Consider the following 109,484-nt stretch of genomic DNA (forward strand, 5'->3'; position numbering starts at 1 on the left):
TCCATCACCCTCACCAGCGGCATCATCAGCGCCCAGCCGATACGCGACGGCAGCAACGCCACCGCCGTCAACGCGGCGCTGGAAGGCTTCGTGCGCGCTGCGGCGTTCGAATTGGCCGCGCGTGGACTGCGCATCAACATCGTCAGCCCGACCGTGCTGGAGGAATCAGCGGCCGCCTATGCGCCGTATTTTCCGGGCTTCGAGCCGGCACCCGCCCGCCGCGTCGCGCTGGCCTACCAGCGTGCGGTGGAAGGCATCCAGAGCGGGCAGACACTCACCGTGTGGTGAAACAGAGGATGCCGATCCCGGTCGGCCCTACGCCCCGCTATTCCCAGCGCTGTGGCCCGTCGCCCTGCGCAGCCAGCATGTCATCCGGGTTGGCCAGCCGGCAGCGCTTCAGCGAAAGACAGCCGCATCCGATGCAGCCGGTCAACTGGTCACGCAGGAACTGCAGCAGCTGGATGCGCTCATCCAGCTCGGTACGCCAGCGGGCGGACATGCGTGCCCATTCGGCCTTGGTCGGCGTACGTCCTTCGGGCAGCTCGGCCAACGCCGCACCCACCGCTTCCAGCGGCATGCCCACGCGTTGGGCCACGCGGATCACCGCCAGCCGCCGCAGCACCTCGCGCGGGAAGCGGCGCTGGTTGCCTGCGTTGCGCAGGCTGCGGATCAGCCCCTTGCGCTCATAGAAGTGCAGCGCGGACACCGCCACGCCGCTGCGCTTGGCCACCTCGCCTACACTAAGCTCCTGCGTCGCCATCACTTGACCTCAACCTTGGTTGAGGCGCGATGCTGCCGCCTCCGCTTCGCCAATACAAGTGCCTGCATGAACGCCCCCGCCGCCTCGATCGCTCCACCGGATGATGCTTCCATTCTTTCGCCGCGCTATCGCGCCACTACGCTCGGCATGGTCGCGCTGGTCGCACTGGTGGCGTTCGAAGCCTTGGCCGTGGCCGCAGCGATGCCCACCGTGGCGCAGGCGCTGGACGGCCTGCGCCTGTACGCCCTCGCCTTCGGCGGTGCACTGGCGACCAGCGTGATCGGCATGAGCGTGGCCGGTCGCCTGTGCGACCAGCGAGGGCCGGCGCGTCCGCTGTGGTTTGGACTGGGCTTCTTCCTGGCCGGGCTGGTCGTGGCCGGACTGGCACCGCGCATGGGCGTGCTGGTGGCCGGGCGCCTGCTGCAGGGCGTGGGCATCGGCGCGGTGTCGGTGTCGTTGTACGTGCTGGTGGCGCGCACCTTCCCCGAAGCATTGCGGCCGAAGGTGTTCGCTGCATTTTCCGCCGGCTGGGTGGTGCCATCGCTGGTCGGCCCGGCGATCAGCGGGCTGATCGTGCAGTACGTCGGTTGGCGCTGGGTATTCCTGGCGGTCCCGGTGCTGGCCGTGCCGGCCGCGCTGCTGCTGATGCCGGCCTTGCGCGCCAGCGCGCAGGATCCGCGCACGGACGTGGCGGCACGTCCGGTGGTGCGCTGGGCGATCGGTACTGCGCTTGCCGCGCTGCTGCTTTACCTGGGCGGCCAGCAGCAGGGAACCGTCGCCGTCGCACTGATGGCAGCGGCGCTGGTGCTGCTCGTTGTCTGCGCCCGCCACCTGCTGCCAGCCGGGACCCTGCGCCTGGGCCGCGGCCTGCCCAGCGTGATCGCGATGCGTGGCATCGCCGCCTCGGCCTTCTTCGCCGCCGAAGCGTTCCTGCCGCTGCTGCTGCAGCGCGAGCGCGACCTGTCACCGCTATGGGCCGGCGCCGCGCTGAGCATGGGCGCGCTGGGCTGGTTCTCCGGCTCGTGGATGCAGGGACACCAGCGCCACGGCTGGACCCGCGCACACCTGTTGCAGGCCGGTGCGTGGATGATGTGCGGCGGCCTGCTGCTGACCTCGCTGACCCTGCAGCAGGGCGTGCCGCTGTTGCTCGCCCTCGCGGGGTGGTCACTGACCGGGCTGGGCATGGGCCTGATCTACCCCAGCCTGTCGGTGCTCACCTTGTCGATGTCGGCGCCGCACGAACAGGGCGCCAACAGCTCGGCGCTGCAGCTCAGCGAAGGCGTCGGCGTGGCGACCACGCTGGCGTTGTCGGGCTCGCTGTTCGCGGCCTTCATCGATGGCCGCGAGACGCTGGGCTACCTGCTCTGCTTCGCCGTGACGCTGCTGCTGGCATTGCTGGCAACGGTCGTCGCGCGGCGGATCTGACCGCAGCGGCTGCTAGGTGTTTTGAATCCGCCGATAGTACGCAACGACATACAACCTGCTTCTCGATTGCTTTTCTGCACTCTGGGAGGTCAGCCAAGTTCAGTGCGTCCGTAAATCGCAACCATGCAGGTCCACCGCACAGGACATCGCCATGCTTGCCAACGTGTTGCTTTTCTCAGCCGCCCTGGTCCCGCTCCCATTGGTCGGTTACCGCGACCGCATTGTGGAACACCGTGCGGACGGCGACGTCATACTCCGCACATCCGAGCACTCCGATTTCAATGGAGGCAAGATCCGCCTGGAACAGAAGTTGCGACGGCTCTCGGGACAGCGGTTCTTTATTGATTTCAGCGATCAACCCGCTGCCACGAAGATCTATCATGAAGCATTGTGCCTGAAGCAAGGAATGATCCCTAACACATCCACCGGAATCATAGGGGGTGAAGATGCCATTGCCGCGTGGAATTGTCGCGACGCGCGATCAGTACCGGCCTTGCCTGCCACAGCCGAAGAGATCGAGCTACTCCGCTTGGACCCAGCAGAGAAGCTGGGCAGGACAACCGACTACTCACTTACTCGAGCTCCGTCTGGCAGTGCCTTTGTAGGGAAGACATTCTTTGCCATCGGAGCAATCAGCGTAAAGAGCTCTGTTGCTGGAGCAGCCAAGTACGGAGTAAGCGTCGACAACAGGCGCTGCTTCTACGACAACGTTGAGTACTTCTCCAAGCCGTTCGATGGAACAGCCCAGATAGGCGTCAACTGCATTGGTTACAAACAAGGCTTCCTCACTACTCAGACGCAGGCCTGTGTGCCCCGCGCCTGTGGTGCGAGCGAAGGCACTTACGGCATCAGGTAAAGCGGATGGCGGCCCTGTGACGACCAAACGGTCGTCACCCACCCATCGCCAGACACCCATCGTCAGACACCCATCGTCACCCACCAAGCGCCTGACACCCTGCTCCGGACACCCGCTCAGGGCCGTGCGCCCACCTCGTCCACGTCCTCGCGCAGGATGCGGCGGATTTCCAGCACCGCCTGTGGGGTTTCCTGCACGCTGTGGCCGGAGATGATCACCTTCTCCGACACCGCCCCGTCCAGGTGCGCGCTCCAGTACGGCACCAGTCCGTCATCGGACTGCAGCAGCGGCACCTCCGGCTTGCGGTGGGCAATGATCGAGTGATATTTCAGCCCCGGCTGGATCGGCAATGAAGCCGCCGCCATCACGAAGGGATCGCTGGATTTGAGGTTGTCGATGCTGTTGGGCACGCGCAGCTTCTCGCTGCCGCTGCGCTGCGCATCGGCCTGCTGCAGGGTGTTGAACGCATCCTCGAACGACCCCAGGATCGTCAGCGGCAGGCGCACCAGGCGCCCGATCAGCCGCCCCACCCGGTTACCGGCGATGTCCGTGCCTTTGTGCGGGGCTGCGATGAAGATCGCCCGTTCCACGTTCGGCTGCGGCTGGAACTGCAGCAACGGCCCCAGCTTGGTCTTCACCCGTTGCAGGCGCTCACCCTTCAGCTCATAGCGCGCCATCAGGTCATTCCACAGCACATCGCCTGACGAACTGAGCATCAGGCGCCCCAGCACGCCGCCCATGCTGTGGCCGATGAACACCTGGTCCTTGGAGGCGCGCGATTGCCCGCCCGGATCGAAGTGTTTGAGGGTGCTGTTGAACGCACGCGAGATCTCATAGCGGTTCAGGGCGATCGGTGCATTGGTCGGGTAATACACCTGCCACACCTGGAACTCACGGCGCAGCTCTTCTTCGCCCATGATCTCATTGGCCACGTTCACCCAGGCCTCGGGACTGCTGCCCAGGCCGTGCAGCATGAAGATGATGCGGCGGTTCGGATCCCAGGGCTGCATCAGGTAGATGTGCGGTTCCTTGATCCCTTCGGCCATGCCGAACAGGGTGCGCAGGGCCTGCGTGGCGAAGCCGCTCTGCGCAAGCCACAGCCCGTAGGCGGCGGTGAAATTGCCGGCCAGCGGTACCTGCTGGCCATGCAGGTCCACGCGCTCGGTGGCCTCGGGCGAATACACGTCCAGCAGCACCTGGCTGGTCTGCAGTACTTCATCCAGCGAATCGCCCTTGAAGCGCAGCAGCGCGGTGGCATTGATCGAAGACATCTCGCTGTACTGCGGCACCTCATGCCTGCGCTTGGGTGCCGCACCATCAACCGGGGCATCGGCATCGGGCAGCGGCGTGCTCAACTTCGGCGGGTCCATCACCACCACCAGTTCCGCGCCGAAGCCATCGCGACGGTAGGTGCTGCGCAGGCCGACGAAACTGATCGTGGCCGCCGACACCAACCGGGTCGGGATGCTGGGCATCGACAGGCGATCGTAGTCGGAGGTGATCGTCCAGCGCTCACCGGCCACGGGGGCGTTGTAATCCTCGCCTTCCAGCGCGGAGGCGCGCGCCCGCCGGAACACCACCGATGCAGTCTGTTCGGCGGCGTAGTTGTAATAGTCGCGCACCTGGGTCTGGCGGTCTTCAAAGGCACGGTCGGACGGTGCGCGCCCGCTGAAGAACAGGTACGCATAGGCGTAGCGGGCCGCTTCCAGCCAGGCATCCACCGCCGCATCGCTCATGGGTTCCTTGTCGGCGTGCTTGGGCTTGGGGCTGAGCGCCAACGCGGTCTGCACCCACAGCTCGGACAACGCCGACATGCGCTGTTCGGTACTGATGCCATGGGTATCCAGCAGCGTCCTGCGGCATACCACCACATCCTTGCCACACTGGCTGGCGTCCAGCCCGACCACGCTCAGCGTTTCCTGCGACGCCGCGCTCAGCTTTCCAGTGGTCAGCACGTCGGACCGCTTGGTGGTCAGGTAGTCCGTGTTGGCGACCTGCTTCACCGTCACCATCGCGCAGCCACTGCCGATCAGCAGCACGCTGGCTGCCAGCAGCAGGCGCAGGCGGCGCTGCCAGTCCAGGGGGAATGCAGCGGCCATCATGGTTGGTCTTCCTGTGCGGTACCGGGAACGCCGCGGCGTATCCAGGCAGAGAAATCATTCTGCGCCTGCGGCTGCAGCGCACGCGCGGTGATCCGTGCACGTGCCTTCAGCGTGGCGAAGGAATAGCCCGGCGCCAGCGCACCCTGGTCAAAGGCATACTCGTCCAGGTAGCCCGACGCCAGCAGGCGGTAGTCCAGCGGCAGCCCCGGCGCGATGTGGCGCGCCAGGTCGAACACGATGGTGGTGCAGTTGCTGGTCAGCGTGTTGTAGAACGCAGGAGCGGCATCCAGGCTGCGCGCCTGGTCGATGTAGCCGGTGAACAGCGTGCGCAGCTGCGCCTGGCTCAGCGCGTGCAGGCGGTACAGATAGACATCTTCGCCGCGTGCATTGGTACGCGTGCGGATGATGTCGGTTTCCTCCGACGCCACCAGGGTCATCTCGAACTTGCGGAAGAAGCCGCCCAGCGCGGAGAACGACTCGCCACGTTCCTTGCGGATTTCCAGCGAGAACACCAGCTGGCGTCCGTCGGCGAAGCCGAACGACACCAGCGTGTGGGCGATGGCCGGGCCCATCCAGTACGACATCACCAGATCGGCCGAGCGCAGCTGCTGCAGGTCGTACTCACGGCGTACCCAGCGTGCGTCGTAGTCCTGTTCGCTGCGCCAGGTGAAATCACGCACGTTGTCCAACACCACGTGGTGCCCATCAAAGGCGACCACGTGCAGGCGCTCAGCCACGTCATCGGCCCAGACGCGGTCCTGGCTGGGGCTCAGCGCGGTCCACCACAGGGCGGCACAGGCCATGCCCAGCACGTAGGCCGATCCCACCCGCCGGTCGGCGCGTCCGCGCGCAACGCGCAGTGCCATCCAGCCCGCAGCGAGCAGCCAGGCCAGCGCCAGCAGCCCTGCCAGCCATACCGGCCCGGGCATCTGGTAGAACAGCAGCCCGCCGGCCCACAGGGCGCCAAGCAGCATGATGATCGCGATCGTCCAACGTCCTGCTGCCTTCACTGTGGTGCTGTCACTTCATCCGTGGGGCGCCTAGTTAGCCACAAGCTGCGTCGGGGCGGAATGGATGCCTGTTCAGGTTGCGCCGGAAGGCGCTACGACCAACGGTCGTCACCCACCGATACCTGGTACACAATGCGGACATCCACGTGGAGCACCCCATGGGCATCAGATCGGTTGCCGGAATCCCGGTCAACGAGCACCACACCGCCACCTGCCATTGCGGCGCGGTTGAGCTGCGGCTGCACCTGCCGGACGGCATCGTCGAACCCCGTCGTTGCGATTGTTCGATGTGCCGAAGGCGCGGCGCCATCACCGCCAGCGTTCCGGAAGACGGCCTGCAGGTGGTGCGCGGCGCCGAACAGCTGCGGCTGTATCAGTTCAACACGCACGTGGCCGAACACTGGTTCTGCAGCGTCTGCGGCATCTACACCCATCACCGGCGGCGCTCCAATCCACGCGAGTTCGGCTACAACGTGGCCTGCCTGCAGGGCATCGACCCGTTCGCGCTCGGCGAGGTGCCCACCAACGATGGAGTGCACCACCCGGCGGACCGCACAGCAGACCGCCCGTAAGCCGTCAGTGGCGGCTGCGGCGGGACGGCGCGGCGACTTTCTGCCACGGGGAGATCGCCATGCGCCCGGCACGCGCGGGGCGCTTGAGGGTCAGCCGGCGCGCGTGCGCTTCTGGCAAGGCTTCCGGTGCGGGGGCAACCGGCACCGAGGCCGGAACGGCAAGCAGTCGGTCAATGAGCCACATGGCAGGTCTCCGTTGGGGGCGGGTGCGTCCACCCTATCCCCGCCCCGGCGACCGCCATGTGATCCGGCAATGACACCGCGATGACCGCGCTGAACGGCACCGCCCAGCCGATTCAGGCGGGCGTTTTCCGCCGCGACAGCCCGCGTACCAGCACGAAGAACAACGGCACCAGCAGGATCGCCAGCACCGTGCCGGACACCATCCCGCCGATCACGCTGACACCGATCTCGCGGCGGCTTACCGCCCCGGCGCCGGTCGCCAGGGCCAGCGGCACCACGCCGGCCACGAACGCCAGCGAGGTCATCACGATCGGCCGCAGTCGCAGGCGCGCACCCTCCAGGGCTGCCTCCACCGCCGTGCGGCCCGCGTTGTATTCGGCCTCGGCGAACTCCACGATCAGGATCGCGTTCTTGGCCGACAGGCCTATGGTGGTCAGCAGGCCGACCTGGAAGTAGATGTCGTTGATGAAACCCGCACCGGTCGTGGCCAGCACCGTGCCCAGCACCCCCAACGGGATCACCAGCACCACTGCCACCGGCACCGACCAGCTTTCGTACAACGCCGCCAGGCACAGGAAAATGAACGCGATCGAGGCCAGGTACAGCCACAGCGTCTGGCTGCTCGCCATCTGCTCCTGGTAGGACAGGCCACTCCACTGCAGGCTGACACCCTGCTCTTGGCCCACCAGCTGCTGCATGCGCTGCATGGCCTGGCCAGAGCTGCTGCCCTCGGCGGCACTGCCCTGCAGCTCCATCGCCGGCAGCCCGTTGAAGCGCTGCTGCAGCTGCGGGCCACGCGTCCAGTGGCTGCTGGCGAAGCTGGCGAAGGAGGCCATCTGGCCATCGCTGCCACGCACGTACCACTGGCCGATGTCTTCCGGTACCGACCGGTACGGCTGGTCGCCCTGCATGTACACGCGCTTGACCCGGCCACGGTCGAGGAAGTCGTTGATGTAGCTGCCGCCCCACGCTGCCGACAAGGTGGAATTGATATCCGCCTGCGACAGGCCCAGCGCACTGGCCTGCGCATGGTCGATGTCCAGCTGCAGCTGCGCCTTGTCACCCAGGCCGTTCAGCCGCACCGAAGACAACCCGGCATCGGCGTTGGCCGCCTGCACCACGCGCTGCTGCGCACCCTGCAGGGATTGGCGGCCCGCCGCGCTGCTGTCCTGCAGCCACAGCTCGAAGCCGCTGGACTGCCCCAGCCCACGCACTGCCGGCGGAGACAGCACGTTGACCTTGGCATCCACCAGCCCGGCGAAGTGCTTGTTGGCCCGGCCGATGATCGCCGCGGCACTGTTGTCGGCATCGCGCTCGCTCCACGGCTTCAGCGCCACGAAGCCCTGGCCGGCGTTCTGCCCGGTGCCGGCGTTGTTGCGCCCGACCACCACGAAGGCCACGTCGACATTCTGCTTTTCGTTCTCGCGGAAATAGCGTCCGATCTCCTCGCCCAACGCCTCCGTCCTGGCCATCGGCGTGCCTTCGGGCGTATTGAACTGGAACATCACCAGGCCCTGGTCTTCCACCGGCAGGAAGCCGGTCGGCATGCGCGTATACAACAGCCCGACCGCGACCAGCACCACGAGATAGAAGGCCATCCAGCGCCGTGGGTGGGCCACGATCCGGCCCAGCCGTCCCTGGTAGGCCTGCTGGGTACGCTCCACGCCGCGGTTGAACCAGCGGAAGAAGCGGCCCGGTGGGCGCTCCTTGTCGGCCGGCTTGAGCAGGGTGGCGCACAGCGCCGGCGTCAGGGTCAGCGCCACCAGCGCCGACAGCGCCATCGCCGATGCGATGGTGACGGAGAACTGCCGGTAGATGATGCCGGTGGCTCCGCCGAACATCGCCATCGGCAGGAACACCGCGCCCAGCACCACGGTGATGCCGATCAGCGCACCGGTGATCTCACCCATCGAACGTTCGGTTGCCTCGCGTGGTGGCAGGCCTTCCTCGTGGATGATGCGCTCCACGTTCTCCACCACCACGATCGCATCGTCCACCAGCAGGCCGATCGCCAGCACCATCGCGAACAGGGTCAGCGTGTTGATGGTGAACCCGGCAACCGCCAGGATGCCGAACGTACCCAGCAGCACCACCGGCACGGTGATGGCCGGAATCAACGTGGCACGCAGGTTCTGCAGGAACAGGAACATCACCACGACCACCAGCAGGATCGCTTCGATCAGGGTGTGCACCACCCCTTCCACGGACACCCGCACGAACGGCGTGCTGTCGCGCGGATAGGCCACCTGCAGGCCCGGCGGGAAGGTCGGCTTGAGCCGCTCCATCTCCGCGCGGATCGCATCGGCGGTGGCCAGCGCGTTGGCGCCCGACGCCAGCGTCACCGAAAAACCCGCGGCCGGATAGCCGTTGAGGAAGCTGCTCATCGTGTAGCCTTCCGCGCCGATCTCCACCCGCGCTACCTGGCCCAGGGTGACCGCCGCACCATTGGGCAGTGTCTTCAGGATGATCTCGCGGAACTGTTCGGGGGTCTGCAGCCGCGACTGCGCGGTCACCGTGGCATTGAGCCGCTGGTCGGCCGCCGCCGGCAGCGCGCCGAGCTCGCCGGCGGTCACCTGGGTGTTCTGCGCTTCCACCGCGGTGCGGATGTCCGAGGGCATCAGGCCATAGGCACGCAGCTGGTGGGGATCCATCCAGATCCGCATCGCGTACGGTGCACCGAACACATCGATCTCGCCGACGCCGGGAATCCGGCTCATCGGATCCTGCACGCTGCTGGTCAGGAAGTCCGACACGTCCACGCGCTGCATCCGCCCGGTGGTGTCATACAGCGCCACCACCATCAGCGCATCGCCCTGCGATTTGGCGACCGTCACCCCCTGCTGCTGCACCTCCTGGGGCAGGCGGTTGATGGCCTGGTTGACGCTGTTCTGCACCTGCACCTGGGCGATATCCGGATCGGCCCGCTGGTCGAAGGTGACGGTGATGCGCGACTGCCCGTTGGACGAACTGGTGGACGAGAAATACAGCAGGTTGTCGATGCCCTTGATCTGCTGTTCGATCACCTGGGTGACGCTGTCTTCCACCGTCTGCGCGGAGGCGCCGGTGTAGCGGGCGGTGATGTTGATCTGCGGCGGGGCGATGTCCGGGTACTGTTCCACCGGCAGCTGGACGACCGCCATGCTGCCCAGCGCCATGATGCAGATCGCCAGCACCCAGGCAAAGATGGGGCGATGGATGAAGAAGCGCGAGAGCATGCGCGGGTCAGTCCTTGTTCGCTGCGGCGGGCGCTGCAGGCGCCGGGCCCACGGTCACCCTGGCCCCATCGGCCAGCCCCTGCCGGCCGCTGGTCACGATGCGCTCGCCCGGCTGCAGTCCATCCAGCACCAGCCACTGGTCCCCCACCGCACGCACGGTGCGGAACTCACGCTGGCGCACGATGTCCTGTGCATCCACCACCCAGGCCAGTGCATTGCCACGGGCACTGCGGTCCACCACCGCCTGCGGCACCAGCAGGGCCTGCTGGCGCGTGCCCTGCCCGACCATCGCGCGCACGTACATGCCCGGCAACAGCTGCCCGTCCGGGTTCGGGAAGGTGGCTCGCAGCGTGATGCTGCCGGTGCCCGGATCCACGTCCAGATCGGCGAACTGCAGCGTGCCCGGCAGCGGATACTCGCTGCCGTCGGAAAGCTTCAGCGTCACCGGCGTGGTCGAATCCTGCACCCCGCCTTCGGCCACCGCCCGGCGCAGCGCCAGGAACTCGTTGCTGGACTGGGTGATGTCCACGTTCATCGGATCCAGCCGCTGGATCTTGGCCAGCGGCTCGGCCTGGCCGGAGGTCACCAGCGCACCGGGAGTGAACAGCGCGCGGCCGATACGCCCGCCGATGGGCGCGGAAACCGCGGCAAAGCGCAGGTTGGTGCGCGCGGTTTCCACCACCGCGGCCGCCGCATCCACCGCCGCCGCGGACTGCTTGGCGGTGGCCAGCGCATCGTCCACGTCCTGGCGCGAACTCAGCTGTTCCCTGCCCAGTGCCTGCAGGCGCTGCGCGCGCAGGCCCTCGGCCACTGCCGTGGCCTGGGCGGTGCGCAGGTTGGCCTGGGCCTCGTTGGCCGCGGCCTGGTACAGCGCCGGTTCGATCTGGAACAAGGGCTGCCCGGGCTTGACCACCGCGCCTTCTTCAAACAGGCGCTTCAGCAGCACGCCCGATACCTGCGGCCGTACGTCCGATTCCTCCGAGGCCGCCGTGCGTCCGGGCAGTTCCTGCTGCAGCGGCACGGCCTGCGCCTGCAGGGTGAGTACCTGCACGGTGGGCGGGACCGGCGCCTGCTCGGCTTTTTCACGGCTGCAGGCAGCAAGGATCAGGCAGGTCATGCCGGCACACGCCAGCCTGCGGGGAGCGGAAAGCCACATCGGGGATGTTTCCTGGGGAGGAACGTGGAAGGTCTGGCGGCGAATATAGAAGACCCGGGCCACGCTGGACGTGGATTCCAGATGAAACATTTTTCATTTGCAGTCCCTGCCCCGGGTTGCGAGGATGCATCGGACCTCCTTTCCGTATCGGTCCATGCCGCGCGTACTGACCATAGAAGACGACGCCGTCACCGCCGAAGAGATCGCCACGGAGCTGCGCAGCCATGGCTTCGAGGTCGAGCTGGCCGCCGATGGCATCGCCGGGCTGGCACTGGCCCGACACGGGGGCTACGACGTGATCACGCTGGACCGCATGCTGCCCGGGCTGGATGGCCTGGCCGTGGTGGCACGCCTGCGCAACGAGGGCATCACCACCCCGGTGCTGATGATCAGCGCGCTGTCGGACGTGGATGAACGCGTGCGCGGGCTGCGCGCCGGCGGCGATGACTACCTGACCAAACCGTTCGCGTCCGATGAAATGTCCGCACGCGTGGAAGTGCTGCTGCGGCGCCATGCGCAGGTGGCGCCAGCGGACAGCCAACTGCGGGTGGGCGACCTGGAACTGGACCTGATGGCGCGCTGCGCGCGTCGCGGCGGGCAGGAAATCAGCCTGCTGCCCACCGAATTCAAGCTGCTGGAGTTCCTGATGCGCAATGCCGGCCAGGTGCTCAGCCGCACCATGCTGTTCCAGGAAGTGTGGGGCTACCACTTCGACCCCGGCACCAACCTGATCGAGGTCCACATCGGCCGCCTGCGCCGCCGCATCGAACAACCGGGCCGGCTGCAGCCGATCAAGACCGTACGAGGAACCGGCTATGTCTTCGACCCGGCTTACTGAGGGCTGGCGCTCGTCCAGCAGCCGGTTGCTCGGCCTGTATTCGCTGTTGTTCATCGCCTGGTCCAGCGTGCTGCTGGGGGTGATGTACTGGCGCGTCTCGGATTACCTGGATGGCCTGTCCGAATCGGCGCTGCTGCAGCGCGCGCACCTGTTCCAGCGCTTCCAGGGCCCCACCATGGACGAAGCGCTCAGTGACAGCCTGCGCTATGACATCCACGGCACCTACGCCTACGGTGTGTTCACCGAACAGGGCAAGCATCTTTCCGGACCGCTGATCGCGATGCCCCACGGTGTACAGCCCGACCAGCGCTCGCGCGAAATTCCCGGCTGGCGACTGGCCGATGGGGTGCGCGCCGAAAGCGGGCGTGCGCTGGCCGTCCGCACCCAGGACGACCGCGTGCTGGTGCTGGTACGGCAGAGCGGCAAGCTGACCGCGGTCAACAGCATCATCCTCGATGCACTGTGGTGGGGCGTGTCACTGACCGTGATTCCCGGGCTGGCCGGCTGGCATTTCCTGCGGCGCCGCCCGCTCAAGCGCATCCAGCAGATCGAAGCGGCCACCAACCGGATCATCGCCGGTGACCTGGGCCAACGCCTGCCGGTGTCCGACCGCCGCGATGAGATCGACCGCCTGTCCAGCATCGTCAACGCCATGCTGGAGCGCATCGAACAGTTGATGACCGAAGTGAAAGGCGTGTGCGACAGCATCGCGCACGACCTGCGTACCCCGCTCACCCGCCTGCGCGCGCATCTTTACCGCACCCGCGTGGCGCTGGGCGATGACGGCCCGCAGGCGATGCAGATCGACCGCGCCCTGGCCGAAACCGATCTGCTGATGACCCGCTTCAGCGCGCTGCTGCGGGTATCGGAACTGGAGAGCGGCCAACGTCGTTCGGCGTTCGAAGACGTGCAGGTCGCCGCGCTGCTGGAGGAACTGCACGCGTTCTACCTGCCACTGGCGGAAGAGAAAGAGCAGACGCTGGAGCTGGAAATCGGCGACGGCGCAAGCACCCTGCGCGGCGACCGCGAACTGCTGTTCGAAGCCCTGGCCAACCTGCTGTCCAATGCCATCCGCTTCACCCCCGAACACGGCCGGATCGTGCTGCGCGTGGTGGAAGACCAGGGCGCGCCGCGCATCGACATCATCGACTCCGGTCCCGGCATCCCTGCCGAAGACCGCGAGCTGGTGTTCCAGCGCTTCTACCGGGGCCAGAACGAGTCCGGGCGGGCCGAGGGCTTCGGCTTGGGGCTTTCCATCGTGGCTGCCATTGCAGGGCTGCATGGCTTCCGGCTGCGCGCCGGCGGTGCCGACGACGGAGGTGCGTGGTTGAGTCTGCGCTGCGCGCCCGAGTCTCCGGTCTGATCCACGCGCGCCGCGCCTGCGAATCATTTGTATTCACATCTCCGCATCCGGATAATCCGCGGCATCAGTCCTCGCCGGTTCTGATCAACGCTCCACCTCCAGCCGTCGCCCGAGGATTCCTGCTGCATGCAACGCTCCGCCATCAAAGCCTGGTTCGTGGTCCACAAGTGGACCAGCCTGGTCTGCACCCTGTTCCTGCTGCTGCTGTGCCTGACCGGCCTGCCGCTGGTGTTCGGCCATGAGATCGCCCACCTCACCGGCGCCGATCCCGAAGTGCCGGCCGCACCCGCCGATGCCACCCTGCGCGACCTGGACGCGCAGGTAGCAACCGCGCTGCAGCACTTCCCCGGCAATGTCCCGCTGTTCGTCGGCTGGGACCCGGACGCTCCACTGATGTACGTCAACACCGGCGCGCGCACCGATACGCCGGCACCGCAGATGCAGACCGTGCTGCTCAATACGATCAGCGGCGAGCAGGTGCCCGCACCGCAGTTCAACGAAGGCGTGATGTACTTCCTGTACCGCCTGCACACCGATCTGTTCCTCGGCCTGCCCGGGCTGTTGTTCATGGGCGCGATGGGGCTGCTGTTCGTGGTGGCGATCATCTCCGGGCTGGTGCTGTATGGACCGTTCATGCGCAAGCAGCGCTTCGGCACCCTGCGCACCGGCCGCAGCCGTCGACTGGCCTGGCTGGACCTGCACAACGTGATCGGCATCGTCACGCTCGGCTGGGCACTGGTGGTGGGCCTGACCGGTGCCATCAACACCTTGGCCAAGCCGCTTGAGCAGGCCTGGCAGACGCAGCAGCTGGGTGAGTTCGCCGCGCAGTATGCCGGCCAGCCCAAGCCCACCCAGCTGGCTTCGCTGCAGGCGGCGGTGGCTACCGCGCGCGCCGCCGAACCGGAGATGCGCCCGGCCTTCGTCAGTTTCCCCGGCACCGGCTACAGCGGTGACCATCATTTCGGGGTGTTCATGCAGGGCAACTCGCCGCTGACCGAACGCCTGTATCGCCCGGTGCTGATCGATGCGACCACCGGTGCGCTGACCGCGCAGCCGCAGTTGCCGACCTACATGACCGTGCTGCTGCTCAGCCAACCGCTGCACTTCGGTGATTACGGCAAGCTGCCGCTGAAGATCCTGTGGGCCCTGCTGGACCTGTTGACCATCGCCGTGCTGGTCAGTGGCCTGTACCTGTGGTTCAAGCGCGGCAACACCGCCACGCGCGTGGCGGAGATCGAACGCGCGCAGACCCAGGAGGTGGCATGAACAGTCCCTTTGTCGCACCGGCCTGGATAACGCTGGCAAGCCTGGTCGGGCTGGTCAGCGCGTTGATCGGCGATGGCCTGTTCGACGTCGTCTCGTGGGTGATTTTCAGTGGCCTGATCGCGCTGTTCCTGCGCGCGTGGATGAAGCGCGACCGGCGCTGATCGGTGCTGCGCGCTCGCCGAGCATGGCTCGGCGGCCTTCCGTTCCGGCACCGCGATGCCTGACACATCCCGCGCTGCGCGCTCGCCGAGCATGGCTCGGCGCTACCACCCCGCTGACCCGCCCTGGTAGCGCCGAGCCGTGCTCGGCGGCTTTCCGTTCCGGCACCGCGATGCCTGACACACCCCGCGCGGCGCTACGGCTTGGTGCAGGAGAACCACGCCGCCAATCCGTTGCGCAGCAGAGCGTCCCAGTATCCCGCTGGCTGCGCCAGCCGGTCCTGCTCCAACAGGCAGGGGGCCTGCCACACCAGTTCGGTGAAGCCTGCCTCTGCGAACGCACGTTCGTAGTGCTCACGTGCCCAGCGGAACACGGTGATCCGCGCCGGTGGAGCGCCCGGGAACTCGATCTCCATCTTCGCGCCCTCCTTCCATGGCACATCGTCGAGCACCCGCAAGCCGTACTTCGAACAGTCACCCTCCGCCAGGCAGTAGTGTGGATTCATCGTCTCCACCGCGATCCGGCCGCCTGCACGCACATGCTGGAACGCCGCCTTGGCCATCCGCGCCAGCTCGTCCAGCGACTGCGCGTAGTTGAACAGGAACGCGGCCACCGCAACGTCGTACTCGCGCACGGCGGCCAACTGCAGGAAGTCACTTACCTGGAAGGTCATCGCATCACCCGCATGCGCTGACATCTGCCGCCCGATCGCCACCATTTCCGACGACTGGTCCACCCCATGCGCGCTGGCGGCGCCGGCCCGGAGCATCGCCCTGCCATAAGAGCCAAAACCACATGCAAGATCCAGCACGCTGCGGCCCTCCAGCTCCCCGGCCATGTGCAGCATCGTGCGTAGTTCAACCACGCGGGTAGGCGATGCGTTGGCATACGCTGCGTACTGGCCTGCGATGTCATCGTAATGCGCGTTCATGAGGGAAACCCTGCTGTGTAGAATGATTTCCACGCTACGCAACCTCGGCTATCCATTGAAGAGGCGAATACGAATCCCGGCTTTCTGCTTCAGCGTTCGCACACCACGTTCACCGACATGCAGTTGTGCACGTAGCCCTCCCAGTACCCTTCAGCACGCGCATCGATATCGGCCTGTTCCAGTACCGGCGCATGCCATTCCACGGCGCTGAAGCCTGCTGCACGGACCGCCTGTTCGTAGTGCGCCCGTTCCCAGCGATAGTTGATGATCAACGCCGGCGGTGATCCGGGGAACTCCAGGCACAGTCGCGCGCCCTGCTGCCACGGCTCTTCTTCCAGGACCTTTACCCCATAGGCCGCATAGTTGCCCAGCGCCAGGCGATAATCGGGATTCAAGGTCTGTACTACCAGCCGACCACCCCGCTTCACATGCGGAATGACCGCGGCGAACATCCTTCCCAGTTCGTCCAGCGAAGCGGCGTAGTTGAACAGGTACGCTGCCAGCACGATGTCATATGCGCCAGTGAACGGCATCTCCATGACATCGTGCTGCTGGAACGTCATCTCGTCGCCACGATACTTGGACAGGGCACGTGCGAAATCGATCATGCCCCGCGACTGGTCCACGCCATGGGCACTGCGCGCACCGTGGCGAAGAAACTCACGACCGTAGTAGCCCGATCCACAGGCCAGGTCCAGCACGCTCCTGTCCTTCACCGTGCCCGCCAGCTGCAGCATCGTGCGCACTTCGATGGGCCGGGTCGGCGAGGCGTTGGCGTACGCCATGTACTGGTCGACGATACTGTCATAACTCGCGCTCATCAGATCTTCCTTGGATTCAAAGAAACGTGATCTGAGACGCTATCGACTGGAATCGCGCAGTTGAAGAGGCAAACGCGACGCGTCGCATCGCTGCATGCACCTCATCACGTGCAGCCGGCGCTCCCCATGAACGCATGCACGGCCGGATTATCCACATCGGTGCGCACGCAGAAGCTCAGGCTGAAATGCGCATCGTCCGACTGCACGGGCCGGTAGCAGACTTCCGTATCGCGGAACCCGGCCATGCTGGCCGGCACGATGGCGATACCGGTCTCCACCGCCACCAATGACAGCACCGCATGCATGCCGTGTGCTTCCTGCACCACCTTGGGCATGAATCCGGCGGCCACGCATTGGCGCATCACGTGCGAATGAAAGCCTTCGCCTTCGGCAGCAGGCCAGGCGATGAACTCCTCGCCCGCAAGGTCCTGCATCCGCACCGAAGGGCGGGCGGCCAACGGATGCACGCGCGGCAACGCAATGACCAGCGCATCGGTATCGAACGCCTGCAACTCCAGGCCGGGCGCGGACGGGATCGGAGGGATGAGCACGCCCACGTCCACTTCGCCCTTGGCCAGCATGTTCTGTTGCTGGCGCGAGGTCGCTTCGCGCAGCTCCAGCAGCACCTGCGGATGGCTGCGCCGGAAGGCACGGATCAACTGCGGCAGGCGCCCGTACAGTGCACTGCCCACGTAGGCCACGCGCACCCGCCCACTACGCCCGGCTGCGGCCTCACGCGTGGCATCCAGTGCGTGTGCGGCCTGCTGCAGGGTGCGTCGTGCTTCCACCAGCAGCACCTGGCCGGCGGCGGTCAGCCCCACGGTGCGATGGCCACGGATCACCAGCAACGTGCCGACCTGCTCTTCCAACCGGCGGATCGCCGCGGTCAGCGGCGGCTGTGACATGTGCAGGCGCGCGGCGGCACGGTGGAAATGCTGTTCTTCGGCAACGGCGACGAACTGGCGCAGCAAACGTAGGTCGATCATGGCAGCTGCGATGGACAGGAGCTGCTCAGGGTAGCAGTGCGTGCTGCCTGCTCCGCGGTTCGATGGCCGGAAGCGCGATCTCCGGCCATACCGCATCGAAGGCATCCACGCTGTCGGCGGCCACGCCCTGCAGGTCGCGCGGGTAGCTCACGCCGGCAGGCTCCTGCGCGCGGGTGGCGTGGAACTGGCCATTGCTCGCGCGCAGTACCCAGCCGCCCTGCACGCAGCGCGACGAGGCCAGCCAGGCCACACCGGGCGCTACCGCAGCGGGATGCAGCTCGTCGGGTTCGCCGTATACGCCCCACATGCGCGTCTTGGCTACCGGCGATACCGCGTTGACGATGATGTTGTCGGCCTCTCCCTCCGCCGCCAGCACGTTCATCAGGCCCACCGCCGCGCTCTTGGCCATCGCGTAGCTGGCCAGCCCGTGCTGCACGTACTGCGGATACAGGGCACGGTCGGACGTGGTCAGTACGATGCGCCCGCCGCCCGCCGCGCGCATCGCCGGCCACGCCGCCTGGGCCAGCCATAACGGCGCCTTTGCGGCGATATCCAGCATGCGCTCCAGCTGCAGCTCGCCGATGTCTTCGATGGGCTGGTAATGCACCCAGCCGGCGTTGTGGATGATGAAATCCAGCCGCCCGTGCTGGCCCAGCACTTCATCCACCAGCGCGTGGCACTGTGCCCGCGTATCGATGGAAAGCCCGCGGCTGGTGACATCCAGCCCTTCCACGCGCAGCCGTGCGGCGGCACGGGCTACCCGGTCCGGGTCGCGCCCTTCGCCATCGCGGTCGGCGCCGACGTCCTGCATCACCACTTTGGCGCCCAGGCGTGCCAGCAGGCGCGTATAGGCCAGGCCCAGGCCACCTGCCGCGCCGGTGATCAGGCCTACCTGTCCGTTGAAACTGAGGGGGGTATCGGTCATCCACACAGCGTGACTGGCAGGGGCAGCGGCGGCCAATACCGTTCACAGGCAGGAGTGATCCGTTGCGGGTATCAACGAGCGTAGAGTCAACGCTGATACGACCGTGAGCCGAATAGAGGGTCTATTCGGCTCACCGGATGAGCCGAATAAGCGTCGCTTTCGACACAGTGAGATCCCCAGCTCCCTCCGTACTATCATCACATGCTGTGACACCTTTCTGTTTCAGGCCCACCTGACCTTCTTATCAACAATGACGAACGGCTCCGCACCCCTGCTGATCATCCTGCCAGGGCTGGATGGAGGCGGCCGCCTGTCCGTCCCGTTCATGCAGGCGTTGGAGGCACATGGGATCCAGTCCGAGGTCATTGCATACCCGGCCAGTCAGACCATGGGCTATGACGCATTGAGGGATTGGCTTCGCCCTCAACTGCTCCAGCGACCGCCCTTCGTGTTGCTCGGTGAATCATTTGCGGGACCGTTGACAGTAATGCTCGGGGCAACCGGCCTGACATCGCTTCGCGGCATCATCCTTTCCACCACGTTTGCACGTGCCCCGGTGCCCGTCCCGTCAGCCTTGGCCCGCGTGCTGAAGCTACCGCTGCCTTTGCCGCCCGTCGCGCTGTTGGCCCGGCTTCTGTTGGGACGCTGGCGAACGCCATCACTCGAAAGCGCGCTGCGTGATGCGCTGGCTACGACGTCGCCGCCCGTGCTGCGTGCACGCGCAGTGGCGACACTGCGGATCGACGTTCGCGGGTTGCTTCCCGCGATTTCCACGCCAGTCCTTTGCCTCCATGCAAACGAGGATCGACTGTTGCAGGCCGGCGCCCTGCAATCGATCGAGCGCGGCCTGCAGCGTCCCCCTGAAACGCACCTTCTGGACGGGCCCCACCTGCTGCTCCAAGCCCAGCCCATCGAAGCCGCAGCCCACGTCGCAGGTTGGTTGAGGACACTGGACCGTGGCACCCTGCCGCTTGCACCCCCAGAGGCGTAGAACATGATCAACCTTCAGGCCACCGACGTCCGGACGTTCCTCCCTTCCCAGGATTTCGCCCTCTCGCAGGCCTTCTATGCAGCGCTGGGCTGCGAGCGCGAGTGGTCGGACGACAATCTGGCCCTGTTCAAGCTGGGCCCTTCGCGGTTCTACCTGCAGCGCGGCTACGCGAAGGAATGGGCGGAAAACACCATGCTGCATGTTTCCGTGCAGGATGCCGCCGCCTGCTTCAGCGCCATCCGCGCGCTGCTGGACACCGGCAAGTACCCTGGCGCGCGCGTGGCACCGCCGCGGGCTGAGCCCTATGGTGCGCGGGTAACCTACGTGTGGGACCCCGCAGGCGTGCTGTTGCACCTGGCGCAGTGGGATGCCAAGGACTGAGCGCGGCATGGTTTCCTGACGTGATCTTGCCCGTATAGTCAGCCGCATGGACGACAGAGCCGCGCAACTGGATGAGCTGATCAGGGAACTGAGTGCGCTATGCGATCTGCTGGCGCGCGACAGCGCGTGCGAATGGCGGCGCCACTTCGTTTCCTGCCTGCACCAGGCCGAGGCGCTGACGGACAACCCGCTTGACCAGCAATCGCTCAACCTGCTCTCCGGCTCGGTCATGTCGGTGTTCGGCGGCATGGGCAGCTTCAACGATTACGTGCCCTTCAAGCATGGCCGCCTGATTGCCGGCATGGAAGCGCTGGACGAAGCATCCGGGCGGGTCCATGAGGCCGCCCTTGCGCTGCGGGTGATCGCAGTGCGCGACTGACTCCAACCTGTTGCCGCGCCTGCCGCGCGATCAACTTTCACCACTCGCCCCCAACCTCCGAGACACCCATGGCTGATCCTTACAACACGGCTCGTCGTCCTGCTGGCGAAGCGCGTCTGGACGATTCGATGATCACAACCGCACTCGAGCTGCCCGGCTTCCGCGTGGTGCAGAACATGGGCGTGGTGCGCGGTATCACCGTGCGCTCGCGGTCGATCGTCGGCAACTTCCTGGGCGGCATCCAGACCCTGTTCGGCGGCAACATCACCATCTACACCCAGCTGTGCGAGCAGGCCCGCGAAGAAACCTACCGGGACATGATGAAGCATGCACGGATGCTGGGCGCCAACGCGATCATCGCCATGCGCTACGACGCTACCGACATCATGACCGGGCTGACCGAAGTTCTCTGCTATGGCACGGCGGTGATCGTCGAACCTGCACGCAGCTGACGCGTCGGCAGGCGGTTGATCGCCAGCCGGTCAGTGCTCAGGGGGAGGCCGGCTCCGCGCAGCGCGCTGCAGCCTCCCCGCCATCCACGAACGCCTGCACCGCGGTGACAAAACACGAGGGCGCCACCAGCGGCAACAGGTGCGCACCCCGCTCCACCGTGTGGAACTGCAGCGGGCCGGCCTTGGCCAAGGTGGCGGCGTGTTCGAGCGCGCCGGCATAGGCGGTGTTCGGGTCCAGCGTGCCATGCACCACCAGTGTCCTGGGCAGGGTCTTCGGGCTCTGGCCGAACCACGCATCCTTCGGATAGGCCGGCACCGGACTGCCCACCAGCAGGCCGGGAATCGGGCTGACGAACAGGGCATCCTTCTGTTCAGCCTCCACCGTGTCCTTGGTCAGCCCCGGCCGTGCATTGTTCTCCGATGCAGAAATCAGCATCACCAGCGGCAGTGCGGGCTGGTTGTTGCCGCCCTGCCCCAGCCGAACCAGCGCCGCCTTCCAGTCGGTCACAGTAGTGTCCAGCGAACGCGCATCGCCGTTGGACAGGTCCTGCACGATCTGCGGCATGCGATCGCGCAATGTCGGGAAGCTCAGCAGCGCGGCAAAGAATCGACGCAGATCGCCTCCAGGTACCTGCGTGCGCCACGGCGCATCTGCCGGCGCGGCCAGCACGCGGCGGTACGTCGCCACGCCCGCCTCGCCGAGCGCCTGGCGCCCGACCTCATCGACCAGCGCGGTGCGACGGCTCAGGTCCCACTGCTCGGTGCGCTCCGGCGGCACCAGACCATCCAGCACCAGGCCATCAAGCGGCAGCGAGGTGACCTGCAGCGCGCGCAGGGCAAGCTGGGTGCCGTAGGAAACGCCATACAGCAGCACCTGGCCGTCGGCAGGCCGCTGGGACATCAACAGACCGAGGTCCTGCGCGGCCTCGGTCGTGGAGAACGCTGCCGTGCGCGGCACGTTGGCATACATCGCGCCGATGCAGGGGCCCCACTCGCTGCCAGCCAGTCCGGTGCCGTCCGCGCTGTCCGGCGCTTCCTGCTGCGGGCAGATGCGGGCCGAACGCCCGGTGCCGCGGTGATCGGGAATCACCAGATCAAAGCCGGGAAACGCACGCTGGTAGGTCGCGATCGTCGGGTACAGCGATGCCCCGGCCTCGCCCGGTCCACCGGACAGCAACCAGACTTCGCCGCGCCGTTTGACTGAAGCAGGGGCCGGAAAGCGGCGCACGAACAGCGGGATGGACTCCCCTTCTGGGGCGGCGTGGTGCACCGGCACCGGCACCGTCATGCACAGTGAACCGTGCAGCTGCGCAGAGGTTTCGGCATCCTCACAAGGGCTTGGAACAGCGGGGGCCGCGGCATGCGCCAGCGTCGGCAGCGAAAACAGCAGGGCAACGCACAGCGCGGAGCGAAACATGACGACCACCTTCCCTGGAGTGAAGCGCGACAATGCCTGCTTTGCCGGTATCCAGGCGCATGCCGGAAGTAACCTGTGGACGCGCCCAGCCGCTGCATTGAAGATGACCCATCCCAGATGGAGCTCGGCATGGATCCGGCAACGTCCTTCCAGTTCGAGGTGCGATACCGCCCGGGTGAGTATCTTGCCCTGCTGCGCGCGCACATCTACTCGACGGCCATGCCGGCGGAGCGCCGCTGGTGGAACCGGCTTTTCGTGAACCTGATGCTGAGCACCTTCGTCCTCGGGCTGTTCGCCTGGAAGTCGTTCCGGGTCGGCCGCTGCCGGTTTGAAATGGACGCGCACGGTTTCATCCGCCACAGCCGGGGTAGGCCGCAGGCGGTTTCCTGGACAACGGTGAAAAAGCTGCACTGGTACCAGCACGCGATGCTGATGGAACTCAGCGAATCGGGAGTACCCATCCCGTATCGCGTGCTGGAGCCGGGCCAACGTGAGCGGATCGCTGCATGGGTAGCGGACTGCAGGCCGGGGCCACGGCCGGTCAGCGCTTCGTGCCAGCCCGCTTCGTCCGAGCCCCAGCGCCCTGTTTCTGGATGTCCCGATCCTGTCCCAGGTCACGATCCAGCAGACAATCGATGAACGCACGCAGCGCCGGCAGCAGGTAGCGGCGACTGGAGTAGTACAGGAACAGGCCTGGTACGGTGGGCGACCAGTCGGCGAGCACGCGCTTCAACCGTCCATCCTGCAGTGCCTCGGCAATTCCGTCGTCGTTGTAGGCGTACAGGATCCCCAGGCCCTGCAGTGCGGCCGGCACCACGATGTCCTGGTGGTTGGACAGCACCTTGCCCTCGGGTACGAACTCCACGCTTTTCCCTTTCCTGCGGAACTCCCAACTGGCGATCTTGCCACTGCCCGGGAAGCGCCAGCCGATGCACGCATGCTGCTGCAGATCGGCCGGCACCTTGGGTTCGCCATGCCGCGCCAGGTACTCGGGGGACGCCACCGCCAGCAGCTCCACGTCCGGTGTCAGCCGCACCGCGATCATGTCCTTCTGCAGTCGCCCACCCACCCGGATGCCGGCATCAAAGCCCTCGCCGGCGATATCGCGCAGGCCATCGTCGATCACGATGTCGAGCACCACATCCGGATGGGCCTGCGCAAAGCGGCCCAGCCGCGGGGCGATGAGCTTGCGGGCCGCCATGCCGAGCGTGTTGATCCGCAGCGTACCGGCCGTGCGCGTGGTGGTGCCTACCGCCTGCGCGACCGCGTCGTCCATCTCGCGCAGCATCGGCGCGATCCGCTCATGCAGCCGGCGTCCCGGCTCGGTGGGCGAAACACTGCGCGTGGTGCGGTTCAACAGACGCACTCCCAGGCGCGCCTCCAGCTGCCGCACGATCTGGCTGAGCGCAGAGCGGGAAAGGCCGAGATGGTCGGCGGCACGGGCGAAGCTGGCACGGTCGACCACCGCCGCGAATGCTTTCAGTTCTGCGAATTCGGAGCCGCGCATTGTGCCCTGATTCCTACATAGCCTGATCAGATAGTAGGCGATTCTGTTGACGGCAGGAACGGGCCATCCTGAGCCCGTACCTCAACCGGAGCCTGCCCATGAATGACCTGCACCTGCCCGAGCCGATCAGCGCCTACTTCACCGCCGATGCCCACGGTGGCCCTGCCGTCGCCCGCTGCTTCAACCCAGATGGACGCGTGCTGGACGAAGGCCAGACCCACACCGGCCTTGCCGCCATCGAAGCGTGGAAAGCGCACACCGCCGACCGCTACCGCTACACCGCCACGCCCATCAACGTAGAGAAGGACGAGCGCACCTATATCGTCACAAGCCACGTGGTCGGCGACTTCCCTGGCAGCCCGGTGGACCTGCGGTACGCCTTCACCCTGGAACGCGGCAAGATCGCCACGCTGGAGATCTCCGCATGAATTTCGATCTTCAACTGGCTGGCAAGCTGGTACTGGTCAGCGGCGGTACGCGCGGCGTCGGCGCGGCCGTGGTGGACGTACTCCGGCAGGCCGGCGCCCGCGTGGCCGCCGCCTCGCGCTCATTGCCGGCGCAGCCCAGCGACGGTGTGCACTACCTTGCCGCCAACGTGGCGACCGCCGCAGGCGCGAGTGCGCTGGCGGTGGACGCGGTCCACCATCTGGGTGGCATCGACATCCTGGTCAACGTGGTCGGCGGATCGTCCGCGCCTGCCGGTGGCTTCGCTGCGCTGGACGATGCCGAATGGAGCAAGGAGCTGGAGCTCAACCTGATGTCGGCCGTGCGGCTGGACCGCGCACTGCTTCCGGGCATGCTGGCGCAGCAGTCCGGCGTGATCATCCATGTCACCTCCATCCAGCGCATCCTGCCGCTGCCGGAAGCCACGATGGCCTACGCCGCCGCCAAGGCGGCGCTGTCCACCTACAGCAAGGCATTGTCCAAAGAGGTCACCCCGAAGGGCGTACGCGTGGTGCGGGTAGCGCCGGGCTGGATCGAAACCGAAGCCTCCGTCGCCCTGGTCGAACGGGTTTCCGCGCAGGCCGGGACAGACTACGCAGGTGGGCAGAAGCTGATCATGGACCAGCTCGGCGGTATTCCGCTGGGGCGGCCGGCCATGCCACATGAAGTGGCCGACCTGATCGCGTTCCTGGCCTCCCCACGCGCGGCCTCGATATCCGGCAGCGAGTACGTCATCGACGGCGGCACAATCCCCACGGCGTGAGCCGCGCACGCCGTGGCCGATACGCGCAACCAGAACGGCTATGCTTGATCCCGCACGACATCCGCTTTCCACACCCAGGCAGGACGCAGCACCATGAAGGTAAAGAAAGCTTCCGTGCTGTGTTCAGCCGCGCTGGCGATGTCTGCTGCGTTGCTCACCGTTGGGTGTGGGGGAACGACGCGGAAGACGATCCTCTCGTCCGATAGCCTGAAGGTCGTGGCGATAACGCAGACGACCCTGGATATCAACGTCAGCAAGTACAAGCATTACACGACGTACGCGCTGTATCTGGACGGCGACAAACTGTCGGACGCGGCATTCGCAGGCCTGCTGCAGGATGCCGCCGCGACCGGCGAACAGATTGTCCACACCGACGCCATCGTGGTCGCCGACGATGCCGTCCTGCTGGCGTCGCACACCCGCGACGGGTCGTCTTGCTGGGCAACGCACCTGTCTGCACAGGGCGGCAAGGCGCGGTTGGAAAAGATCATCACCAGCACGACCGATTGCTCCCCACGACCCGCTTCGCCGGGCTGGAGTGCACTGTACGATCAGGCCAGCAACCTGGTCCTGGTGCGGACGCATCCCTTCGCGGTGCATCCGATCACCGGCTACTGGCAGGTGCTCTGGATCGAGGGCGACGTGGTGGCCCTGTACGAGGACGAGCGCGCGAAGGAACGACTCGTCGTCAAGCTGGTGCGGATATCTGCGGACGAAACGCTTGCCGAACAGTTCCTGCCGATGAACGCCTATGCAGAGCCTGATCTGCTCCATGCCGCGCCGGAAGCTCGCAGGCAATGGCTTTTCGACAACTTCTCTGTCAGCCTGGGCACGCCCGCCTCGATCCAGCTGCGTCCTGACAACACGCTGAAAACCATCACCCCGGAGGTCTGGGCGGAATACCAGGAGATGGACCGTCAGAACAAAGAAGCCGATGCACGCGCGAGTGCAGAGGGCCAGGCCCGCCTGGAGGCGCTGTACCGCGAAGTGAGGGAAGCGGAGGCGACCAACAACCACCCCGCGAGCCGGATCAAGTAGACGGCGGCATTGCTACACTTCCCCGCTTTCGATGGATCTGGAGAGCAGGGCAAATGGATTTTCCCCGATGGCTGTACGCCCTCACCGTAGCGGTGACGGCGATGATCACCGGCGCCGCATCCGCCGCCACTGCGGGCTCCAACCCTGCTGCCCCATCTGTGTACTACGTGCGCCAAACCGTCAGCAGCGGCCCGGACGCAGGCGACGAGCAGACGCTGTCGGGTTACTACGAAGCCACTTTGCAGGCTGCATCGCGTGCAGGAACCCAGCTTCTGCTGGCGCCCATCTGGTCGCATCAGGTGGACGCGGCTGGCCACACAAGCTACCTGATGGACCTGGACCCGAACGACGCGACCGCGGCAGCGCAACTGGCCGTGCTTGGCCAAGGCTTCAGCGCTGCGGTAACGCGATCTGGTGACACCGGCGCACTGCGTGCAACGAACCAGGGCGCGTGGACTGCACTGTCCAGGACATCACCCGAAGCGGCCAGCGCCCTGCTCAGCCTGCACCAGGTGCCGGGACTGCGGCCGGTGCAATTGCGCGCCTCGGTGGCGATGGGGGATGTTGTTGCGGGAACGCTGCGCATCGAACCCCATGGCAGCGTCGAAACGAGACTTCAGGTGATTGAGGTCACCCCGGACGCGGTGCTGATGGAGATGTCTGTTACAGGCCCCGGCGCACAGGGCGACGGCCGGCTGGTGGCAGCGCGTGGCGACGGCATGCCGATCGAGCTGCGGATGGAACTGCGGTACGCGGCCAGCAAGGGCCTGCCCGCATCCGTCCACCGCGTGCACCTGGCCGACACCGCCTACGACCCGATGCTGCAGATGAGCGACGATGTCGACAGCTATGTCAGCTATGCCGAGCAGGTGAGCCAGACGCTGCAGCGCGCGCCCTTCAGCGCCGTTGCGCCTGATCCTTCCGCCTACACGCATCGCGCGGCGGTACTGGGTGAGCTGGAAGACTACATGGTTGGCGCGGCCTCGCTGCCTACGCTGATGCCCTACATGGGCGCGTTCTGGATTCCCGCAGAGAACGGCACAGGGCGCTGGCTGGCGATCGGTGCACGCTCCAGCGTGGAACGCGACCCATCGGCCGGGCAAGGACAGCACGAACGCATCCTGATGTCCCGCCTGCACCGCGTGGCGATGCTGGATGCGGATGGGGCGGAGATCGCCGGGCTGCCGACGAAACGGGTCACGCCGACGCTGTTCTTCCCGGAAAAATACGCGGCCACGCAGAACGAGGCCAGCTTCCCCTTCCATCTGCCACTGGGCGCGCCGCGCGACGTGTTGGGCCGGATCGAAGCCGTACGCATGTCCGTCGACGCCGAAGTCTATGCGTTCGAAACGACTGAAATCCTGCAGCCCGGTGAGCGTTCGGCACTCAACCCGGACATCACGTTGCTGCGCCCCACTGCACACAGGGCGACGCTGCTGCAGGGCAGGCAGTCGTGGAGGGCGAAGACCGGCCTGTACAGCGTGGTCGTCCCGCTGGACGAAGACGGAAACGTACTGCCCTCCGAGCAGATGACCATTGCCCCGCTGAAGCCGGCGCAACCAACGCGGCTGGCGCAGGTGCCACTGGCCTGGGAGAACGGCAGGCTGCCGATGCGGACCGAGATCGCCACCGCCCGCCCCATCGCCGCGCTGCAGGTTCGCCACTATCGCTGGAGTTCGGTGCCCACGACATGGACCTTCCCGATGCGTGAGTGACGCCAGCCGGTGCGCCCACGCGCGCGGGCGATGGATGCGGTGCCCCTTTTCCAGCCCGGCAATTCGCAGCTTCGTCGCCGTGACCGCGGCTTTGTTGCATGATCGTTACCGCTCCGCACCGGATCCGCTAGCGTTTCCTGATGGCCCGCCACCGCGCGCTATCGCCGCATAACGGCTTCCTCTGGAACGAATGCTGACAGGGACGTAGATACCCATGAAACGCTGGCTCCTCCTGGCTGTGATCAGCCTCCCCTTCACCGCCGCGGCGGTTGTCATCCGCGGCGATGTGGACGATGCCCAGTACCGCATCGACGGTTCGGCATTTCCCGCATTGGCCGACATGCCCGGCGAAGGCCATGGCGCCCTGATCGCCCCGCGCTGGGTGGTTACCGCAGCACACGCAGCGCCGATGGAGGGAATGCACGCAGCGGTGATGATCGACGGCCAGCCCCATGCGGTGGAGCGCGTGTTCCTGCATCCCGGCTACCGGCGCATGCCGGATGCCCTCGGGCAGGAAGCACTGGCGACGGGAAGCCCGTCCCGCATCCATGCCTTCCTGGCGGCGTCCGACGATATCGCGCTGGTCAAGCTCGCCTCGCCCGCAGCAGGCGTGCGGCCCATGCGCCTCTACCGGGGCAACGAGGAAGTCACCCGCATCGCCACCTTCATCGGCAAGGGTGCCAGCGGCAACGGCGACCGCGGCCAGAACCCGCACGACGCGCACCGGACCCTCCTGCGCCGCGCGGAGAATGCCATCACCGGAGCCAATACGCGCTACCTCTGGTACCGCTTTGATGCCCCGCCCCACGCGCTGCCGCATGAAGGCGTGCTGGGCAGTGGAGACAGCGGCGGGCCACTGATGATCCGGGATGAGAACGGCTGGCAGCTCATCGGGCTGGGCTCGTGGATCACCGCAGTGCCAGAGCACGCACTGGAGGCGGGATTCTATGGCCAGGTCGTCCACAACGTGCGCATTTCGCGCTATGCCGACTGGATCGACAGCGTGATGCAGCGTGAGGGTGACTGAGTTACCGCCGATGCAGCGGCCGGCGAAAAGGTTGCAGTGACCAACGGGGCTTACGAAGACCCCGCCCGTGCACCACCGCGACGAGTCCCTGCTGGTGGCGGCCACGCTCGCCGCGCGGCTCGGCCTGGAGCGGGTATGGGCGGTGGATGACCACACCGCTGACTCGGCTACGCCCGAAGCCTTGAAGAAGGCCGCCGGCGAGGCGCTCATGAAGGCGTGGGACAACCCGCACACCAAGGCCCGCGCCGAGGCGGACGAGGCGCTGCACGCCAACCTCGGCAAACCCGATGGCCTGCTGGCGATCTACCGCGCATACAACGCGCCGGAAGCGGCGATGCAGGCCTACCACAGCGACTTCGGCGCCGCGCTGGTGGAACCGTCGCCGCAAGCGTTCGGCCGCGATTATGTGGGTTACTGGGAAACCCGCAATCTGCGCATGGTCGCCAACATGCGCGACGTACTCGCGCACACGCCCGGCACGCGCATGCTGGCCATCGTCGGTGCATCGCACAAACCTTACTACGAGGCCTACCTGCAGCTGATGCACGACGTGCAGCTGGTGGATGCCGGGGACGTGCTGAACTGAGGTGAAAAACTGTAGCGTCCTGCTACATAACTCCGTGCGCCGCGGACGGGCAAAGGCGCCCTTTCCGCATCGGCCGCCAGCGCGGACCGGTCGACCTGCGCATGCAGGTCGGCCAAGACCTCCAGCGTTTCCCTCGCCCGGCAGAGGCTGATTACGCCGGCGCGTACGCCGCGCTGGCCAGCGATAGAATTCGCTCGGAAAATTCCTACACAACAATACGTTAGCGTGATCTTTTACTGGAGTCGGCAGTCATCTATCTTGCCATGGAACCGAAAAATGCACATTTTTCCCACTGGTGTACGATGCCTCATACAACTCCAATCGATCCGGCTGCGATGAAGCCTACCGACACCCCGCCACCCCGTGTCCTGAAGTCAGGGAGCTTCGCCTCCGTCGCGGACACCGGAAAGAAAAGCAAAGCCAGCCTTGCGACGAAAGAGCGCCGAACCGTGCCACGCACCACCGACGCACAGCTTTCAGCCCTGCCTTCGATGACGGCAACCCAGCTCAAGCGGGGCGGCTGGCCGGGCGTGATGGTGCAGGTCAACAAGACCACGGCGGTGGCGGTGACCAACCATCATCGAACCGAGGCCGTGATCCTCACTGCGGAACATTACGCAACGCTGGTCCAGCAAGCCGCGGGGGCGAGCAACCGCAGCAGCGGTGCCGAAACCACGACCGTGCCCAAGGAGATTGCCCTGGCGCGGCTTCAACGCGCTTTCGATCAGCGCCTGGCCACGCTCAAGGATGGGAAGTCGCTTGCCGCTGCTACGCGCAAGCGTGCGCGGCGCGGCAAGGTGACCCTCGGCACTCCGTTCTGAACGATGTCCGCGATCCTCGTCCTGGCAGGGGTGAACGGGGCCGGCAAGAGCTCGCTGCTGGGAAGCATCGCCACCGCAGAAGGCTTGGTCTGGTTCGACCCGGATGCATTCACACGCGAACTTGTAGCGACGGGATGTCCTCACGACCAAGCCAATTCGAAGGCTTGGGAGGAAGGCAAAAACCGGCTTGCGCGCGCCATTGCCGATGGCGAGGACCATGCCCTTGAGACCACGTTGGGTGGCAGGACCATTTCCGCCTTGCTGCGCGAAGCAACGAAAACCCACGACGTCATCGTGTGGTTCTGCGGTCTATCCAGCGTCGACCTGCACATTCAGCGCGTCGCCCAGCGCATTGCGCAAGGCGGACATGCCGTCGCAGAGCACAGAATCAGGGCGCGCCATGACACATCGCGTGAGAACCTGATCATGCTGATGGACGCGCTGCATACGGTGCATGTCTACGACAACACCGGAGCCGCACAGGACGGGGTCACCGAGCCGCAGCTTGTTCTCGAACTCGAACGTGGTGCCATTCTGCATCCTTCCAACCTCGACGAACTGGGCATGACGCCAGAGTGGGCGGCGCCAATCGTCGAACGTGCGTTGCAGCTCCACCCGCCGGCATGGCTCGAACCGGATGTCACGCGCCCACCGTCAATCTGAAAAGGACGTCCCGTGACCCACCACATGAGCCACGAGGAATAGGTTATCGGCATCCGGCGCCAAGCCGTGGCGCTGGGGCCCAGGCGTCGGCCCGGATGGCTCCGGAAGTGGCAGCGCTTGATCAGTTACTAACCCGCCCTCGGATACCGTTGGCGTACGCCTGAACTCCATACGCAAGGACGCCGTTATGCCCAGCTCGCGCTCATTCCGCCCTGCCCTGCTTGCCAGCCTGCTGCTGGCACCGCTGGCGGCGCTCGCCCAGCCGGCGCAGACCTCTGCCGCCGTGCGGCAGTACCAGGCCGTGGAGAGACTGCAGGCAATGGCCGACGCCGGCACCCCGCCCGCGTTGGCGGAGGTCGCCGAGCAGGTGCGCAAGGCCAACAACCCGGATGTATTGAAGGACCTCGGCACCCTGCTGCCGGTGCAGGTGCAGATGATCTGCAGCAATGGCCAGCACGCCGCACTGATCTCCTCGCGCTTCGCCGGCGACGGCAGCGATGCGGCCATGCTGCAGCAGCTGACGCCCGCTTGGAACGACGCGCAGGTCTTTGCGCTGCAGTGCGGTGCCATGCAGCTTTCGTTGCAGGGAACCGCGCTGGCCGGCCTGCCCGCTGCGCAGCGGCCCAAGGAAGAGCTCGACCAGATGCGTCTGCGCACGTCGCTGCTGCTGCTCGGCTATGCCGATGTTGCCTCTGCGGTGGCATTGACCGAGGTTCCCCAGGCGCAGCGGCAGGCCCTGTTGCGCGATGCGTTGGCGGCGGCGAAGCAGGCGGTGCGCTCGATGCCACTGCATGCGCGCACGCAATACCAGCAGATGGTGCGCGACCGTGTGGGCGATGTGCCGAATGCGGACACCGCCCTGGTCGCGCCGCTGCTGGCAGCCTTCAGCGCGACCGAGTGCGACGATGCCTGCACACTGCTGGATGCCGAGCCCGTAGCGCCCTGACACGCGATGATTCGCGGGCCTGTATGCGCTGCCGCTGACGTCTTTCCCTGCTCGCGGTGACGTCACCCTCTCCTGTGCCGGGCAGCTTTTGAAGATCGGCTCATGTACGTGCACCCCTGCGGCTGTTGGTATGTAGCTGCTGGCGACGTAGAAGCGTCAGTCGGGATTGGCATCCTGTTCGGCAAATACAATTTTGGCTCTGTTTTGCCCTCTGGGCACGGCGGAGAATGCACTGCATCGCGCGCCGTCTTTACGGTGGGCGATGTGTGGGGATCCCTGATCCGCCGGCCATTTTTGTGTTTGCCCCGGTATGCCAACCCGCATCGCCTGCCACCTCGCGCGTCTGCGCAGGTGGCCACACGCCTTGGGAAGGATGACCGATGGAATCGCAGAATCCGCTTAGCGCCAAACGCCTGCACGCCTTGATCGGCGACAAGATCCACGAGTTTCCACCGTACTTCATAGAGCGGTTGGAAAAGAAGCTGGAAGAGTTCGAAGCCTCCCGCGAAAGTTCGTCCGGCGTCGTGCATCTGCACCTGGTACCCGACGTGTCCAATGACGCGCCAATGCTGGGCAAGGACAGCTACGCCGACCTCAAGCGACACAGCAAGGTAGCCGTTCCCATCGCAACGCTGCAGGGAATCGGGGCGATCCTTGAAATCCTGCATTCGGTGCAGGTCGGCAGGCAGGACGGCGGCACGCAGGCCGTGCTGAGCGATCACCTGGTGGAGGGCCTGATCACCTCTGGCCGCGCCCTGGTGAAGTCATCCATCGAATCCATGTGGAGTGCGACATGAGCGATAGCGAGTTCAAGATTCTCCCGATCAACAGCGCCGCCGCACGCGCCGCCGAGCGCGCGGACTATCTGGACGTGCGGATGCGGATGGAGGGCTGCGACGAATCCAGCATCGCACGTGCCCTGCTGCTGATTGCCGAACTGGACGGCATGTCGCGCATCGCCCAGGCATGCGGCCTGAGCGTGGAAACCCTGCGCCGCCAGTTGAATGGCACCCGCCCGCTGTACCTGGAAACCGTGCTGGGCGTGATGCGCGCAATGAACCTGCAGCTGCGGGTGGAAGATCGCGAGCCGTTGCAGAGCTGACCTCATTCCGCCGCGTCTGCCCGGCGTCGATGGCAAAATGGCGAGGCGTGCGCCGGGCACGCACTGCCTCGCCCAGGACGCACGACCATCGACATGGACCTCCTTATCGCCGCCACGCTGGTGGTGGCCACCATCGCGCTGTGGGCCACCGCGCGCCTGCCCGAATACCTGACGGCGCTGCTGTTCTTCGCCGCTGCCACGGTATTCACCTCGGTACCGCCGGCGACCATCTTTTCCGGCTTCGCTTCCGCTGCGTTCTGGCTGGTATTGAGTGGTTTCGTGCTGGGCGCCGCGATCAAGAAAACCGGGCTGGCCGACCGCTTGGCCGCGGCGCTGCAACCGCATCTGGCTGGGTCGTGGACGCGCATGGTGGGCGGTACCGTGGCGGTCAGCTACGCGGCCGCGTTCGTCATGCCATCCAACATGGGGCGCATCGCCCTGCTGATGCCAATGGTGCTGGCCATCGCGGAAAAATCCGGCATCCGCGCAGGCTCGCGTGGCTGGTTCGGCCTGGCGTTGGCGGTGGGCTTTGGCACCTTCCAGCTTTCAGCCAGCATCCTGCCCGCCAACGTGCCGAACCTGGTGATGGCAGGCGCCATCGAAGCCACGTACGGGCTGCACCTGCATTACCTGCCCTACCTGATTACCTTTACCCCCGTGCTGGGGCTGCTGAAAGGCGTGTTGGTCGTGGCGCTGGTATGCCTGCTGTTTCCCGCCCGGCCGACGCCGTTCAAAGCGGAAGCGCATACGGCGTCGTGGACGGGCAACGAGCGGCGGCTGGCGATCATCCTGCTGTGCACGCTGGCGATGTGGATGACCGACGCCCTGCATGGCATCTCGCCAGCGTGGGTGGGACTGGTGGCCGCGTGCGCCTGCCTGCTGCCGCGCGTCGGCTTCCTGACCAGCGATGAGTTCGGCCAAGCCAGCAATTTCCGCACCTGCCTGTATGTTGCGGGCCTGCTGGGGCTGAGCGCGTTCGTTGCCGCAACCGGGCTGGGCAGCCGGCTGGGCGAATGGATCATCCCGCTGCTGCCGCTGGATCCGGCGCAGCCGTTTGTCAGTTACCTGTCGGTATTCGGGCTGGGCGAACTGCTCAATGCACTGACCACCGCCAATGGCGTACCGGCGGTATTTACCCCGCTGGCGCAGGAGATTGCCGATGCCTCCGGCATGCCGTTGAACACGGTGCTGATGTTCCAGGTAGTGAGCTATTCCACGCCGCTGCTGCCATACCAGGCATCGCCGATCGTGGTGGCGATGATGATGGGCAAGGTCCCATTGCGGGAGGGCGTGAAGCTGTCGCTGTGGCTTGCAGTCGCCACGTTGGTGATCGTGGCGCCGCTGCAATATGTATGGATGGGGATATTGGGGATGGTCGGGGGATAGGGGTCGCTTCGACTGCACCGTGTTCGGCGTCGCCTGATCAGGCGTGGTTGAAACGTCCGTTCACTGCGTCGAGCAGATGGTCCACCGCGCCCGGCCGGCGGTTTCCCTGCACGAAACCGGACCAGTCTGCACGGGCGATGGAGCCCAGCACGATGCTGTCCACGTCGAACTTCTTCAGCGGCCAATGGCGGAACAAACGCTTACCGGTCACGCCCTTGGCGATCTCGGCGATGCCGGTGTGCAGGCTGGCCTGGCGCACGCGCCCATACGCCTGTGCCACGCCCTCGCCGGGACCTTCGAGATACTGCAGAAACCGGCCGCCATCGAAGAGCAGCACACCACTGACATCAGCGGCACGGTTGAACGCTTCGGCATCGGAAACCAGCGCCTGAAGGTCCTGCGGGTCGATACGCTTGCTGACCCGGCTCGTGTACACCACAGCTTCCAAGGACATGAAACCTCCTTGCGCTTCTGCGCTAACCAAGCAAGCAGAAACCTTATCAGCTGAATGCGTTCATAGTTTGGACGGAAGCTGAATAGGGGACGAGTGGCGGCGGATGAGCGCAGAATCGGGCTTCAGGACCTGGGGGCGTGAATGAAGAGTTCGCGAGAAGCTGCCACTGATAAAAAGCCTGCTGCGGACGGCGCGTCGACTGAGCTTTTTGCTGCTTTGCGCGGGTTGTTACTTGCCCGTGGAAGTGAGCTTTCTGTCGTGCAGGACGACGACGGACATTTCTACGCGAACTGTCGAAAGCTGGATGCCAAGGGCAAGGCTCAGTTCTTCGGAGCGGTGAAGGTAGCGGGTCGCAAGCATTCGTTTCACTTCATGCCGGTCTATGACTTTCCCGAACTGCTTGTCGAGCTGAGTCCTGCGCTGAAGAAGCATATGCAGGGGAAGTCGTGCTTCAACTTCACTTCGCTCGATCCGGCTGTGCTGGACGAACTGCAGGGTATTGTCGAACAGGGAGCGTCTCGCTACGAAGCTGTCGGTAAGCTTTGACATCGCCTTGCATATGCTGACTTTTTCGGCGCGCCCCACCCTTGCTGTCAGCGCGGTAACCGCCGATTAAAAAAGCCCCCGCCGAGAAGCAGGGGCTTTGTCATTGCATGACGCGGAGGCACTGACATCCACCGCTGAACTATCCGGTCATGCCGCCCGTGGGCGGATATGTTCGATCGTTTCAGCCAGCTCGACGCTGGCGATCGCCAGATCGTAATTGGTCTGCAGGTTCAGCCATACCTGGGCGGTCGTGCCGAAATAGCGCCCCAAGCGCAGAGCGGTATCGGCGGTGATGCCACGGCGTCCGGCAATGATGTCAGAGACGCGGGCAGGCGTTACATCAATTGCTGCCGCCAGCGCGCGTGCAGACATATTCAATGGGGACAGGAATTCTTCCGCCAGAATTTCACCAGGGTGGACCGGCGGGAGCGCGTTGGCGACATTCTTGTTCGCGATAGCGTTCTTCATGATCTATTTTTGCTACAGGTGTGGGCCTGTAGCGCCTCCTTGAAGGGGTCCAAGTCTTCTCTGACCCAAGGGTGGTTGGGCCGAGAGGCCCTCTCGGCAGCACCGAAAGTTTGCCCGCCGCTGCCGCGCTCCTCAGTGGTAGTCGGTGACCTCTACATCGTAGGCATCGCCGCCTTTCCATCTGAAACAGATTCGATACTGGTCATTGACCCTGATGCTGAACTGCCCATTCCGGTCGCCTTTCAAGGCCTCCAATCGGTTGCCCGGCGGGGCTCTCAAGTCGTCCAGCTCGACCGCGGCCTTGAGATAATCCAGTTTGCGTTGAATCTGTCGTTCAATGTTCACCCAAGCCTTTACACGTCTGCCTTGGGCGAATTGTTCCGTGTCTTTGTTCGCAAATGATTTGAGCATCGGCCCTCCTTCACCAGGGCGAATGTATCGTATACCGATACACGATACAATGCAAGCCCCGTCAGGCTTGCTGCATCGCTGCACTCCGTCGGCGGCTGTGGCGGATATGCACCCTCGCGTACGCTGATAATCGCCTGCCTTTCGCACGTATCAAGCGCATACGAAAAAACCGGCCAAGGCCGGTTTTCGTGCAACACTTGAATATGGTGGGCGGTACAAGGTTCGAACTTGTGACCCTTGCCGTGTGAAGGCAATGCTCTACCGCTGAGCTAACCGCCCGATGCTGCTGAGCCGCTCATTATAGGGGCTTTCCCGAGAGCGTCAACACTTTTCAGATCACTTCTTCACATCGTGTGCGTCGGCTTTTCCGAAGAGGTCAGGCCGGCCAGCAGCGTCTCGATCTTGTGCCGTACCGCCTCGCCTTCCTGTCCGTCCGCCAGCTGCACGCCGATGCCCGAAGGCCGGTTGCCCTGGGCCCCTGCCGGGGTCACCCAGATCACCTTGCCGGCGACCGGCAGGCGCTCGCTGGAATCGGGCAGGGTCAGCAGCAGGAACACCTCGTCGCCGAGGAAATAGCGCTTCGGCGTGGGCACGAACACCCCGCCGTTCTTCACGAACGGCATGTAGGCGCCATAAAGCGCGGCCTTGTCCTTTACGGCAAGGGACAGGATGCCCTGTCGGGCGTTGGTGGCGCTCATCGATTACCCCTTGGGTGCTGCCGTTCGTTGACCTTGTTCCAGGCCAGCAACAGTTCTACCACGGCCAGGTCCGCACGCACGGTGGTGCGCAGCAGGTCGCGGGTCCGGTTGGCAGCGTCGAACCAGGCTGCCAGCTTGTTCAAACGTTCCGGCGCGGTCAAGCCATCGCTGCTGGCCATCGACAGCGCCAGGTCGGCGGCAAAGCGCAGCCGCAGCGCGGCGTCCTCGTCACCGGCCCATTTCTGAGCCAGCGCCACCGCGCCGGTGCGACCGGCGGCCAGTGATTCCAGGTCCTTGGTGACCTCGCGGCGCAGCTCCAGGCCTTCTTCGCGCAGCCAGGAGTCGGCTAGCCCGGGATGGCCGCGCGCGGCGTCCAGCGCCTCCATCGCATCGTCCTCGCGGTGGCCCTGCTGCTGCAGCCACGCCAGTGCTTCTTCGCGCGGCGGCAGCTTGAACTCCAGCCGCTGGCAGCGGCTGCGCACGGTCTGCGGCAGGCGCGCCGGGTCGCTGCTCACCAGCCACAGGTAGCGGCCGGGCTGCGGTTCTTCCAGCGTCTTCAGCAGGGCATTGCAGGCCGCGCGGTTGATCGCATCGGCCGGGTCCACGATCACCACCTGGGCGATGCCGTACTGCGGGGTCAGCGAGAGCTTCTGGCCGATCTCGCGCACCTGCTCGATGACGATCTCGGTGCGCAGCTTGTCGCCGCTCTTGTTGGGGATGAAGCTGATGATCTGCAGGTCCGGATGGGTGCCGGACGATATCAGCTGGCGCGCACGGTCGGCCTGCGGGCCACCGCCCTGGGTGAGCACGTGTTCGGCCAGTGCATCGGCCACGGCACGTTGGCCGAGCCCGGCCGGTCCGCAGATCAGCAGGCCATGGCCCAGCCGGCCGGCGTCCAGCGCGGCGATCATCTGGTCATAGGCGCGCTGCTGCCACGGCGAAAATGCGGCCTTTCCGGTAGCGCTCATGCGCCCTCCCCGTTGTGCAGGAACTGCTCCACGCGGGCCACTACATCGGCTGCTACCTGCTGCTGCACCTGGCTGGCGTCGACCAGCGCGAAGCGCTGCGGATCCTGCTGCGCACGTTCGCGGAAGACCGCGCGCACGCGCTGGAAGAAATCGTCCTGTTCGCTTTCGATGCGGTCCGGCCACAGGTCGCGGCCGTTGGCGCGCGCACGCCCGGTTTCCACGTCCACGTCCAGCAGCAGGGTCAGGCCCGGCAGCAGGCCGACCACGCGGCGTTCCAGGTCGGCGATCCACGTGGCATCCAGCCCGCGCCCGCCGCCCTGGTAGGCGTAACTGGAATCGGTGAAGCGGTCGGTCAGCACGAAGGCACCACGGCGCAGTGCCGGCTGGATCACCTGGCGCACGTGCTGGGCGCGTGCGGCGAACACCAGCAGCAGTTCGGCTTCGGCGCTCAACGGCTCACCGGCGATCGCTTCATCGGGCTTCAGCACCAGCGCGCGGATGCGTTCGGCCAGCGGCGTGCCGCCCGGTTCGCGGGTCAGCACGACCTCGTGTCCATGCGCGCGCAGGCAGGCGTGGATGGCATTGATGGCGGTGGTCTTGCCCGCGCCTTCGCCGCCTTCCAGGCTGATCAGACGCGGGTGGCGCAGCAGCGCGGCACTCATTGCGCTTGGTTCTCCTTGATGCGGTTCTGGCGCAGCTGCTGCAGGTAACGCGCCACGGCGACGTTGTGCTCTGCATAGCTGGCCGAAAAAATGTGCGCGCCACTGCCATCGCCGACGGCGACGAAGTACAGCGCATCGCCCGGTGCGGGCTGCGCGGCGGCGTTCAGCGCGTCGCGGCTGGGCATGGCGATGGGCGTGGGGGTCAGCCCGGCGCGGGTGTACGTGTTGTACGGCGTATCGGTGGTCAGGTGCACGCGGCGGATGTTGCCGTCGTAGGCCGGGCCGATGCCGTAGATCACCGTGGGATCGGTCTGCAGGCGCATGCCCATCTTCAGGCGGCGCGCGAACACGCCGGCAATCTGCGGGCGCTCGCTGGCCAGCGCGGTTTCTTTTTCGATGATGGAAGCCAGCGTCAGCAGCTCGTACGGCGAGTTGATCGGCAGGCCGTCGGCGCGCGAATCCCAGGCTTCGGTGAGCGCTTTTTCCATCGCCTCATGGGCGCGCTTGAGCACATCCACGTCGGTGTCGCCGCGCTGGTAAACGTAGGTCTCCGGCAGGAAGCGGCCTTCGGGGTGCTGGCCGCCGAAGCCGAGGCGCTGCATCAGCGCGGCGTCATCCAGTTCATCGGTGGTGTGCACCAGCGGTTCGGCACGCTTGAGCGCGGCGCGCACCTGGCGGATGTTCCAGCCTTCGATGAGGGTGACACGGTGCTGCAGCACGCGGCCCTGGCGCATGCGGGTCAGCAGCTCGCGCGGGGTCAGGGTGGCGTCCAGCGCGTACTCGCCGACCTTCAGCTTGCCGGCGGCGTCCATCTGGCGGGCGAGCAGCTGCCATTGCGCGTCCTGGCCTTCGTCCACGCCGGCGTCGCGCAGCTTGCCGAGCACGGTGCTGAAGCCATCGCCGCTGGCGATGACCATGCTGTCCTGGCTGGGGCTCAGCGGGCGGTCGGCGAACTGGCCCTGCTGGTAGAAGAACCATGCGCCGGCGCCTACGGCTATTGCACCGAACAGCACCAGGACGGTCACTACCATCAGACATCCGCGCTTGGCTGCCGCCATGGATTACCTCGAAGAATTATTCAGGTGAGCAGGATACCGCGAACGTGCAGCGCCGAGCCGTGCCCGGCGAGAGCGCAGGCGGGGCTGGAGCTGACGGCCAGCGGCCGTCACTACCGGCCCTTCTTGACGGCCAGCGGCCGTCACTACCGGCACTTCTTGACGGCCAGCGGCCGTCACTACCGGCACTTCTTGACGGCCAGCGGCCGTCACCACCGGTCAGCCTTGCTGGCCGAGGGCACGCATCAAACCGCGGGCTTTGGCGCGGGTTTCGTCCAGTTCCTTGTCCGGGTCCGAATCGACCACGATGCCGGCGCCGGTGCGGAAGCTGACTTCGTTGCCTGCTACTTCGGCGGTGCGGATCAGGATGTTCAGGTCCAGGTCGCCGTCGCGGTTCAGCCAGCCGAAGGCGCCGGTGTAGGCGCCGCGCGGCACCTGCTCCAGTTCGCTGATGATCTGCATGCAGCGCACCTTCGGGCAGCCGGTGATGGTGCCGCCGGGGAAGGTCGCGGCGATCACCTGTCCTGGGGTGACGTCATCGCGCAGGGTGCCGCTGACATTGCTGACGATGTGGTGCACGTGGGCATAGCTTTCCACGGTCATCAGTTCGTCCACCACCACGCTGCCCGGCGTGCAGATGCGGCCCAGGTCGTTGCGCTCCAGGTCGATCAGCATCACGTGTTCGGCGCGCTCCTTCGGGTGGCCGACCAGTTCCTGGATGCGCGCGGCATCGTCGTCGCCGTCGAAGCGCGGGCGGGTACCGGCGATCGGGCGGGTCTGCGCGTGGCCGCCGTGCACCGACACCAGCCGTTCCGGTGATGAGCTCACCACGTGGCGCCCGTGGCCGGTGAACAGGCCAGCAAACGGTGCCGGGTTGGCGCGGCGCAGCTGGGCGTACAGCGCCTGCGGGCTCACCGCATCGGCAAAGCGCGCGCACCAGCGGCGCGACAGGTTCACCTGGAACACGTCGCCGGCCAGCAGGTAATCGATCACCCGGCGCACGCCGTCGGTGAAGCGCGCAGGCGCGTCTTCTTCCACGCTGACCGGCGGCTGCCAGCCCTGCCCTGCGGCCGGCACGCCGGCGGCAAGCTGCGCCTGCAGCGTGGCCAGCAGCGCCTGCTGGCCCGCTTCGGCCACCAGGTAGCTGCGTTGTTCCAGGTGGTCGTGCAGCACGGCGGCGGGGCAGCGCAGCGCCAGCGCGGTGGGCTGGCCATCGGCGCGCGCCATCGGCGGCAGCACGGTTTCAATCTGGCTGGCCACTTCGTAGTCCAGCAGCAGCGCCCAGCCTCCCCGGAAGGGCAGCGTCGGGCCCAGCGCGGGGGGCAGGCGCTCTGCCTGCCAGGCGCTGTCCAGCAGGTCCAGGAAGGCCCCTGCGTGGGCGTGGCCGGCATGATCGCGGACGATGCCATCGGCATCCAGCCGCAGGAACGCCTCGCCCGCCACCAGCAGCAGGTCCCAGCGGCCTTGGGCGGTGCCCGACGCGGTCGATTCCATCAGCAGCGGGAAACGCGCCGGGTCGGCCTGCTGCAGGGCGAGCAGATCGGCAGGGGTGTCCAGGGGCTGGATCAGGATCGGGTCGGACATGTCGGCGCAGCGCCTGGAAGATGAGGTGTCGGGCGCGGGGTGACGGGTGACGGTAGCGCCGAGCCATGCTCGGCGGCTGTTGCGGTCACGCGTGCCGCTGCGCTCGCCGAGCATGGCTCGGCGCTACCAGAGCTGGACAAACCTCAGACGCGCTTGAACACCAGCGTGCCGTTGGTGCCGCCGAAGCCGAAGCCGTTGGACATCACCACGTCCACCTTGGCCTGGCGTGCTTCGTTGGGCACGTAGTCCAGGTCGCAGCCTTCGCCCGGCTGCTGCAGGTTGATGGTCGGCGGAATCACGCCGTCCTGCAGCGCCAGCACCGAGAAGATGGCTTCCACGCCGCCAGCGGCACCCAGCAGGTGGCCGGTCATCGACTTGGTGGAGCTGACCAGCATCTTGTACGCGTGGTCGCCGAAGGCGGTCTTCATCGCCATGGTTTCGCCCAGATCACCCAGCGGCGTGGAGGTGCCATGCGCGTTGAGGTAACCGACCTGGTCCGGGTTGACGCCGGCGTCCTTCATCGCCGCGACCATGCAGCGTGCGGCGCCTTCGCCGCTCTCTGCCGGTGCGGTCATGTGGTACGCATCGGAACTGGCGCCGAAGCCGGCCAGCTCGCAGTAGATCTTCGCGCCGCGCGCCTTGGCGTGCTCGTACTCTTCCAGGATCAGGATGCCGGCACCGTCGCCCAGTACGAAGCCGTCGCGGTCCTTGTCCCACGGACGCGAGGCTGCGGTTGGGTCATCGTTGCGGGTGGACATCGCCTTCATCGCGCAGAAGCCGCCCAGCGCGGTCGGCGAGGAGCCACGTTCGGCACCACCGGCGACCATCACGTCGGCATCGCCGTACTGGATCATGCGCATCGCCGTACCGATGGAATGGTTGGAGGTCGCGCACGCGGACACCGCCGAGAACGACGGACCCTTCAGCCCGGCGATGATGCTCAGCTGGCCCGGCAGCATGTTGATGATGGTCTTGGGCACGTAGAACGGCGAGATCTTCTTCCCTTCGTGGAAGTCGATGGTCTGTTCTTCGATGCCCAGCAGGCCGCCGATGCCGGCGCCGACGATGGCGCCAATGCGCTCGGCATTGCCTTCGTTGATTTCAAGACCCGAATCGGCCAGCGCCATGAAGGACGCGCCCAGGCCGTAGTGGATGAAGGGGTCCATCTTCTTGGCGTCCTTGCCGGACACACGGTACTTGCCGAACAGTGGGTTGTCGGCGGTGATGTCGAAATCCTTGACCTCACCTGCAATCTTGGTGGTGAAACGGTCCAGGTAGGCGTCGGCAACGTTGGTCAGCGGACCGATGCCCGAACGGCCTGCGGTGATGCCCTGCCAACTGCTGGCCAGGTCATTGCCCAGAGGCGAAACCATGCCCATGCCGGTAACGACGACGCGACGCTTCATTGCTCTCTCCTGACCCGGAAGTAGTGCGGGTATGACACGGGGTGGAACGTAATTGGATCCGCGCCCGTATGCAGCAGCGCAAATACACAGGGCCGCATTCGCGGCCCCATGGGATGCCGTGCGCGGTTACGGTCGAGCCGCCGCCGCGCACCAGCCGCCTTGCATCAGGCCTTGGTGTGCGACTTGATGTAGTCGATCGCCGCCTGCACGGTGGTGATCTTCTCGGCTTCTTCGTCCGGGATTTCGCACTCGAACTCTTCTTCCAGCGCCATCACCAGCTCGACGGTGTCCAGCGAGTCTGCGCCCAGGTCATCGACGAACGATGCGCTGGTGGTGACTTCTTCTTCCTTGACGCCAAGCTGTTCGACGACGATTTTCTTGACGCGTTCTTCGATGGTGCTCATGGGGTATTGCTCCAGATGGAGTAGTGGTTCAAAAAGACGCCATCGCAGACGATGGCCGTGGGATAGTGTAGTGGAAACCGGCGGCGCCTTGCATGCAAGCAAAACGCCATCCAGATCAACCACTTGCGGCGCGCTCCGTGCGCCCCGTGCTTACGGCATGTACATCCCGCCGTTCACATGGAGTGTCTCTCCGGTGATGTAGTTGGCTGCCGGACCGGCCAGGAAGGCCACCGCATGGGCGATATCCTCCGGCGACCCCAGGCGTTCCAGGGCGATGCTGTTGACCAGCGCGGCACGCGCTTCGTCGGTCAACGCCTTGGTCATGTCGGTGTCGATGAAGCCGGGCGCCACCACGTTCACGGTGACCCCGCGCGAGCCGATTTCCTTGGCCAGCGACTTGGAGAAACCGATGATGCCGGCCTTGGCGGCGGCGTAGTTGGCCTGGCCGGCGTTGCCGGTCACCCCCACCACCGAAGCGATGTTGATGATGCGGCCCTTGCGCGCCTTCATCATGCCGCGCATGACCGCCTTGCTGGTGCGGAACACGCTGGTCAGGTTGGTGTCGATGATCGACGCCCAGTCCTCGTCCTTCATGCGCATCAGCAGGTTGTCGCGGGTAATGCCGGCGTTGTTGACCAGGATGCTGATCGCACCGAATTCCTTGGCGATGTCGGCCAGCACGGTTTCCAGTGCGGCGGCATCGGTGACATTCAGCGCGCGGCCGTGGCCACCCTGCGCGGCCAGGCGCTCGCCGATGGCGGCGGCACCGGAATCGGTGGTGGCCGTGCCGATGACCGTGGCGCCCTGGGCGGCCAGCAGGTCGGCGATGGCGGCACCGATACCGCGGCTTGCGCCGGTGACCAGTGCGATTTCACCCTGCAGGGGCTTGCTCATGATGCTGTCCTCGAATGGTGCGGTCGCCCGCGCGCGGCGCCATGCCGGGGGGCACGACGCAGGCGGGCAACGGGATGGGGGTCAGGCCGACCATGCCTCGCGGGCGGCTTCGACATCGCCCGGGGTGGCCAGCGAGCGGCCGTCGATGGTCTTGTCGATGCGCTTGACCAGGCCGGTCAGCACCTTGCCCGGGCCGCATTCGGCGATACGGGTGATGCCACGCGCGGCCAGCGCCTGCACGCAGCCGGTCCACTGCACCGGCTGGTACAGCTGCTGCACCAGCGCGGCGGCGATGGCGTCCACGCCGTCGTGCACCTGGGCGTCGACGTTCTGCACCACCGGCAGCTGCGGCGCCTGCCAGGAAAGGCCAGCCATGGTTTCGGCCAGGCGGTTGGCGGCTTCGCGCATCAACGGGGTGTGCGAAGGCACGCTGACGGCCAGCTTCACCGCCTTGCGCACGCCCTTTTCAGCGAGCAGCGCCAGCGCGCGATCCACTGCGGCGGCGTCGCCACCGATGACGATCTGGCCGGGCGAGTTGTAGTTGGCGGGCACCAGCACCTGGCTGCCGGCCGCTTCCTTGCACACCTCCAGCACCAGTGCGTCTTCGGCGCCGAGCACGGCGGCCATCGCGCCCACGCCCGCCGGTGCGGCGTCCTGCATGAACTGGCCACGCAGGCGCACCAGGTGCGCACCGTCGTGCAGGGTCAGGGCACCGGCAGCGACCAGCGCGGAGTATTCGCCCAGGCTGTGGCCGGACAGCAGCGACGGCTGCGCGCCGCCCAGTGCCTTCCAGGTACGCCACACGCCGATGCTGGCGGCCAGCAGGGCCGGCTGGGTGTATTCGGTGCGGTTGAGCATTTCCTCCGGGCCGCCCTGGGACAGTGCCCACAGGTCGACGCCGGCACCATCGGATGCTTCCGTGAAGGCTTCACGCACCTGCGGGTGCAGCTCGGCCAGCTCGGCCAGCATGCCCACGGACTGCGAGCCCTGGCCGGGGAAAACGAAAGCAAGAGTGGAATCAGTCACGCGGTCATCCGCCTGGTTTGAATCGAAGCGGGCCATGATAAAGGCGATTGCCGCCTGCCGTCTGTACGTGCGCGTATGCAGGCAAGGTGGTAGTGACGGCCGCTGGCCGTCAACCCAGTACCCGCCCGGTGCGGGAATGACGGCCAGCGGCCGTCACTACCCGGTGTCAGGTCAGCAGTTCCAGCAGGTCCAGCTGGCCATCGGCGAACCAGTCCACGCACACCACCAGCACCATCAGCACGCCCAGCGTGGTTGCGCCATGCACGATCAGGATGGCGTGGGCCAGCGCGCGCGCCGAACGGCCGATGCCCATGCTGGCCTTGGCCAAGCGCTGCAGCCGCCCGGTCACCGCATGCGCGTGCTCGCGCACCGGCGCCTGCGCACCGTCCATCGCTTCGGCCATCATCGCCTGCAGCTGCTGCGGGCGATCGGCGTAGTACTTGGCCACGCCATAGCCGAACATCAGCCAGTCGCGGGCCTGCGCCTGGTCCAGGTCCATCACTTCCAGCGGGTCTTCTTCGAAATCGATGAAGCCTACGTTCTGCCCGTCCCAGGTCAGGTTGCGCGGCAGCGGCTGGCCGAAATACGCACCACGCGCGTGCGCGGCGGCCATCGCCTGCATGGCGGCGGACACCAGCACGTCGCGGCCGGCATCGTCGGCCTCGCGCAGGCAGGTATTGAAGGAACTGCCGTTGTCGCCCAGCACCAGCGCGGCATGGCCGCTGCCCAGCACTGTTGGCACGTTCACGCCCTGCGCCTGCAGCTCGCCCAGCCGGCGCGCTTCGGTCTGGCGGGCGGCATCGCCTCCGCGGTGCGGTGGCGGGCGCAGCGCATCCAGCTGGAAGCGGCGGGCGACGAAATTCAGCAGGCCCAGCGCGACCGCGCGGCTGCCTTCGCCGTATTGCTTCAACCAGGCCCGTTGCCCTTCGAGGGTAATCGGCTCAACCATGGGGATCCTCCATAACGCAGTACGGCCCCGAAGGGCCGTAACGACGTTTTAACGATGTCGTAACTGGCGCTATCAATAGCGCAGCAGTGCCGAACCCCACGTGAAGCCGCCACCGAAGGCCTCCAGCAACAGCAGCTGGCCGCGTTCCACCCGGCCCGAGCGCACCGCGTGGTCCAGCGCCAGCGGCACCGAAGCCGAGGAGGTATTGCCGTGCTTGTCCACCGTCACCACCACCTGGTCCATGGACATCTCCAGGCGCTTGGCAGTGGCTTCGATGATGCGCAGGTTGGCCTGGTGCGGGATCAACCAGTCCAGGTCGGCCTTGCTCAGCGCATTGGCTTCCAGGGTCTCGTCGACCACCGAATCCAGCGCCTTGACCGCGTACTTGAACACGTCGTTGCCCTTCATCAGGATCGCGCCGCGTGCCTGCTCGCCTTCGCCGAAGCCGGCCGAAACGCCGACCGGGTTCCACAGCAGTTCTTTCTTGCTGCCGTCCGAATGCAGGTGGGTGCTGAGGATGCCGGTCTCTTCGTCGGCCTTCAGCACCACCGCACCGGCACCGTCGCCGAACAGCACGCAGGTGGTGCGGTCGTTCCAGTCGACGATACGGGTGAGGGTTTCCGCGCCGATGACCAGCACATGGCGTGCATCACCGGAACGAATGAATTTATCGGCCACGCCCAGCGCGAACACGAAGCCGGAACAGGCCGCGTTGACGTCGAAGGCAGGGCAACCGGTCGCACCGAGCTTGGCCTGGATCAGGCACGCGGTGGACGGGAAAATCAGATCGGGCGTGGTGGTACCGACCACGATCATGTCCAGCTGGCTGGCATCGATGCCGGCCGCCTCCAGCGCTTTCACCGCGGCGTGGTAGCCGAGGTCGCTGGTGGTTTCTTCTGCGGCGGCGATATGCCGCTCTTTGATGCCGGTGCGCGTAACGATCCACTCGTCCGACGTCTCGACCATTTTTTCCAGGTCGGCGTTGGTCAGCACTTTTTCCGGCAAATAGCTACCGGTGCCCGCGATCCTCGAGTAGATCCGCTTGCTCATCGACATTCCTGTTGCGCGGGCGGCCGTTGCCGGTGCCCGGGGGGATACGGCAAAGGCCGCTGCCTGCACGGCAGCGGCCTTCACTCACATCAATCTTCTTCGACGGAAGAAGTCTTGGTCTGGATGACCTTCTTGCCGCGATAGAAACCATCGGCAGTGATGTGGTGACGCAGGTGCACTTCGCCCGTGGTCGGGTCGGTCGACAGCTGCTTTGCGCTCAGGGCGTCATGCGCACGGCGCATACCGCGGCGGGACGGGGTGACACGGGATTTCTGCACAGCCATGGGATTGCTCCAAACTCGGTTCGATGTTCTTCGTCGTTTCGTCGCACAGGACGCCAGCGCCCAGCACACTTTTCGCTTTCGCCGCAGCCGCCGACGATACCCGGCTGCATATTCGCTCGGTCGAGCCAGCCCGACCTTACTTTTTCTTCAACGCTGCCAACGCCGCGAACGGGTTGACCTTGTCGGTTTCTTCTTTGGTCGGGGCCCATTCCTGGTCCACCGCCTCGCCATCGGGCGAAAGGGGCACCACCGGGACCGCCAACACAAGTTCGTCTTCGACCAGCTCCAGCGGCACAAGCTGGCCATCTTCGGGCACCAGCAGGGCCTCGAAGTCTTCCGGAAGGGACGATTCCTCGTCTTCCTCACGGATCAGGCCGATCTTCTGCACCAGTTTTACCGGCAGCAGGAAACGCTGCAGGCTGCGCTGACAGATCAGCGGCAGCTCGGTATCGATGGTCAATTCCACATAGGATACCCGCAGGATGTCGTCGTGCGAGAATTCCAGTGCATACGTGCACTGGCCTTCAGCATCGGCAACAAGCCCTTGCAGGCGGGTGAATTGAGCCAGATCGACCTGGCCGTCGAAGCGCCTTCGCGCTGCGACCATCCGCCAAGCATCCAGCGTTTCGGGCACGTTCGCGGACATAAGCCGCTGAATGTTAAGGACCGTCGCGGCCGCTGTCAATTACCTGCGGCTTCAGGCTTGTGGCGGGCCTCCGCCACGGGCCAGACTGGGCGGCCCAGAGCCCTGATTCTACGCATGAACAGCCTGTTGCTGGCCTCTACCTCGCCCTACCGCCGCGACCTGCTGCAGCGGCTGCGCCTGCCCTTCGACTGCGCACGCCCGCAGGTGGACGAAACGCCGCTGCCCGGCGAGGCTCCGGCCGCGCTGGCGGTGCGCCTGGCGGCCGCCAAGGCGGCCGCGGTCGCCCGGCGGCATCCGGGCACCTGGGTGATCGGGTCGGACCAGGTAGCCGACCTGCACGGCCAGCCACTGGGCAAACCCGGTACCGCTGAGGCCGCGCGGGCCCAGCTGGCCGGGATGTCAGGGGCGGCGGTGCAGTTCCATACAGCCATCTGTCTCATGCGCGACGGAGAACAGCTGCAAGCGTTGGATACCACCACGGTGCGCTTCCGGGTGTTGAATGAGGCGGAGATTGCCCGCTACGTAGAGGCCGAACAGCCGCTGGACTGCGCCGGCAGCTTCAAGTGCGAGGGACTGGGCATCGCCCTGTTCGAGGCCATCGACAACCGCGACCCCACCGCCCTGGTCGGCCTGCCGTTGATCGCGCTGTGCGCGCTGCTGCGCCAGGCGGGCCTAAGGGTCGTGTGAGGCCATACCCTTGGTGGGTGACGACCGTCGGTCGTCACTGGGGCTTTCCCGATGGCCAACAGCGTGACGACCAACGGTCGTCACCCACCCACACCACCCAGGGTTCCTCAGCGCGTCGGCACCACGAACGGCTGTTCCTGCCACTGCTCCACGCTGCCATCGTGGCCATGCAGGCGCAGGCCCAGCCAGTGCCGCCCCGGCGCCAGCGCGCGGGTATCCAGGCGCGCGTCGAAGCCCACGTTGGGATGCTGCGGATCGGTCGACTGCGGCCACGCCGAACGGATGTCGAAGTTGCGTCCATACACCGCGTCGGTCACCGGCCGCCCGTCCAGCAGCACTTCCACGCGTGACAGCCCCACCCCGTCCTTGAACGCCCAGCCCTTCACGTGCAGGTCCGCCGCCACGATCTCACCGGAGGACGGCGCATCGAACCAGGCCATCGCCGGGGTGATGCAGGGGCCTTCGTCGCGCTGCGCCGGCAAGCGGAACAGCAGGAAGCGCTGGAAGCCGTGGTCGTTGCTGACCACCCGCGGCGGCGGCAGCGGGCCGACCTGCCCGCAGATGGCGCGATAGCGGTCCAGCAGCTCGCGGTAACGCTGGTCGCTGGGCGACAGCACCAGCAGCATCGGGCCGTCGCGCTTGCCGTCATGCAGCTGTCCCCACAGGCCCAGCTGCACGCTGCGCCCGTGCTTGTCGTTGAGCGGATGCGGCAGCACCGCGATATCCGCATCGCCCAGCTGGAAGCCCAGCTCCGCGCCGACCTTGAAGTTGCCGGCCAACACCTTGGTGCCCGGCGGCATCTGCTGCAGTTCTTCGCGCACGGCATCGGCCAGCGGCTGCCAACCGGCGAAATTGCGCGGGTAATACTTGTAACCGGCCAGTTGCTCACGCAGCTGCGGCGTGGACGCCATCAGGTAGTAACTGAAGGCCAATGCCAGCCCCGCGCCCGCCATCCACCATGCGGTGCGGCGCAGCCAGCGCGGCCAGCCATTGAGCACCACCGGCACCGCCACCAGCAGCGCCAGGTAGCCCGGCAACGGCCAATGGAAACTGATGCGTTCCACGTCGGTGAAGAAGCCGAGCACGAAGATCGCCAGCGTGGACACGCCACCGACCAGCCCGAAGTAACGCCACTGCGCGCGCGCACCGCCCCCGGCCCGCGTGCCGGCCACGGCCACTTTCCACATCGCCACGCACAGCAACGGAGTGACCAGCATCGGCTGGATCACCAGGAACCACAGCCCGGTCCATTGGAAATCCCACGGATGGCGATCGACCACCTGGAATTTAAGCCCGGCCTCGTGGTTGTCCGCATTCCATGCCAGCAACGGCAGCCACGCCAGCACGCCCACCGCCAGCGCCACCCAGATGCGCGGATCGCGCAGCATGCGGCGGCCCTGCGGCAGCAGCAGCAGCGCGATGAAACCCACCGCGATCACGCCGATGAAACGGTAATGGCTGAGCGCGCCGATCAGCAGGCCCAGCGCCAATCGCATCGCGGCCGCGGCATCGACGGTGCGCAGCAGCCGCGCACCGGCGCCCAGGCACAGCACAGCGGCCATCGCCATGGGCACGTCCGGCACCGCCAGCATGCCCAGCGTGGCCGACAGCGGCATCAGCAGGGTCAGGCTGCCGGCCTGCCAGCCCGCCACGTTGCCGAACCAGCGCGTGGCGATGCGCGATACCGCCCACGGCAGCCACGCACCGATGGCCAGGAACGGCAGGCGCAAGGCCAGCACATGGTGTCCGCCGATCTCCACGCCCAGCCGTGCCAGCCATGCAGTGAGTCCCGGCAGGTCGGAGTAGGCGGCGGCCAGGTGCTGGCCTTCCTGCCAGTAGAACGCTTCGTCGACGAACAACGGCAGGCGCGCGGCCACGACCAGCTTCACTGCCGTGATCAGTGTCCATAGCCACAGAAATATCGTGCGTGCGCGTTGTTCGCCCTGCATTGCTCTATAGAATCGAAGGAAGACCTAGCCAGAGACGACGATGGATTCTTCGCCCCCCGTGTCCCGCATGCTAACCGATGAACTGCGCCAAGCCCTGCTTGATGCGCAACAACAGGTCAACGCCCTGGTGCTGGGCAAGGCCCACGAGGTGCGGTTGGCCTTCGTCGCCCTGCTGTCCGGCGGGCATCTGCTGATCGAAGATCTACCCGGCCTGGGCAAGACCACGCTCGCCCACGCGCTGGCGTCCAGCCTGGGGCTGGGCTTCCAGCGCGTGCAGTTCACGTCCGACCTGCTGCCCGCCGACGTGCTCGGTGTGTCCATCCTGGATCCGGGCAGTCGCGAGTTCGCCTTCCATCCCGGCCCGGTGTTCACCCACGTGCTGCTGGCCGATGAAATCAACCGCGCCCCGCCCCGCACGCAGAGCGCGCTGCTGGAAGCGATGGCCGAACAGCAGGTCACCCTGGATGGCCAGACCCACGCCCTGCCCGATCCGTTCTTCGTGATCGCCACGCAGAACCCGGTGGACCTGTCAGGCACCTTCCCGCTGCCGGATTCGCAGCTGGACCGGTTCCTGCTGCGGCTGGCGATGGGCTATCCCAACGTGGAAGCCGAACGCGAGCTGCTGCGTGGCGTGGACCGTCGCGACCTGATCGCGCGGGCCACCCCGAAGCTGGACGACCACCAGGTGCGCGCACTGCGCGAGGCGGTGCTGCAGGTGCATGCCAGCGATGCGCTGATCGATTACGTGCAGGCACTGCTGACCCGCAGCCGGCAGCACGCCGGCGTGCGCGTCGGCCTGTCACCGCGTGCCGGGCTGGCACTGCTGCGTGCGGCGAAGGCCCATGCGCTGCTGCTGGGCCGCGCGCATGTCATTCCCGAAGACGTGCAGACCTTGTTCATCGGCGTGGCCGGGCACCGCCTGGTCGGCGAAGCCGAGTCGTCGGCCGGCGCCGCGCTGGCACGCGCGATCCTGCAGACGGTGCCGGTGGATTGAACGCGCCCGTGCCTACGCGCCGGCAGTGGCTGATCAACCTGGCGCGCCCGCGCCAGCCGGAAACCCTGCCGCAACGGCTGGACCGCCGCCGCATCTACGTGCTGCCCACGCGGTTCGGGCTGTTCGTGGCCGCGGTGCTGGCGGCGATGCTGCTGGGCGCGCTGAACTACAACAACAACCCGGCGCTGCTGCTGGCGCTGCTGCTGGCCGGCGCCGCGGCGGCCAGTGCGATCAGCGCCCACCTGACCCTTTCCGGCCTGAGCCTGGATGCCATCGCCGCCGAACCGGTGGCGGCCGGCCAGCCGCTGCGCGTACGCGTTGCGCTTTCCCAGCGCGAACAGCGCGGCCGCCCGGGCCTGCAGCTGGACCACGGCGATGCACGCAGCTGGACCGCAGTGCCCGCCGGCGGCCGCGTGGAAGCCGAACTGGAGCTGCCCACTGCACAGCGCGGATGGCTGGACCTGGAGCGCATCCGCCTGTCCACCACCCAGCCGCTGGGCCTGGTGCGCGCGTGGTCGTGGTTCTGGCCCGACCAACCGCTGCTGGTGTATCCGCACCCTGAAAACCAGGGCCCCGGACTGCCCGAACAAGGCAGTGACCCGCTGCACAGCCGGATGGATGCAGCCGGCGAAGAACTGCATCAACTGCGCCCCTATCGCGCAGGCGACCCCCGCCGCAGCATCGCCTGGAAGCACTCCGCACGGCGCGACACGCTGCTGGTGCGCGAGTATGAAAAGCCGGCCGGCATCGAAGTGATGCTGGACTGGCGCCAGCTGCACGGACTGGACACCGAACAACGCATCGCCCGGCTTGCGCGCTGGGTGGACCTGGCCGAACGCGAGGGCCGCCGCTATACGTTGAAACTGCCGGGCCAGCCGGCCATCGGGCCTGCACAGGGCGCTTCGCACCACCACCTCTGCCTGCGCGCCCTGGCGCTGCTGCCGCATGACTGACCCTGCCCCCTCCCTGCTGGACCGCCATGCACGTGGCTGGGCCCTGGCCAGCACCGCGCTGGCCCTGCTGCCATTGCTGCTGCAGCTGCCCAGCGTGCTGGCTGCCACCATCGCCGGTGTTGCGCTGCTGACCGCCGTGGTGTCGCGCCGTGGCCTGCTGCCGGTGACCGTGCGGCTGTTGCTGGTGCTGGCGATGCTGGCACTGATCTACGTGCAGATGGGCATCCGTCCCGGCCGTGATACCGGCTGTGCGCTGCTGGCGGCGATGCTGGCGATCAAGTCCAGCGAACTGCATACCCTGCGCGATGCGCGCAGCCTGCTCGGGTTTGCCCTGTTCGCCCCGTTCGCCGCCTTCCTGCTCGACCAAGGGCCATTGACCACCCTGCTGGCCACCCTGGCCGGTGCCTGCGCACTGCTGTCGCTGCAGCGGCTGGCGCAGGTGGAAGGCCAGTCACCGACCCCTGCGCTGCGTATGCAGGTGCAGGGCGTGCTGCGCCTGCTGCTGATCGGCCTGCCGTTGGCGATGGCCACCTTCTGGCTGTTCCCGCGCCTGTCGCAGCCGCTGTGGGGCCTGCCGGACCGCGCGGTCAGCCGGCCCGGCCTGTCCGACAGCATGGAACCCGGCCAGTGGCTGGACCTGATGGCCGACGACACCCCGGCCCTGCGCGCGCAGTTCCACGGACCGGTGCCCGCGGCAGAACAGCGCTACTGGCGCGGCCCGGTGATGACCCACTTCGATGGCCGCAGCTGGATCCGCGACCGCCGCAACGAAGAGCGCGCGCCGGTTCCGGTGCAGGCCGGTGCGCAGCGCTGGAACTACACCATCGACTACGAACCCACCGACCGCCGCCAGCTGGTCGCGCTGGACCTGCCGGGCAGCGCACCGGCGGGCGCGCGACTGACCGCCGATTACAGCCTGGTCAGCGATCGCCCACTGGCGTCGTTGAGCCGCTGGACGCTGCAGTCGGCGCCGCCGCAGGTGTTCGCCGCGTCCTTGTCGCCGTGGCAGCGCCAGCTGTCGCTGCAGTTGCCGGAAGGCTTCAACCCGCGCACCGCCGCGCTTGCCCGCCAGTGGCGCGCCGAAGCAGGCAACGACGATGCCGCGCTGGTGCGCCGCAGCCTGGACTGGATCCGCGCCGAATTCGCCTATTCGCTGGACGCTGAACTGCCCGGCCGCAACGCCGTGGACGAGTTCCTGTTCGATCAGAAGATCGGTTTTTGTGAACACTTCAGCTCTGCGTTCGTGGTGCTGATGCGCAACGCCGGGGTGCCCGCGCGGGTGGTCACCGGCTTTGCCGGCGGCGTGCGCAACCCGATCGGCAACTACTGGGTGGTGCGGCGCATGGATGCCCATGCCTGGGCCGAAGTGTGGCTTCCCGGACGCGGCTGGGTGCGCGTGGACCCCACCGCCGCCGTAGCGCCCGAACGCATCTACGACACCCTGGAAGACCGCCTGGGCGCCGAGGCGGGCGGCATGCAGGGGGCCTGGCTGCAGACCGGGCAGGCGATGGACTGGCTGCGCAGGGGCTGGAACGAGATGGTGCTGTCCTTCGACGCCACCCGCCAGCAGCAGCTGCTGCGGCCGCTGGGCATGCCCGACCTGTCGCCAGCACAGCTGATTTCCAGCCTGGTGGTGATTGCGCTGCTGGCGCTGGGGGCGATGGCCTGGGTGCTGGCCCGCGGCGAACGCGAGCGCGACCCGCTGCTGCGCGCCTGGCATCGACTGGGCCGCCGCTATGCGAAGCAGGGCCTGGCACGCGAACCGTCGGAGCCTGCCATGGAATGGGCACGCCGCGTTGACGCCCGGCGGAGCGATCCTGCGTTGCTGGCACTCAGCCAGCGTTTCGTCCACGCGCGCTACGCTGGCACTCATGTCGACCACGCTTCATTATTGGCCGACCTGCGCAGGCATCGTCCGTCTTCCGGAGCCACACCATGAACATCAAGATTCTGCTTCCCCTGGCTGCCTCTCTGGCGCTGGCGGCCTGCGCGACGGCACCGAAGCCGCTGCAGGGCCAGTTCGCCGCCGTGACCCCGCGCGATACCGTGGCGACCCAGCAGGTGGGCGCGCCGGTGCGCTGGGGTGGCCGCATCATCGAAACGCTGCCGGGCCAGGGCCAGACCTGCTTCCAGCTGCTTTCGCGCCCGCTCAACGCCAGTGGCCGCCCGACCACCAGTTCCACCGATGCCAGTGACGGCCGCTTCGTTGCCTGCCGCGCCGGCTTCTATGATCCGGCGGTATTCGAAGAAGGCCGCGATGTGACCTTCATCGGCCGCGTGGACGGCTACGAGAACGTCAAGATCGGCGAGTACGATTACCGCCTGCCCAAGCTCGCCGCCGATGTGATCTATCTGTGGCCGGAACAGCGCCAGGTCGATGTGGTGCCCTACCCGTACGGTCCGTGGGGCCCGGGTCCGGGTCCGTGGGGCCCGTGGGGCTACGGCCGTTACGGCTGGTGGTGACCGCTGCTTGCGCTGCAATGAAAAGCCGCCTTCGGGCGGCTTTTTTGTTCGGCGCGGAAGGAGCAGAAGCGGTAGCGCCGACCCATGGTCGGCGGGAACCATCAGATCCCTCACCCCCCGCATCCGCCGACCATGGGTCGGCGCTACCGAAGGTCGCGCGGCCGCGACGAAAGAAAGCGCAGAAGCGGTCGCGCGGGTTACTGGCCCGGCGCGCCGAAGTGGCCCAGCGGGGCGCCGGCCAGCAGGTGCAGATGGATGTGGAACACGGTCTGCCCGGCGTGCTCGCGGCAGTTCATGACGATGCGGTAACCGTCTTCAGCCAGCCCCTGCTCACGCGCGTACTGCGCAGCGGCCAAGGCCAGTTTGCCGATCAGGTGCGCCTGCCCTGGCGTGACATCGTCCAGGGTGGGAATGACCTCGTTCTTCGGAATGAACAGCACGTGCACCGGCGCCTGCGGCGCGATGTCCTTGAAGCCCAGGACCTCCTCGTCTTCGTAAACGATGGTGGCCGGGATTTCGCGGCGGATGATCTTGCTGAAGAGCGTTTCACTGGTCATGGGTATCGCCTCTGTTGGTAAGTGCCGCGCGTGGGCGGCACGCCTTCCCTCATTCCCGCACTTCACTGCGCGTACCGAAGGCGTGCGACAGCGTGCCACGATCGACGAACTCCAGCTCGCCGCCCAGCGGCAGGCCCTGCGCGAGACGGCTCGGCCGCACCTGCCGCGCACGCGCGAGCTGGGCAAGGTAATGCGCAGTGGCTTCGCCTTCGACGGTGGCACTGGTGGCGATGATCATCTCGGTGATCTCGCCGGCATCGAGCCGCTGGCCGAGCAGCTCCAGCCCCAGTTCGCGCGGGCCGATGCCATCGAGCGGCGACAGCCGACCCTGCAGCACGAAGTACACGCCACGGAAGCCGGTTGCATTCTCGATGGCCAGGCGGTCCGCAGGGGATTCCACCACGCACAACTGGCTGCGCTCGCGGCTGTTGTTGGCACAGGTCGCGCACAGCTCGCTTTCACTGAAATCGCGGCACTGCGCGCAATGGCCGATGCGCTCCATCGCCTGCGCAAGCAGCGAAGACAGCTTCTGGCCGCCCTCGCGCTCGCGTTCCAGCAGGTGGTAGGCCATGCGCTGGGCGGTCTTCTGGCCCACGCCGGGCAACACGCGCAGCGCTTCGATCAACTGGTCAAGCAGGGGTGCGGACATCATTCGGCTCGGGTAGAGCCGGGCCATGCCCGGCTGCGCTGCATCAGAACGGCAGTTTCATGCCCGGGGGCAGCTGCATGCCGGCCGTGGCCGAACCCATCTTCGTCTTCGACTCGGCATCGATCTTGTTGGACGCATCATTGAAGGCTGCGGCCACCAGGTCTTCCAGCATTTCCTGGTCGCCCAGCAGCGACGGATCCAGGCGCACCTTGCGGCACTCCTTGGCACCGGTGAGGGTGACGCTGACCATGCCACCGCCGGCACTTCCGGTGACTTCAAGCTTGGCGATTTCTTCCTGGGCCTTCTGCAGGTTCTCCTGCATCTTCTGGGCCTGCTGCATCATCTGGGCGATATTGCCGCGCATGGTTCTTTACTCTTCAAAGGGACGGATGGAATCGGACACGAGCCGCGCGCCGTGCTGTTGGATCAGCACCTGCACTTCCGGATCGGCCATGAAAAACGCCTCGGCCGCCTGCTGGCGTTCACCACGCTGACGGTCCGATCGCTGGTGCAGGGTCTCGGCCGGCGCCTGCGTGGCATCGACCACGATCTTCGGCGGCGAACCCAGCGCCTTGCCCAGCATTTCCGACAGCGCGCCCAGCGCGCGTTCGGAACTCAGGTACTCAAATCCGGGCGACAGCCCCAGTTTCAAGACCCCGTGCTGGAAACTGATGAACGCCGCGTTGGCCGCAAGCTGGCGCGACGGCCCGCTCAGGCCGCTGGCGGCGACCAGTTCCAGCCAGTCTTCGGCGCAGGCCAGCGCCACCGACGCACCGCCCGGAGCAGCTGCTTCGGCCCCCTTGGCGGTGGACGTGATATCGATGCCTTCGGCGCGGAACGGCTTCGGCGGTGCCACCACCGCAACGGCGGGTGCTGCGTGCGGTGCCGGTTCGGCAGGCGGCTGCCACGGCGCCAGCATGGCCGCATCCGGACCGGCCAGTTCGGCCGCCAGTGCGTCGTCGCGCTGGTCGCTGTCATCGGCCGCCTCGATCTCCCACGGCGGCAGATCCGGTTCGTTGGACGCCGGCGGTGGATCTTTCACCGGTGCCGGCGGCGCCGGCTCGGGATCTTCCACCGGCGTGGTGTCCGGCAGAGGACCGGGCTTGGGCGCTGCGGCCTGCACGCTGGCTTCGGCAACAGGCGCCGGTGCGGCAACACCCGCTGCGGCGGCAATGCCGGTCGAACCCGCCGAGCCGCTGGCCGATCCTGTCGAGCTCCCCGACTGCAGGCCTTCGCCCCCTTCCGACGCACGCGGTACCGGCGGCACGGCAGCGGCCGGACGGAACGCCAGCATGCGCAGTACGGCCATTTCAAAACCGGCGCGCGGGCTCGGCGCCAGCGGCAGGTCGCGGCGGCCGTTGAGGGCCATCTGGTACCAGAGCTGCACCACTTCCGGACGCACCCGCGCCGCAAAGCCGCCCAGGTCCAGGCCATCGGCGGCAATGGCGCCCGGCACCAGCTGCTGCACCTGGATCCGGTGCAGGGCATCGGCGAGCGCTTCCAGCACACCGCTCCAGTCCGGCGAGAACTCTGCCAGCGCGGCGACCACCTTCAGCAGGCGCTGGCCATCGCCTTCGGCCAGCGCGTCGAGCATGGCCGCCACCTGGGTGCGATCCACCGTGCCCAGCATGGTGCGCACCACGTCCTCGCGCAGCGCACCGCCGGCGTAGGCGATGGCCTGGTCGAGCAAGGACAGCCCGTCGCGCAGGCTGCCATCGGCGGCCTTGGACAGCTGCACGATGGCGCTGTCGTCGGCTTCGATTTCTTCCGCCGCCAGGATCCGGGTCATCTGCCCCTGGATCTGGTCTTCGTCCAGACGCTTCAGGTTGAACTGCAGGCAGCGGCTGAGCACGGTCACCGGCAGCTTTTGTGGATCGGTGGTGGCCAGCAGGAATTTGACGTGCTCCGGCGGCTCTTCCAGCGTCTTCAGCAGCGCATTGAACGCCGCCTTGGACAGCATGTGCACTTCGTCGATCAGGTAGACCTTGTACTTGCCGCGCGAGGGCATGTACTGCGCGTTTTCGATCACTTCGCGGACATCGTCCACGCCGGTGTTGGACGCCGCATCGATTTCCAGCAGGTCGATGTAGCGGCCGGAATCGATGTCCAGGCAGGCCGGACACTGGCCGCAGGGATCAGCACTGGTGCCCTGTTCGCAGTTCAGCGATTTGGCGAAAATTCGCGCGATGGTGGTCTTGCCCACCCCGCGGGTACCGGTAAACAGGAAAGCGTGATGCACGCGACCGCTGTCCAGCGCATTGGTAAGCGCGCGGACCACGTGTTCCTGGCCCACCAGCTCGGCAAAACGCTTTGGACGCCACTTGCGGGCAAGGACGAGATAGGACATCAGGCCACCGTCTTCATCAGGACGACCATTGTGCCACGCCTGTCCAGCCCCCTACGTCGGCAACTGCAGGGCCTTGTGTCCTGCCGCGCAGCCAGCTAGAATCTGCGGCCCCTGCAACGGCATTGTCGTTCCGCAGGGGAATCCGGAGAGGTGTCCGAGCGGTTGAAGGAGCACGCCTGGAAAGTGTGTAAGCGTCTAAACCGCGCTTCGGGGGTTCGAATCCCCCTCTCTCCGCCAGACAAATGAAAAGGGCTGCCCATCGGGCGGCCCTTTTTATTTGCCTGGTGGACAGAGCGGCAGATGAGAAGCCCCCGGGTTCGACGGATCTGCAGGAGCAGATCCGGACAGCCGCGGGCTGGCCCCTGGCGCAGCCCTCAATCCCCCGACGCGTACAACAGCGCGATGTCCCGATGGTGCGACTGGCATTGCGGCCCCTCCTGCTTGACCACCGCCCGCTTGGCTTCGACCACCACCACGCAGCCGTTGGAGAAGCGGTAGGAACGCTCGCCCGACGCGGTCGCCTCCTCGCGCGGCACCTCGTCCATCGGGCGCTCCGGCGCCGGGGCCGCTGTGTCGGCTGGATGCCCGCCATCGGCCGCCACGGGTGCAGGGTCCGCTGCAACGGGGGCCGCAGGCGCCGGCGCCTGTGCCGTGCACGCGGTCATCAGGCACAGCGCCGCTGCCGACCCGGCGATGTGCAGCAGGTGGTGGGTCGGCGCGCGGCGCTGCAGGGCGGTATCGGGTGAAAACAGCATCGGCAGTCCTCGCGTAATGGGTGATCACCCGACACTACCTGCGCGTGCATTGGCATCCTGCGAACAACGCGTTGTGTCCTGCCACACCGGCCTTGCTACGCTGGCCAGCCCTTCCCCTCCGTGTACTGCATGCCCCCTGACCCGACGTCCAGCCCAAGGCTCTACCAGTTCTACGTCGGCGGCACCGCAGGCCGCGCCAACATCGAACTGCACGACGTGCAATTCGCTGCCGTGCGGCGCGTGCAGGACGCCTACCCTGCCCTGCGCGACGCCTGGTTCGGCGACCCCGGCAGCCTGCACCTGGACGGCTACAGCGTCATCGACTGGGCCGACGGCTTCGACGTGCATCTCGCGCCCGGGCCCGACCCGTCCGGACTCACGCTGTTCTTCGTCAACATGGGCGGCTATCGCGCGGACAGCCTGGCCGAACTGCACGCGTTCGGCCTGTTCGTGGCAGCCGATGCCGCAGGCGCCAAGGCGAAGGCGCGGCGCAGCCTGCTGCAGGGCGCACGGCAACTGCACAAGGATGACCTGCGCGAGGTCGACAACTGCCTGGCCCTCGGCGCATTCGGCGAGCTGCACGTGCATCTGCGGCCCAACGGATCCGGCAAGCCGCCGCGCCCGGAATGGCAGGGCTACCGTCCTATTGCGCGCAAAACCGGGGCCGGATGAGCTTGCAGCGTTCCACCAGCGGGGCTGTGGTGGCGTTGATATATACTTATAGTAAGTTACTTACCGTAACCAACTGAAGGCTATCCATGCACACGCTCATCGTGGTTCCCCACCCCAATCCGGACGCTCTCACCCACGCCATTGCCAAGCGGGTGGCAGAGGGCATCATGCACGCCGATCCCACCGCCAGCGTCGAGATCGCAGACCTGTCCGCGGAACGCTTTGACCCGGTGTTCAACACGGCCGACATCGCCCATTTCGAAAAGCGCGGCGCCGCCCCCGATGACGTGGCCAGGGAACATGAGCGGCTGGACCGCGCCGATACGCTGTTGCTGGTCTACCCCCTTTACTGGTGGTCGTTCCCCGCGCTGCTGAAAGGTTGGATCGACCGTGTTTTCACCAACGGCTGGGCCTACGACGAGGGTCCCGACGGAAAGGTGCTGAAGAAACTGCAGCGCCTGCGGGTACACCTGGTCGCCAATGGCGGCGCCGACGCAGGGATGATCGAACGCCACGGCTATGCCAAGGCCATGACGACCCAGATCGACCACGGCATTTTCGACTACTGTGGTGCGACGGTTGCCGGTTCTACGCGCCTGCTCGCATCGGATCCCGGCTTCCCGGCCGCGCACCTGGACACTGCTTTTGCGATTGGACGCCGCATCGCCCACCCCGAGGATTGAGTCGTTGTCAAAGCATCCTGCCGCCACCACGCCGAGTGCGCGCCGTCGCCTGCCGCGCGAACAACGCACACGCCAACTGCTTGATGTGGCGTGGGCGCTGATCAGCGAAGAAGGCACCGACCAACTGACCTTGGCGCGGCTGGCCGAGGCGGCGGGTGTCACCAAGCCGGTCGCCTACGATCACTTCGGCACCCGCAATGGCCTGCTGGCCGCGCTGTACGAAGATTACGACGTGAGGCAGACGGTGGTGTTCGATTCCGCCGTCGATGCGGCGCGCGCCACGCTGCCGGAAAAAGCGCGCGTGGTTGCCACCAGCTACGTCGAGTGCGTGCTGACCCAGGGACAGGAGATCTCCGCGGTCGTCGCCGCGCTGGGCGGCTCACCGGAACTGCAGGCGGTGAGGCGCCGCTACCAGCAGGCGTTCATCGAAAAATGCCAGCGCATTTTTGCTCCCTTCGCAGGCCCGGGAGGAGTTACGGCTGCCGGCATGTGGGCGGTGCTCGGCGCTGCCGATACGCTGTCGCAGGCCGCAGCCGATGCCGATATCAGCAAGGCGCAGGCCTGCGACGAACTGCTGCAGACCCTGCTTGCGGTGGTGAAGCGGAGCGCGTGACGCCCCGCCATCACCTTGTCGCGCATCAACTGCTGGAAAGCTTCATCAGCACCAGTCCACACACGATCAGCACGGCCGCGCCGATGCGCATCGCACTGACCTGCTCGCCCAGGAACACGATGCCCACCACGAATGCACCGACCGCGCCGATGCCGGTCCAGATGGTATACGCGGTGCCCAGCGGCAGGCTGCGCATGGCCACGGCCAGCAGCCAGAAGCTGGCAATCATGCCGACCAGCGTGATGAGCGTGGGGGTGAGCTTGCTGAAGCCTTCGGACTGTTTCATCGAAACGGCCCAGACAATTTCCAGCAGGCCGGCGAACAGAAGATAGATCCAGGCCATGGCGGCCTCCTTTGCAGGGGCCAGGCCGTCCTGGACATTTCAACCCGGTATGGGGGAGGCCGTTCCTCCGGGGTGGATTCTAGCAAGGCCACCCTGCGACGGCCCTCCTGCAGGCGTCCGGGTTACAGCTCATTCAGTGCAATCTGCTGGCTAACGCAGGCACGCATGCGCTAGAATGCGCGCCTGCCATCCCCCAGCGATGTGCAGTCCGGACCGGGTTCCAGGCGCTTCGCGCTGCGTCCCATGGCCGTGACAGGTCGCCAGCAAGGTGACCACGTCTCTATGGTGGCCCCGTCGGCCCCTCGCGACGCTAGATCGAAAATCCCGCCAGGGCCGGAAGGCAGCAACGGTATCGATCGACGCGGGCGCCGAGGTCAGCCGGCGGGGTCGCCACCTTTTCAGCCCCACCCGTGCAGCGCCGAAGGCTGCGGCAGGAGCCGCTGCCAACGTCGCTTGCGACGGCCCGAAGGGTGCCGGTCAGGAAGACCGGCATAGCGATGCTTGGCGAGCGCGAAGCGCGGCCTGCGTCAGTTCCTGCAATCCCGGAAAAATCCCGCTGCCGAGCACGGCTCGGCGCTACCTGTTTGTAGCGCGCGTCAGGGCGCCTGCATCGCCGTCGGCGCTGCCAGCGGCACGCATTCGCCCGGCATCGCAACGCGGTGGCCGCGCGCGCGCATTGCATCGCCGTCGGCCACGCTGGCGTAGTGGTAGAGCATCATCCGCGCCTGCAGTGCCGCGCTGTATTCGCGCTCCAGGTCATCCACGCCGGTGTGCGAAGGGTTGCCGTGCAGGCCGCAGTCATGGGCGATCAGTTCGTTGTCATCGGCAAAGCGCGCAAGCATTTCCGGGATCGGGCGGGTATCCCCGCTCCAGGTCAGCGCGCCTTTCAGGCGCAGCCCATAGGCCGTCTCCGGCCAGTGATGGCGCGCGGGGAATACCTCCAGCCGCACCCCCTCGTGCCAGAACGCATCACCGACCACGATCAGCTGGAAGGCATCCCAGAAGTTGGCGCCGCCCTCGGCCAGTACGTTCGGGTAATCGCCGATGCGCCTGTGCAGCAGCGGCACTACCGGCGCCGGCACATACAGCCGCACCTTGCCGCGGCGCTGCGCGCTGAAGAAGGTATCCACGAACAGGCGCTCGAAGCCTGCGACGTGGTCCAGGTGCACATGGGTGACGAACAGCGCCTGCGGCATGTGGCCGTAGTGCGCCTGGAACGCGGTCAGTCCTTCGCCGCCGCAGTCGATGGTCAGCCACGGCCGGCCATCGCGTTCGATCACCGACATCGGCGAACCCAGCTCCACCGCCGACGCATTGCCGACGCCGAGGAAACGCAGCGACCAGTCCATCAGGTTCCCCGGTTCCACGCCAGGTCGTAGGCACGGCGCAGGCGGGCGAAATCTTTTTCCACGTCATCGGTGCTGCGCTCGCCGCGCAGTTTCAGCAGTGAACGCAGCAGGCGCTTGAGATTGCGCTCGCGCCAGGCGGTGGCCGGGATGCGCTGCACGCCGCGATCGAAATCGATCAGCCAACCATGCCCGTTGCCATCGAACAGGATGTTGTGCGCGTTGAGGTCGGCGTGGTCCAGCCCGGCGCGATGGAAGCGCGCAATCAGGCGGCCGGTCTCTTCCCACGGCGCGCCGCGGCCGGCGACCAGGGCACGGTCGGCCAGCGAACGGACGTCTTCGATGCGCTCCATCAGGATCGCGCAGCGGTAACGCAGGCCTTCGCGCATGTAATACGCGGCGATGGGCCGTGGCACCGGCAGCTTGAGTTCGCGCAGGGTACGCATCAGCCGGAATTCGGCGAAGCTGCGGGTGTGCTGCGAGCCGCGCCACAGGTACCTGTCGCGGCTCAGCTTGGCCACCAGGCCACCGCGCAGGTAGTGCCGCAGCACGCTGGGGCCGAACGGCGCGTCGATGAACCAGGCACTGCCGCGGCCGCCCTCGCCCACCGGCCGCGCCCGCTCTCCCCAGTGCTGGGGCGAGAACAGACTGGCGTCGGCTTGCCGCAGCCGTTCGCGGTCGAACAGAATGGCACCCATACCGCGACCATCACGGCAAGGCGTCAGCGCTTCATTGGCGTCGAATGCGACCATTCCTTCGAGTCTAACAACACCATGGCATCACCGTCCCCTTCCCTGTGCCTTTTGCGTTTGTCCGCGCTGGGCGACGTGACCCATGTCGTGCCGCTGGTACGCACGCTGCAGGCCGCGCGGCCGGGCATCCCGATCCACTGGGTGATCGACAAGGTCGGCTTGAAACTGCTGGACGGGCTGCCCGGAGTGACCTTCCACGCCTACGACAAGAAGACCGGGCTGGCGGGCATGAAGGCCCTGCGCGCGGAGCTTCCGGCCGAGCGCTTCGATGCCCTGCTGCAGATGCAGGTGGCGTTCCGGGCCAACGTGTTGTCGGCCTTCATACCCGCCCGTCGCCGGATCGGTTATGACCGCAGCCGCTCCAAGGATCTGCATGGGCTGTTCATCAACGAACGCATCCCGGACCGCCCCGGCATCCATGTGCTGGATGCCATCGGCAGCTTCTGCGAGCCGCTGGGCCTGAAGCAGACCGAGGTCAGCTGGGACCTGGCGGTACCGGACCAGGCGCATGCCTGGGCGCAGGCGCAGTGGCAGGACGATGGGCGGCCGGTGCTGATGATCTCCCCGTGTTCCAGCCATGAGCGCCGCAACTGGTATGCCGAGCGCTACGCCGCGGTGGCCAACCACGCCAGCGCGCGCGGGTGGCGGGTGGTGCTGTGCGGGGGCCGGAGCGAACTGGAACGGCGCACCGCCGATGCCATCCAGGCCCAGATGGTGCAGCCGGCGCTGGACCTGGTCGGCAAGGACACGCTGAAGCAGTTGCCGGCCCTGCTGGCCCGCGCGGCGCTGGTGATGTCCCCGGATTCCGGGCCGATGCACATCGCCAACGCGATGGGCACCAAGGTGCTGGGCCTGCATGCGGCCAGCAATCCGCATCGCAGTGGGCCGTATTCGGACCGCCGCTACTGCGTGGACCGCTATGACGATGCGGCGCGCAAGTACCTGGGCAAGCCGGCCAGCGCGCTGAAATGGGGTACCAAGATCGAGTTCGACGACGTGATGGAACTGATCACCGTGGAGGACGGTATCGCTGCCTTCGAACGCTACGCCGCCGACCGATAGTGACGGCCCGGTAGTGACGGCCGCTGGCCGTCACCCTGGAAGCATGACGGCCAGCGGCCATCACTACCCGGGCTGTCAGCCAGCGCGGTAGTCCTTGTATGACTTCTCTTCCACATACGCCGAACCCAGCGCCAGGTTGATCGCCTTCTTGATGCGCGCGCGTTCGTCGTTGCGCAGGTAGACGCTGCGCGCCAGCGCGACGAAGGCATCACCGAAGTCACCGGCCTTGTCCTGCAGGCGGATGTTGTCTTCGATGTCCCACAGTTCTTCGTTGACGGCCTTCAGCTCGGCTCGCAGCTGGGCCACGTCCTTGCCGCCGGCCGGGTGGGCCATCCAGGTCTTTTCCAGCGCGGAGAGCTCGGTGCGCACGTTGGCCAGCTTGGCCTCGTCACTGATGCGCTCGGACTTGATCTGCAGGATGGAGATCTTGTCGAGCAGTTCGCCGAAGGCGACGGGGACGAGGATTTCAGCGGTCATGGGAGCACTCTCTGGAAGCAGAGGGAGATGATAGCGCGCGGCGGATGGTGGGCTGGTAAATGCGGGGCGCTGCGCTTCGGGGCCAGCCTGCGGCTGTCCGGTTCTGCTCCTGCAGAACCGTCGAACCCCGCGGGGGGTCTCTCCTGCCCGCTCTCGGCAGGCAAAAAGAAAAGGGCCACCCGTGGGGTGGCCCTTTTCTTTTTGTCTGGCGGAGAGGGGGGGATTCGAACCCCCGAGGCGCTATAAACGCCTGCCTGATTTCGAGTCAGGTACATTCAACCGCTCTGCCACCTCTCCGGTTCCCCCGGCGTACCGGGGACGCGCATGATACGAGGATGCGCGGATATTCACAAGCCATCACCAGCAAGAAAGTGAAACTGCGCTGACTTCGCGGCTTGTCGGATGTCCGCCCCACCGCGATGATGGCGTTCTCCCTGCTGCATCCCCCTTTCCTGCGCGCTCCCCCATGATCGAATTCGGACACCTGACCCACCCCGGCCTGCGCCGCGCGCTGAACGAAGACACCTACTACGGGGACGGTGAGCTGGCACTGTGGCTGGTCGCCGATGGCATGGGCGGACACGCCTGTGGCGAGGTGGCCAGTGCGCTGGCACGCGAAACCATCGTGCGCGAGATCCGCCGCGGCGCGCCACTGGCCCAGGCCATCCGCACCGCGGACGAGGAGATCATCCGTGCCTCGCGCCGCCGCAACGACAGCCTGCCGATGGGCACCACCGTGGTGGCCGCCCGCGTGCAGGGCAACCGCTACGAAGTGGCGTGGGTCGGCGACAGCCGGGCCTACCTGTGGCGCGACGGCCAGCTGGCCCAGCTCAGCCAGGACCACAGCGTGGTGCAGGAGATGCTGGCACAGGGCAACCTGACCCCGGAACAGGCGCGCGCGCACCCGCATCGCAACGTGGTCACCCAGGCATTGGGGGTGACCGATCCGGCGCATCTGAACGTGGCCACCACCGCCGGCGAGCTGCGCCCGGGCATGCAGCTGCTGCTGTGCAGCGACGGGCTCACCGAAGAGCTGGACGACAGCGGGATTTCCCGCACGCTGGCCTTCGATGACACCAGCGCGCAGGAATGCGTGGATTCGCTGGTGGCCGCCGCACTGGATGGCGGCGGTTCGGACAACATCACCGTAGTGCTGGTGCGCTGCCACTGAGGCAGCGGTCAGCGATGGGCAGTGCCGACGCCGGGCGTCAGGCGACGGCGGCCTCTTCCTGCTTCGGGCCATCCCACAGCGCGTGGCCGGCCTTCTTGCGCAGGCGCTCCAGGCGCGCGGCGTGGGCTTCCAGTTCCGATGCGGTGGCCTGCACGCGCGGGCGCGGCAACAGCTTGGCCGGGTCGAACCCCGCCAGCGCCAGCGCCGCCGCACTGCCCTCTTCGCCCAGGTCGAAACCGAGGTCGTCCTGGCCGGAGGTCAGCGCGATATACACATCGCCGAGGATCTGCGCATCGAGCAGCGCGCCGTGCAGCTGGCGGTGCGAATTGTCCACGCCCAGCCGCTTGCACAGCGCATCCAGCGAATTGCGCTGGCCGGGGAAGCGCTCGCGCGCCAGCGCCAGCGTATCCACCACGGTGCAGCGGTCGGTGATCTTGCCGAACTGCGGCCCCAGCTTGGACAGTTCGTTGTCCAGGAAGCCCAGGTCGAAGGCCGCGTTGTGGATGATCAGCTCGGCGCCGTCGATGAAGGCCAGGAAGGCTTCGGCCACCTGCGCGAAGTCCGGCTTGTCGGCCAGGAAATCCAGGGTCAGCCCGGTGACTTCCTGCGCGCCGGGTTCGAAGTCGACGTCCGGCTTGAGATATTGGTGGTAATGGTTGCCACTGGGGCGGCGCTTGAACAGCTCCACGCAGCCGATTTCAACGACGCGGTTGCCTTTCTGCCAGGCCAGGCCAGTGGTTTCGGTATCCAGGATGATCTGACGCATGGGCTCAGTTTACCGCCATGCCGGTGTCGCGCACCCGGGTGGCCGCTTCACGCGCCAGCACGTCCACGCGTTCGTTGTCCGGGTCGCCGGAGTGGCCCTTCACCCAGCGCCAGTCGATCTGGTGGCGCAGGGTCGCCGCGTGCAGGCGCTCCCACAGTTCGCGGTTCTTCACCGGCGAACCGCCGGCGGTCTTCCAGTTCTTGCGGATCCAGCCGGGCAGCCACTCGGTCAGGCCCTGGCGCACGTACTGCGAATCGGTGAAGAGCACGATCTGGCAGGGTTCGCTCAGCGCTTCCAGGCCGGAAATGGCAGCCATCAACTCCATCCGGTTGTTGGTGGTGTTGGGCTCGCCGCCGCTCAGTTCGCGTTCGTGCGCCTTGTAGCGCAGCAGGGCCGCCCAGCCGCCCGGGCCAGGGTTACCGAGGCAGGAGCCGTCGGTGTGTACTTCAATGGTTTTCATGCGTTTCCAGGATCGAACGGGTCATGCCGGGGGTGGCGATCGGCCCCTGCCAGCGTACCTTCAGGGGCGTGGGCCCCGGCAAGGCAAACGTGCGCTTTTCGGCGCTGAACAGACACGCCGCGCGCAGCGGCGCCATTGTGCCGCCGCCAGCGCCGGACGGCCACAGCGGGCCGATGTAACGGGTGGGCCCGCATTCCAGGCCGACCCGCTCCAGCAGCTGGCGCAGGCGCTGCGGGGTGCGCACCACCATGCCATGCCGCCGCCATTGGGTGCGGTAGGGGCTGAACGGGTTGAGGCTGCTCAGGAACAGCTTGCCGCCGGGCATCAGCACGCGATCACACTCGGCCAGCAGCAGCGCCGCATCGGCAGCGGTCACGTGCTGCAGCACGATGGCGTGGACGCTTTCATTGGGCAGCGGCAACGGCAGCGCGCAGCGCGCTTCACCGGCATACCCGGTGCCGTCGCGGTACAGCCGCAGGCCACGCCCGCCCAGCGCCGCGCCCTGCAGCCAACGCGGGCTGGGGCTGATCCACAACCACGGCTGCGCGGGCAGTCCGGCCAGCTGCGGCAGCAGCAGCTGCTGCTCCAGCTGATACAGCAGCTGCGCCGGTTCGCTGTCGAACCACGTTTCGGGTGTCGCTTGACGGAGGCTCTGCAGCGCGGGCATGGTCCGATTCTATGCGACTCACTGCCCTGCCCGCATTGGCGGACAATTACATCTGGTGCCTGGCCGGCGACGACGGCGCGGCCGTGGTCGTCGATCCCGGCGATGCTGCGCCGGTGCTGGCTGCGGTCGAGGCCGGACTGCGGCCACAGGCGATCCTGCTCACCCACCACCACGATGACCACATCGGCGGTGTCAGCGCGCTGCAGGCGCGTTTTCCCGGCATCAGGGTGATTGCGCCAGAGGAACCGCGCATTCCGATGGCGACCGAGCGCGTAGCCGATGGTGAACGCGTTCAGGCAGTGGGGCGGACGTTCCACGTAGTATCCGTGCCCGGGCACACCCTCAGCCATGTCGCGTTTCACACTGATGAACACCTTTTCAGTGGAGATGCATTGTTCAGCCTGGGCTGTGGGCGCCTGTTCGAAGGTACGCCGTCCCAGCTGCTCGCCACCATGCGCAGCCTGGCGTCCCTGCCGGCCCAGCTGCTTGTCTGCTGTGCCCACGAATACACCGTGTCAAATGCCGTCTTCGCGCGGCATGTCGACCCCGCCAACGCTGCCCTGAGGCAGCGCCATGAGGAGGCACTGGCCATGCGCCGCGATGACCGCTCTACCCTGCCCGTGCTGTTGGCAGACGAATTACGAAGCAATCCGTTCCTGCGTACCCACACCGCGCCCATCCGTGCGGCGGTGTCGGCTCATCTGGGGCGGGAGATCACCGACGATGTCGAGGTGATGGCCGGACTTCGGCACTGGAAAGACGGCTTTCGCGCATGAGGCGCCGAAGTACATCGCTCGCCCTGGGGATCATGCTGGGGCTTGCCGGAACCGCCAACGCGCAGTCTTTGGGCGCGGGCTTGTCCCAGAACCTGGCCGGCGCCGCCGCCTTGCCGCTGGATGCGTCGACCCTGCCGGCCCCCAGCGTGCGCAACGGCCAGGACATCTTCGCCAGCTTCCGCGAAGGCCTGGCTGAACCGACCTGCGATGCGGAGGCCACCAGCCCGCGCTGGCAGAAACAGTTCGCCCATGCGCCGGCCCGGCTGGCCAACCAGAACGATGATGCGCTGGTGCTGTTCGGCTACGTGGTGGAAGAACTGCGCAAAGCCAGCCTGCCCACCGAGTTCGCCCTGATTCCGTTCGTGGAAAGCGGCTACCGCCCGAGCGCGCGCAGCGCGGCCGGTCCGGCCGGCCTGTGGCAGTTCATCGCCACCACCGCGCGCAACCACCGCGTGCCCATGAGCGAAGGCTATGACGGCCGTCTGTCGGCGGTGGATTCCACCCAGGCCGCGGTGCGCTACCTGAAGACCCTGCACGGGATGTTCGGCGGCGACTGGCGCCTGGCCACCATGGCCTACAACGCCGGCGAGTACCGTGTGCTGCAGGGCCTGCGCAAGGCCGGCATGAATGCCACCAATGCGGTGCCGGCGGAGCTGCCGGGCCTTTCGCCGGTCACCCACGCCTATGTTGAAAAGCTGCATGCCCTGGCCTGCGTGCTGGAAAACGCGGAAGAGCAGCCGTCGGTGATGGCCTCGCTGGACCGCACCGTGCCGGTGCTGAAGAGCCACACCCTGCCGGCCGGCACCAGCGTGCAGCAATGGGCGGCCCAGCGTTCGCTGGACCCGGCGCGGATTGCCCGACTGAACCCGGCCGCCAGCGGCCGTGGCCGTCCGCAGAGCGCCCCGGTGCGACTGCTGGCACCGGTCAACACGCCTGCCGTGGATGCGTCGGCGATGGTGGCCAGCCTGGATGAGGCCGCGATGCCAGCCGTCGCCGTTGCGTCGGCCCAGCCTGCGCCGGCCGCAGCACGCAGCGTGGCCAGCGCGGCAGACCGCCCGCGCAACCGCCGCCATACCGTGCGCAACGGCGAATCGCCGTGGACCATCGCGCGCCGCTACGGCATGCCGGTCAAGGCGCTGCTCAGCCTGAACGGCCTCAGCGGCAAGGCCGTGCTGAAGCCCGGCGCGGTGCTGCGCGTCGAAGACTGATCGTCAACGTGCTTCGGTGTTCGCCGAGCATGGCTCGGCGCTACCGGTCGGCAATGTGCTTCGGTAGCGCCGACCCACGGTCGGCGAGCGCAGCGGGCCGTTGCATCAGGCATCAACGCCAGGCATGGCTTGGCGCTACCGATCGGCAATGTGCTTCGGTAGCGCCGACCCATGGTCGGCGAGCGCAGCGGGCCGTTGCATCAGGCATCAACGCCAGGCATGGCTTGGCGCTACCGAGGGGACGCGCAACAAAAAGCCCGGCAGTGCCGGGCTTTTTGTTCGCCGCCGCGGCCAACCGTTACAGGTTGGCTTCGGTGGTCTGGACGACGAAACGCTTGCGGGTCGACTTGATGAAGGCGTCGGCCGCGGCCATGCCGTCGATCTGGCTCAGCTGCTGCTTGAGCTGCTGGCGCTGTTCGGCGGTCACTTCCTTGACGTCGCCCGGGGTGACCTTGGTCACCGCGAACACCACCGCACGACCCTGCACGTCCACCTTGCCGTAGCTCGGCTTGCCTTCGGCCGGCAGCGCCGCACCGAACACCGCACGGTTGATCTCCGCGGTCGGCACCGGCTGGGTGCGCGGCAGGCCCGGCATCGGGCTGACCTGCAGCTTCTCGCTTTCAGCAAGCGCCTGCAGCGTCTGGCCGCCCTTCAGCTTGGCCAGCAGCGCATCAGCGGCCTTCTCGGCGGCCTGGCGGGTGCGGTCGGCGTGCACGGCGGCGATCACCTGCTCGCGCGCCTTTTCCAGCGGGATGGCCTGCTCCGGGGTATGTTCGGCCACGCGGATCACCACACTGTGGTTACCCGATTCGTCCAGCGCGATCGGATCGCTGGAGGTGCCGTCCTGTACCAGGATGTCGGAGAACGCAGCGCGCAGCACGGCCGGGTTGGCGGCGATGCCGGTGGCATCCTGGCGGGTGAACGGACCGACGGTCTGCAGCGGCAGGTTCACCGCCTTGGCGGCAGCGGCCAGGTCGCTCGGGCTCTTGTTGGTCGCATCGACCACGCGGCCGGCCAGCTCGGTGTAACCGCGCTCGCCATCAGCCTTGGTCTGCTCGGCCATCAGCTGGTCGCGCACGTCTTCGAACGAACGTCCCTCACCACCGCGCACTTCGCGCACCTGGATCACGTGGTAGCCGAAGTCGGTCTTGACCGGGCCGATGATGTCGCCGGCCTTGGCTGCGAACACGGCATCTTCGAACGGCTTGACCATCGCACCGCGATCGACCCAACCCAGGTCGCCGCCCTGCTCCTTGGACCCGGTGTCATCGGAGTTGGCCTTGGCCAGCGCGGCGAAGTCGGCGCCTGCCGCCTTGGCGTCGGCCGCCAGCTTGGCGGCCTTGGCTTCAGCGCCGTCGCCGGTGCTGATCAGGATGTGCGAAGTCAGGCGCTGTTCCGGCGTGGCGAAGCGTGCCTTCTCTTCGTCGTAGCGCTTGCGCAGGCTGGCTTCGTCCGGCGCGGCCGGTGCCGGCAGCGTGGCGCCGTTGATTTCCACGTATTCCAGCTTGACCGACTCGGCCTGGCGGAAGTCCTTGGTGTGCGCGTCATACCACTGCTTGATCTGCGCATCGGTGACCGGTGCGGTGTCGGCCGGCTGCTCGGGCAGCATGGCGATTTCGACGTCGCGGGTTTCACCCAGCAGCTTGAGCAGGCGCTCGGTCTCGGCTTCGGTGACGAAGCCGGAGTTCTGCAGCGCACTGGGAATGATCGACTGCTGCAGGCTGGTGCGCACCAGCTGTTCGAACATCGCCGGGGTGCGCGGCGGGTTGCCGCTGGCCAGCGCGATGCGGTACTGGTCGCCGTTGAACTTGCCATCGGGGCCAAGGAAGGCCGGGATGGTGGCGATGTATTCGCGTACCGCGGAATCGCCGATCACCACGCCGGACTGTTCGCCAGCCAGGCGCACGACCTGTTCGTCGATCAGCTGGTCGAGCACGGCGAGCTTGTTCTCGGCGCTTTCAAAGGCGCGCGGATCGAAGTCTTCACCCTGCTGCTGGCGCACGCGGGCACGCTCCTGCTCGAAGCGCTCGCGGAATTCCTGCGACGTGATTTCGTGGTGCTTCCACAGCAGGCGGGCCGGCCACCAGGACGGTGCCGAGGACCACCAGGACGGCGGTGCCGATACTTTGGCCACGTTCTGCGCACCGACGCCACCGAGGTAGCTGCTATCGATGACGAACAGGAACGGGATCATCAGCAGCCCCAGGATCACGGTGACGATCCAGCCCGAGGTCTTGTCGCGAAGTTTCTGCAGCATGGGAAAAATCATGGCCTTGGTGGCGAGCCGCGCAGTGTAACCCGCTTCAGGCGCAGGCTCCAAAGCAGGTGCCACGCGGGGCGCAGCGGGGCCGGACGCGAGGCATAAAAAAAGCCCCTGGTTTTCACCAGGGGCTCTTCAATCGTGGCGGAGCGGACGGGACTCGAACCCGCGACCTCCGGCGTGACAGGCCAGCATTCTAACCAGCTGAACTACCGCTCCGCGTTGAAACTTTGCAGGCGCTCATTCTATCCGAAGATCGTCTGATTGCCCAGCCTCATGAACACTTTTTTTAGAAGTTTTTCACAAGGTGTTACCAAATCTGCAGTGGCGGAGCGGACGGGACTCGAACCCGCGACCTCCGGCGTGACAGGCCAGCATTCTAACCAGCTGAACTACCGCTCCGTGCTGCAAAACTTTTTGTCTTCCCTTCCGCCGAAGCGGTGGAGAAAACAAAGCCCCCAGGGTGAACCCGGAGGCCTCGTTGAAAATGGCGGAGCGGACGGGACTCGAACCCGCGACCTCCGGCGTGACAGGCCAGCATTCTAACCAGCTGAACTACCGCTCCACATTTCAAACTTTACCGCGGTGCTGTGGTGGGTGCTGAGGGTTTCGAACCCCCGACCCTCTCCGTGTAAAGGAGACGCTCTACCGCTGAGCTAAGCACCCCAGCGAGCCGCTTAGTTTACAGCATCCTTCAGGGCCTTACCAGCCTTGAACGACGGATTCTTCGAAGCAGCGATCGCGATGGTGTCGCCGGTCTTCGGGTTGCGGCCGGTGCGGGCAGCGCGGTCACGGACCTGGAAGGTGCCAAAGCCGACCAGCGTCACAGCATCACCGCTCTTCAGTGCCTTGGTGACGGCAGCAACGACGGCATCGACAGCGCGAGCGGACTCTGCCTTGGTCAGGTCAGCGGTCTCGGCAACGGCGTCGATCAATTCGGTCTTGTTCATTCTCTACAGCTCCTTATTGCGGGGGACCCGCGGATTAGCCAGGGACGCCATCGTTCGTTGCAGCATGCACGACGGCAAATTGGATCGGTTCAGCGAATTGGATGCAGCTGATTCGCGAGTGCTGCTTTTATACCAGTGGCCCTACACCCGCGCAAGCCGAAAACCCAGCAATGACGCGGGTTTCGGCCGTTTGCGGTACGCGCTTCAGTGCTTGACGCGCGTGGCGGAAGGTGTCTTGGCCTTGCTGCGAACAGTGACGCGCTGCGCAGTCTTACGCGCCTTCTTCGGCGTCAGCGGACGCTCCAGTGCCAGGTCGAGCACCTGCTCGATGTACTTCACCGGGATGATGTCGATATCACGCGTGACGTTGGCCGGGATGTCGGCAAGATCCTTGCGGTTCTCTTCCGGGATGATGACCGTGCGGATGCCACCACGCAGTGCCGCCAGCAGCTTTTCCTTCAAGCCGCCAATGGCCGTGACGCGACCGCGCAGGGTGATCTCGCCGGTCATCGCCACATCGGCGCGCACCGGCACCTTGGTCAGGATGGACACCAGCGAGGTGACCATCGCCGCGCCGGCGCTGGGGCCATCCTTGGGGGTGGCACCATCGGGCACGTGCACGTGCACGTCCTGCTTCTGCAGGAAGGCGGCATCGATACCGAACTGCACCGCACGCGAGCGCACCACCGACAGCGCGGCCGAAGCGGACTCCTTCATGACGTTGCCCAGCTGGCCGGTCAGGATCAGCTGGCCCTTGCCCGGCACCAGCGTGGATTCGATCTGCAGCAGGTCGCCGCCGACTTCGGTCCATGCCAGGCCCGTCACCAGGCCGATCTCGTTTTCTTCTTCGGCGCGGCCGAAGTCGAAGCGACGCACGCCCAGATACTTGTCCACGTTGCTGCCGTCCACCAGCACCAGCGCGCCCTTCTTCGCCTTCTTCCCCTTCACCGCCTTTGGCTTGGGCAGGCCGGCCGGACCGGCCAGCGCGATCTCCTTGACCACCTTGCGGCAGATCTTGGCGATTTCGCGTTCCAGGCTGCGCACGCCGGATTCGCGCGTGTAGTAGCGCACGATGTCTTGGATCGCCGCACCCTCGATTTCCAGCTCTTCCGGCTTCAGGCCGGCCGCCTTGATCTGCTTGGGCACCAGGTAGCGCATGGCGATGTTGAGCTTCTCATCCTCGGTATAGCCGGGGATGCGGATCACTTCCATGCGGTCCAGCAACGGGCCGGGAATGTTCAGCGAATTGGACGTGGCCACGAACATGACCTCGGACAGGTCCAGGTCCACTTCCAGGTAATGGTCGTTGAAGGAGTTGTTCTGTTCCGGGTCCAGCACTTCCAGCAGCGCCGACGACGGATCGCCGCGGAAGTCCATCGACATCTTGTCGATCTCATCCAGCAGGAAAAGCGCGTTCTTGCTGCCCACCTTGTTGAGGTTCTGCACGATCCGGCCGGGCATCGAACCGACGTAGGTGCGACGGTGGCCACGGATCTCGGCCTCGTCGCGCACGCCGCCCAGGCTCATGCGCACGAACTTGCGGTTGGTGGCCTTGGCGATGGACTGGCCCAGCGAGGTCTTGCCCACGCCCGGCGGCCCGACCAGGCACAGGATCGGACCCTTCATCTGCTTCACCCGCGACTGCACCGCCAGGTATTCCAGGATGCGGTCCTTGACCTTCTCCAGACCGTAATGGTCGGCGTCCAGGGTGTCCTGGGCGACCTTCAGGTCCTTGCGCACCTTGGTGCGCTTCTTCCACGGCACGCCCAGGATCCAGTCCAGGTAGTTGCGCACCACGGCCGCCTCGGCCGACATCGGCGACATCTGCTTGAGCTTGGTCAGTTCGGCCTTGGCCTTGGTTTCCACCGGCTTGGGCATGCCGGCTTCGGCGATCTTGCGGGCCAGCTCTTCCAGCTCGCCCGGCGCGTCGTCCAGGTCACCCAGTTCTTTCTGGATGGCCTTCATCTGTTCGTTGAGGTAGTACTCGCGCTGGCTCTTTTCCATCTGCGACTTCACACGGCCGCGGATGCGCTTTTCCATCTGCTGCACGTCGATTTCGCCATCGACCAGGCCCACCAGCATCTCCAGGCGCTCGCCTACCGGCAGCACTTCCAGCAGGCGCTGCTTGTCGGCCAGGCGCACGCTGATGTGCGCGGCGATGGTGTCGGCCAGGCGCGCGGGCTCTTCGATGCCGGCCAGGGTCTGCAGCAGCTCCGGCGGCAGCTTGCGGTTGGTCTTGACGTACTGTTCGAACAGCGACATCAGCGAACGGGCGATCGCTTCGATCTCGCGCGCTTCGCGGCCGTCTTCGGCCTGGATCTCCACCGCGGTGCCCTGCAGCGCGCCATCGCGCTCGCCGACCTGGCTGACCTGTACGCGCGACAGACCCTCCACCAGCACCTTGATGGTGCCATCAGGCAGCTTCAGCAGCTGCAGCACCTGCGCCAGGGTACCGACCTGGTAGAGGTCGGCTTCCTGCGGATCGTCGGTCTCGGCCGACTTCTGCGCCAGCAGCAGGATGCGCTTGTCCGCTTCCATCGCCTTTTCCAGCGCATGCATGGACTTGTCACGGCCGACGAACAGCGGGATGACCATGTGCGGGAACACCACCACGTCACGCAGCGGCAGTACCGGCAGGTCGAGAGTCTCAGTTGGGGAACGGGCCATGGGGGCTCCAGGAAGGGGGGATACGCCTCTCCGGCTCCAGCGGGGCCAGAGACAAAAAAGCCGATGGCCCCGTTATGGGGCCATCGGCGCAAGGATGCAAGACGCTGCTAAAAAATACTTTCAAATCAAGCGATTGAAAGAATCATTCAGCGCCAGCGGCCTTCTGTTCAGGTGCTGGCGGGGTCTGGTAGATCAGGTACGGTTCGGACTTGTGTTCGATGACCGACTCATCCACCACCACCTTGCTGACGTTCTCCTGCGAGGGGAGCTCGTACATGGTGTCCAGCAGCACCGATTCCACGATGGTACGCAGGCCACGGGCACCGGTCTTGCGCTTGAGCGCCTTGCGGGCAATGGCGGCCAACGCGTCGGGACGGAACTCCAGCTCGACGTTCTCCATCTCGAACAGCTTCTTGAACTGCTTGGTGATGGCGTTCTTCGGCTCGGTCAGGATGGTGATCAGCGCCGCTTCGTCCAGCTCTTCCAGGGTCGCGACCACCGGCAGGCGGCCCACGAATTCCGGAATCAGGCCGAACTTGATCAGGTCTTCCGGCTCCACTTCCGCCAGCAGCTTGCCGATTTCCTGCTTGCGCTCGGACGACTTCACCTTCGCACCGAAACCGATACCGCCCGATTCGGTGGAACGCTGCTGGATCACCTTGTCCAGGCCGGCAAACGCGCCGCCACAGATGAACAGGATGTTCTTGGTGTCCACCTGCAGGAATTCCTGCTGCGGGTGCTTGCGTCCACCCTGCGGAGGAACGCTGGCCACGGTGCCTTCGATCAGCTTCAACAGGGCCTGCTGCACGCCTTCGCCGGACACATCGCGGGTAATCGACGGGTTCTCGCTCTTACGCGAGATCTTGTCGATTTCATCGATGTAGACGATGCCCTGCTGTGCCTTCTCGACGTCGTAGTCGCACTTCTGCAGCAGCTTCTGGATGATGTTCTCCACGTCTTCGCCCACGTAACCGGCTTCGGTCAGCGTGGTGGCGTCGGCCATGGTGAACGGCACGTTGAGCAGGCGGGCCAGGGTTTCAGCCAGCAGCGTCTTGCCCGAACCGGTCGGGCCGACCAGCAGGATGTTCGACTTGGCCAGTTCGACCTCGTCGTTCTTCTGCCGGCTCTCGATGCGCTTGTAATGGTTGTACACGGCCACGGCAAGCGTGCGCTTGGCGCGCTTCTGGCCGATCACGTACTGGTCCAGGACTTCGAGGATCTCGCGCGGCTTGGGCAGCGAACTGCGCGCCGACTGCGCTTTTTCCTCGAGCTCTTCACGGATGATGTCGTTGCACAGCTCCACGCATTCATCGCAGATGAACACGCTTGGACCGGCAATGAGCTTGCGCACCTCGTGCTGGCTCTTGCCGCAGAAGGAGCAGTAAAGGATCTTGCCGCTGTCCGTGGAACGACCTTGTCGGTCTTCGCTCATGCTTCGCTTACCTGGTTACCCCACCCGTTCGACGGGGGTTCAATTCGAGAATAACACAGGGCCGAGAGGGCACCAGCCCTGCCCGACCCTGCTTGTCCAGTCGGAAAATCGACTGTTTTGCTGTAATCAACCCGCCTGGATCGACTCTTCCGGGCGACGTTCAAGGACCTGATCGACCAGCCCGTAGGCCTGCGCTTCGACGGCGCTCTTGAAATTATCGCGCTCGGTGTCGCGGGCGATCGTTTCCAGCGACTGGCCGGTGTGCTTGGCCAGGATCTCGTTCAGGCGCGCACGCAGGGTCAGGATCTCGCGGGCGTGGATGTCGATATCGGTCGCCTGGCCCTGGAAGCCACCCAGCGGCTGGTGGATCATCACGCGCGAATTCGGCAGCGCATAACGCTTGCCGGCCGCGCCCGATGCCAGCAGCAGGGCACCCATCGAGGCGGCCTGGCCGACACAGATGGTGGCCACGTCCGGCTTGATGTACTGCATGGTGTCGTAGATCGCCATGCCGGCGGTGACCACGCCACCGGGCGAGTTGATGTAGATGCTGATGTCCTTTTCCGGATTTTCCGCTTCCAGGAACAGCAGCTGCGCCACCACCACGTTGGCCATGTGATCGTCGATCGGGCCCACGAGGAAGATCAGGCGCTCCTTCAACAGGCGCGAATAGATGTCATAGGCGCGCTCGCCGCGGGCGGTCTGCTCGACCACCATCGGAACCAGATTGAGGGCTTTGGTTCGGTTGTCCATATCGTGAGGCACCTGTGTTGGGGGGAACGCCCCCGCGCCCTGGGGCGCGGGGTGTGGTGTTGTGCAGGAATCAGCCGCGGATCGCGTCCTGGAAGGACAGCTTTTCCTCGGTGTGCTGGGCGCGCTCGGCGATCCAGTCGATCACCTGCTCTTCCATCACGCGGTTCTGCAGACCCGACATGAGCTGGGGGTCGTTGCGGTACATCTCAATGACCTGCTCCGGCTCTTCGTAGGTCGAAGCGATCAGGCGCATGGTTTCATTCAGGCGCTTCGGCTCCAGCTTCAGGTCGTTGATGCGGGCCACTTCGCCGACCAGCAGACCAACCAGCACGCGCTTGCCTGCCGCGTCCTTGAAGCCTTCATGGGCGTCGGCCGGCACCTGGCCCGGATCACGGCCGCTGCGACGGATCTGCTCGACCTGCTGGGCCAGCATCGCACGGGCTTCGTTTTCCACCAGGCGCGGCGGCAGTTCGACCGAGCTGTAAGCGGCAATCAGCTGCTCGCCGACTTCGCGACGCAGGCGGTTCATCAGGGCGCCCTTGAGCTCGCGCTCCAGGTTGGCGCGGATGTCCTTGCGGAACTGCTCCACGTCGCCGGCCTTGACGCCGAAGCTCTTGATGAAGGCGTCGTCGACTTCCGGCAGCGACTCTTCGGACACTTCGGTGACCTTGACGGTGACCTGCACGGTCTTGCCGGCCAGCGCTTCAACGCGCCAATCAGCCGGGAACTCGACGTCCAGGGTCTTTTCTTCACCCTTGGCCAGGCCGACCAGACCCTTTTCAATGGTTTCGAACATCATGTTCTGGCCGATGACGATCGTGCCCTTTTCGGTCCCTTCGGCCGGCAGGCGCTCATCGCCCGCCTGGGAGAAGGTTTCCAGCGCGACCAGGTCGCCTTCCTGCGCGCCACGGCTGACCGGGGCCCAGGTACGGCGCTGCTGGCGCAGGTTTTCGATCATCTGGTCGATGTCGGCATCGCCGATTTCGGCCACGTGGCGGACCACGTTCAGCTTGGCAACATCGATTTCGCCGAACTCCGGCACCAGTTCGACGGTGGCCACGAACGACAGTTCGCCCTGCTCACCCTTGTCGATGCGCGGGCTGCCGACCACGCGCAGGGCGTGTTCGCGGATGGCCGCGTCGAAGGTTTCGCGCAGCAGGCCGTCGACGGCTTCGCCACGGACCTGCGCGCCGAAGCGCTGCTCGATCACCTTGGCCGGCACCTTGCCCGGGCGGAAACCCTTGATGCGCGTGGTGCGGGCGATTTCGCCCAGACGACCACTGATATGGGTGTTGAGGCGATCTTCCGGCAGCGAGAAGCTCAGGCGGCGTTCCAGGTTGCCGGTGGATTCGATCGAAGCTTGCATGTTGACTCCTGCCACCGGCGGCCCTGCTGGCCCCCGGTTCGATGTGATGGACGAAACGGTTGTTCGGACGCGACGGCGTTGACACGCATGCCCGCCGCAGCCCTTTAGTTTGGACGATAACGGGCGGCACTGCCAGCGGGGGTCGGTCAGGCGGGCGCGCGCATGAAACGCGCAGCTGGCGGGGTGGCCGGACCATGGTGCGAAAGGGGGGACTCGAACCCCCACGCCGGTTAAGGCACTGGAACCTAAATCCAGGGCGTCTACCAATTCCGCCACTTTCGCTGGTCTAGCCGGGTATTGTCGCAGGCGCGAGGCGGTCTTGGGTAGGGCGGGTGCGATACGCTGCCGCCGCTTGGCCTAGAATGGGTTGCACAGGCCGGCACGCCCCACCTCCCATGATGCCCGCCATGAATCCGCCCGCCGAGGAGGCGAGCATCGCATGCAGCAGCCGGCCGACGCCCCGCTGGGCGCAGACATCGCCCAGGACATCGCCCACATCGGCGCCATCGCGGCGGTGCCGCGGATCCTGGAAACCGTGGCCCACATCACCGGCTCGCGCTTCGCCGCCATCGCCCGGGTCACCGACAGCCACTGGGTCGCCTGCGCCACCTACGACACGCTGGGCTTCGGCCTCGGCGTGGGCGGGCAGCTGGTGCTGGAAACGACCATCTGCAACGAGATCCGCCAGGCCCCACAGCCGGTGATTTTCGGACATGCCAGCGAGCATCCGCACTACGCCAGCCACCACACCCCGCGCCTGTACGGGCTGGAAAGCTACGTATCGGTGCCGATCTTCCGTCCCGACGGCAGCTTCTTCGGCACCTTGTGCGCGATCGACTCGGCGCCGGCGACATTCGACGAGGTCCAGGTGGTGCGGTCGCTGGAACTGTTCGCCGAACTGATCGGCAACTACCTGCACACCGAACAGCGGCTGCAGCAGGCGGTGGCCGATCTGTCGGCGGCCAACGACACCGCCGTGCTGCGCGACCAGTTCATCGCGGTGCTCGGCCACGACCTGCGCAGCCCGCTGCAGGCGGCCAGCATGGCGACCGAGATGCTGGAGTTCGAACCGCATACCGAACGCGGCGGCATGCTGCTGACCCGCGTACGTGACAGCATCACCCGCATTGACGGACTGGTGAGGGATGTACTGGATTTCGCCCGCGGCCGGCTCGGTGGCGGCATCCCGGTGGCGCTCACCTACGATGCCAACGTGGCCGCGCAGCTGATGCAGGTGGTGCACGAGGTCGCCGGCGCGACCGGGCGCAGCGACATCATCGCGACGATCGCCGCGGATGCACCGCTGCTGTGTGATGCCGACCGTCTGTCGCAGCTGCTGGCCAACCTGCTGACCAATGCGGCCGTGCATGGCGCGCCGGACCAGCCGATCACGCTGGATATCGAAACCGACGCCAACGGGTTGGTGCTGCAGGTCCACAACGGCGGGGTGATCGCCCCGGACAAGCTGGGCAAGCTGTTTACTCCGTTCTCGCGCGAGGCCGGCGACCAGCCGCGTCCCGGCCTCGGACTGGGGCTGTATATCGCCGCGGAAATCGCCAAGGCACACAACGGCACGCTGTCGGTGGAATCCGATGCCGCGCACGGAACCCACTTCGTGTTCGCGATGCCTGCCATCCCCCTCGCGCTGGCAGGCTGAGCTTCATAGCGCCATAACAGGCAAGAAAAAAGCCACCAGGGTGACCTGGTGGCTTCTGTCTGGTGGGCCGTCAAGGATTCGAACCTTGGACCTATTGATTAAGAGTCAACTGCTCTACCAACTGAGCTAACGGCCCGAAAATCGGGAGGCGAATTATGACGTGGTCGCGACACGTCTTGCAAGCTTTTTTTTCGCGTGCGATGCCATGGGCATCATGCGGGCAAGAAAAAAGCCACCAAGCGCTTGCTTGGTGGCTTCTGTCTGGTGGGCCGTCAAGGATTCGAACCTTGGACCTATTGATTAAGAGTCAACTGCTCTACCAACTGAGCTAACGGCCCGAAAAACTAGACGAATACTTTAAGCTGCATTACGTCTTTCTGCAACGGCTGATCTGCTTTCGGCTGACCTGCCTTGAATCAGTGGGGTGGCTGAGGGGATTCGAACCCCCGACCACCGGAATCACAATCCGGTACTCTAACCGACTGAGCTACAGCCACCACTGAAACGTCGGACCCAGTGGCATCGACTGCCTGCCGCTGGAACCTTGATTTCTGCCCTGCACCGCGCCGAAAAGCGACGAATGCCGAAGCAAGTCCGCTATTTTTACGGAGTCGCCCCGGAATTGCAAGCAGTTCTTCACGCGTCCGTTTTCATGCGCGCGCCGGGCCGTACGCTGCTGCCCGCGACCGGCCGCCGCAGCTGTCGCAATTACCTCTGCATACCCGCTCCCAGCGCACCGGATCGCCCGCTCCCCTGCCCTGCGCCACGGTGACCCTGCATGAACGAGCCCTGGATCGCTGGAGCCGCCCCCATGCTCCATGTCAGCGTGACCTTCTTTCTGGTCAGAGGTCGTTGCCATGAGTACCCGCTTTCGCCCTGTCCGCATCCGCACGCAGCTGCACCTGACCCTGCGCCTGACGCAGCGCCAACCACCCGCTGACGGCGTGCCGCGGTGCACGCTGTCCTTCCGCGCCAGCGCCCCGGCGGGCTGGTGGCTGACCCGGATGCTGCTGCAGTCCAACGAGCTGGATCGGCTGATTGGTGACCTGCAGCACCAGCAGTGCCTGTTGCCGGACGACGCCACCCAGCCGTGGCGGCGCCCCGGCTGGCTGGATGCGTCGCTGCCGCTGGGGCTGGCGCGGGGCGAATATGACGCGATGATCCAGGCACTGAGCGCGCGACGCGCGGACCTGCGGCGGACCTACCTGCCGTTGATGACCGCGATGCGCGCGGGCCGGTCCGTCCCGCAGGCGGTGGCTGCGATCATCGCCTGCTGACCGGTTCGCGATCGCCGATACCAGCGGTCATACCGCGCCGCGCAGGGCGTCGCGGGCGCTGTCCACAAGCTCGCGCCCGAGCAGCAGCAGTTCGTCCACCAGGGTGTCGCCGGGCGGCACGTCGGCGGTGGCGTCATAGGTATTGGCCTGCGCCTTCTGCAGGATCCGCAGCACCGCACCGAGCCCGCGCAGCTTGCGGTCGGCCAGCCGCACATCACAGCGCCAGGCATCGGCGGCCGCACAGGCCTCGTCATGGCAAGCGGCCGCGCGCTGGCGCTGCTGCATCGTCGGCAGGCCATGCACCGGCACGTAGGCAGGTCGTACATCGTCCTGCGCCATGAGGATGGCTTCGAGCCGCGACACGAAGCGCGGCGGCAGGTTATGGATGGCTTCGCCGATCAACGCGTACAGGCGCGCGCCGGCATCCAGCTGTGGCGACATCGAGAACCTCGCAGGGCTTGAAGCCACCTGCGCCGGGGCGCGAGGTGGCGGGCGATGCGGGTTGGAGTACCGGCAAGCATGTCTATCAAGAAAAACCGGCGGATCGGGAGATCCCCGCACATCGCCCGCCATTGAACCGGCGAGGCGATGCATTCTCCGCCGTGCCCGAAGGCCACAACAGAGTGCAGATAGACATGACTTGATCGGGACTCCAATCCCGGCCGACCCCGGTGGGCCAGCAAGGACATCGTGCGCAGGCACAGCCGCTGCGTCCATGAGGAAAATTGGAGTTTGTAGCGCGGATCCAAATGGCGCGCCCGACAGAAATCGAACCTGTAACCGCCGGCTTAGAAGTCTGATTGACGCTGCAACCTTTTCAACAACTTAGATTGAATGCAATTCTGCACACCTCACCTCTAACCCATTGATTGATCTAGGGCCAGATCGACGTTTTGTGGAAGGCCGGCGCCTCCGCGCATAGCGGCGTGCCCGCCTGAACTTGGCCAAGTTAGTATTTTTACTAACATCCAACGTCTCTCGTCCTGAGACGTCGTTCGGCCAGAGTCCGTCCCATGCAATCCATTATCCCTTCCCGCACACTCGCCACGCTTATCGCACCCGCCATGATCGATGGCCCAGTGCACTTTGTGCCGCTTGCTGGCGCGCTTGTCCGACTCGGCTTGCCCTCCCCCGCCGACGACTTCATGGACGAGGCCATCGACCTGCACCGCCTGCTGGTCCGAAACCCGTCGGCCACCTTTCTCTACCGCGCCGACGGATGGTCGATGCTGGGCATCGGGATAAGCGACGACGATATCCTGGTGGTAGACCGGTCGGTCGTGCCCCAGTCCGGTGACTTGGTGATCGCTGTGTGAGACGGCAACCAGCCGAGCTGCAAGGTGCCGAAGACCTTCGAGCATCATCTCGAGCTTCACTCGGCCAACCCGGACTTCCCCCCATCGTTCTCGAAGGATCCACGGAGGTCGAAGTGTTCGCCGTCGTGGGCGTCGTCCGCCAGGTCCAGCGCAGGCGCGGCCATGTTCGGCCTCGTTGACGGCGACAACTTCTAAGCCAACTGCGAGCGCGTGTTCCAGCCGGCGCTTCGCGGAGTGCCGCTGGTGGTGCTGAGCAACAACGACGGCTGCGCCATCGCGCGACCGGCTGAGGCGAAGGCCCTTGGCATCAAGATGGGACAGCCCGCCCACGAGCTCAAGCACCTGGTGCGGCGTCACGGCCTGCAGATGCGGTCGGCCAACTACGGGCTTTACGGCGATATGAGCGCCAGGGTGGCGAGCATTCTTCGGGATGCGGCCCCTCTCTTGGAGGTCTACAGCATCGATGAGAGCTTCATCGATCTGGACGGGATGCCTGACCGCCTGCAGTTCGCGCGCGATCTTCGGCAGCGGGTGCATCGATGGACCGGAATCCCCAACCGCATCGGAATCGGGCCTACCAAGACGCTGGCCAAGCTTGCCAACAAGGTGGCGAAGTCTGCCGCCGGTGTGATCGATCTCGGGGACGCGGCGTATCGAGAGGAAGTCCTGCGTACGTTTCCCGTGGGCGACCTATGGGGCGTCGGCCGGCGGTTGGCGCCGCGCCTGCAGGCTATGGGCATCACAACGGCTGGAGCGCTGCGAGATGCCGCGCCTGACGAAATCATGGACAGCTTCGGGGTGACCCTCGCGCGCACGCAGCGCGAGCTGCAGGGCTACCCTGCAGGGGGCTGGAGGAAGTGGAGCCTGATCGACAGCAGATCATTGTCTGCCGGTCCTTCGCGGACCGGGTAGACGACCAGGAGGCCGTGGCCCAAGCGCTGGCCACCTTCGCCGTGCGGGCTTGCGAGAAGCTGCGCGCCCGGGGCCTGATTACCGCCGGCGTGTGGGTTTTCGCGCATTCCGACACGTTCCGGCCCGAACTGCGCCAGCACAACGCCACCCGGTCTGTTGGCTTGCCCACCTCCACTTAGGACACGACAGTAGTTCTGGGCGTGGTGCGCCGCCTGCTGCGCGGCCTGCTTCGGGAAGGCATCGGGTACAAGAAAGCCGGGTTTGCACTACTCGACTTAGCTAGGCCTGACGAGTTGCCAGCAGATCTATTTGGGTCAGTGGTAGTGGGCAACGACCGCCTGATGGACACAATGGATCAGATCAACCGCAAGTACGGACGCGGCACCGCTGGCATTGGCGCATCTGGCTGGCAAGCGCAGCCAGCCTGGAGAATGCGGCAAGGATTGCTGTCGCCGAATTACACAACTTCCGTTCAGGAGCTGCCCAATGCACTATGTTGAGCCAGCCTCGTCGCTCACGCCGGAACATAGGAAAGGATTCTCATGGCACTACCTCTCCCAAAAAAGACTCGCCAGAAGTTGATCGATGCCACTGCCGAGACTATTTGTGCGTCCCGCATAGTTGGAAGGTCGCGAATAATTCCGCCGGCCGATATGAACCCTATACAGGAGGCCATCCATAAAGGAAGCGAATTAGATCAATTCCTTTGCTCTTTTCTAGGCGAAGGACATGTCTCAACTTTCATAAGAAGCGAACTTAGATCTCTAAGAATAGGCATAAACGACTCAAAATTAAGGCACGAATATTTTTGCGACGTATTTTCCCGATCACAGGCGGATGCCATTTCCGCCCAATTAATCTCCAGCTTTGAGTCACTACCTTGGACATACAACTTCACTATTGAGTTACCTGGCTTCGGCGCAAGTGCGCTTGCGTACGCTGATGGTAATCTAGACCTATCCGCCTCCACGCGCCTTGTGAGTGGCAATCGACTTGATGAGGCTGACCGCCGGAATCAGCACCCCCAATCACCCAGCGACATAGATTTTGTTGCGAACTGGATTCCTGCTGCCACGTATGCGCAAATCACCTTAGACGGCTACGTATCGGCAGACTTGCAATCGGAAACCATGCTTACTGCCCAAGAAAGGATTTTTTCTCTTCTAGGTCTATTCATCGCGTTCACCATACTAGAGACAGAGCACCTATGGATTAACGGAAACACAGGAAGGCACCCCATCACGGTTGCGCTGCAGCGCCCTGACGGGGCCATCCATTTAGCAGACTTTGAGTTGGATGCAACCTATCAGACTCTCGCAAACGACCTCGGTTACACCACCAACTTTCTACTAGCACTTGAATCAGATGAAGAAATAAGATCCATCTTTGAGAAGATCAAGAATGCCCTCACCAACGCCCCAGATCATCGACTTGAAAGTGCTGCAAGATGGTTTTTCGATAGTCACGCAGGCAGCAACAGCCAGGTGAAGTTCGTACAGGTAATGATAGCGTTCGAAATCCTGCTGGGCGACGAAAAAATGGCAAAGGAAACCGGATTATCGACCTTGATGGCAAATCGTTGTGCCTACATGATCGGCGCAACGGCTGCGCAGCGAACAAACATTATTGAAGCTTTCAAGGAGGGTTATTCCATAAGAAGCAGAATTGTGCATGCCGGAGTAAGCCGACTCACTGACACCGAAAAAGGGAACTTCTCTTACATGCAGAAGCTTTGCTGCTTAGTTATCCAGCATGAAGTGAATGCATTGAGAGTCGGAGGCTAACGAGGACTGCAAATCTCTGGGAATTTTGTGAGCCCTGTCTCATCCCCACATCGGCAGCTGATCATCCTCCCACGACTTGATGATCAGCTCGCCAGACTTCTTCCCAGTGTTTTGCCGGGCCATTGAGTACTCCAGCTGCAGCGGCACCAGCGGCAGACCCTCGAAGACGCGGCGGATATCCGGATGGTCGTTGATCGAAAGGACCGCCCTCCCCCTCATCGAGCGCATGAGCCCAGCCATCTGCTCGTACTGCTCAATCCCGAACGCCACTCCGTAGCCTTCGGTTTGCCAATACGGCGGATCCAGATAGAACAGCGTGCCGGGGCGGTCGTACCGCTGCAGGCACTCCTGCCACGGCAGGTGCTCGATCACCACGTTATCGAGCCGGATGTGCACCGAGCTCAGCTCTTCCTCGACTGGGCGCGGGCGCTGGTACGTGCAGGATCCGCATCCCGAAGGCCACGGCTTCAAGAGGAAGACCGTAGCCGGACTAACAGCGCGGCTATCGGATCTCCACGCAATCGCCGAGGGCCGGCTTGGTGGTTCCCAACGGAGCACGATCGCTCACGTCATTGTTCAACATGCAAAGAGCCTGTCATTCGCACAGCTGCAGCCTTCCACGCAAAAGCATTACAGGGACTACGCCAAAGCTATCAAAGCGTATCCGCTTAAAAATGGCACGCGCTTCGGCGATGCACTAGTCGACCGCCTATCTCCAGGCTTCATCCGCCGGCTAATCGATGTGATCGCCCAAGGCCGGCCCGCCCAGAAGCCCGGTGACATGGCCATTCCAGGCTACCCCACCAAAGCGAACCATTGGTTGTGCTACCTGCGCCGCGTATTTGGCTGGGCGCGCGAGCATGATCACGTGACCACAAACCCGGCAGTCGGCATCAAGCAGGTCAGGGAAAAAGGTGATCACCGGATGGCGACCGTCGACGTCTTTCGACGTGTCCAGGCCTATGCAAAGGAATGCAGCATGCGCGGAGCACGCGCCAAAGGTGCGCTGCCACCATATCTATGGGCTGCTATGGAGCAGGCGTACCAGGCTCGCCTGCGTGGCATTGAGGTACTAACGCTGACCGATGCGCACACGGATGGCGAGGTACTGCGCACGAACCGTCGTAAGGGTAGCCGCGACAATCTCGTGCGCAAGGGGGCCGAAACAGAGGAAGCCATCGCGATGCTGCGGGCCCGGCGTGCGTCGATATGGGAGAAGAACGCGGGAGTGATTCCGATCCGGGCCGAAGGCCGCTACCTGTTCGTCAGCGAGGACGGTGAGCGATTGACCGAGGATGGTTGGCAGACTGCCTGGGAACGCATGATGCGCAACGCGGTGAAGGACGGGATCCTAAGTCACGACGAACGGTTCGGCCTCCACAGCCTTAAACACCGGGGTGTGACCGATAATAGCAAGGGCGACAAGAAGGAAGCCAGCGGACACAAGACCGACGCAATGCTGCACGTCTACGATCACTCATTGCCGGTGGTCAATGATGAATCCAGCCATGGATCTGGAGGCAACTTGGGAGCATGGCGAAACGAGGACTTTAAAGTAAAAGCCCCGTAGCGAGCGGGGTCTTATTCGAGGTCCTCTTCAAGCTGATTGTCTTCCTCGAACAGCTCGTATTCATCGCAGCAGTGACCAGCGATCCAAGCGATGAATTCCGCCTCACTGATCTCATTCGCGACAACCTGTTCGATCTTTTTCGCCGTCTCGATGCCGTCCGCACCGTTAATCCAGCCATTCTGCTGTAAGAACAAATCCATTGCAGCAAAGGCAGTGCGCTTGTTTCCATCGCCAAACGCGTGAGCCTTAGCAATTGAGTATCCGAGCAAGGCGCCCAGCTGGGGGATCCCTGGTGGGGGATCCCCGTAAAGGAAGTGGCTCTCGATCCGGCTCAAAGCCCCCTCAATCTTGAAGGGCTCTATAGAGGCCACCCCTACGGCAAAATCATGCCGAAGATCATCGTAAAGAGCCAGAACGGCCTCTAGATCTAGATAGGCCGGATCAGACAAGCTTTAACGCTTCGCCAAGTAGGCAAGGGCTTCACGACGGCGTTCGATGACGTCAGCTGCGTGCTTGGCCTGCTTTTTGTTAACGTAGGAGCCAGTGAGGGTCTTACCGTCGCCGACAATGATAGTCCGGGCCGCCGTACGCGGACCAGACACGCGCTTCAACATGGCGTTCATAGTCTCTGCCCTGAGAGTTTGAGTAGGAAGCGAGTTACATGTGTAACGCGCATGGCGCCACACTAACTCTGCTAACGCCTGTTAGCAACAATATTTTTGAAAAAAGTGCCGTAGGTTCAGGTTCGCAGACCCCTGTAGACGACTACATGGGTGCGCACTACGGGAGCAGTCGCGCAAAACGTGGCCTGGATTTCCGAACCCAATTCCGGAGCCACCCAAAAATAAATCGTAACCCATTGATTTAATTGGCGCGCCCGACAGGAATCGAACCTGTAACCGCCGGCTTAGAAGGCCGGTGCTCTATCCAGTTGAGCTACGGGCGCCCGAACCGGGTGGACCAACCCGCTCCAACAGGGCGATGGTTGGTCGGGGTAGAGGGATTCGAACCCCCGACATCCTGCTCCCAAAGCAGGCGCGCTACCAGACTGCGCTATACCCCGGCGATGCTTCCTGCCAGGGCGGGGCCCACGAGCAGACGGGAATTGTGAACATCCGGCCCCGGTTCTGTCAAACCTGTGCAGGGGCGCACAGACGCGGCCCGGCCGGCTGCCGCGGCCGTGCGTTATGCTGGCTGCAGACGGCCGGATGGCCTCCCCTACCCCCTTTTCGCACGGAGATCGCACATGCGCAGCGGCAACCCGGCTCTTTCCGAGTCCACCTTCCTTGACCTTGGCAGCGGCACCGTTTCCGCACGCGGCGACCAGGTGATGACGCTCAACGGCACCGTCAACAAGACCGGCCTGCTGTTGCTGCTGACCGTGCTGACCGCGTCGTTCTCGTGGAGCCAGGCGCTGGTGACCGGCGGTGAGACGGCCGGTACCTTGTCGTCGGCCGGCATGGGTTACCTGATCGGCGGTGCGCTGGGCGGCTTCGTGCTGGCGCTGATCACCGTGTTCAAGAAGACCTGGTCGCCGGTCACCGCGCCGATGTACGCACTGGTGGAAGGCCTGTTCCTGGGCGCGGTCTCGGCGGTGTTCGAACAGCGCTTCCCGGGCATCGTGTTCCAGGCCGTGCTGGCCACCTTCGGCACGCTGGTCGCGCTGCTGGTGGCGTACCGCAGTGGGCTGATCAAGGCCACCGAGAACTTCAAGCTGGGCGTGGTCGCGGCTACCGGCGGCATCGCGCTGCTGTACCTGGCGTCGATCGTGCTGGGCCTGTTCGGCATCAACGTGCCGATGATCCATGAAGCCAGCGGGCTGGGCATCGCCTTCAGCGTGTTCGTGGTGATCGTGGCGGCGTTGAACCTGGTGCTGGATTTCGATTTCATCGAAAGCGGCGTGGAACAGGGCGCTCCGAAGTTCATGGAGTGGTACGGCGCGTTCGGACTGATGGTCACCCTGGTCTGGCTGTACGTGGAATTCCTGCGCCTGCTGTCGAAGATCCAGCAGCGCTGAGCCGGCCGGGAGAGGGGCCAGAGTCCGGGGCTCCTGCCCTGCATGCCGCACGGTCCAGAATCCGCACGCCATCTGCGCGTGGTCCGCACAGACCTCGAGAAGGGGTCAGAGTCGACTCTGACCCCTGTTCCAAACGCAACGAGGCGCCCGAAGGCGCCCCGCTGGTAGTGCAGTGACCGTACCGCCGCCGTTTACAGGCGGCTGGCGATGGCCTGGGCGAAGCCCATGGTGTTGCCGGTGCCGCCGAGGTCGCCGGTCAGCGAATCCTTGGCTTCCAGCGTAGCGACGATGGCCTTGCGCAGGCGCTCGGCGTTTTCCGGCTGGCCGATATGGTCCAGCATCTGCGCCGCCGCCAGCAGGAGGGCGCACGGGTTGGCCTTGCCCTGGCCGGCGATGTCCGGCGCGGTGCCGTGCACGGCTTCGAAGATCGCCGCGTTCTCACCGATGTTGGCGCCCGGGGCCAGGCCGAGGCCGCCGACCAGACCGGCGCACAGGTCGGAGATGATGTCGCCGAACAGGTTGGTGGTGACGATCACATCGAACTGTTCCGGACGCATCACCAGCTGCATGCAGCAGTTGTCGACGATCATTTCCTGGAACTCGATGTCCGGGTACTTGGCGGCCACTTCGCGCGCCACGGCCAGGAACAGGCCCGAGGTCGACTTGATGATGTTGGCCTTGTGCACGGCGGTGACCTTCTTGCGGCCGGTGCTGCGGGCCAGTTCGAAGGCATAGCGCACGATGCGCTCGGAGCCCTTGCGGGTGATGCGGGTACCGGAGAAGGCGGTCTCGCCGTCGGGCGACACTTCCTGGCCTTCGGCCAGGTAGGCACCTTCGGTGTTCTCACGCACGGTCACCAGGTTGACGTTGTCGAAACGCGACTTGGTGTTCGGGAAGGTGTGCGCCGGGCGGACGTTGGCGTACAGGTCGAAGTGGCGGCGCAGGCTGACGTTGATCGAGGTGAAGCCACCACCGATCGGGGTGCTCAGCGGGCTCTTCAGGGCGATCTTGTTGCGCGCGATCGATTCCAGCGTGGAGGCCGGCATCAGGTCGCCATGCTTCTCCAGCGCGACCAGGCCGGCGTCGGCGTCTTCGTATTCCAGGCCGGCGTTGAGCTTGTCCAGGACGTACAGGGTAGCGTCCATGATCTCCGGGCCGATGCCATCGCCGCGGATGACCGTGATTTTCTGCGTCATTGATCAAATTTCCGAACAGGGGGAAAAACGCCGTCCGGGGGTGTCCGGTGCACCGGCGCAGGTAAGTTTCACCCGCAATTATGCCTCAGCCGGGTCCAAGCTCCCAAATAGACCAAAGTCCGAGGCCGGGGTAGCGCCAAGCCATGCTTGGCGAGCGCAGCGGAAAGCGCAGAAGCAGACGGCCAGCGGCCGTCACTACCGTAGAGCAGGTAGCGCCAAGCCATGCCCGGCGAGCGCAGCGGCAACACCCCGCGGAAATCCGCCGCGCAGCAAGGGGTCAGGTTCCTTTTCCGGCGGAAAAGGAACCTGACCCCGTCGCCCCGGCAAGGTCAGTGCTCGTGTTCGGCCGGGGCGGCGGCGCCGGCTTCAAGCTGGTCCAGGAAGTCCACCGCGCGGCGCAGGTGCGGGATCACGATGGAGCCGCCCACCACCAGGCCGACCGAGAACGTTTCGAAGAACTCATCGCGCTCCACGCCGGCGGCCTTGCACTGGGCCACGTGGTAGCTGATGCAGTCGTCGCAGCGCAGCACCAGCGATGCCACCAGGCCCAGCAGTTCCTTGGTCTTCACATCCAGCGCGCCGGCCTGGTAGGTCTGGGTGTCCAGCGCGAAGAAACGGCGCACGACCTGGTTGGGTTCGGCCAGGATGCGCTCGTTCATCTTCTTGCGGTAGGCGTTGAATTCAGCCAGGCGGTCGCCGCTTTCGTCCGCTGCGCTCATGCTGCGCCCTGCCCGGCCAGCAGCGGCTCCAGCTTGCCTTCCCGGTGCAGGGCCATCATGTCATCGTAGCCGCCGACATGGACCTCGCCGACGAAGATCTGCGGCACGCTGGTGCGGCGGGTCTTGGCCATCATCTTTTCGCGCTCGGCGGCATCCAGGTCGATGCGCACCTCGGTCCACTGCTGGCCCTTGCTCTTGAGGAAGTTCTTGGCCGCCACGCAGTACGGGCAGACAGCGGTGGAATAAATGGTGATGGCGGGGGCGCCACCAGCAGGCTGTTCAACTTGGCTCACGGGAAACTCCACGACGGTTCGACTGTCTGTATATGGTAGCGGCCTGATGGAAAATCCACGCCATGGCCGCAACACTGTGGATTAACGATAGGTTTCCCCCCGGCCTGCCACGCTGGGGGACGCTGCCCGAGGACCGACCGCTTGCGACCGCTGCTGCTCTCCGCTGCCCTGACCCTCGCATTGGCTGTGCCGCTGGCCCAGGCCCAGGATTCACTGCCCGATATCGGCTCGTCTGCCGGTGAACTGCTGACTCCCGCCCGCCAGGCCGAGTACGGCGGCATGATGCTGCGCGAACTGCGCAACTACGGCTACCTGCTGGACGATCCGCTCACTGCCGAATGGCTGCAGACCATGGGCACCCGGCTGGGGTCCAACAGCGCCCAGCCGCGCCAGCAGTACACCTTCTTCATGATGAAGGACCGGCAGATCAACGCCTTCGCCACGCTGGGCGGCTATATCGGGGTGAATGCCGGACTGGTGCTCACCGCCGAACGCGAGGACGAGGTCGCCGCGGTGCTGTCCCACGAAATCGCCCACGTCACCCAGCAGCACGTGCTGCGCGGGGTCGAACGCGCGCAGCGTGACCAGATTCCGATCCTGCTGGGCATGCTGGCGGCGGTGATCGCCTCGCAGCAGGCCGGCGGCAATTCGGCCGGCAACGCCACCATGGCCAGCATCGCCTCGGGCATGGGCCTGATGCAGCAGCGGCAGATCGATTACACCCGCTCCAATGAATCCGAGGCCGACCGGCTGGGCATCCGCACGCTGGCCCGCAGCGGCTACGACGTGGACGCGATGGCCGGCTTCTTCGAGCGCATGAGCGCTTCGATGCGCGGCAATGACGGCGGTTACAACGTGCCGGATTTCCTGCGCACCCACCCGGTCAACACCACGCGCATCAGCGAGGCCAAGCTGCGCGCCGAGCAGATGAAGAAAGACACCGTGGTGCTGACCACCGAGGTGCCCGGTGGCGTGCGCACCGAACGGGTGAACCCGAGCGATCCCGGCCTGACCGACCCGATCACCCGCCGCAACAACCTGCTGTTGCCGCCGGGCATGCAGGTATCGGTGGGCCAGCTCAGCCGCGGTTCCAGCGGTGATTTCGACTGGGCACGCGAGCGCCTGCGGGTGCTCAGCGCGGTGACGCCGTCGGAACTGACCCGTGAGTACCAAGGGCTGGCGCGGCAGAAGGGCGGCCTGACCCCGGCCCAGCGCTACGGCCAGGCCCTGGCCCAGCTGACCACCGGCACCGGCGGTGCGGCCGGCGCCGCGCGCGCCCTGGCGGAACTGAACGACGCCGACCCGGGAAACCTGTGGGTGGCACTGGCGCTGGGCGAAGCAGAATCCCGCTCCGGCCAGGCCGCCAAGGCCAATGAACGCTTCGAGGCGCTGCTGCGCGAGCATCCGGGCAGCCGCCCGGTGGCGCTGACCTTCGCGCAGATCCTCAATGAGCAGGGTGGACAGGCGGCCGGGCAGCGCGCGCAGGCGATGCTGCGTCCCCTGCTGTCACAAAGCGGCAACGATCCGGTCTTCCAGCAGCGCTTCGCCCGCGCCAGTGAACTGGCCGGCGATGCCCACCGTGCCAGCGAAGCCTACGCCGAAGCGGCTTACCTCAATGGCCGCCCGGAACAGTCACTGATGCAGCTGCAGGCGCTCAAACGCCAGCCCGGCCTGGATTACGTCACACGCGCGCGGGTGGACGCACGCATCGAAACCATCACCCCGACCGTGCTGGAAATGCGCCGCCAGGGCGTCAACGACCCCGAGCTCGAGCGCCGCTGAGGCACGCCGCCCGGCGACCTGCCGACCGCTGGTCGTTACAACGGGGCCAATGGCGTCACAAACATGTCATCAAATCGTAGTCTACTGACGTCACTCCCGATCTGATGAGCAACTTGGTGGCCTCGTGCAGAAACGCATCCTGATCGTCGACGACGAACCCGCGATCCGCGAAATGGTGGCCTTTGCCCTGCGCAAGGGCGATTACGAGCCGATCCACGCCGGCGACGCACGCGAAGCACAGACGGCCATCGCCGATCGCGTGCCCGACCTGATCCTGCTGGACTGGATGCTTCCGGGCACCAGCGGCCTGGACCTGGCCCGCCGCTGGCGCAAGGAAGCCCTGACCCGCGAGGTGCCGATCATCATGCTGACCGCGCGTGGCGAGGAAAACGACCGGGTCGGCGGACTGGAAGCCGGCGTGGACGATTACGTGGTCAAGCCGTTCTCGGCCCGCGAGCTGCTGGCACGGATCCGTGCGGTGATGCGCCGGGCCCGCGACGACGACGAAGATGGCAGCGTGGCGGTGGGTTCGGTGCGCATCGACGGCGCCGCCCACCGCGTGTTCGCCAACGACCAGCCGGTGCCGATCGGCCCGACCGAATACCGCCTGCTGCACTTCTTCATGACCCACCCCGAACGCGTGTACACGCGGGCGCAGTTGCTGGATCACGTCTGGGGCGGCAGTGTGTACGTGGAAGAGCGCACCATCGACGTGCACATCCGCCGCCTGCGCAAGACGCTGGAACCGTTCGCCGCTGAAAACATGGTGCAGACCGTGCGCGGTGCCGGCTACCGCTTCTCCACGTCCACCTGATCACTGGTACTGCAATGCCGCGTCACATCCGTTCCGCCTGGTTCAAGACCCTGGCCACCCTGACCACGGTGCTGTTGTTGTCCGGGGTGGCAGGTTGGGCGCTCGGTGATGCGTGGATGGGACTGGCGATCGCCGCCATCGGCGCGCTGGCCTGGCACTACTGGCGGCTGCGCCGGGTGCTGGGCCGGCTGACCGCGCGCCAGCGCTGGGAGATCGCCGACGGTGCCGGCGTCTGGAACGAACTGGACCGCGTGGTGTCGCGCAACCAGCATGAAATGCGCGTGCGCAAGCGTCGCCTGCTGGACATGCTGCGCAGCTACCGGGCCGCGGCCGCCGCGCTGCCCGATGCGGTGGTGGTGCTGGACCGCAACAGCCAACGCGTACAGTGGTTCAACGAAGCGGCCACGACGCTGCTCGGCCTGCACCATCCCGGTGACCTGGGCCAGGCGCTGGTGCAGCGCCTGCAGCCGATGCCGCTGGCCCACTGGCTGGCCGGTGGACGCAATGCCGAACCGATCCTGGACGTGCCCTCGCCGGTGGATCCGGCGATCCGCCTCAACCTGCGCCTGATCCCCTATTCGGCCGACCACTGGCTGCTGATCGCCCGCGACGTCAGCAAGCTGCTGCGGCTGGAACAGGTGCGCCGTGACTTCGTCGCCAACGTATCGCACGAACTGCGCACGCCGCTGACCGTGGTGCATGGTTACCTGGACATGATGGATCCAGAGGACTTCCCCGGTACCGGGCCGATGCTGGAAGAGATGCGCAAGCAGAGCCAGCGCATGGCCCAGCTGGTGGAAGACCTGCTGACCCTGTCGCGGCTGGAATCGCAGGAAGCCGGCGATGCCGAAGTGGTCGCCATGCTGCCGATGCTGGCCACGCTGCGCCGCGAAGCCGAAGCCCACAGCCAGGGCCGCCACCAGATCACCGTGGAAGACCACGCCGGGGTGGACCTGCTGGGGTCGATCAAGGAACTGCACAGCGCGTTTTCCAACCTGGTCACCAACGCGGTGCGCTATACGCCGGCCGAAGGCCAGGTGCGGGTGATCTTCAGCCGCGAAGGCGACGGCGTGGTGCTGGCCGTCCACGATACCGGCTATGGCATCCCGGCCAACCACCTGCCGCGGCTGACCGAACGCTTCTACCGCGTGTCCAGCAGCCGTTCGCGCGAAAGCGGCGGTACCGGCCTGGGCCTGTCCATCGTCAAGCACATCCTTGGCCTGCACCACGCCCGCCTGGAGATCCAGAGCGAGGTCGGCAAGGGCTCCACGTTCTCCTGCCATTTCGATGCCGCGCACGTCCGCGCGCGCGATGTGGCCGCCTCCCTCCACGCCGAAGATTGAAGCCATGAGCAGCCTTGGATCCCTCCCCGCCGTGCCGCAGCCGGAATCCGATTCACTGCGGGATCCGGCGCTGTACATCAACCGCGAACTGTCCCAGCTGGACTTCAATTTCCGCGTGCTGGCGCAGGCGCTGGATCCGCAGGTGCCGCTGCTGGAGCGCCTGCGCTTCATGTGCATTTCCTGCACCAACCTGGACGAGTTCTTCGAAATCCGCGCGGCGGCCGTGCGCCATGCACAGGAATTCGGGCTGCCACCGGCACCGGACGGCATGAGCCCGCAGGCGATCCTCACCGCCATCCACGACCGCGCTGCCGAACTGGTGGACCAGCAGTACCGCTGCTGGAACGAGGTGCTGCGTCCGGCGCTGCAGGAGGCGGGTATCGGCGTACTCGGCCGGCATTCCTGGAACCACCGCCAGAAGCGCTGGCTGCGCGCCTATTTCCGCAACGAGATCATGCCGGTGCTGTCGCCGCTGGGCCTGGACCCGGTGCATCCGTTCCCGAAGATCCTCAACAAATCGCTGAACATCGTGGTGGTGCTGAAGGGCGTGGATGCGTTCGGTCGCAGTGGCCATCTGGCCATCGTGCGCGCACCGCGCTCGCTGCCACGCATCATCGAACTGCCCGAGTCGCTCGGCGAGGGCCGCAATTTCGTGTTCCTGTCCTCGATGCTGTCGGCGTTCGTCGACGAGCTGTTCCCGGGCATGGAAGTGGAAGGGGCCTACCAGTTCCGCGTCACCCGCAATTCCGAACTGGTGGTGGACGAGGAAGAAGTCGAGAACCTGGCGCTGGCCCTGCGCGACGAACTGGTCGACCGCGGCTACCGGCCCGCGGTGCGCCTGGAGATCGCCCAGGACACCCCGCGCGACATCGTGCGCACCCTGCTGCAGAACTTCGGGCTGACCGAAAACGCGGTGTACTACATCGATGGCCCGGTCAACCTCAACCGGGTCGTCCAGCTGTACGACGTACTCCCGCGCCCGGACCTGAAGTACCCGCCGATGACCCCGCGCACGCTGCGCGATGGCGACGGCATCTTCGAAACCGTGGCCCGCCAGGACGTGCTGCTGCACCACCCCTTCGATGCCTTCACCGCAGTGCTGGACGTGATCAAGCAGGCGGCGATCGATCCGAACGTGCTGGCGATCAAGCAGACGCTGTACCGCACCGGCAAGGACTCGCTGATCGTGGAGGCGCTGATCCAGGCCGCCCGCAACGGCAAGGACGTGACCGTGGTGGTGGAGCTGCGCGCGCGCTTCGATGAAGAGGCCAACCTGGGCCTGGCCGATCGCCTGCAGGAAGCCGGCGTGCAGGTGGTGTACGGCGTGGTGGGCTTCAAGACCCACGCCAAGATGCTGCTGATCGTGCGCCGCGAAGGCCGCAAGCTGCGCCGCTACGTGCACCTGGGCACCGGCAACTACCACAGCGGCACCGCACGCGCCTATACCGACATCAGCCTGATCACCGCCGATGCCGATATCGGCAACGACGTGCACCTGCTGTTCCAGCAGTTGTCCGGGCTGGCATCCAAGGCCAAGCTGAAGCACCTGCTGCAATCGCCGTTCACCCTGCACGCCGGGGTGCTCAAGCGCATCGAGCGCGAGAAGGCGATCGCCGAATCCGGACGGCCGGCGCGCATCATCGCCAAGATGAACGCCCTCAACGAACCGCAGGTGGTGCGCGCGCTGTATGCCGCATCGCAGGCCGGCGTGCAGATCGACCTGATCGTGCGCGGCGCCTGCACGCTGCGTCCCGGCGTGCCGGGGGTGTCGGACAACATCCGCGTGCGCTCCATCGTCGGCCGCTTCCTGGAACACAGCCGCGTCTACTGGTTCGGCAATGCCGGCGCACCGGAACTGTACTGCGCCAGTGCGGACTGGCTGGAACGCAATCTGCTGCGCCGCGTGGAAACCGCGTTCCCGATCCTCGACCCGGCGCTGGCACGACGGGTGTACCGCGAAGTGCTGCAGAACTACCTGGACGACAACCTCAACGCCTGGGAGCTGCAGGCCGACGGCCGCTACGTAAAGCTGGCACCGGCGCATGACGAGGCCCCGCATTCGGCGCAGATGGGCTTGATGCAGGGCCTGTGACCGCTGCCGGTCCGGCAACGTGAAGAAGGCGCGGTGACGAGCGGCACCCGCCTTCGGCTACCATTCGAGCATGCCGCACACATCGACTTCCCCGACCCTGCAAGATGGCGACCTGCTGGCCGCCATCGACATCGGCTCCAACAGTTTCCACATGGTCATCGCCCGCTACACGCTGGGGCAGCTGCGGGTGGTCGACCGCCTGCGCGAGACCGTGCGCATGGCCGATGGCCTGGATGGCAAAGGCGGCTTGTCCAGCGAGGCGCGACAACGCGCGCTGGAATGCCTGGCCCGCTTCGGCCAGCGCATCCGCGACGTGCCCTCGCACCGCGTGCGCGCCCTGGCCACCAACACCGTGCGCCAGCTGCGCTCGCCGCAGGCGTTCCTGATGCCGGCCGAAACCGCGCTGGGACATGCCATCGAAGTGGTCAGCGGGCGCGAAGAGGCGCGCCTGATCTATCTGGGCGTGGCGCATGCGCAGCCGCCCAAGGCCGACCAGCGCCGGCTGGTGATCGACATCGGCGGCGGCTCCACCGAGTTCATCATCGGCTCGGGCATGCAGACCCTGGAACGCGAAAGCCTGCAGGCCGGCTGCATCGCCAGCACCCGGCGCTTCTTCCCGGGTGGCAAGCTCAGCCGCAAGCGCTGGAAGGATGCGCTGGCCGAGATCGGCCGCGAATTCCAGCCGTTCGCCAGCAAGTACCGGGCGCTGGGCTGGGACGAGGCGCTGGGCTCTTCGGGCACCCACAAGGCGATCAGCGAGATCTGCGCGGCGATGAAGCTGAGCAAGGGCGCGATCACCGCCGAGGCGCTGCCGCAGCTGCGCGATGAACTGCTGAAGGCCAAGAAGATCGATGACATCGTGCTGCCCGGACTGGGCAGCGACCGCCGGCCGATCATCGCCGGTGGCGTGCTGGTGCTGGAAGCGGCCTTCCAGGCGCTCGGCCTGCAGAAGCTGCTGGTCAGCAAGGCGGCGATGCGCGAAGGCATCCTGTACGACATCGTCGGCCGTGCCGGCGAGAACGATCCGCGCGACGTCTCCGTGGCCGCCTTCACGGTGCGCTACGGCATCGATGTGCCCCAGGCCGACCGCGTGCAGGCCACCGCGCTGGCGCTGTTCGAGCAGGTGCAGCAGAGCTGGGCGCTGGATGCCGACGACCAGCGCATGCTGGCCTGGGCCGCACGCCTGCACGAGCTGGGGCTGATGATCGCGCACAGCGGTTACCACACCCATGGCAGTTACGTGCTGGAAAACTCGGACATCGCCGGGTTCTCGCGCCAGGAGCAGCAGATGCTGGCCGCGCTGGTACGCACGCACCGCCGCAACGTGCCCAAGAGTGCGTTCGAGGCACTTCCCGAGCGCCTGGTGGTCCCGGCGCGCCGGTTGGCCGCGTTGCTGCGGCTGGCGGTGCTGGTCAACCGGGCGCACGAATCCACGCCGCTGCCGGTGCTGGAAATCACGGCGGAGGACGACCGGTTGTCGCTGATCGTGCCGCAGAATTTCATCGATCCCCGGCCGCTGCTGCGGGCCGACCTGATCGGCGAAGTGGACGGCATGACCGGCCTGGGATTGCAGTTCAAACCGTTCGTGGCCTGATTCGGTAGCGCGGGCAACGTCAACGTCAACAGCTGCAGGGCTGTGGGTGGGCGGCGCGGAGTAGGCTCGCGGGAATCGCCGTGAATACGTCCCTGTAGGCTCGCCATCCGCTTGCTCGCCGGTCAGGAAGAGCGGCATACCCGTGGTCGGCGGATGGCGGGAAAATGCGGGCTGATGGATTCCGCCGACCATGGGTCGGCGCTACCGCTTTTCGCCCCGCACAGGCTGGCGGCCGCGGGAATCTGTCTGGAGCGGGGCGGGTGGATTGCAGGGGACCGTCGTGAGGCAGGAGCCGAACGCGAGCCTACAGGGACGTACTTGCGGCGTGTCCCCTGCAACCCACCCGCCCCACTCTACCCTCAGCCCCGCTCTCCGCGGCACAGCTGAAAAATACTCACACACCCGGTCACGCGACGGTCGCAATCCGGTCATGCCCGGGACATGCCCAGCGACGAGCATGCGCACAAACGGGAGAGTCCCATGCGCTACGCGATCGTCACCGAGACCTATCCTCCGGAAGTGAACGGCGTGGCCCTGACGGTGCAGGGGCTGGAGATGGGCCTGCGCCAGGCCGGGCACGAGGTCGACCTGGTGCGACCGCGCCAGCACGCCGACCGCGACGCCGACCAGCTGGACGGCGCGCTGCTGGTCCCCGGTGCCGCCCTGCCCCGCTATCCCGGCCTGCGCTTCGGCCTGCCCGCACCGGTCCGGCTCGGCCGCCACTGGCAGGCACGACGCCCCGATGCGGTCTACATCGCAACCGAAGGCCCGCTGGGCTGGTCCGCCCTGCGCTGCGCGCGCCGGCTCGGCATCCCGGTCGCCACCGGCTTCCACACCCGCTTCGACGAATACCTGCCCGACTACGGCGTGGCCTGGCTGCAGGCCGCCGCACTGCGCTGGATGCGCCGCTTCCACAACCAGGCCGATGCCACCCTGGTACCCACCCGTGAGCTGCAGGATTTCCTCGCCGGCGAAGGCTTCGAACGGGTGCGGCTGCTGGCCCGCGCGGTGGACAGCCAGCAGTTCGATCCGGCCAAGCGCGATCCGGCGCTGCGCGAAGAATGGGGTATCGAAGGGAATGGTTTTGCCGCGATCTACGTCGGCCGCATCGCTGCGGAAAAGAATCTGGGGCTGGCGGTGAAGGCCTTCCGCCGGCTGCAGCAGCAGCGGCCCAAGGCCCGCTTCGTGCTGGTCGGCGACGGCCCGGCCCGCGAAAAACTGGCCCACGACAATCCTGATTTCCTGTTCTGCGGCGTGCAGCGCGGCGAAGCGCTGTCGCGCCATTTCGCCAGCGGCGACCTGTTCCTGTTCCCCAGCCGCAGCGAGACGTTCGGCAACGTGACCCTTGAAGCCATGGCCAGTGGACTGGCCACGGTGGCCTTCGATTACGGCGCCGCACGCGAATACCTGCGCGATGGCGAGAATGGAGCGGCAGTGGATACCGACGACCAGTTCGTGGAGGCCGCGCTGCGCTTTGCCGGCGATGACACGCTGCGCGCCACGCTTGGCCAGCAGGCGGCGCGGGACATGAAGCGCCTGCATCCGCAGCAGGTGGTGGCCGAATTCGATGCCCTGCTGTCCGAACTCGCCCACGCCCGGAGGCTGCATGCGCACCACGCCGCTTGACCTGTTGATCGGCCGCGAAACCCGCTGGTGCCGCCGTGCCAACCTGTACTGCCGCCGCCGTCGCATCCGCTCGCTGTTCGCGGTGATCAGCCGGCTGGGTGATGGCGTGTTCTGGTACGTGCTGATGGGCGCGCTGGTGCTGCTGGACGGCATGCAGGGGCTGCGCGCCAGTACCCACATGGCCGCCACGGGCCTGGCCGCGTTGCTGCTGTACAAGGGCCTGAAGCGCTGGACCCGGCGCCCGCGCCCGTGCAAGGCCGACCTGCGCATCCGCGCCTGGGTGGCCCCGCTGGACGAGTTCAGCTTTCCCTCCGGACACACCCTGCATGCGGTCTCGTTCACCGCCGTCGCCCTGTTCCATTACCCGTGGCTGGCGCCGCTGCTGGTGCCATTCACGCTGGGCGTGGCGGCATCGCGCGTGGTGCTGGGCCTGCACTATCCCAGCGATGTCCTGGCCGCCACCGGCATCGCGCTGCTGCTGGCGTGGGCCAGCCTGAGCTGGCTGCCGCTGGGTATCTGACACGCAGTGGATGGGGCGTTGAGCCATCGGGCTGACACCCCATCCACGGAGCGATGACGCGGTGTACCTTCAACGGAAGCCGGCGACGCGCTCGCGGTTTTCCTCCATGACCCGGCGATTGTCGAAGCGCTGGGCATTCCCTGTCGCCCTGCCATCGTGCATCACGATGGGGCTGGTCCACTTCTGCGCGCGCGCCGAACGGTTCTGACACGGATAGGCCATCACCGAATGCCAGTTTCTGCGGCCCAGATTGCAGACCTGGCGGCCGTACGCATACGGGTAGAGCGCGCCACTTCCATTCTCGGGATTGTGGCTTGACCCGATGATATGGCCCAACTCATGCGGCACGGTGTCATTGCCCGCAAGACACTCCACGCGTACGACCATGAACGCGTCCTCCGCGCTGGCACCGACCGGCGCGACGCCGCAGTAGAAGTCGTTGCCCATCACCAGCATGACCACATCGGCCTTGGCCTGGTCGCGCAGCGCGCGCACGGCCTTGGAACCGGGCGTGCGTGGATCGCGGAAGTACTGCAGGGCCTGCGACATGGAGGTACCGCCGTAGGCAATGGGTTCATAACCAGCCAGCTCCATCTGCGCGTCGATGTTGCTGTCCACGTAGGTCCGGTTGCCTTCCGTGATTCCGAGCTGGATCAGGGATCTGACCCGTGCGCCCTGCGCCTTGTCGATTGCGTTGGTGGTAACGGCGAGCACCCGGATCACGCTGGGTCCAGCGGCGCTGGACGCCTTGCCTGCCACGGCCGCGGTGTCCTTCGCGGAAGACAGCAGCGAAGGCGCGGAGTGGTCCGTTCCATGGCGTGGGAGCGCTGGCAGCTGGGTGTCCAAGCTCAGCAGGTGATGCCGTCCACCGGCCGGTTCGATGCGATACAGATCACCCCGTTTGATGATCCCGGTTACCCCTTCCGGCGTGCGCACCAGGTCGATGCTTCCTTCGTCTTCCTGCGAGTCGGCGGCGATGGCTCCTGACCAGCTGATGGTTCCGTCGGCCAAGCGAACACCCTGCACGCGGGTGGCGGTGAGCCGTTGCCCCTGGAGTTCGAACTCCAGGCTTGCGGTATCGGCATTGACTGCTGATGCCGCAAGGTCTATCCACAGCGGCGCAGTGGACGGCGAGTACTGGCTGGCCATCTTCAACGCAAGCGCGGCGCGCCCGTGCAGGGAATCCGGCGCCGTCGCCGGAGAGAAGAGGGGTGCGGCATCGACAGAGGCGGACAACATCAGGGCCAGCCCGGTCAGCAGCAGATTGAAGCGATGAAGCGTGTTCATGGCATTCACCTCGTTTCACGGAAGGATGCGCGTTGCAGGCACAGCGCGCATGCCCAGTTGACGACGGAACTAAGCCTGGTCCTAGGTGACACGCGGCACGTTGGCGCGATGCCGCCAAGGACACGCACACCGCGACCTGTTGATGCGTAGCTGCCCACCTGCCTGCAAAGACCCGGCAGTGCATTGCGACGCGGCTGTTCGGTCCAGACCCCCAGGGTGCCGCGGTATCGCGCCGGTCCCCCGCTGGTCCTAGAATAGGCGCATGACCACGCTGTTCATTTCCGACCTGCACCTGGACGCGAGCCGTCCGGCCATCACCGATCTCTTCCTTGCCTTCCTGCGCAGCGAAGCGCTTGCGGCGGACGCGCTGTACATCCTGGGCGATCTGTTCGAAGCCTGGATCGGTGACGACACGCCGTCGCCTGCGGCCGATGCGGTGGCAGCGGCGCTGAAGGAGGTGTCCGATGCCGGCGTGCCGGTGTACTTCATCCGCGGCAATCGCGACTTCCTGTTGGGCGAGCAGTACGCCGCCCGTGCCGGCATGCGCATCCTGCCCGATCCCAGCGTGATCGACCTGTACGGCACGCCGGTGCTGCTGCAGCATGGCGACCTGCTGTGTACCGATGACCTCCCCTACCAGCAGTTCCGCGCGCAGACCCGCGACCCCGCATTCCAGGCCCAGTTCCTGGCCCAGCCGCTGGCCGCGCGCATCGCGTTCGCGCAGAAGGCACGCGATGCCAGTCAGAGCCGCCAATCGGAAATGAAGCAGGGCGATCGCGCGCAGTTCGAAACCGTCACCGATGTGGCACCGGCCGAGGTGGAGGCGACCTTTGTGCGCTACGGCGTGGACACGATGATCCACGGCCATACCCATCGCCCCGCCGTGCATTCGCTGATGGCAGGCGGCCAGGCCCGCACGCGCATCGTGCTGGGCGACTGGTATGAGCAGGGTTCGGTGCTGCGGGTGACCGCCGACGGGATGTCACTGCAGGCACTGTGACGCCCCGGCTCAGCGGAAGCCGGCGATCGTTGCGCGGGTGAGTTCCAGCACACGGCGGTTATCCGCTTCGCTGCGGTTGCCGGTGGCCTGGCCTTCGTATGACAGGTCCGGGCTGGACCAGTACGGAATGCGCCGGCAGCCGGTCGGGCAGTCGTAGGACATCACCGTGCGCCATCCCAGCGCACGCGGCGGCTGGTACCAGTACCCGTGGCCGAAGCCGAACGGGACCCCTGCCGGATCACGTTTGATGTCGTGCCGGGCGCCTGCCAGATGGCCGATTTCGTGCGCGAGGACATACTCTCCGGTGGCGCATTGCGTCAGCACGGCAATGAACGCTCCGTCGGCGTCCGCTCCGATCTGGTCGGCGAGCCCGCAGGCAAACGCACGGTTCATCAGCAGCACCACGATATCGGCCGCGTGCTGGTCGCGCAGCGCGTGGACCTCGTCCATGTGTCCGTCGCCAGGCGAGCGCAGGCGCCTCAGGTCCTGCTCCATGTTGCCGCTTTCCGCATAGGGCGTGACCGCGTACCCGGCCAGTTCCACATCCATGTCCACGCCGCTGCGCCGGTAGGTGAGGTTGGATTCGGCGATGGCCAGTTCGGCCAATGCCCGCAGGTCGCCGGGGTAGCCGGCCACGGCGTCGGCCGTGGCCACCACGAGCAGGCGGATCCTGCTGGTCGGTGCGATGGCCATCGGGCCGGCGGTGTCTACCTGCAGGGGCCCGAGCGGGATGTCGCCCGGTGGATGCATCGGCAACCGATGGGCGGCCCCAGACAGGGTCTGGTGCTGGCCGTCGCCGAGCGGCACGATGCGCAGCACGTGCTCGCCCACGCGCACGACCGCGGTCACCCCCGCCGCAGAGCGGACCAGGCTGATCGCTCCGGCGGCACGCTGGCCGGCGACGCCCCAGCTGCCGGTCCACGCCACATCGCCGGTGGGCAGTGCACGGGCGTGTTCGCGCCGCACCTGGACCGGTCGGCCATCGACGTCGATCGTCAACGCTGGTGTTTCGGCGTGCAGCGCGGAGGCCTCGGCGTCGTGCAGTTCCAGCAGCGGGGGAGCGGCAGAGGCCAGGGCGCCACCGGCCAGCAGCAGGCCGGGCAGAAGAAGGGAATGCAACATGATGATCTCCAGTGAGCACGATCCAGCGCCCCACGCCAGGCGCTGCGGACATCGACTTGCGTTGGAGCATTACGCCTCGCCCAAAGGCCTGGTTCCATCAGGAAATGCCGCCCTTGGCCCGCCAGTAAAACTGGACCGAAGGTGGAGCGGGCACTGCCGCGCGCCACGCCTGAAGACGTGGCGCGGGGGCACACCCGTTGCACCCAGGCCGCAGCAAGGTCAGCGGAAGCCGGCGACCACGTGCTTGCGCTGCGCCAGCACCCGCTGGTTGTCCGCCGTGGCCGCGTCACCGGTACGGGCGCCGCCGTAGGTGATGTCCGGGTTGGACCAGGTATTGAGCCGGGTGCAGCCGCCCGGGCAGTCGTAGGACATGATGGTGCGGAAACGTTCGCCACTGGGCAGGCTGAACTGGTAGCCGTGTCCGTAGGGATACGGCGAACCGGATGCATTGGCGCGGTCATGGTTGGCGCCCAGCACGTGGCCGATTTCATGGGCGAAGGTGTAGTTGCCGGTGGCGCAGCGCCAGCCGACAACGGCGAAGGCATGCGAGGCCGGTGCGTTGATGTACCCCACGCCACACGCGTCCTTGCCGTCGGTGAGCAGCACCACGACATCGGCGCCGACCGCATCGCGCACGGCATGGACCTCATCGAGCTGACCATCACGCGGGTTCTGCAACCGCCCCAGGTCCTCCCCCATGCGTCCGTCAGGGAACCAGGTCGTGCGGTAGTCGGCAAGCTCCATGCGGATGTTGGTCCAACCGTTGCGGTAGCCCTGGTTGGATTCGGCCACAGCCAGCTCGGCCTTCGCCCGCATGTTGCCCCCGTAGGCGTTGATCGCCCCCTGGGTGGCAATCACCAGCACCCGGATCGTCGCCCAGGCGCCCGGATCTCCGCTGCGTACCTGCGCATCCGGCGCGGGCGGCGGCGCTGGCAGCGACGGCATGCCCAGCGGATGCTGCGGCGGCAACCCGCCCTCGTTCACCTTGACCAGCGCGTGCTCCCCTGCCCCCACCGGACGCACGTCATAGCGATCCTGGTGGTGTCGGAGGGTCCCGGTCACGCTGCCATCGGCCGCCCGCACCAGGATCACCGATGCAGGCACCGTGGCCCCTTGCGCGGACACCGCGAGCGGCGCGGCGGCATCCTGCTCGGCGCCGTACCAGACCATGCCACCATCGGCCGTCGCCTCTTCGCGGATGCGGCGTACCTGCAGCACCTGCCCGCCCAGCGGCAGTTCCAGCCGATCATCGGACAGTGCGGCAACGTTCATGCGCAGCGCCTGTACGGCATCGGTGCTGGGGTCGGCCTGCAGGCGGGCCCAGCCAGCGTCTGCACCGGCACGTGCTGCACGCCCCTCGGCAATTTCGAACAGGGGCGCGGCCGAAGCCCCTCCGGTCAACAGCAACGCCAGCGCAGTCGCAAGCGGCATGTAATCTGCGTGATGTGACATGGTTCGTTCTCCAAAGCGGATTCCCCTGTTGCCGACGCTTCATCAATGGGCCGCAGGTCGATACGGCACCAGATGCGTAGCCGTCATGGCCGAACCGGTGTACCAATCCCATGGCAACGGCGATCCATGGTGTCCGTAGTGGCATCCCACGCGGGCAGGCAATTGAACCGATGTCCGCCAGAAGAGTGACCGCCGTGGCATTACAGACGTGTCCTCGTGGGCGTTACCACGGGCCTGGCCGGGTTCCCTTGGACCCGGCGCCGCGCTACTGTCCGTCCACGGGAGGGCGCTCATGAGCTCAGTGCGGGGGGACGGCAGCACACTCGATGACGGTCTGCTGCGGATCGGCCTGTTCTTCGACGGCACGCGCAACAACGCGCTGAACCTGGCGCGCGGGCGCGCTGCCGGCACCGACCGCAACGCGCCGGCGCAGGCGTTGGCGCCGGTATGGCAGGCCGACGATGCCTCGCCGTACCACAGCCGCGTCACCAGCAGCTTCAGCAACGGCCTGACCAACGTGGCGCGGCTGCATGCGCTGTACCCAGACGGTCGCATGGCCGGCGCGGCCATCCCGTCGGTCGCGATCTATACCGAAGGCACCGGAACCCGCGACGGCCAGGCCGACGACCTGATCGGAATCGCCTTCGGCGTGGGCGCCAGCGGCGTGCGCGCGAAGATCAACCGGGCGCTGCAGGACCAGCTCCCCGCCGCGCTGGCGCAGCTCGCACGGCACTGGCCGCAGCCGCTGCGCGGCGTCCGGGTGGATCTGTTCGGCTATTCGCGCGGTGCCGCGGCGGCACGCGATGCCGCCAACCAGATCGACGCGTGGGGATCACCGCACTGGCAGGGACTGCTGCGCGAAGCCGGCCTGCACGTGGATCCGGCGTTCGCCCTGCCACGCCCGGTGATCGGTTTCATCGGGCTGTTCGATACCGTGGTGTCGATCAAGGGCGGGCGCGCTGAACAACCGCTGCGCCTGCACCTGCCTGCGGGCATTGCCGGCAAGGTGCTGCAGCTGAGCGCGCGCGACGAACATCGCGAGCACTTCGCCCTGACCACGGTGGCACCGGACCACGAAGAGATCCGGCTGCCCGGCGTGCATGCCAACATCGGTGGAGGCTACGACCAGAACGAAGAAGGCCCCAAGCTGCTGACCCGACCACGCAGTACGCAGATGCGAGGGCATGGGCTGGCCGATTTCGCCGTGCCGTCGCGGGACGGGCTGCATCGCACCGAAAGCCACCAGCGCGCGCTGGCCGACGCCGTTCGCTGGCAGCAGCAGCTGGGGCTGGATGCCACTGCGGTATGGGTGGACACGTGGCACCAGTGGGTGCGCCAGCGCCAGGCCGGAAGCCCCAGCGTACTGCCCACGCCCACCTTGTTCGTCTATTCGGCGGTGGTGCTGAAGCGTCCGATCGACTGGCGTTACCAGCTCATCGCGCTGCGCCTGATGCACGCGCGCGCCGCTGAGGCGGGCGTGCGCTGGACCGATGCAGCCGGTGCCTCGATCGATTCCGGGTTGCCGGCCGACCTGCGCGGCATCGCCACCGCGTTGGTGGCCGGCCAGGCGCTGGATGACGCGCAGGAGCGGCTGCTCAGGCAGCGTTACCTGATGCAGTCGGCGCATTGGAATTTCGACGCGCTGGGCGATACCGCACTGACCTACGCCGCCGATGCCGGGGTCAGCGAGCTGCCGTATCGCCCGGGCCCCGGATTGTTCTACATCAACCGCCCCACCGCCGACGGCCAGCGCGTGGTGCTGCGCAACGCGTAAGCAGCGTGGGCTGCATCGGCTCGTGTCGTGTCCGGCTCTATACAGGGCAGTGACAAACCACTGCGTCACTTTTGACGGGGTAAGCCAACAAGGTCGCGGCAGGTCCGGATTCTGCTCAGTACGTGCTGTCGCAGACTACGTGAAGGGATACTTACGCCCAGATACGTCGTGATCAGCTATCTCCTTAGACAGACCTACGGCGACAACAGCTCCTCCATCAGCTGATCCCATTGGTCTGACGCAGTTCCCTCATGCTCGACTGACCCCTCATCCACACGTGCGGGATCCCCAGATGATCATCACCTGTTCAAGGCGTAGCTTGCTCGCCGGCTCAGTCATCACGACCGTCGGCTCTCTTCTTCCTTCACCCTTCGCAGTCGCTGCGCCGCTCACTGCCAGCACAGAGCTGGATGTATCGGATCCTGAGTTCTGGTACGGCGCATTCCGCAAGCTCACGTTGACTGGGCTGGATGCAATTCCGGGGCTTGGCGGCATTCTGTCCGGGTTTGGCACGTTCCTGCTGCCGCTGTCGCTCTCCGATCCGGAGGATGCGCGCTGGAGACGCTTCGTGGATGCGATCAACAAGATCACGGATGAGAAGATCGACACAGCGATCTACAATTCGGTCAGCGCCCACTTGTCGGGCATCACCAGACAGCTGCGCATCTACAAAGGGGCGCTGGAGTCCGGCGACCAGGCACATATGCGTTCGGTCGAGGACGCCATGAACGTGTATATGCAAGGCATACTGCCGCAGTTCATGGAGCAGGGCCCGCGATATCGCCTGCTGCCCTTGTTCGCGCCTGCAGCCAACATCCATCTTGGCCTTCTTCGCCAGGCGGCGCAGCGAGCCCGCCGCAACGGTGAG

The 109,484-nt window shown here is 66.0% G+C and carries 112 protein-coding genes, 13 tRNA genes, 1 other RNA gene and 1 pseudogene (2 of these 127 cut by a window edge); 59 read left to right on the forward strand and 68 right to left on the reverse strand.

Features of this window, described 5'->3' with window-relative positions:
* Positions 1–288, forward strand: partial view of a short chain dehydrogenase gene (locus ABB28_RS01375; protein ID WP_057506909.1) — the end only. Its footprint begins 315 nt before the window's first position; only the last 288 of its 603 coding nucleotides appear in the window; its start codon lies off the left edge, out of view; its stop codon occupies positions 286–288.
* A gap of 37 nt (positions 289–325) precedes the next feature.
* Here the strand turns inward: ABB28_RS01375 and soxR are convergent, their stop codons facing one another.
* Positions 326–760 carry a redox-sensitive transcriptional activator SoxR gene (gene soxR, locus ABB28_RS01380; RefSeq protein WP_057506910.1) on the reverse strand — a complete coding sequence of 145 codons (435 nt, stop codon included), beginning with the start codon at positions 758–760 and terminating at the stop codon, positions 326–328.
* Between the two features lie 66 nt (positions 761–826).
* Between soxR and ABB28_RS01385 the strand changes: the two genes are divergently transcribed.
* Complete coding sequence (locus ABB28_RS01385) at positions 827–2,185, forward strand: MFS transporter (protein WP_057506911.1); 1,359 nt, start codon at positions 827–829, stop codon at positions 2,183–2,185.
* A 151-nt stretch (positions 2,186–2,336) separates the two neighbouring features.
* A complete protein-coding gene (locus tag ABB28_RS01390) occupies positions 2,337–3,041 on the forward strand; it encodes a hypothetical protein (RefSeq protein ID WP_057506912.1) in 705 nt (234 codons plus the stop codon).
* Between the two features lie 116 nt (positions 3,042–3,157).
* On the opposite strand, the gene ABB28_RS01395 is transcribed toward ABB28_RS01390, so the two are convergent.
* Positions 3,158–5,140 (reverse strand): esterase/lipase family protein, encoded by a 1,983-nt coding sequence (locus tag ABB28_RS01395; RefSeq protein ID WP_057507021.1) that lies wholly within the window; start codon positions 5,138–5,140, stop codon positions 3,158–3,160.
* Positions 5,140–6,117, reverse strand: a complete 978-nt coding sequence (locus tag ABB28_RS01400; RefSeq protein ID WP_057507022.1) for an Lnb N-terminal periplasmic domain-containing protein — start codon at positions 6,115–6,117, stop codon at positions 5,140–5,142. Before ABB28_RS01400 ends, ABB28_RS01395 begins: the two co-directional genes overlap by 1 nt.
* 194 nt (positions 6,118–6,311) lie before the next feature.
* On the opposite strand from ABB28_RS01400, the gene ABB28_RS01405 reads away from it, so the two are divergent.
* Positions 6,312–6,725 (forward strand): GFA family protein, encoded by a 414-nt coding sequence (locus tag ABB28_RS01405; protein ID WP_057506913.1) that lies wholly within the window; start codon positions 6,312–6,314, stop codon positions 6,723–6,725.
* A 4-nt stretch (positions 6,726–6,729) separates the two neighbouring features.
* Here ABB28_RS01405 and ABB28_RS17875 read toward each other — a convergent pair whose 3' ends face one another.
* The 3 genes from ABB28_RS17875 to ABB28_RS01415 all read right to left on the reverse strand — a co-directional run bounded on the left by ABB28_RS17875 (position 6,730) and on the right by ABB28_RS01415 (position 11,240).
* Entirely contained in the window at positions 6,730–6,909 is a 180-nt protein-coding gene (locus tag ABB28_RS17875; protein WP_152983345.1) for a hypothetical protein, read from the reverse strand.
* 112 nt (positions 6,910–7,021) lie between these two features.
* Positions 7,022–10,123 (reverse strand): efflux RND transporter permease subunit, encoded by a 3,102-nt coding sequence (locus ABB28_RS01410; RefSeq protein WP_057506914.1) that lies wholly within the window; start codon positions 10,121–10,123, stop codon positions 7,022–7,024.
* A gap of 7 nt (positions 10,124–10,130) precedes the next feature.
* Complete coding sequence (locus ABB28_RS01415; RefSeq protein ID WP_245625239.1) at positions 10,131–11,240, reverse strand: efflux RND transporter periplasmic adaptor subunit; 1,110 nt, start codon at positions 11,238–11,240, stop codon at positions 10,131–10,133.
* Positions 11,241–11,433: 193 nt separating this feature from the next.
* On the opposite strand from ABB28_RS01415, the gene ABB28_RS01420 reads away from it, so the two are divergent.
* The 4 genes from ABB28_RS01420 (at position 11,434) to ABB28_RS18155 (ending at position 14,907) form a co-directional block, all read left to right on the forward strand.
* Positions 11,434–12,117, forward strand: a complete 684-nt coding sequence (locus ABB28_RS01420) for a response regulator transcription factor (protein ID WP_057506916.1) — start codon at positions 11,434–11,436, stop codon at positions 12,115–12,117.
* Positions 12,095–13,480, forward strand: coding sequence for an ATP-binding protein (locus ABB28_RS01425; protein WP_057506917.1), 1,386 nt, complete (start codon positions 12,095–12,097; stop codon positions 13,478–13,480). Before ABB28_RS01420 ends, ABB28_RS01425 begins: the two co-directional genes overlap by 23 nt.
* A 126-nt stretch (positions 13,481–13,606) precedes the next feature.
* The gene (locus ABB28_RS01430; RefSeq protein WP_057506918.1) at positions 13,607–14,746 is read left to right on the forward strand and encodes a PepSY-associated TM helix domain-containing protein; all 1,140 of its coding nucleotides are present in this window, start codon (positions 13,607–13,609) and stop codon (positions 14,744–14,746) included.
* On the forward strand, positions 14,743–14,907 hold the full coding sequence (locus ABB28_RS18155; RefSeq protein WP_170183996.1) for a hypothetical protein: 165 nt from the start codon (positions 14,743–14,745) through the stop codon (positions 14,905–14,907). The genes ABB28_RS01430 and ABB28_RS18155 overlap by 4 nt, the downstream gene beginning before the upstream one ends.
* 194 nt (positions 14,908–15,101) lie before the next feature.
* Here ABB28_RS18155 and ABB28_RS01435 read toward each other — a convergent pair whose 3' ends face one another.
* The 4 genes from ABB28_RS01435 to ABB28_RS01450 form a co-directional block, all read right to left on the reverse strand.
* A complete protein-coding gene (locus ABB28_RS01435) occupies positions 15,102–15,836 on the reverse strand; it encodes a class I SAM-dependent methyltransferase (protein WP_057506919.1) in 735 nt (244 codons plus the stop codon).
* Positions 15,837–15,925: 89 nt separating this feature from the next.
* The gene (locus ABB28_RS01440) at positions 15,926–16,657 is read right to left on the reverse strand and encodes a class I SAM-dependent methyltransferase (RefSeq protein WP_057506920.1); all 732 of its coding nucleotides are present in this window, start codon (positions 16,655–16,657) and stop codon (positions 15,926–15,928) included.
* 104 nt (positions 16,658–16,761) lie between these two features.
* Positions 16,762–17,643 carry a LysR substrate-binding domain-containing protein gene (locus tag ABB28_RS01445; RefSeq protein ID WP_057506921.1) on the reverse strand — a complete coding sequence of 294 codons (882 nt, stop codon included), beginning with the start codon at positions 17,641–17,643 and terminating at the stop codon, positions 16,762–16,764.
* 25 nt (positions 17,644–17,668) lie between these two features.
* Entirely contained in the window at positions 17,669–18,568 is a 900-nt protein-coding gene (locus ABB28_RS01450) for an SDR family NAD(P)-dependent oxidoreductase (protein ID WP_057506922.1), read from the reverse strand.
* Positions 18,569–18,818: 250 nt separating this feature from the next.
* Here ABB28_RS01450 and ABB28_RS01455 point away from each other — a divergent pair, with 250 nt between their 5' ends.
* The 4 genes from ABB28_RS01455 to ABB28_RS01470 all read left to right on the forward strand — a co-directional run bounded on the left by ABB28_RS01455 (position 18,819) and on the right by ABB28_RS01470 (position 20,771).
* Positions 18,819–19,559, forward strand: a complete 741-nt coding sequence (locus ABB28_RS01455; protein ID WP_057506923.1) for an alpha/beta fold hydrolase — start codon at positions 18,819–18,821, stop codon at positions 19,557–19,559.
* 3 nt (positions 19,560–19,562) lie between these two features.
* The gene (locus ABB28_RS01460) at positions 19,563–19,940 is read left to right on the forward strand and encodes a VOC family protein (RefSeq protein WP_057506924.1); all 378 of its coding nucleotides are present in this window, start codon (positions 19,563–19,565) and stop codon (positions 19,938–19,940) included.
* A gap of 46 nt (positions 19,941–19,986) precedes the next feature.
* Complete coding sequence (locus ABB28_RS01465; RefSeq protein ID WP_057506925.1) at positions 19,987–20,319, forward strand: DUF6966 domain-containing protein; 333 nt, start codon at positions 19,987–19,989, stop codon at positions 20,317–20,319.
* A gap of 68 nt (positions 20,320–20,387) precedes the next feature.
* Positions 20,388–20,771, forward strand: coding sequence for a YbjQ family protein (locus tag ABB28_RS01470; RefSeq protein WP_057506926.1), 384 nt, complete (start codon positions 20,388–20,390; stop codon positions 20,769–20,771).
* A gap of 37 nt (positions 20,772–20,808) precedes the next feature.
* On the opposite strand, the gene ABB28_RS01475 is transcribed toward ABB28_RS01470, so the two are convergent.
* The gene (locus ABB28_RS01475; protein WP_245625240.1) at positions 20,809–22,188 is read right to left on the reverse strand and encodes an alpha/beta hydrolase; all 1,380 of its coding nucleotides are present in this window, start codon (positions 22,186–22,188) and stop codon (positions 20,809–20,811) included.
* Between the two features lie 129 nt (positions 22,189–22,317).
* On the opposite strand from ABB28_RS01475, the gene ABB28_RS17880 reads away from it, so the two are divergent.
* Positions 22,318–22,827 carry a hypothetical protein gene (locus tag ABB28_RS17880; protein ID WP_152983347.1) on the forward strand — a complete coding sequence of 170 codons (510 nt, stop codon included), beginning with the start codon at positions 22,318–22,320 and terminating at the stop codon, positions 22,825–22,827.
* Here ABB28_RS17880 and ABB28_RS01485 read toward each other — a convergent pair.
* A complete protein-coding gene (locus ABB28_RS01485) occupies positions 22,730–23,695 on the reverse strand; it encodes a LysR family transcriptional regulator (RefSeq protein WP_057506928.1) in 966 nt (321 codons plus the stop codon). The genes ABB28_RS17880 and ABB28_RS01485 overlap by 98 nt on opposite strands.
* A gap of 98 nt (positions 23,696–23,793) precedes the next feature.
* Here ABB28_RS01485 and ABB28_RS01490 point away from each other — a divergent pair, with 98 nt between their 5' ends.
* The 12 genes and pseudogenes from ABB28_RS01490 (at position 23,794) to ABB28_RS01545 (ending at position 34,186) form a co-directional block, all read left to right on the forward strand.
* Positions 23,794–24,123 (forward strand): nuclear transport factor 2 family protein, encoded by a 330-nt coding sequence (locus ABB28_RS01490; protein ID WP_057506929.1) that lies wholly within the window; start codon positions 23,794–23,796, stop codon positions 24,121–24,123.
* Positions 24,120–24,902, forward strand: a complete 783-nt coding sequence (locus ABB28_RS01495; RefSeq protein WP_057506930.1) for an SDR family oxidoreductase — start codon at positions 24,120–24,122, stop codon at positions 24,900–24,902. The genes ABB28_RS01490 and ABB28_RS01495 overlap by 4 nt, the downstream gene beginning before the upstream one ends.
* A 93-nt stretch (positions 24,903–24,995) precedes the next feature.
* A complete protein-coding gene (locus tag ABB28_RS01500) occupies positions 24,996–25,940 on the forward strand; it encodes a hypothetical protein (RefSeq protein WP_152983348.1) in 945 nt (314 codons plus the stop codon).
* A 53-nt stretch (positions 25,941–25,993) separates the two neighbouring features.
* Entirely contained in the window at positions 25,994–27,655 is a 1,662-nt protein-coding gene (locus tag ABB28_RS01505) for a hypothetical protein (protein WP_057506932.1), read from the forward strand.
* A 214-nt stretch (positions 27,656–27,869) separates the two neighbouring features.
* The gene (locus ABB28_RS01510) at positions 27,870–28,682 is read left to right on the forward strand and encodes a S1 family peptidase (RefSeq protein ID WP_057506933.1); all 813 of its coding nucleotides are present in this window, start codon (positions 27,870–27,872) and stop codon (positions 28,680–28,682) included.
* Positions 28,683–28,758: 76 nt separating this feature from the next.
* Positions 28,759–29,268 (forward strand): annotated as a pseudogene (locus ABB28_RS01515) (DUF5694 domain-containing protein); the annotation flags it as partial.
* Between the two features lie 335 nt (positions 29,269–29,603).
* A complete protein-coding gene (locus tag ABB28_RS01520) occupies positions 29,604–30,089 on the forward strand; it encodes a hypothetical protein (RefSeq protein ID WP_152983349.1) in 486 nt (161 codons plus the stop codon).
* A gap of 3 nt (positions 30,090–30,092) precedes the next feature.
* Positions 30,093–30,752 (forward strand): ATPase, encoded by a 660-nt coding sequence (locus tag ABB28_RS01525; protein ID WP_057506935.1) that lies wholly within the window; start codon positions 30,093–30,095, stop codon positions 30,750–30,752.
* Between the two features lie 187 nt (positions 30,753–30,939).
* Positions 30,940–31,698 (forward strand): hypothetical protein, encoded by a 759-nt coding sequence (locus ABB28_RS01530; RefSeq protein WP_057506936.1) that lies wholly within the window; start codon positions 30,940–30,942, stop codon positions 31,696–31,698.
* 380 nt (positions 31,699–32,078) lie between these two features.
* Positions 32,079–32,495 carry a hypothetical protein gene (locus ABB28_RS01535; RefSeq protein ID WP_057506937.1) on the forward strand — a complete coding sequence of 139 codons (417 nt, stop codon included), beginning with the start codon at positions 32,079–32,081 and terminating at the stop codon, positions 32,493–32,495.
* Positions 32,492–32,800 carry a helix-turn-helix domain-containing transcriptional regulator gene (locus ABB28_RS01540; protein ID WP_057506938.1) on the forward strand — a complete coding sequence of 103 codons (309 nt, stop codon included), beginning with the start codon at positions 32,492–32,494 and terminating at the stop codon, positions 32,798–32,800. The genes ABB28_RS01535 and ABB28_RS01540 overlap by 4 nt, the downstream gene beginning before the upstream one ends.
* 93 nt (positions 32,801–32,893) lie before the next feature.
* On the forward strand, positions 32,894–34,186 hold the full coding sequence (locus ABB28_RS01545; protein ID WP_057506939.1) for an SLC13 family permease: 1,293 nt from the start codon (positions 32,894–32,896) through the stop codon (positions 34,184–34,186).
* A 37-nt stretch (positions 34,187–34,223) separates the two neighbouring features.
* On the opposite strand, the gene ABB28_RS01550 is transcribed toward ABB28_RS01545, so the two are convergent.
* Positions 34,224–34,640 carry a BLUF domain-containing protein gene (locus ABB28_RS01550; RefSeq protein ID WP_057506940.1) on the reverse strand — a complete coding sequence of 139 codons (417 nt, stop codon included), beginning with the start codon at positions 34,638–34,640 and terminating at the stop codon, positions 34,224–34,226.
* 141 nt (positions 34,641–34,781) lie between these two features.
* Between ABB28_RS01550 and ABB28_RS17885 the strand changes: the two genes are divergently transcribed.
* Entirely contained in the window at positions 34,782–35,186 is a 405-nt protein-coding gene (locus ABB28_RS17885) for a hypothetical protein (protein WP_152983350.1), read from the forward strand.
* A 147-nt stretch (positions 35,187–35,333) separates the two neighbouring features.
* On the opposite strand, the gene ABB28_RS01560 is transcribed toward ABB28_RS17885, so the two are convergent.
* The 16 genes from ABB28_RS01560 to ABB28_RS01635 form a co-directional block, all read right to left on the reverse strand.
* The gene (locus tag ABB28_RS01560; protein WP_057506942.1) at positions 35,334–35,654 is read right to left on the reverse strand and encodes a HigA family addiction module antitoxin; all 321 of its coding nucleotides are present in this window, start codon (positions 35,652–35,654) and stop codon (positions 35,334–35,336) included.
* A 132-nt stretch (positions 35,655–35,786) separates the two neighbouring features.
* On the reverse strand, positions 35,787–36,065 hold the full coding sequence (locus ABB28_RS01565) for a type II toxin-antitoxin system RelE/ParE family toxin (RefSeq protein WP_057506943.1): 279 nt from the start codon (positions 36,063–36,065) through the stop codon (positions 35,787–35,789).
* Between the two features lie 204 nt (positions 36,066–36,269).
* Positions 36,270–36,344, reverse strand: a tRNA-Val gene (locus tag ABB28_RS01570).
* 65 nt (positions 36,345–36,409) lie between these two features.
* On the reverse strand, positions 36,410–36,763 hold the full coding sequence (locus ABB28_RS01575) for a PilZ domain-containing protein (protein WP_057506944.1): 354 nt from the start codon (positions 36,761–36,763) through the stop codon (positions 36,410–36,412).
* Positions 36,760–37,731, reverse strand: coding sequence for a DNA polymerase III subunit delta' (locus ABB28_RS01580; protein WP_057506945.1), 972 nt, complete (start codon positions 37,729–37,731; stop codon positions 36,760–36,762). Before ABB28_RS01580 ends, ABB28_RS01575 begins: the two co-directional genes overlap by 4 nt.
* Positions 37,728–38,393 (reverse strand): dTMP kinase, encoded by a 666-nt coding sequence (tmk, locus tag ABB28_RS01585; protein ID WP_057506946.1) that lies wholly within the window; start codon positions 38,391–38,393, stop codon positions 37,728–37,730. The genes ABB28_RS01580 and tmk overlap by 4 nt, the downstream gene beginning before the upstream one ends.
* A complete protein-coding gene (gene mltG, locus ABB28_RS01590) occupies positions 38,390–39,451 on the reverse strand; it encodes an endolytic transglycosylase MltG (RefSeq protein ID WP_057506947.1) in 1,062 nt (353 codons plus the stop codon). Before mltG ends, tmk begins: the two co-directional genes overlap by 4 nt.
* A 216-nt stretch (positions 39,452–39,667) precedes the next feature.
* A complete protein-coding gene (locus ABB28_RS01595) occupies positions 39,668–41,032 on the reverse strand; it encodes an aminodeoxychorismate synthase component I (RefSeq protein WP_057506948.1) in 1,365 nt (454 codons plus the stop codon).
* 143 nt (positions 41,033–41,175) lie between these two features.
* Entirely contained in the window at positions 41,176–42,438 is a 1,263-nt protein-coding gene (fabF, locus tag ABB28_RS01600) for a beta-ketoacyl-ACP synthase II (protein WP_057506949.1), read from the reverse strand.
* A gap of 164 nt (positions 42,439–42,602) precedes the next feature.
* Positions 42,603–42,842: an acyl carrier protein gene (gene acpP, locus ABB28_RS01605; protein ID WP_057506950.1), complete on the reverse strand. Its 240-nt coding sequence runs from the start codon at positions 42,840–42,842 to the stop codon at positions 42,603–42,605.
* A gap of 150 nt (positions 42,843–42,992) precedes the next feature.
* The gene (gene fabG, locus ABB28_RS01610; RefSeq protein WP_057506951.1) at positions 42,993–43,736 is read right to left on the reverse strand and encodes a 3-oxoacyl-ACP reductase FabG; all 744 of its coding nucleotides are present in this window, start codon (positions 43,734–43,736) and stop codon (positions 42,993–42,995) included.
* An 81-nt stretch (positions 43,737–43,817) separates the two neighbouring features.
* Positions 43,818–44,762 (reverse strand): ACP S-malonyltransferase, encoded by a 945-nt coding sequence (fabD, locus tag ABB28_RS01615; RefSeq protein WP_057507024.1) that lies wholly within the window; start codon positions 44,760–44,762, stop codon positions 43,818–43,820.
* 166 nt (positions 44,763–44,928) lie between these two features.
* Positions 44,929–45,711, reverse strand: a complete 783-nt coding sequence (locus tag ABB28_RS01620; protein ID WP_057506952.1) for a BUD32 family EKC/KEOPS complex subunit — start codon at positions 45,709–45,711, stop codon at positions 44,929–44,931.
* A gap of 72 nt (positions 45,712–45,783) precedes the next feature.
* Positions 45,784–46,761 carry a beta-ketoacyl-ACP synthase III gene (locus tag ABB28_RS01625; RefSeq protein ID WP_057506953.1) on the reverse strand — a complete coding sequence of 326 codons (978 nt, stop codon included), beginning with the start codon at positions 46,759–46,761 and terminating at the stop codon, positions 45,784–45,786.
* A gap of 89 nt (positions 46,762–46,850) precedes the next feature.
* A complete protein-coding gene (rpmF, locus tag ABB28_RS01630; RefSeq protein WP_042613380.1) occupies positions 46,851–47,045 on the reverse strand; it encodes a 50S ribosomal protein L32 in 195 nt (64 codons plus the stop codon).
* 136 nt (positions 47,046–47,181) lie between these two features.
* The gene (locus tag ABB28_RS01635; RefSeq protein ID WP_042613379.1) at positions 47,182–47,691 is read right to left on the reverse strand and encodes a YceD family protein; all 510 of its coding nucleotides are present in this window, start codon (positions 47,689–47,691) and stop codon (positions 47,182–47,184) included.
* A gap of 114 nt (positions 47,692–47,805) precedes the next feature.
* Between ABB28_RS01635 and ABB28_RS01640 the strand changes: the two genes are divergently transcribed.
* Positions 47,806–48,378 carry a Maf family protein gene (locus ABB28_RS01640; RefSeq protein ID WP_057506954.1) on the forward strand — a complete coding sequence of 191 codons (573 nt, stop codon included), beginning with the start codon at positions 47,806–47,808 and terminating at the stop codon, positions 48,376–48,378.
* A gap of 107 nt (positions 48,379–48,485) precedes the next feature.
* On the opposite strand, the gene ABB28_RS01645 is transcribed toward ABB28_RS01640, so the two are convergent.
* Positions 48,486–50,327: an ArnT family glycosyltransferase gene (locus tag ABB28_RS01645; protein WP_057506955.1), complete on the reverse strand. Its 1,842-nt coding sequence runs from the start codon at positions 50,325–50,327 to the stop codon at positions 48,486–48,488.
* Between the two features lie 40 nt (positions 50,328–50,367).
* Here ABB28_RS01645 and ABB28_RS01650 point away from each other — a divergent pair, with 40 nt between their 5' ends.
* From ABB28_RS01650 to ABB28_RS01665, 4 genes are read left to right on the forward strand one after another with little or no spacing between them, the layout of a single operon-like run.
* Positions 50,368–51,321 (forward strand): AAA family ATPase, encoded by a 954-nt coding sequence (locus ABB28_RS01650; protein ID WP_057506956.1) that lies wholly within the window; start codon positions 50,368–50,370, stop codon positions 51,319–51,321.
* A gap of 8 nt (positions 51,322–51,329) precedes the next feature.
* Entirely contained in the window at positions 51,330–52,274 is a 945-nt protein-coding gene (locus ABB28_RS01655) for a DUF58 domain-containing protein (protein WP_057506957.1), read from the forward strand.
* Positions 52,267–54,213 (forward strand): transglutaminase TgpA family protein, encoded by a 1,947-nt coding sequence (locus ABB28_RS01660; protein ID WP_057506958.1) that lies wholly within the window; start codon positions 52,267–52,269, stop codon positions 54,211–54,213. The genes ABB28_RS01655 and ABB28_RS01660 overlap by 8 nt, the downstream gene beginning before the upstream one ends.
* Positions 54,210–54,737, forward strand: a complete 528-nt coding sequence (locus tag ABB28_RS01665) for a Slp family lipoprotein (RefSeq protein ID WP_057506959.1) — start codon at positions 54,210–54,212, stop codon at positions 54,735–54,737. The genes ABB28_RS01660 and ABB28_RS01665 overlap by 4 nt, the downstream gene beginning before the upstream one ends.
* A 197-nt stretch (positions 54,738–54,934) precedes the next feature.
* On the opposite strand, the gene ABB28_RS01670 is transcribed toward ABB28_RS01665, so the two are convergent.
* The 4 genes from ABB28_RS01670 to dnaX are packed head-to-tail and all read right to left on the reverse strand — an operon-like array spanning position 54,935 to position 58,290.
* Complete coding sequence (locus ABB28_RS01670) at positions 54,935–55,294, reverse strand: histidine triad nucleotide-binding protein (RefSeq protein WP_057506960.1); 360 nt, start codon at positions 55,292–55,294, stop codon at positions 54,935–54,937.
* A 49-nt stretch (positions 55,295–55,343) separates the two neighbouring features.
* Positions 55,344–55,943 (reverse strand): recombination mediator RecR, encoded by a 600-nt coding sequence (recR, locus tag ABB28_RS01675; protein ID WP_057507025.1) that lies wholly within the window; start codon positions 55,941–55,943, stop codon positions 55,344–55,346.
* Positions 55,944–55,986: 43 nt separating this feature from the next.
* Positions 55,987–56,307: a YbaB/EbfC family nucleoid-associated protein gene (locus tag ABB28_RS01680; protein ID WP_057506961.1), complete on the reverse strand. Its 321-nt coding sequence runs from the start codon at positions 56,305–56,307 to the stop codon at positions 55,987–55,989.
* A gap of 6 nt (positions 56,308–56,313) precedes the next feature.
* A complete protein-coding gene (gene dnaX, locus ABB28_RS01685; protein WP_057506962.1) occupies positions 56,314–58,290 on the reverse strand; it encodes a DNA polymerase III subunit gamma/tau in 1,977 nt (658 codons plus the stop codon).
* A gap of 144 nt (positions 58,291–58,434) precedes the next feature.
* On the opposite strand from dnaX, the gene ABB28_RS01690 reads away from it, so the two are divergent.
* A tRNA-Ser gene (locus ABB28_RS01690) sits at positions 58,435–58,527 on the forward strand.
* A 137-nt stretch (positions 58,528–58,664) separates the two neighbouring features.
* Here the strand turns inward: ABB28_RS01690 and ABB28_RS18160 are convergent.
* Positions 58,665–59,045: a hypothetical protein gene (locus ABB28_RS18160; RefSeq protein ID WP_057506963.1), complete on the reverse strand. Its 381-nt coding sequence runs from the start codon at positions 59,043–59,045 to the stop codon at positions 58,665–58,667.
* 129 nt (positions 59,046–59,174) lie between these two features.
* Here ABB28_RS18160 and ABB28_RS01700 point away from each other — a divergent pair, with 129 nt between their 5' ends.
* From ABB28_RS01700 to ABB28_RS01710, 3 genes are all read left to right on the forward strand, one after another.
* The gene (locus tag ABB28_RS01700) at positions 59,175–59,717 is read left to right on the forward strand and encodes a DUF1543 domain-containing protein (RefSeq protein WP_057506964.1); all 543 of its coding nucleotides are present in this window, start codon (positions 59,175–59,177) and stop codon (positions 59,715–59,717) included.
* Between the two features lie 86 nt (positions 59,718–59,803).
* On the forward strand, positions 59,804–60,400 hold the full coding sequence (locus ABB28_RS01705) for an NAD(P)H-dependent oxidoreductase (RefSeq protein WP_057506965.1): 597 nt from the start codon (positions 59,804–59,806) through the stop codon (positions 60,398–60,400).
* Between the two features lie 4 nt (positions 60,401–60,404).
* Positions 60,405–61,013: a TetR/AcrR family transcriptional regulator gene (locus tag ABB28_RS01710; RefSeq protein WP_245625241.1), complete on the forward strand. Its 609-nt coding sequence runs from the start codon at positions 60,405–60,407 to the stop codon at positions 61,011–61,013.
* Between the two features lie 25 nt (positions 61,014–61,038).
* On the opposite strand, the gene ABB28_RS01715 is transcribed toward ABB28_RS01710, so the two are convergent.
* Complete coding sequence (locus tag ABB28_RS01715) at positions 61,039–61,356, reverse strand: DMT family transporter (RefSeq protein WP_042613365.1); 318 nt, start codon at positions 61,354–61,356, stop codon at positions 61,039–61,041.
* A 291-nt stretch (positions 61,357–61,647) separates the two neighbouring features.
* Between ABB28_RS01715 and ffs the strand changes: the two genes are divergently transcribed.
* An RNA gene (gene ffs / locus ABB28_RS17620) (signal recognition particle sRNA small type) lies at positions 61,648–61,744 on the forward strand.
* A gap of 208 nt (positions 61,745–61,952) precedes the next feature.
* On the opposite strand, the gene ABB28_RS01720 is transcribed toward ffs, so the two are convergent.
* Both ABB28_RS01720 and ABB28_RS01725 read right to left on the reverse strand, forming a co-directional pair.
* A complete protein-coding gene (locus ABB28_RS01720; protein WP_057506966.1) occupies positions 61,953–62,705 on the reverse strand; it encodes an MBL fold metallo-hydrolase in 753 nt (250 codons plus the stop codon).
* A complete protein-coding gene (locus ABB28_RS01725) occupies positions 62,705–63,454 on the reverse strand; it encodes a 3-deoxy-D-manno-octulosonic acid kinase (RefSeq protein WP_057506967.1) in 750 nt (249 codons plus the stop codon). Before ABB28_RS01725 ends, ABB28_RS01720 begins: the two co-directional genes overlap by 1 nt.
* Before the next feature lie 21 nt (positions 63,455–63,475).
* On the opposite strand from ABB28_RS01725, the gene ABB28_RS01730 reads away from it, so the two are divergent.
* Positions 63,476–64,516 carry a glycosyltransferase family 9 protein gene (locus ABB28_RS01730; RefSeq protein WP_057506968.1) on the forward strand — a complete coding sequence of 347 codons (1,041 nt, stop codon included), beginning with the start codon at positions 63,476–63,478 and terminating at the stop codon, positions 64,514–64,516.
* A 75-nt stretch (positions 64,517–64,591) separates the two neighbouring features.
* Here ABB28_RS01730 and ABB28_RS01735 read toward each other — a convergent pair whose 3' ends face one another.
* Both ABB28_RS01735 and ABB28_RS01740 read right to left on the reverse strand, forming a co-directional pair.
* Positions 64,592–64,993 carry a DUF6165 family protein gene (locus tag ABB28_RS01735; RefSeq protein WP_057506969.1) on the reverse strand — a complete coding sequence of 134 codons (402 nt, stop codon included), beginning with the start codon at positions 64,991–64,993 and terminating at the stop codon, positions 64,592–64,594.
* Positions 64,994–65,199: 206 nt separating this feature from the next.
* Positions 65,200–65,290: transfer RNA gene (locus ABB28_RS01740), tRNA-Ser, on the reverse strand.
* 169 nt (positions 65,291–65,459) lie between these two features.
* Between ABB28_RS01740 and ABB28_RS01745 the strand changes: the two genes are divergently transcribed.
* Positions 65,460–66,164: a PP2C family protein-serine/threonine phosphatase gene (locus tag ABB28_RS01745; RefSeq protein WP_057506970.1), complete on the forward strand. Its 705-nt coding sequence runs from the start codon at positions 65,460–65,462 to the stop codon at positions 66,162–66,164.
* A 37-nt stretch (positions 66,165–66,201) separates the two neighbouring features.
* Here the strand turns inward: ABB28_RS01745 and dnaQ are convergent, their stop codons facing one another.
* From dnaQ to ABB28_RS01760, 3 genes are read right to left on the reverse strand one after another with little or no spacing between them, the layout of a single operon-like run.
* The gene (gene dnaQ / locus ABB28_RS01750; RefSeq protein WP_057506971.1) at positions 66,202–66,930 is read right to left on the reverse strand and encodes a DNA polymerase III subunit epsilon; all 729 of its coding nucleotides are present in this window, start codon (positions 66,928–66,930) and stop codon (positions 66,202–66,204) included.
* Positions 66,931–66,934: 4 nt separating this feature from the next.
* Positions 66,935–67,390 (reverse strand): ribonuclease HI, encoded by a 456-nt coding sequence (rnhA, locus tag ABB28_RS01755; protein ID WP_057506972.1) that lies wholly within the window; start codon positions 67,388–67,390, stop codon positions 66,935–66,937.
* On the reverse strand, positions 67,377–68,057 hold the full coding sequence (locus ABB28_RS01760; protein WP_057506973.1) for a class I SAM-dependent methyltransferase: 681 nt from the start codon (positions 68,055–68,057) through the stop codon (positions 67,377–67,379). Before ABB28_RS01760 ends, rnhA begins: the two co-directional genes overlap by 14 nt.
* Positions 68,058–68,068: 11 nt before the next feature.
* Between ABB28_RS01760 and gloB the strand changes: the two genes are divergently transcribed.
* Both gloB and ABB28_RS01770 read left to right on the forward strand, forming a co-directional pair.
* Positions 68,069–68,833, forward strand: a complete 765-nt coding sequence (gene gloB, locus ABB28_RS01765; protein ID WP_057506974.1) for a hydroxyacylglutathione hydrolase — start codon at positions 68,069–68,071, stop codon at positions 68,831–68,833.
* Positions 68,830–70,041 carry a lytic transglycosylase domain-containing protein gene (locus ABB28_RS01770; RefSeq protein WP_057506975.1) on the forward strand — a complete coding sequence of 404 codons (1,212 nt, stop codon included), beginning with the start codon at positions 68,830–68,832 and terminating at the stop codon, positions 70,039–70,041. The genes gloB and ABB28_RS01770 overlap by 4 nt, the downstream gene beginning before the upstream one ends.
* Before the next feature lie 298 nt (positions 70,042–70,339).
* Here ABB28_RS01770 and ABB28_RS01775 read toward each other — a convergent pair whose 3' ends face one another.
* The 11 genes from ABB28_RS01775 to ABB28_RS01825 form a co-directional block, all read right to left on the reverse strand.
* Positions 70,340–72,298, reverse strand: a complete 1,959-nt coding sequence (locus tag ABB28_RS01775; protein WP_057506976.1) for a peptidyl-prolyl cis-trans isomerase — start codon at positions 72,296–72,298, stop codon at positions 70,340–70,342.
* 145 nt (positions 72,299–72,443) lie between these two features.
* A tRNA-Asp gene (locus ABB28_RS01780) sits at positions 72,444–72,520 on the reverse strand.
* Positions 72,521–72,626: 106 nt separating this feature from the next.
* Positions 72,627–72,703 (reverse strand) — tRNA-Asp (locus ABB28_RS01785).
* 86 nt (positions 72,704–72,789) lie between these two features.
* Positions 72,790–72,866: transfer RNA gene (locus ABB28_RS01790), tRNA-Asp, on the reverse strand.
* Positions 72,867–72,892: 26 nt separating this feature from the next.
* A tRNA-Val gene (locus tag ABB28_RS01795) sits at positions 72,893–72,967 on the reverse strand.
* Between the two features lie 11 nt (positions 72,968–72,978).
* Positions 72,979–73,251, reverse strand: coding sequence for an HU family DNA-binding protein (locus ABB28_RS01800; RefSeq protein ID WP_042613351.1), 273 nt, complete (start codon positions 73,249–73,251; stop codon positions 72,979–72,981).
* Between the two features lie 204 nt (positions 73,252–73,455).
* Positions 73,456–75,918, reverse strand: coding sequence for an endopeptidase La (lon, locus tag ABB28_RS01805; RefSeq protein WP_057506977.1), 2,463 nt, complete (start codon positions 75,916–75,918; stop codon positions 73,456–73,458).
* Positions 75,919–76,060: 142 nt separating this feature from the next.
* On the reverse strand, positions 76,061–77,350 hold the full coding sequence (gene clpX, locus ABB28_RS01810) for an ATP-dependent Clp protease ATP-binding subunit ClpX (RefSeq protein ID WP_042613349.1): 1,290 nt from the start codon (positions 77,348–77,350) through the stop codon (positions 76,061–76,063).
* Between the two features lie 126 nt (positions 77,351–77,476).
* Entirely contained in the window at positions 77,477–78,103 is a 627-nt protein-coding gene (gene clpP / locus ABB28_RS01815) for an ATP-dependent Clp endopeptidase proteolytic subunit ClpP (RefSeq protein WP_042613348.1), read from the reverse strand.
* Between the two features lie 70 nt (positions 78,104–78,173).
* Entirely contained in the window at positions 78,174–79,469 is a 1,296-nt protein-coding gene (tig, locus tag ABB28_RS01820; protein ID WP_057506978.1) for a trigger factor, read from the reverse strand.
* Between the two features lie 195 nt (positions 79,470–79,664).
* A tRNA-Leu gene (locus tag ABB28_RS01825) sits at positions 79,665–79,751 on the reverse strand.
* Positions 79,752–79,908: 157 nt separating this feature from the next.
* Between ABB28_RS01825 and ABB28_RS01830 the strand changes: the two genes are divergently transcribed.
* Positions 79,909–81,126, forward strand: a complete 1,218-nt coding sequence (locus ABB28_RS01830) for a GAF domain-containing sensor histidine kinase (RefSeq protein WP_057506979.1) — start codon at positions 79,909–79,911, stop codon at positions 81,124–81,126.
* 60 nt (positions 81,127–81,186) lie between these two features.
* Here ABB28_RS01830 and ABB28_RS01835 read toward each other — a convergent pair.
* The 3 genes from ABB28_RS01835 to ABB28_RS01845 all read right to left on the reverse strand — a co-directional run bounded on the left by ABB28_RS01835 (position 81,187) and on the right by ABB28_RS01845 (position 81,623).
* Positions 81,187–81,262, reverse strand: a tRNA-Lys gene (locus ABB28_RS01835).
* 126 nt (positions 81,263–81,388) lie between these two features.
* Positions 81,389–81,464 (reverse strand) — tRNA-Lys (locus ABB28_RS01840).
* Between the two features lie 82 nt (positions 81,465–81,546).
* Positions 81,547–81,623, reverse strand: a tRNA-His gene (locus tag ABB28_RS01845).
* Between the two features lie 360 nt (positions 81,624–81,983).
* Between ABB28_RS01845 and ABB28_RS01850 the strand changes: the two genes are divergently transcribed.
* Entirely contained in the window at positions 81,984–82,403 is a 420-nt protein-coding gene (locus tag ABB28_RS01850; RefSeq protein ID WP_057506980.1) for a hypothetical protein, read from the forward strand.
* A 27-nt stretch (positions 82,404–82,430) separates the two neighbouring features.
* Here ABB28_RS01850 and ABB28_RS01855 read toward each other — a convergent pair whose 3' ends face one another.
* On the reverse strand, positions 82,431–82,844 hold the full coding sequence (locus tag ABB28_RS01855; protein ID WP_057506981.1) for a hypothetical protein: 414 nt from the start codon (positions 82,842–82,844) through the stop codon (positions 82,431–82,433).
* Between the two features lie 572 nt (positions 82,845–83,416).
* On the opposite strand from ABB28_RS01855, the gene ABB28_RS18295 reads away from it, so the two are divergent.
* The 5 genes from ABB28_RS18295 (at position 83,417) to ABB28_RS17890 (ending at position 86,415) form a co-directional block, all read left to right on the forward strand.
* On the forward strand, positions 83,417–83,719 hold the full coding sequence (locus ABB28_RS18295) for a LexA family protein (protein ID WP_245625242.1): 303 nt from the start codon (positions 83,417–83,419) through the stop codon (positions 83,717–83,719).
* 243 nt (positions 83,720–83,962) lie between these two features.
* Positions 83,963–84,631 carry a Y-family DNA polymerase gene (locus ABB28_RS18300; protein WP_245625243.1) on the forward strand — a complete coding sequence of 223 codons (669 nt, stop codon included), beginning with the start codon at positions 83,963–83,965 and terminating at the stop codon, positions 84,629–84,631.
* 14 nt (positions 84,632–84,645) lie between these two features.
* The gene (locus ABB28_RS18305; protein WP_245625244.1) at positions 84,646–84,810 is read left to right on the forward strand and encodes a DinB/UmuC family translesion DNA polymerase; all 165 of its coding nucleotides are present in this window, start codon (positions 84,646–84,648) and stop codon (positions 84,808–84,810) included.
* Between the two features lie 21 nt (positions 84,811–84,831).
* A complete protein-coding gene (locus ABB28_RS18310; protein ID WP_245625245.1) occupies positions 84,832–85,131 on the forward strand; it encodes a DUF4113 domain-containing protein in 300 nt (99 codons plus the stop codon).
* Positions 85,132–85,173: 42 nt separating this feature from the next.
* The gene (locus ABB28_RS17890; protein ID WP_152983351.1) at positions 85,174–86,415 is read left to right on the forward strand and encodes a HEPN domain-containing protein; all 1,242 of its coding nucleotides are present in this window, start codon (positions 85,174–85,176) and stop codon (positions 86,413–86,415) included.
* A gap of 39 nt (positions 86,416–86,454) precedes the next feature.
* On the opposite strand, the gene ABB28_RS01870 is transcribed toward ABB28_RS17890, so the two are convergent.
* Positions 86,455–86,787 (reverse strand): DNA adenine methylase, encoded by a 333-nt coding sequence (locus tag ABB28_RS01870; protein ID WP_152983352.1) that lies wholly within the window; start codon positions 86,785–86,787, stop codon positions 86,455–86,457.
* Positions 86,788–86,851: 64 nt separating this feature from the next.
* On the opposite strand from ABB28_RS01870, the gene ABB28_RS01875 reads away from it, so the two are divergent.
* Positions 86,852–87,985, forward strand: a complete 1,134-nt coding sequence (locus tag ABB28_RS01875; RefSeq protein WP_245625246.1) for a tyrosine-type recombinase/integrase — start codon at positions 86,852–86,854, stop codon at positions 87,983–87,985.
* A gap of 11 nt (positions 87,986–87,996) precedes the next feature.
* On the opposite strand, the gene ABB28_RS01880 is transcribed toward ABB28_RS01875, so the two are convergent.
* From ABB28_RS01880 to ABB28_RS01890, 3 genes are all read right to left on the reverse strand, one after another.
* Entirely contained in the window at positions 87,997–88,434 is a 438-nt protein-coding gene (locus ABB28_RS01880; RefSeq protein WP_083491859.1) for a type II toxin-antitoxin system death-on-curing family toxin, read from the reverse strand.
* 420 nt (positions 88,435–88,854) lie between these two features.
* Positions 88,855–88,931 (reverse strand) — tRNA-Arg (locus ABB28_RS01885).
* Positions 88,932–88,971: 40 nt separating this feature from the next.
* Positions 88,972–89,048, reverse strand: a tRNA-Pro gene (locus ABB28_RS01890).
* A 183-nt stretch (positions 89,049–89,231) separates the two neighbouring features.
* Between ABB28_RS01890 and ABB28_RS01895 the strand changes: the two genes are divergently transcribed.
* On the forward strand, positions 89,232–90,002 hold the full coding sequence (locus ABB28_RS01895; RefSeq protein WP_057506984.1) for a Bax inhibitor-1/YccA family protein: 771 nt from the start codon (positions 89,232–89,234) through the stop codon (positions 90,000–90,002).
* A 191-nt stretch (positions 90,003–90,193) separates the two neighbouring features.
* Here ABB28_RS01895 and ABB28_RS01900 read toward each other — a convergent pair whose 3' ends face one another.
* From ABB28_RS01900 to grxC, 3 genes are all read right to left on the reverse strand, one after another.
* Positions 90,194–91,198: an isocitrate dehydrogenase gene (locus tag ABB28_RS01900; protein ID WP_057506985.1), complete on the reverse strand. Its 1,005-nt coding sequence runs from the start codon at positions 91,196–91,198 to the stop codon at positions 90,194–90,196.
* Between the two features lie 329 nt (positions 91,199–91,527).
* Complete coding sequence (locus ABB28_RS01905; RefSeq protein ID WP_057506986.1) at positions 91,528–91,917, reverse strand: carboxymuconolactone decarboxylase family protein; 390 nt, start codon at positions 91,915–91,917, stop codon at positions 91,528–91,530.
* Positions 91,914–92,210, reverse strand: coding sequence for a glutaredoxin 3 (grxC, locus tag ABB28_RS01910; protein ID WP_057506987.1), 297 nt, complete (start codon positions 92,208–92,210; stop codon positions 91,914–91,916). Before grxC ends, ABB28_RS01905 begins: the two co-directional genes overlap by 4 nt.
* A gap of 141 nt (positions 92,211–92,351) precedes the next feature.
* On the opposite strand from grxC, the gene ABB28_RS01915 reads away from it, so the two are divergent.
* From ABB28_RS01915 to ABB28_RS01945, 7 genes are all read left to right on the forward strand, one after another.
* The gene (locus ABB28_RS01915; protein ID WP_057506988.1) at positions 92,352–93,992 is read left to right on the forward strand and encodes a M48 family metalloprotease; all 1,641 of its coding nucleotides are present in this window, start codon (positions 92,352–92,354) and stop codon (positions 93,990–93,992) included.
* Between the two features lie 124 nt (positions 93,993–94,116).
* Positions 94,117–94,806 (forward strand): phosphate regulon transcriptional regulator PhoB, encoded by a 690-nt coding sequence (gene phoB, locus ABB28_RS01920; RefSeq protein WP_042614802.1) that lies wholly within the window; start codon positions 94,117–94,119, stop codon positions 94,804–94,806.
* 14 nt (positions 94,807–94,820) lie between these two features.
* Positions 94,821–96,149: a phosphate regulon sensor histidine kinase PhoR gene (gene phoR, locus ABB28_RS01925; RefSeq protein ID WP_057506989.1), complete on the forward strand. Its 1,329-nt coding sequence runs from the start codon at positions 94,821–94,823 to the stop codon at positions 96,147–96,149.
* 4 nt (positions 96,150–96,153) lie between these two features.
* Positions 96,154–98,241 (forward strand): polyphosphate kinase 1, encoded by a 2,088-nt coding sequence (gene ppk1 / locus ABB28_RS01930; RefSeq protein WP_057506990.1) that lies wholly within the window; start codon positions 96,154–96,156, stop codon positions 98,239–98,241.
* A gap of 70 nt (positions 98,242–98,311) precedes the next feature.
* Positions 98,312–99,835: an exopolyphosphatase gene (gene ppx, locus ABB28_RS01935; protein ID WP_057506991.1), complete on the forward strand. Its 1,524-nt coding sequence runs from the start codon at positions 98,312–98,314 to the stop codon at positions 99,833–99,835.
* Between the two features lie 480 nt (positions 99,836–100,315).
* Positions 100,316–101,461 (forward strand): glycosyltransferase family 4 protein, encoded by a 1,146-nt coding sequence (locus ABB28_RS01940; RefSeq protein WP_057506992.1) that lies wholly within the window; start codon positions 100,316–100,318, stop codon positions 101,459–101,461.
* Positions 101,442–101,981: a phosphatase PAP2 family protein gene (locus tag ABB28_RS01945; protein WP_057506993.1), complete on the forward strand. Its 540-nt coding sequence runs from the start codon at positions 101,442–101,444 to the stop codon at positions 101,979–101,981. Before ABB28_RS01940 ends, ABB28_RS01945 begins: the two co-directional genes overlap by 20 nt.
* Positions 101,982–102,050: 69 nt before the next feature.
* Here the strand turns inward: ABB28_RS01945 and ABB28_RS01950 are convergent, their stop codons facing one another.
* Positions 102,051–103,268, reverse strand: a complete 1,218-nt coding sequence (locus ABB28_RS01950) for a M12 family metallo-peptidase (RefSeq protein ID WP_057506994.1) — start codon at positions 103,266–103,268, stop codon at positions 102,051–102,053.
* Between the two features lie 262 nt (positions 103,269–103,530).
* Between ABB28_RS01950 and lpxH the strand changes: the two genes are divergently transcribed.
* Entirely contained in the window at positions 103,531–104,268 is a 738-nt protein-coding gene (gene lpxH, locus ABB28_RS01955; RefSeq protein WP_057506995.1) for a UDP-2,3-diacylglucosamine diphosphatase, read from the forward strand.
* 9 nt (positions 104,269–104,277) lie between these two features.
* On the opposite strand, the gene ABB28_RS01960 is transcribed toward lpxH, so the two are convergent.
* The gene (locus ABB28_RS01960) at positions 104,278–105,390 is read right to left on the reverse strand and encodes a M12 family metallo-peptidase (RefSeq protein ID WP_057506996.1); all 1,113 of its coding nucleotides are present in this window, start codon (positions 105,388–105,390) and stop codon (positions 104,278–104,280) included.
* Between the two features lie 219 nt (positions 105,391–105,609).
* Positions 105,610–106,842, reverse strand: a complete 1,233-nt coding sequence (locus ABB28_RS01965; protein WP_083491860.1) for a M12 family metallo-peptidase — start codon at positions 106,840–106,842, stop codon at positions 105,610–105,612.
* A 292-nt stretch (positions 106,843–107,134) separates the two neighbouring features.
* Between ABB28_RS01965 and ABB28_RS01970 the strand changes: the two genes are divergently transcribed.
* Positions 107,135–108,616, forward strand: a complete 1,482-nt coding sequence (locus ABB28_RS01970) for a DUF2235 domain-containing protein (protein WP_057506998.1) — start codon at positions 107,135–107,137, stop codon at positions 108,614–108,616.
* A 292-nt stretch (positions 108,617–108,908) separates the two neighbouring features.
* Positions 108,909–109,484, forward strand: the start of a protein-coding gene (locus ABB28_RS01975; protein WP_083491861.1) for an insecticidal delta-endotoxin Cry8Ea1 family protein. It continues 810 nt past the right edge of the window; the window shows 576 of its 1,386 coding nt (coding positions 1–576); its start codon is at positions 108,909–108,911; its stop codon lies beyond the right edge, outside the window.

Origin of the sequence: Stenotrophomonas chelatiphaga (assembly GCF_001431535.1) — a bacterium.
Classification (GTDB): domain Bacteria; phylum Pseudomonadota; class Gammaproteobacteria; order Xanthomonadales; family Xanthomonadaceae; genus Stenotrophomonas; species Stenotrophomonas chelatiphaga.

Bases quoted from the DNA above. Each gene is read 5' to 3' on its own strand.
- soxR (WP_057506910.1), bottom strand. From the start codon at position 760: ATGGCGACGCAGGAGCTTAGTGTAGGCGAGGTGGCCAAGCGCAGCGGC.
- ABB28_RS01385 (WP_057506911.1), top strand. From the start codon at position 827: ATGAACGCCCCCGCCGCCTCGATCGCTCCACCGGATGATGCTTCCATT.
- ABB28_RS01390 (WP_057506912.1), top strand. From the start codon at position 2,337: ATGCTTGCCAACGTGTTGCTTTTCTCAGCCGCCCTGGTCCCGCTCCCA.
- ABB28_RS01395 (WP_057507021.1), bottom strand. From the start codon at position 5,140: ATGGCCGCTGCATTCCCCCTGGACTGGCAGCGCCGCCTGCGCCTGCTG.
- ABB28_RS01400 (WP_057507022.1), bottom strand. From the start codon at position 6,117: ATGCTGCTTGGCGCCCTGTGGGCCGGCGGGCTGCTGTTCTACCAGATG.
- ABB28_RS01405 (WP_057506913.1), top strand. From the start codon at position 6,312: ATGGGCATCAGATCGGTTGCCGGAATCCCGGTCAACGAGCACCACACC.
- ABB28_RS17875 (WP_152983345.1), bottom strand. From the start codon at position 6,909: ATGTGGCTCATTGACCGACTGCTTGCCGTTCCGGCCTCGGTGCCGGTT.
- ABB28_RS01410 (WP_057506914.1), bottom strand. From the start codon at position 10,123: ATGCTCTCGCGCTTCTTCATCCATCGCCCCATCTTTGCCTGGGTGCTG.
- ABB28_RS01415 (WP_245625239.1), bottom strand. From the start codon at position 11,240: ATGACCTGCCTGATCCTTGCTGCCTGCAGCCGTGAAAAAGCCGAGCAG.
- ABB28_RS01420 (WP_057506916.1), top strand. From the start codon at position 11,434: ATGCCGCGCGTACTGACCATAGAAGACGACGCCGTCACCGCCGAAGAG.
- ABB28_RS01425 (WP_057506917.1), top strand. From the start codon at position 12,095: ATGTCTTCGACCCGGCTTACTGAGGGCTGGCGCTCGTCCAGCAGCCGG.
- ABB28_RS01430 (WP_057506918.1), top strand. From the start codon at position 13,607: ATGCAACGCTCCGCCATCAAAGCCTGGTTCGTGGTCCACAAGTGGACC.
- ABB28_RS18155 (WP_170183996.1), top strand. From the start codon at position 14,743: ATGAACAGTCCCTTTGTCGCACCGGCCTGGATAACGCTGGCAAGCCTG.
- ABB28_RS01435 (WP_057506919.1), bottom strand. From the start codon at position 15,836: ATGAACGCGCATTACGATGACATCGCAGGCCAGTACGCAGCGTATGCC.
- ABB28_RS01440 (WP_057506920.1), bottom strand. From the start codon at position 16,657: ATGAGCGCGAGTTATGACAGTATCGTCGACCAGTACATGGCGTACGCC.
- ABB28_RS01445 (WP_057506921.1), bottom strand. From the start codon at position 17,643: ATGATCGACCTACGTTTGCTGCGCCAGTTCGTCGCCGTTGCCGAAGAA.
- ABB28_RS01450 (WP_057506922.1), bottom strand. From the start codon at position 18,568: ATGACCGATACCCCCCTCAGTTTCAACGGACAGGTAGGCCTGATCACC.
- ABB28_RS01455 (WP_057506923.1), top strand. From the start codon at position 18,819: ATGACGAACGGCTCCGCACCCCTGCTGATCATCCTGCCAGGGCTGGAT.
- ABB28_RS01460 (WP_057506924.1), top strand. From the start codon at position 19,563: ATGATCAACCTTCAGGCCACCGACGTCCGGACGTTCCTCCCTTCCCAG.
- ABB28_RS01465 (WP_057506925.1), top strand. From the start codon at position 19,987: ATGGACGACAGAGCCGCGCAACTGGATGAGCTGATCAGGGAACTGAGT.
- ABB28_RS01470 (WP_057506926.1), top strand. From the start codon at position 20,388: ATGGCTGATCCTTACAACACGGCTCGTCGTCCTGCTGGCGAAGCGCGT.
- ABB28_RS01475 (WP_245625240.1), bottom strand. From the start codon at position 22,188: ATGTTTCGCTCCGCGCTGTGCGTTGCCCTGCTGTTTTCGCTGCCGACG.
- ABB28_RS17880 (WP_152983347.1), top strand. From the start codon at position 22,318: ATGGATCCGGCAACGTCCTTCCAGTTCGAGGTGCGATACCGCCCGGGT.
- ABB28_RS01485 (WP_057506928.1), bottom strand. From the start codon at position 23,695: ATGCGCGGCTCCGAATTCGCAGAACTGAAAGCATTCGCGGCGGTGGTC.
- ABB28_RS01490 (WP_057506929.1), top strand. From the start codon at position 23,794: ATGAATGACCTGCACCTGCCCGAGCCGATCAGCGCCTACTTCACCGCC.
- ABB28_RS01495 (WP_057506930.1), top strand. From the start codon at position 24,120: ATGAATTTCGATCTTCAACTGGCTGGCAAGCTGGTACTGGTCAGCGGC.
- ABB28_RS01500 (WP_152983348.1), top strand. From the start codon at position 24,996: ATGAAGGTAAAGAAAGCTTCCGTGCTGTGTTCAGCCGCGCTGGCGATG.
- ABB28_RS01505 (WP_057506932.1), top strand. From the start codon at position 25,994: ATGGATTTTCCCCGATGGCTGTACGCCCTCACCGTAGCGGTGACGGCG.
- ABB28_RS01510 (WP_057506933.1), top strand. From the start codon at position 27,870: ATGAAACGCTGGCTCCTCCTGGCTGTGATCAGCCTCCCCTTCACCGCC.
- ABB28_RS01520 (WP_152983349.1), top strand. From the start codon at position 29,604: ATGAAGCCTACCGACACCCCGCCACCCCGTGTCCTGAAGTCAGGGAGC.
- ABB28_RS01525 (WP_057506935.1), top strand. From the start codon at position 30,093: ATGTCCGCGATCCTCGTCCTGGCAGGGGTGAACGGGGCCGGCAAGAGC.
- ABB28_RS01530 (WP_057506936.1), top strand. From the start codon at position 30,940: ATGCCCAGCTCGCGCTCATTCCGCCCTGCCCTGCTTGCCAGCCTGCTG.
- ABB28_RS01535 (WP_057506937.1), top strand. From the start codon at position 32,079: ATGGAATCGCAGAATCCGCTTAGCGCCAAACGCCTGCACGCCTTGATC.
- ABB28_RS01540 (WP_057506938.1), top strand. From the start codon at position 32,492: ATGAGCGATAGCGAGTTCAAGATTCTCCCGATCAACAGCGCCGCCGCA.
- ABB28_RS01545 (WP_057506939.1), top strand. From the start codon at position 32,894: ATGGACCTCCTTATCGCCGCCACGCTGGTGGTGGCCACCATCGCGCTG.
- ABB28_RS01550 (WP_057506940.1), bottom strand. From the start codon at position 34,640: ATGTCCTTGGAAGCTGTGGTGTACACGAGCCGGGTCAGCAAGCGTATC.
- ABB28_RS17885 (WP_152983350.1), top strand. From the start codon at position 34,782: ATGAAGAGTTCGCGAGAAGCTGCCACTGATAAAAAGCCTGCTGCGGAC.
- ABB28_RS01560 (WP_057506942.1), bottom strand. From the start codon at position 35,654: ATGAAGAACGCTATCGCGAACAAGAATGTCGCCAACGCGCTCCCGCCG.
- ABB28_RS01565 (WP_057506943.1), bottom strand. From the start codon at position 36,065: ATGCTCAAATCATTTGCGAACAAAGACACGGAACAATTCGCCCAAGGC.
- ABB28_RS01575 (WP_057506944.1), bottom strand. From the start codon at position 36,763: ATGAGCGCCACCAACGCCCGACAGGGCATCCTGTCCCTTGCCGTAAAG.
- ABB28_RS01580 (WP_057506945.1), bottom strand. From the start codon at position 37,731: ATGAGCGCTACCGGAAAGGCCGCATTTTCGCCGTGGCAGCAGCGCGCC.
- tmk (WP_057506946.1), bottom strand. From the start codon at position 38,393: ATGAGTGCCGCGCTGCTGCGCCACCCGCGTCTGATCAGCCTGGAAGGC.
- mltG (WP_057506947.1), bottom strand. From the start codon at position 39,451: ATGGCGGCAGCCAAGCGCGGATGTCTGATGGTAGTGACCGTCCTGGTG.
- ABB28_RS01595 (WP_057506948.1), bottom strand. From the start codon at position 41,032: ATGTCCGACCCGATCCTGATCCAGCCCCTGGACACCCCTGCCGATCTG.
- fabF (WP_057506949.1), bottom strand. From the start codon at position 42,438: ATGAAGCGTCGCGTCGTCGTTACCGGCATGGGCATGGTTTCGCCTCTG.
- acpP (WP_057506950.1), bottom strand. From the start codon at position 42,842: ATGAGCACCATCGAAGAACGCGTCAAGAAAATCGTCGTCGAACAGCTT.
- fabG (WP_057506951.1), bottom strand. From the start codon at position 43,736: ATGAGCAAGCCCCTGCAGGGTGAAATCGCACTGGTCACCGGCGCAAGC.
- ABB28_RS01620 (WP_057506952.1), bottom strand. From the start codon at position 45,711: ATGGTTGAGCCGATTACCCTCGAAGGGCAACGGGCCTGGTTGAAGCAA.
- ABB28_RS01625 (WP_057506953.1), bottom strand. From the start codon at position 46,761: ATGAGCAAGCGGATCTACTCGAGGATCGCGGGCACCGGTAGCTATTTG.
- rpmF (WP_042613380.1), bottom strand. From the start codon at position 47,045: ATGGCTGTGCAGAAATCCCGTGTCACCCCGTCCCGCCGCGGTATGCGC.
- ABB28_RS01635 (WP_042613379.1), bottom strand. From the start codon at position 47,691: ATGTCCGCGAACGTGCCCGAAACGCTGGATGCTTGGCGGATGGTCGCA.
- ABB28_RS01640 (WP_057506954.1), top strand. From the start codon at position 47,806: ATGAACAGCCTGTTGCTGGCCTCTACCTCGCCCTACCGCCGCGACCTG.
- ABB28_RS01645 (WP_057506955.1), bottom strand. From the start codon at position 50,327: ATGCAGGGCGAACAACGCGCACGCACGATATTTCTGTGGCTATGGACA.
- ABB28_RS01650 (WP_057506956.1), top strand. From the start codon at position 50,368: ATGGATTCTTCGCCCCCCGTGTCCCGCATGCTAACCGATGAACTGCGC.
- ABB28_RS01660 (WP_057506958.1), top strand. From the start codon at position 52,267: ATGACTGACCCTGCCCCCTCCCTGCTGGACCGCCATGCACGTGGCTGG.
- ABB28_RS01665 (WP_057506959.1), top strand. From the start codon at position 54,210: ATGAACATCAAGATTCTGCTTCCCCTGGCTGCCTCTCTGGCGCTGGCG.
- ABB28_RS01670 (WP_057506960.1), bottom strand. From the start codon at position 55,294: ATGACCAGTGAAACGCTCTTCAGCAAGATCATCCGCCGCGAAATCCCG.
- recR (WP_057507025.1), bottom strand. From the start codon at position 55,943: ATGTCCGCACCCCTGCTTGACCAGTTGATCGAAGCGCTGCGCGTGTTG.
- ABB28_RS01680 (WP_057506961.1), bottom strand. From the start codon at position 56,307: ATGCGCGGCAATATCGCCCAGATGATGCAGCAGGCCCAGAAGATGCAG.
- dnaX (WP_057506962.1), bottom strand. From the start codon at position 58,290: ATGTCCTATCTCGTCCTTGCCCGCAAGTGGCGTCCAAAGCGTTTTGCC.
- ABB28_RS18160 (WP_057506963.1), bottom strand. From the start codon at position 59,045: ATGCTGTTTTCACCCGATACCGCCCTGCAGCGCCGCGCGCCGACCCAC.
- ABB28_RS01700 (WP_057506964.1), top strand. From the start codon at position 59,175: ATGCCCCCTGACCCGACGTCCAGCCCAAGGCTCTACCAGTTCTACGTC.
- ABB28_RS01705 (WP_057506965.1), top strand. From the start codon at position 59,804: ATGCACACGCTCATCGTGGTTCCCCACCCCAATCCGGACGCTCTCACC.
- ABB28_RS01715 (WP_042613365.1), bottom strand. From the start codon at position 61,356: ATGGCCTGGATCTATCTTCTGTTCGCCGGCCTGCTGGAAATTGTCTGG.
- ABB28_RS01720 (WP_057506966.1), bottom strand. From the start codon at position 62,705: ATGGACTGGTCGCTGCGTTTCCTCGGCGTCGGCAATGCGTCGGCGGTG.
- ABB28_RS01725 (WP_057506967.1), bottom strand. From the start codon at position 63,454: ATGGTCGCATTCGACGCCAATGAAGCGCTGACGCCTTGCCGTGATGGT.
- ABB28_RS01730 (WP_057506968.1), top strand. From the start codon at position 63,476: ATGGCATCACCGTCCCCTTCCCTGTGCCTTTTGCGTTTGTCCGCGCTG.
- ABB28_RS01735 (WP_057506969.1), bottom strand. From the start codon at position 64,993: ATGACCGCTGAAATCCTCGTCCCCGTCGCCTTCGGCGAACTGCTCGAC.
- ABB28_RS01745 (WP_057506970.1), top strand. From the start codon at position 65,460: ATGATCGAATTCGGACACCTGACCCACCCCGGCCTGCGCCGCGCGCTG.
- dnaQ (WP_057506971.1), bottom strand. From the start codon at position 66,930: ATGCGTCAGATCATCCTGGATACCGAAACCACTGGCCTGGCCTGGCAG.
- rnhA (WP_057506972.1), bottom strand. From the start codon at position 67,390: ATGAAAACCATTGAAGTACACACCGACGGCTCCTGCCTCGGTAACCCT.
- ABB28_RS01760 (WP_057506973.1), bottom strand. From the start codon at position 68,057: ATGCCCGCGCTGCAGAGCCTCCGTCAAGCGACACCCGAAACGTGGTTC.
- gloB (WP_057506974.1), top strand. From the start codon at position 68,069: ATGCGACTCACTGCCCTGCCCGCATTGGCGGACAATTACATCTGGTGC.
- ABB28_RS01770 (WP_057506975.1), top strand. From the start codon at position 68,830: ATGAGGCGCCGAAGTACATCGCTCGCCCTGGGGATCATGCTGGGGCTT.
- ABB28_RS01775 (WP_057506976.1), bottom strand. From the start codon at position 72,298: ATGCTGCAGAAACTTCGCGACAAGACCTCGGGCTGGATCGTCACCGTG.
- ABB28_RS01800 (WP_042613351.1), bottom strand. From the start codon at position 73,251: ATGAACAAGACCGAATTGATCGACGCCGTTGCCGAGACCGCTGACCTG.
- lon (WP_057506977.1), bottom strand. From the start codon at position 75,918: ATGGCCCGTTCCCCAACTGAGACTCTCGACCTGCCGGTACTGCCGCTG.
- clpX (WP_042613349.1), bottom strand. From the start codon at position 77,350: ATGAGCGAAGACCGACAAGGTCGTTCCACGGACAGCGGCAAGATCCTT.
- clpP (WP_042613348.1), bottom strand. From the start codon at position 78,103: ATGGACAACCGAACCAAAGCCCTCAATCTGGTTCCGATGGTGGTCGAG.
- tig (WP_057506978.1), bottom strand. From the start codon at position 79,469: ATGCAAGCTTCGATCGAATCCACCGGCAACCTGGAACGCCGCCTGAGC.
- ABB28_RS01830 (WP_057506979.1), top strand. From the start codon at position 79,909: ATGCAGCAGCCGGCCGACGCCCCGCTGGGCGCAGACATCGCCCAGGAC.
- ABB28_RS01850 (WP_057506980.1), top strand. From the start codon at position 81,984: ATGAGTACCCGCTTTCGCCCTGTCCGCATCCGCACGCAGCTGCACCTG.
- ABB28_RS01855 (WP_057506981.1), bottom strand. From the start codon at position 82,844: ATGTCGCCACAGCTGGATGCCGGCGCGCGCCTGTACGCGTTGATCGGC.
- ABB28_RS18295 (WP_245625242.1), top strand. From the start codon at position 83,417: ATGCAATCCATTATCCCTTCCCGCACACTCGCCACGCTTATCGCACCC.
- ABB28_RS17890 (WP_152983351.1), top strand. From the start codon at position 85,174: ATGGCACTACCTCTCCCAAAAAAGACTCGCCAGAAGTTGATCGATGCC.
- ABB28_RS01895 (WP_057506984.1), top strand. From the start codon at position 89,232: ATGCGCAGCGGCAACCCGGCTCTTTCCGAGTCCACCTTCCTTGACCTT.
- ABB28_RS01900 (WP_057506985.1), bottom strand. From the start codon at position 91,198: ATGACGCAGAAAATCACGGTCATCCGCGGCGATGGCATCGGCCCGGAG.
- ABB28_RS01905 (WP_057506986.1), bottom strand. From the start codon at position 91,917: ATGAGCGCAGCGGACGAAAGCGGCGACCGCCTGGCTGAATTCAACGCC.
- phoR (WP_057506989.1), top strand. From the start codon at position 94,821: ATGCCGCGTCACATCCGTTCCGCCTGGTTCAAGACCCTGGCCACCCTG.
- ppk1 (WP_057506990.1), top strand. From the start codon at position 96,154: ATGAGCAGCCTTGGATCCCTCCCCGCCGTGCCGCAGCCGGAATCCGAT.
- ppx (WP_057506991.1), top strand. From the start codon at position 98,312: ATGCCGCACACATCGACTTCCCCGACCCTGCAAGATGGCGACCTGCTG.
- ABB28_RS01940 (WP_057506992.1), top strand. From the start codon at position 100,316: ATGCGCTACGCGATCGTCACCGAGACCTATCCTCCGGAAGTGAACGGC.
- ABB28_RS01945 (WP_057506993.1), top strand. From the start codon at position 101,442: ATGCGCACCACGCCGCTTGACCTGTTGATCGGCCGCGAAACCCGCTGG.
- ABB28_RS01950 (WP_057506994.1), bottom strand. From the start codon at position 103,268: ATGAACACGCTTCATCGCTTCAATCTGCTGCTGACCGGGCTGGCCCTG.
- lpxH (WP_057506995.1), top strand. From the start codon at position 103,531: ATGACCACGCTGTTCATTTCCGACCTGCACCTGGACGCGAGCCGTCCG.
- ABB28_RS01960 (WP_057506996.1), bottom strand. From the start codon at position 105,390: ATGTTGCATTCCCTTCTTCTGCCCGGCCTGCTGCTGGCCGGTGGCGCC.
- ABB28_RS01965 (WP_083491860.1), bottom strand. From the start codon at position 106,842: ATGTCACATCACGCAGATTACATGCCGCTTGCGACTGCGCTGGCGTTG.
- ABB28_RS01970 (WP_057506998.1), top strand. From the start codon at position 107,135: ATGAGCTCAGTGCGGGGGGACGGCAGCACACTCGATGACGGTCTGCTG.